The organism is Streptosporangium jomthongense, from assembly GCF_042650425.1.
In the GTDB taxonomy this organism is placed as follows: Bacteria; Actinomycetota; Actinomycetes; order Streptosporangiales; family Streptosporangiaceae; genus Streptosporangium.
The window spans coordinates 71,800-187,142 of sequence record NZ_JBHSBC010000014.1 but is presented as its reverse complement, the minus strand read 5'-3'; the positions used below and the strand labels follow the sequence as shown (position 1 = coordinate 187,142).

The 115,343-nt window shown below is 70.2% G+C and carries 91 protein-coding genes and 1 pseudogene (1 of these 92 running past the window's edge); 34 read left to right on the top strand and 58 right to left on the bottom strand.

The features are described from left to right. The 4 genes from ACFOYY_RS15590 to ACFOYY_RS15575 form a co-directional block, all read left to right on the top strand. On the top strand, positions 1–944 hold the 3' portion of the coding sequence (locus ACFOYY_RS15590) for an MFS transporter (RefSeq protein WP_386190140.1). It extends 430 nt beyond the left edge of the window; 944 of the gene's 1,374 nt are visible here — the last part of the coding sequence; the start codon falls outside the window, past its left edge; its stop codon occupies positions 942–944. Between the two features lie 55 nt (positions 945–999). Then, positions 1,000–1,821 (top strand): aminoglycoside 3'-phosphotransferase, encoded by an 822-nt coding sequence (locus tag ACFOYY_RS15585; protein WP_386190139.1) that lies wholly within the window; start codon positions 1,000–1,002, stop codon positions 1,819–1,821. Between the two features lie 164 nt (positions 1,822–1,985). Beyond that, positions 1,986–2,450, top strand: a complete 465-nt coding sequence (locus ACFOYY_RS15580) for a hypothetical protein (RefSeq protein WP_386190138.1) — start codon at positions 1,986–1,988, stop codon at positions 2,448–2,450. Between the two features lie 478 nt (positions 2,451–2,928). Beyond that, on the top strand, positions 2,929–3,258 hold the full coding sequence (locus tag ACFOYY_RS15575; protein WP_352008522.1) for a hypothetical protein: 330 nt from the start codon (positions 2,929–2,931) through the stop codon (positions 3,256–3,258). A gap of 19 nt (positions 3,259–3,277) precedes the next feature. Here the strand turns inward: ACFOYY_RS15575 and ACFOYY_RS15570 are convergent, their stop codons facing one another. Beyond that, positions 3,278–4,399, bottom strand: coding sequence for an FAD-dependent oxidoreductase (locus tag ACFOYY_RS15570; protein ID WP_386190137.1), 1,122 nt, complete (start codon positions 4,397–4,399; stop codon positions 3,278–3,280). Positions 4,400–4,461: 62 nt separating this feature from the next. Here ACFOYY_RS15570 and ACFOYY_RS15565 point away from each other — a divergent pair, with 62 nt between their 5' ends. The 3 genes and pseudogenes from ACFOYY_RS15565 (at position 4,462) to ACFOYY_RS15555 (ending at position 13,210) form a co-directional block, all read left to right on the top strand. Further along, positions 4,462–4,914 carry a MarR family winged helix-turn-helix transcriptional regulator gene (locus ACFOYY_RS15565; protein WP_386190136.1) on the top strand — a complete coding sequence of 151 codons (453 nt, stop codon included), beginning with the start codon at positions 4,462–4,464 and terminating at the stop codon, positions 4,912–4,914. A gap of 389 nt (positions 4,915–5,303) precedes the next feature. After that, complete coding sequence (locus ACFOYY_RS15560) at positions 5,304–11,630, top strand: DNRLRE domain-containing protein (protein WP_386190135.1); 6,327 nt, start codon at positions 5,304–5,306, stop codon at positions 11,628–11,630. An 819-nt stretch (positions 11,631–12,449) separates the two neighbouring features. Next, positions 12,450–13,210, top strand: a pseudogene (locus ACFOYY_RS15555) (transposase family protein). 183 nt (positions 13,211–13,393) lie between these two features. On the opposite strand, the gene ACFOYY_RS15550 reads toward ACFOYY_RS15555, so the two are convergent. Further along, on the bottom strand, positions 13,394–13,627 hold the full coding sequence (locus ACFOYY_RS15550; protein WP_386190134.1) for a transposase family protein: 234 nt from the start codon (positions 13,625–13,627) through the stop codon (positions 13,394–13,396). Then, complete coding sequence (locus ACFOYY_RS15545) at positions 13,624–13,929, bottom strand: transposase family protein (RefSeq protein WP_386190133.1); 306 nt, start codon at positions 13,927–13,929, stop codon at positions 13,624–13,626. Before ACFOYY_RS15545 ends, ACFOYY_RS15550 begins: the two co-directional genes overlap by 4 nt. Between ACFOYY_RS15545 and ACFOYY_RS15540 the strand changes: the two genes are divergently transcribed. Further along, positions 13,904–14,071, top strand: a complete 168-nt coding sequence (locus tag ACFOYY_RS15540) for a hypothetical protein (RefSeq protein WP_386190132.1) — start codon at positions 13,904–13,906, stop codon at positions 14,069–14,071. The genes ACFOYY_RS15545 and ACFOYY_RS15540 overlap by 26 nt on opposite strands. A gap of 13 nt (positions 14,072–14,084) precedes the next feature. Here the strand turns inward: ACFOYY_RS15540 and ACFOYY_RS15535 are convergent, their stop codons facing one another. The 4 genes from ACFOYY_RS15535 to ACFOYY_RS15520 form a co-directional block, all read right to left on the bottom strand. Continuing rightward, positions 14,085–14,801 (bottom strand): GntR family transcriptional regulator, encoded by a 717-nt coding sequence (locus ACFOYY_RS15535; protein WP_352008519.1) that lies wholly within the window; start codon positions 14,799–14,801, stop codon positions 14,085–14,087. A 37-nt stretch (positions 14,802–14,838) separates the two neighbouring features. Then, entirely contained in the window at positions 14,839–15,381 is a 543-nt protein-coding gene (locus ACFOYY_RS15530; protein ID WP_386190131.1) for a GntR family transcriptional regulator, read from the bottom strand. 92 nt (positions 15,382–15,473) lie between these two features. After that, a complete protein-coding gene (locus ACFOYY_RS15525) occupies positions 15,474–16,265 on the bottom strand; it encodes a GntR family transcriptional regulator (protein WP_386190130.1) in 792 nt (263 codons plus the stop codon). Positions 16,266–16,460: 195 nt separating this feature from the next. Continuing rightward, complete coding sequence (locus ACFOYY_RS15520; RefSeq protein ID WP_386190129.1) at positions 16,461–17,198, bottom strand: GntR family transcriptional regulator; 738 nt, start codon at positions 17,196–17,198, stop codon at positions 16,461–16,463. A gap of 163 nt (positions 17,199–17,361) precedes the next feature. Between ACFOYY_RS15520 and ACFOYY_RS15515 the strand changes: the two genes are divergently transcribed. Then, complete coding sequence (locus ACFOYY_RS15515; protein ID WP_352008516.1) at positions 17,362–17,586, top strand: hypothetical protein; 225 nt, start codon at positions 17,362–17,364, stop codon at positions 17,584–17,586. Between the two features lie 362 nt (positions 17,587–17,948). On the opposite strand, the gene ACFOYY_RS15510 is transcribed toward ACFOYY_RS15515, so the two are convergent. Genes ACFOYY_RS15510 through ACFOYY_RS15480 form a run of 7 tightly spaced genes read right to left on the bottom strand, consistent with a single transcriptional unit; the run spans position 17,949 to position 29,373 of the window. After that, positions 17,949–23,372, bottom strand: a complete 5,424-nt coding sequence (locus ACFOYY_RS15510) for a non-ribosomal peptide synthetase/MFS transporter (protein WP_386190128.1) — start codon at positions 23,370–23,372, stop codon at positions 17,949–17,951. Further along, positions 23,369–24,586 carry a 2-oxo acid dehydrogenase subunit E2 gene (locus ACFOYY_RS15505; protein ID WP_386190127.1) on the bottom strand — a complete coding sequence of 406 codons (1,218 nt, stop codon included), beginning with the start codon at positions 24,584–24,586 and terminating at the stop codon, positions 23,369–23,371. The genes ACFOYY_RS15510 and ACFOYY_RS15505 overlap by 4 nt, the downstream gene beginning before the upstream one ends. Next, positions 24,579–25,553 (bottom strand): alpha-ketoacid dehydrogenase subunit beta, encoded by a 975-nt coding sequence (locus ACFOYY_RS15500; RefSeq protein WP_352008513.1) that lies wholly within the window; start codon positions 25,551–25,553, stop codon positions 24,579–24,581. The genes ACFOYY_RS15505 and ACFOYY_RS15500 overlap by 8 nt, the downstream gene beginning before the upstream one ends. Then, complete coding sequence (locus tag ACFOYY_RS15495) at positions 25,550–26,485, bottom strand: thiamine pyrophosphate-dependent dehydrogenase E1 component subunit alpha (RefSeq protein ID WP_352008512.1); 936 nt, start codon at positions 26,483–26,485, stop codon at positions 25,550–25,552. Before ACFOYY_RS15495 ends, ACFOYY_RS15500 begins: the two co-directional genes overlap by 4 nt. Then, positions 26,478–26,708 carry a phosphopantetheine-binding protein gene (locus tag ACFOYY_RS15490; RefSeq protein ID WP_352008511.1) on the bottom strand — a complete coding sequence of 77 codons (231 nt, stop codon included), beginning with the start codon at positions 26,706–26,708 and terminating at the stop codon, positions 26,478–26,480. Before ACFOYY_RS15490 ends, ACFOYY_RS15495 begins: the two co-directional genes overlap by 8 nt. Continuing rightward, positions 26,687–27,928 carry a condensation domain-containing protein gene (locus tag ACFOYY_RS15485; RefSeq protein WP_352008510.1) on the bottom strand — a complete coding sequence of 414 codons (1,242 nt, stop codon included), beginning with the start codon at positions 27,926–27,928 and terminating at the stop codon, positions 26,687–26,689. The genes ACFOYY_RS15490 and ACFOYY_RS15485 overlap by 22 nt, the downstream gene beginning before the upstream one ends. Next, positions 27,925–29,373: a class I adenylate-forming enzyme family protein gene (locus ACFOYY_RS15480; protein ID WP_352008509.1), complete on the bottom strand. Its 1,449-nt coding sequence runs from the start codon at positions 29,371–29,373 to the stop codon at positions 27,925–27,927. Before ACFOYY_RS15480 ends, ACFOYY_RS15485 begins: the two co-directional genes overlap by 4 nt. A 331-nt stretch (positions 29,374–29,704) precedes the next feature. On the opposite strand from ACFOYY_RS15480, the gene ACFOYY_RS15475 reads away from it, so the two are divergent. From ACFOYY_RS15475 to ACFOYY_RS15455, 5 genes are all read left to right on the top strand, one after another. Continuing rightward, on the top strand, positions 29,705–35,827 hold the full coding sequence (locus tag ACFOYY_RS15475) for an amino acid adenylation domain-containing protein (RefSeq protein WP_386190126.1): 6,123 nt from the start codon (positions 29,705–29,707) through the stop codon (positions 35,825–35,827). Next, on the top strand, positions 35,827–36,000 hold the full coding sequence (locus ACFOYY_RS15470; RefSeq protein ID WP_352008507.1) for an MbtH family protein: 174 nt from the start codon (positions 35,827–35,829) through the stop codon (positions 35,998–36,000). Before ACFOYY_RS15475 ends, ACFOYY_RS15470 begins: the two co-directional genes overlap by 1 nt. A gap of 68 nt (positions 36,001–36,068) precedes the next feature. After that, complete coding sequence (locus tag ACFOYY_RS15465; protein WP_352008506.1) at positions 36,069–36,320, top strand: acyl carrier protein; 252 nt, start codon at positions 36,069–36,071, stop codon at positions 36,318–36,320. A 53-nt stretch (positions 36,321–36,373) separates the two neighbouring features. Then, complete coding sequence (locus ACFOYY_RS15460) at positions 36,374–37,783, top strand: hypothetical protein (RefSeq protein WP_362910900.1); 1,410 nt, start codon at positions 36,374–36,376, stop codon at positions 37,781–37,783. After that, positions 37,780–39,609: a N,N-dimethylformamidase beta subunit family domain-containing protein gene (locus ACFOYY_RS15455; protein ID WP_352008504.1), complete on the top strand. Its 1,830-nt coding sequence runs from the start codon at positions 37,780–37,782 to the stop codon at positions 39,607–39,609. The genes ACFOYY_RS15460 and ACFOYY_RS15455 overlap by 4 nt, the downstream gene beginning before the upstream one ends. A gap of 10 nt (positions 39,610–39,619) precedes the next feature. On the opposite strand, the gene ACFOYY_RS15450 is transcribed toward ACFOYY_RS15455, so the two are convergent. The 4 genes from ACFOYY_RS15450 to ACFOYY_RS15435 are packed head-to-tail and all read right to left on the bottom strand — an operon-like array spanning position 39,620 to position 45,852. After that, positions 39,620–40,789: an FAD-dependent monooxygenase gene (locus tag ACFOYY_RS15450; protein ID WP_386190125.1), complete on the bottom strand. Its 1,170-nt coding sequence runs from the start codon at positions 40,787–40,789 to the stop codon at positions 39,620–39,622. Positions 40,790–40,840: 51 nt separating this feature from the next. Then, positions 40,841–44,014: a BTAD domain-containing putative transcriptional regulator gene (locus tag ACFOYY_RS15445; RefSeq protein WP_386190124.1), complete on the bottom strand. Its 3,174-nt coding sequence runs from the start codon at positions 44,012–44,014 to the stop codon at positions 40,841–40,843. A gap of 21 nt (positions 44,015–44,035) precedes the next feature. Next, positions 44,036–44,680 (bottom strand): M15 family metallopeptidase, encoded by a 645-nt coding sequence (locus tag ACFOYY_RS15440; RefSeq protein ID WP_352008501.1) that lies wholly within the window; start codon positions 44,678–44,680, stop codon positions 44,036–44,038. Between the two features lie 11 nt (positions 44,681–44,691). Then, on the bottom strand, positions 44,692–45,852 hold the full coding sequence (locus ACFOYY_RS15435) for an ROK family transcriptional regulator (RefSeq protein WP_362910907.1): 1,161 nt from the start codon (positions 45,850–45,852) through the stop codon (positions 44,692–44,694). 212 nt (positions 45,853–46,064) lie between these two features. On the opposite strand from ACFOYY_RS15435, the gene ACFOYY_RS15430 reads away from it, so the two are divergent. The 4 genes from ACFOYY_RS15430 (at position 46,065) to ACFOYY_RS15415 (ending at position 50,828) form a co-directional block, all read left to right on the top strand. Continuing rightward, positions 46,065–47,408 carry an extracellular solute-binding protein gene (locus ACFOYY_RS15430; protein ID WP_386190123.1) on the top strand — a complete coding sequence of 448 codons (1,344 nt, stop codon included), beginning with the start codon at positions 46,065–46,067 and terminating at the stop codon, positions 47,406–47,408. A 2-nt stretch (positions 47,409–47,410) separates the two neighbouring features. Beyond that, positions 47,411–48,424, top strand: coding sequence for a carbohydrate ABC transporter permease (locus ACFOYY_RS15425; protein WP_352008498.1), 1,014 nt, complete (start codon positions 47,411–47,413; stop codon positions 48,422–48,424). Next, positions 48,421–49,272, top strand: coding sequence for a carbohydrate ABC transporter permease (locus ACFOYY_RS15420; protein ID WP_352008497.1), 852 nt, complete (start codon positions 48,421–48,423; stop codon positions 49,270–49,272). The genes ACFOYY_RS15425 and ACFOYY_RS15420 overlap by 4 nt, the downstream gene beginning before the upstream one ends. Before the next feature lie 101 nt (positions 49,273–49,373). Then, complete coding sequence (locus ACFOYY_RS15415; RefSeq protein ID WP_352008496.1) at positions 49,374–50,828, top strand: glycoside hydrolase family 3 protein; 1,455 nt, start codon at positions 49,374–49,376, stop codon at positions 50,826–50,828. Between the two features lie 93 nt (positions 50,829–50,921). Here the strand turns inward: ACFOYY_RS15415 and ACFOYY_RS15410 are convergent, their stop codons facing one another. The 6 genes from ACFOYY_RS15410 to ACFOYY_RS15385 form a co-directional block, all read right to left on the bottom strand. After that, positions 50,922–51,599 carry a DUF6875 domain-containing protein gene (locus tag ACFOYY_RS15410; protein ID WP_362774420.1) on the bottom strand — a complete coding sequence of 226 codons (678 nt, stop codon included), beginning with the start codon at positions 51,597–51,599 and terminating at the stop codon, positions 50,922–50,924. Continuing rightward, positions 51,593–52,918: an FAD-dependent oxidoreductase gene (locus ACFOYY_RS15405; protein ID WP_362774417.1), complete on the bottom strand. Its 1,326-nt coding sequence runs from the start codon at positions 52,916–52,918 to the stop codon at positions 51,593–51,595. Before ACFOYY_RS15405 ends, ACFOYY_RS15410 begins: the two co-directional genes overlap by 7 nt. Beyond that, complete coding sequence (locus ACFOYY_RS15400) at positions 52,915–53,973, bottom strand: methyltransferase (protein WP_386190122.1); 1,059 nt, start codon at positions 53,971–53,973, stop codon at positions 52,915–52,917. Before ACFOYY_RS15400 ends, ACFOYY_RS15405 begins: the two co-directional genes overlap by 4 nt. 124 nt (positions 53,974–54,097) lie before the next feature. Beyond that, a complete protein-coding gene (locus tag ACFOYY_RS15395) occupies positions 54,098–55,471 on the bottom strand; it encodes an MFS transporter (protein ID WP_386190121.1) in 1,374 nt (457 codons plus the stop codon). Beyond that, entirely contained in the window at positions 55,464–59,798 is a 4,335-nt protein-coding gene (locus tag ACFOYY_RS15390) for a non-ribosomal peptide synthetase (RefSeq protein ID WP_386190120.1), read from the bottom strand. Before ACFOYY_RS15390 ends, ACFOYY_RS15395 begins: the two co-directional genes overlap by 8 nt. Continuing rightward, complete coding sequence (locus tag ACFOYY_RS15385) at positions 59,795–60,079, bottom strand: phosphopantetheine-binding protein (protein WP_362774405.1); 285 nt, start codon at positions 60,077–60,079, stop codon at positions 59,795–59,797. Before ACFOYY_RS15385 ends, ACFOYY_RS15390 begins: the two co-directional genes overlap by 4 nt. A 330-nt stretch (positions 60,080–60,409) precedes the next feature. Here ACFOYY_RS15385 and ACFOYY_RS15380 point away from each other — a divergent pair, with 330 nt between their 5' ends. Further along, entirely contained in the window at positions 60,410–61,924 is a 1,515-nt protein-coding gene (locus ACFOYY_RS15380) for a glycoside hydrolase family 3 protein (protein WP_386190119.1), read from the top strand. A 63-nt stretch (positions 61,925–61,987) separates the two neighbouring features. Here the strand turns inward: ACFOYY_RS15380 and ACFOYY_RS15375 are convergent, their stop codons facing one another. The 3 genes from ACFOYY_RS15375 to ACFOYY_RS15365 all read right to left on the bottom strand — a co-directional run bounded on the left by ACFOYY_RS15375 (position 61,988) and on the right by ACFOYY_RS15365 (position 65,206). After that, a complete protein-coding gene (locus ACFOYY_RS15375; RefSeq protein ID WP_352008488.1) occupies positions 61,988–62,710 on the bottom strand; it encodes a PIG-L deacetylase family protein in 723 nt (240 codons plus the stop codon). Next, complete coding sequence (locus ACFOYY_RS15370; protein WP_386190118.1) at positions 62,710–63,849, bottom strand: hypothetical protein; 1,140 nt, start codon at positions 63,847–63,849, stop codon at positions 62,710–62,712. Before ACFOYY_RS15370 ends, ACFOYY_RS15375 begins: the two co-directional genes overlap by 1 nt. Positions 63,850–64,027: 178 nt before the next feature. Continuing rightward, positions 64,028–65,206, bottom strand: a complete 1,179-nt coding sequence (locus tag ACFOYY_RS15365) for an ROK family transcriptional regulator (protein WP_352008486.1) — start codon at positions 65,204–65,206, stop codon at positions 64,028–64,030. 315 nt (positions 65,207–65,521) lie between these two features. Between ACFOYY_RS15365 and ACFOYY_RS15360 the strand changes: the two genes are divergently transcribed. The 3 genes from ACFOYY_RS15360 to ACFOYY_RS15350 are packed head-to-tail and all read left to right on the top strand — an operon-like array spanning position 65,522 to position 68,487. Then, positions 65,522–67,198 carry a condensation domain-containing protein gene (locus ACFOYY_RS15360; protein ID WP_386190117.1) on the top strand — a complete coding sequence of 559 codons (1,677 nt, stop codon included), beginning with the start codon at positions 65,522–65,524 and terminating at the stop codon, positions 67,196–67,198. A gap of 20 nt (positions 67,199–67,218) precedes the next feature. Continuing rightward, positions 67,219–67,668, top strand: coding sequence for an RrF2 family transcriptional regulator (locus tag ACFOYY_RS15355; RefSeq protein WP_184719254.1), 450 nt, complete (start codon positions 67,219–67,221; stop codon positions 67,666–67,668). 27 nt (positions 67,669–67,695) lie between these two features. Next, positions 67,696–68,487, top strand: coding sequence for a DNA-formamidopyrimidine glycosylase family protein (locus ACFOYY_RS15350; RefSeq protein ID WP_386190116.1), 792 nt, complete (start codon positions 67,696–67,698; stop codon positions 68,485–68,487). Here the strand turns inward: ACFOYY_RS15350 and ACFOYY_RS15345 are convergent. The 8 genes from ACFOYY_RS15345 to dapA form a co-directional block, all read right to left on the bottom strand. Next, positions 68,484–68,846: a helix-turn-helix domain-containing protein gene (locus ACFOYY_RS15345; protein WP_352008483.1), complete on the bottom strand. Its 363-nt coding sequence runs from the start codon at positions 68,844–68,846 to the stop codon at positions 68,484–68,486. The genes ACFOYY_RS15350 and ACFOYY_RS15345 overlap by 4 nt on opposite strands. Positions 68,847–69,053: 207 nt before the next feature. Next, positions 69,054–69,557: a CinA family protein gene (locus ACFOYY_RS15340; protein WP_352008482.1), complete on the bottom strand. Its 504-nt coding sequence runs from the start codon at positions 69,555–69,557 to the stop codon at positions 69,054–69,056. After that, complete coding sequence (gene pgsA, locus ACFOYY_RS15335; RefSeq protein WP_352008481.1) at positions 69,554–70,159, bottom strand: CDP-diacylglycerol--glycerol-3-phosphate 3-phosphatidyltransferase; 606 nt, start codon at positions 70,157–70,159, stop codon at positions 69,554–69,556. The genes ACFOYY_RS15340 and pgsA overlap by 4 nt, the downstream gene beginning before the upstream one ends. 25 nt (positions 70,160–70,184) lie before the next feature. Further along, positions 70,185–71,594 carry a 30S ribosomal protein S12 methylthiotransferase RimO gene (rimO, locus tag ACFOYY_RS15330; protein ID WP_352008480.1) on the bottom strand — a complete coding sequence of 470 codons (1,410 nt, stop codon included), beginning with the start codon at positions 71,592–71,594 and terminating at the stop codon, positions 70,185–70,187. A gap of 68 nt (positions 71,595–71,662) precedes the next feature. After that, a complete protein-coding gene (locus tag ACFOYY_RS15325; protein ID WP_352008479.1) occupies positions 71,663–72,421 on the bottom strand; it encodes a helix-turn-helix domain-containing protein in 759 nt (252 codons plus the stop codon). Between the two features lie 83 nt (positions 72,422–72,504). After that, positions 72,505–75,027 (bottom strand): DNA translocase FtsK, encoded by a 2,523-nt coding sequence (locus tag ACFOYY_RS15320; RefSeq protein WP_362910928.1) that lies wholly within the window; start codon positions 75,025–75,027, stop codon positions 72,505–72,507. 143 nt (positions 75,028–75,170) lie between these two features. After that, entirely contained in the window at positions 75,171–76,856 is a 1,686-nt protein-coding gene (locus tag ACFOYY_RS15315) for a ribonuclease J (protein WP_352008477.1), read from the bottom strand. 155 nt (positions 76,857–77,011) lie between these two features. Next, positions 77,012–77,938: a 4-hydroxy-tetrahydrodipicolinate synthase gene (gene dapA / locus ACFOYY_RS15310; protein ID WP_352008476.1), complete on the bottom strand. Its 927-nt coding sequence runs from the start codon at positions 77,936–77,938 to the stop codon at positions 77,012–77,014. 923 nt (positions 77,939–78,861) lie between these two features. On the opposite strand from dapA, the gene ACFOYY_RS15305 reads away from it, so the two are divergent. Then, positions 78,862–79,581, top strand: coding sequence for a GntR family transcriptional regulator (locus tag ACFOYY_RS15305; protein WP_352008475.1), 720 nt, complete (start codon positions 78,862–78,864; stop codon positions 79,579–79,581). Between the two features lie 41 nt (positions 79,582–79,622). Here ACFOYY_RS15305 and ACFOYY_RS15300 read toward each other — a convergent pair whose 3' ends face one another. Beyond that, positions 79,623–81,191, bottom strand: a complete 1,569-nt coding sequence (locus ACFOYY_RS15300; protein WP_386190115.1) for an FAD-dependent monooxygenase — start codon at positions 81,189–81,191, stop codon at positions 79,623–79,625. A gap of 77 nt (positions 81,192–81,268) precedes the next feature. Here ACFOYY_RS15300 and ACFOYY_RS15295 point away from each other — a divergent pair, with 77 nt between their 5' ends. Beyond that, on the top strand, positions 81,269–81,898 hold the full coding sequence (locus ACFOYY_RS15295) for a TetR/AcrR family transcriptional regulator (protein ID WP_352008473.1): 630 nt from the start codon (positions 81,269–81,271) through the stop codon (positions 81,896–81,898). Positions 81,899–81,904: 6 nt separating this feature from the next. Here the strand turns inward: ACFOYY_RS15295 and ACFOYY_RS15290 are convergent, their stop codons facing one another. Next, on the bottom strand, positions 81,905–82,231 hold the full coding sequence (locus ACFOYY_RS15290; protein ID WP_352008472.1) for a helix-turn-helix domain-containing protein: 327 nt from the start codon (positions 82,229–82,231) through the stop codon (positions 81,905–81,907). Between the two features lie 345 nt (positions 82,232–82,576). Here ACFOYY_RS15290 and ACFOYY_RS15285 point away from each other — a divergent pair, with 345 nt between their 5' ends. Next, on the top strand, positions 82,577–82,903 hold the full coding sequence (locus tag ACFOYY_RS15285; RefSeq protein WP_352008471.1) for a hypothetical protein: 327 nt from the start codon (positions 82,577–82,579) through the stop codon (positions 82,901–82,903). A 3-nt stretch (positions 82,904–82,906) separates the two neighbouring features. Here ACFOYY_RS15285 and ACFOYY_RS15280 read toward each other — a convergent pair whose 3' ends face one another. The 3 genes from ACFOYY_RS15280 to ACFOYY_RS15270 all read right to left on the bottom strand — a co-directional run bounded on the left by ACFOYY_RS15280 (position 82,907) and on the right by ACFOYY_RS15270 (position 85,079). Next, entirely contained in the window at positions 82,907–83,212 is a 306-nt protein-coding gene (locus ACFOYY_RS15280) for a putative quinol monooxygenase (RefSeq protein WP_352008470.1), read from the bottom strand. A gap of 118 nt (positions 83,213–83,330) precedes the next feature. Then, positions 83,331–83,807 (bottom strand): peroxiredoxin, encoded by a 477-nt coding sequence (locus ACFOYY_RS15275; protein WP_352008469.1) that lies wholly within the window; start codon positions 83,805–83,807, stop codon positions 83,331–83,333. A 324-nt stretch (positions 83,808–84,131) separates the two neighbouring features. After that, positions 84,132–85,079 (bottom strand): DMT family transporter, encoded by a 948-nt coding sequence (locus ACFOYY_RS15270; RefSeq protein ID WP_386190114.1) that lies wholly within the window; start codon positions 85,077–85,079, stop codon positions 84,132–84,134. 16 nt (positions 85,080–85,095) lie between these two features. On the opposite strand from ACFOYY_RS15270, the gene ACFOYY_RS15265 reads away from it, so the two are divergent. From ACFOYY_RS15265 to ACFOYY_RS15235, 7 genes are all read left to right on the top strand, one after another. Next, entirely contained in the window at positions 85,096–86,475 is a 1,380-nt protein-coding gene (locus ACFOYY_RS15265) for an aminotransferase-like domain-containing protein (protein WP_352009436.1), read from the top strand. Between the two features lie 127 nt (positions 86,476–86,602). Then, positions 86,603–87,139: a CGNR zinc finger domain-containing protein gene (locus tag ACFOYY_RS15260; RefSeq protein WP_386190113.1), complete on the top strand. Its 537-nt coding sequence runs from the start codon at positions 86,603–86,605 to the stop codon at positions 87,137–87,139. Between the two features lie 129 nt (positions 87,140–87,268). Further along, positions 87,269–87,880 (top strand): GNAT family N-acetyltransferase, encoded by a 612-nt coding sequence (locus ACFOYY_RS15255; protein WP_352008466.1) that lies wholly within the window; start codon positions 87,269–87,271, stop codon positions 87,878–87,880. A gap of 23 nt (positions 87,881–87,903) precedes the next feature. After that, positions 87,904–88,782 (top strand): 1,4-dihydroxy-2-naphthoate polyprenyltransferase, encoded by an 879-nt coding sequence (locus tag ACFOYY_RS15250; protein ID WP_352008465.1) that lies wholly within the window; start codon positions 87,904–87,906, stop codon positions 88,780–88,782. Positions 88,783–88,920: 138 nt separating this feature from the next. Continuing rightward, on the top strand, positions 88,921–90,282 hold the full coding sequence (locus ACFOYY_RS15245) for a purine-cytosine permease family protein (protein ID WP_386190112.1): 1,362 nt from the start codon (positions 88,921–88,923) through the stop codon (positions 90,280–90,282). A gap of 22 nt (positions 90,283–90,304) precedes the next feature. Beyond that, on the top strand, positions 90,305–92,053 hold the full coding sequence (locus tag ACFOYY_RS15240) for an adenine deaminase C-terminal domain-containing protein (RefSeq protein WP_352008463.1): 1,749 nt from the start codon (positions 90,305–90,307) through the stop codon (positions 92,051–92,053). Between the two features lie 3 nt (positions 92,054–92,056). Beyond that, positions 92,057–93,058 (top strand): adenosine deaminase, encoded by a 1,002-nt coding sequence (locus ACFOYY_RS15235; RefSeq protein ID WP_352008462.1) that lies wholly within the window; start codon positions 92,057–92,059, stop codon positions 93,056–93,058. Between the two features lie 52 nt (positions 93,059–93,110). Here ACFOYY_RS15235 and ACFOYY_RS15230 read toward each other — a convergent pair whose 3' ends face one another. From ACFOYY_RS15230 to rimP, 17 genes are all read right to left on the bottom strand, one after another. Further along, on the bottom strand, positions 93,111–94,610 hold the full coding sequence (locus tag ACFOYY_RS15230) for a malectin domain-containing carbohydrate-binding protein (protein ID WP_386190111.1): 1,500 nt from the start codon (positions 94,608–94,610) through the stop codon (positions 93,111–93,113). 90 nt (positions 94,611–94,700) lie between these two features. After that, complete coding sequence (locus tag ACFOYY_RS15225; protein WP_352008460.1) at positions 94,701–96,248, bottom strand: PucR family transcriptional regulator; 1,548 nt, start codon at positions 96,246–96,248, stop codon at positions 94,701–94,703. 20 nt (positions 96,249–96,268) lie between these two features. Then, positions 96,269–96,934: a thiaminase II gene (tenA, locus tag ACFOYY_RS15220; protein WP_352008459.1), complete on the bottom strand. Its 666-nt coding sequence runs from the start codon at positions 96,932–96,934 to the stop codon at positions 96,269–96,271. Positions 96,935–97,007: 73 nt separating this feature from the next. Beyond that, positions 97,008–97,493 carry a GNAT family N-acetyltransferase gene (locus ACFOYY_RS15215; RefSeq protein ID WP_386190110.1) on the bottom strand — a complete coding sequence of 162 codons (486 nt, stop codon included), beginning with the start codon at positions 97,491–97,493 and terminating at the stop codon, positions 97,008–97,010. 4 nt (positions 97,494–97,497) lie between these two features. Further along, complete coding sequence (gene dapB / locus ACFOYY_RS15210) at positions 97,498–98,235, bottom strand: 4-hydroxy-tetrahydrodipicolinate reductase (RefSeq protein ID WP_386190109.1); 738 nt, start codon at positions 98,233–98,235, stop codon at positions 97,498–97,500. Positions 98,236–98,302: 67 nt separating this feature from the next. Continuing rightward, positions 98,303–99,613, bottom strand: coding sequence for a M16 family metallopeptidase (locus ACFOYY_RS15205; protein WP_386190108.1), 1,311 nt, complete (start codon positions 99,611–99,613; stop codon positions 98,303–98,305). Continuing rightward, on the bottom strand, positions 99,610–101,928 hold the full coding sequence (locus ACFOYY_RS15200; protein ID WP_386190107.1) for a polyribonucleotide nucleotidyltransferase: 2,319 nt from the start codon (positions 101,926–101,928) through the stop codon (positions 99,610–99,612). The genes ACFOYY_RS15205 and ACFOYY_RS15200 overlap by 4 nt, the downstream gene beginning before the upstream one ends. A 318-nt stretch (positions 101,929–102,246) precedes the next feature. Continuing rightward, on the bottom strand, positions 102,247–102,516 hold the full coding sequence (rpsO, locus tag ACFOYY_RS15195; protein ID WP_352008454.1) for a 30S ribosomal protein S15: 270 nt from the start codon (positions 102,514–102,516) through the stop codon (positions 102,247–102,249). 184 nt (positions 102,517–102,700) lie between these two features. After that, positions 102,701–103,663, bottom strand: a complete 963-nt coding sequence (locus ACFOYY_RS15190; protein WP_352008453.1) for a bifunctional riboflavin kinase/FAD synthetase — start codon at positions 103,661–103,663, stop codon at positions 102,701–102,703. 244 nt (positions 103,664–103,907) lie between these two features. Then, entirely contained in the window at positions 103,908–104,807 is a 900-nt protein-coding gene (gene truB / locus ACFOYY_RS15185; RefSeq protein ID WP_352008452.1) for a tRNA pseudouridine(55) synthase TruB, read from the bottom strand. A 63-nt stretch (positions 104,808–104,870) separates the two neighbouring features. Then, the gene (locus ACFOYY_RS15180) at positions 104,871–105,869 is read right to left on the bottom strand and encodes a DHH family phosphoesterase (protein WP_386190106.1); all 999 of its coding nucleotides are present in this window, start codon (positions 105,867–105,869) and stop codon (positions 104,871–104,873) included. Continuing rightward, positions 105,866–106,348, bottom strand: coding sequence for a 30S ribosome-binding factor RbfA (rbfA, locus tag ACFOYY_RS15175; protein WP_352008450.1), 483 nt, complete (start codon positions 106,346–106,348; stop codon positions 105,866–105,868). Before rbfA ends, ACFOYY_RS15180 begins: the two co-directional genes overlap by 4 nt. Positions 106,349–106,411: 63 nt before the next feature. Further along, positions 106,412–106,711 carry a DUF503 domain-containing protein gene (locus ACFOYY_RS15170; RefSeq protein WP_352008449.1) on the bottom strand — a complete coding sequence of 100 codons (300 nt, stop codon included), beginning with the start codon at positions 106,709–106,711 and terminating at the stop codon, positions 106,412–106,414. 125 nt (positions 106,712–106,836) lie between these two features. Then, positions 106,837–109,944, bottom strand: a complete 3,108-nt coding sequence (gene infB, locus ACFOYY_RS15165) for a translation initiation factor IF-2 (RefSeq protein WP_352008448.1) — start codon at positions 109,942–109,944, stop codon at positions 106,837–106,839. A gap of 142 nt (positions 109,945–110,086) precedes the next feature. After that, positions 110,087–110,389 carry a YlxR family protein gene (locus ACFOYY_RS15160; RefSeq protein ID WP_352009435.1) on the bottom strand — a complete coding sequence of 101 codons (303 nt, stop codon included), beginning with the start codon at positions 110,387–110,389 and terminating at the stop codon, positions 110,087–110,089. Then, positions 110,373–111,380 carry a transcription termination factor NusA gene (gene nusA / locus ACFOYY_RS15155; protein ID WP_352002912.1) on the bottom strand — a complete coding sequence of 336 codons (1,008 nt, stop codon included), beginning with the start codon at positions 111,378–111,380 and terminating at the stop codon, positions 110,373–110,375. Before nusA ends, ACFOYY_RS15160 begins: the two co-directional genes overlap by 17 nt. A gap of 11 nt (positions 111,381–111,391) precedes the next feature. Further along, a complete protein-coding gene (gene rimP, locus ACFOYY_RS15150) occupies positions 111,392–111,892 on the bottom strand; it encodes a ribosome maturation factor RimP (RefSeq protein WP_386190105.1) in 501 nt (166 codons plus the stop codon). A gap of 189 nt (positions 111,893–112,081) precedes the next feature. Here rimP and ACFOYY_RS15145 point away from each other — a divergent pair, with 189 nt between their 5' ends. Continuing rightward, the gene (locus ACFOYY_RS15145; protein ID WP_386190104.1) at positions 112,082–112,609 is read left to right on the top strand and encodes a hypothetical protein; all 528 of its coding nucleotides are present in this window, start codon (positions 112,082–112,084) and stop codon (positions 112,607–112,609) included. After that, a complete protein-coding gene (locus ACFOYY_RS15140; RefSeq protein ID WP_352008445.1) occupies positions 112,606–113,079 on the top strand; it encodes a ferritin-like domain-containing protein in 474 nt (157 codons plus the stop codon). Before ACFOYY_RS15145 ends, ACFOYY_RS15140 begins: the two co-directional genes overlap by 4 nt. An 86-nt stretch (positions 113,080–113,165) precedes the next feature. Here the strand turns inward: ACFOYY_RS15140 and ACFOYY_RS15135 are convergent, their stop codons facing one another. After that, positions 113,166–114,908: a proline--tRNA ligase gene (locus ACFOYY_RS15135; RefSeq protein ID WP_352008444.1), complete on the bottom strand. Its 1,743-nt coding sequence runs from the start codon at positions 114,906–114,908 to the stop codon at positions 113,166–113,168. Between the last annotated feature and the right edge of the window lie 435 nt (positions 114,909–115,343).

The following is a 115,343-nucleotide window of genomic DNA, read 5'->3' as shown; positions in this document are numbered from 1 at the left end:
TGCTCGCCGGTTCCGCCACCGCGGCCCTCGGTCTTCCCATCGGCGGCGTCCTGGTCGACGCCTGGGGCTGGCGGACCACGTTCCTGGTCAACCTGCCCGTGGCGCTCGCGGCCCTGGTCATGGCCCTGCTGTGGATTCCCGCCGACCCGCCGGTCGAGGGGCCGGTGACGCCCCGGCAGCTCGCGGCCCGCGTCGACGTGGCGGGCATCGCCGGGTTCGGCGGGGCGATGGCCGCCCTGCTGGTCTTCCTGATGGAGCTGCCGCGTCCCAACTGGACCTCCCTCTGCCTGGCCGTACTGCTCGGTGCCGGGCTCGTGTGGTGGGAACTGCGGGCGAGCCGTCCCTTCATCGACATGCGCCTGCTGCGCGCCAATCCGGCGCTCACCCGCACCTACCTGCGCTGGGCCGTGGCGTCGCTGTGCGTCTACACCGTCCTGTACGGCCTCACCCAGTGGTTGCAGGCCGAACGCGGCGTCTCCTCAAAGGAGGCGGGCCTGCTCCTGCTGCCCATGAGCGCGCTTCCCGTCCTGATCGTGCAGCCCATCTCGCGGCGCAACCTCGTCCGCGCCCCGCTCCTCGTCTCGGCGTTCTGCTGCCTGGCCGCCTCGATAGGGGTCCTCTCGCTGTCCAGGGACACCCCGATCCTCTGGGTCGTCGGCATCACGCTCGCCGTCGGGGTCACCCTGGCCGCGACCTCAAGCGCCAACCAGACCACCCTGTACGCCCAGGCTCCGGCCGCCCAGCTCGGCACCGCCTCGGGGCTGCTGCGCACCTCCGGATTCCTCGGTTCGATCGCCTCGACCGCGCTGATCTCCCTCGCCTTCCACACCCAGGTGAACGACGACCGCCTGCACGTCCTCGCCCTGATCATGGTCGCCGCCTCGGTGGCCGGGCTGGCCCTGGTGCTCACGGACCGCGGGCTCACGACCCGGGCCGACATGTGACCGTGGCTGAAAACCCTTTGTTCCCGGTACGGCGTGCCTGGAAGCATCACGGCCCATGAGCCTTATCGACATCGACGAGATCCCGACCGGCCCGGTGCCCGTACCCGACGTCATCGCGACACTCGCCGGTGACGACGACATCACCCCGGTGTGGCGCAACGAGCTCGGCGGCCTGACGTTCCGGCTCGACGACGGGCGTGGCGGCGTCAGATACGCCAAGTGGATCGCCGTCGGCACCCCGGAGATCGACCTGGCCGCCGAGGCGGAACGCCTGACCTGGGCGCGACACTGGGTGAACGTCCCTCAGGTCCTCGAACACGGCGACGACGCCGACGGCTCCTGGCTGGTCACGGCCGGGCTGGTCGGCCGTTCCGCGGTGGACGACCGCTGGCGTGACGGCCCGGAGGCCTCCGCGGCCGCGGCGGCCGCGATCGGCCGGGGACTGCGCGTCCTCCACGACGCCCTGCCCGTCGCGGAGTGCCCGTTCGACTGGAGCGTCGAGCGGCGGCTCGCCCGCGCCGACGAGCGCGTCGCCGACGGTGAGGGGCCGCAGGACTGGTCCCCCGAACACCGCCATCTCGGCCTCGCCGAAGCCCGGGCGATCATCGGCGACCCTCCGCCGATCGACCGGCTGGTCGTCTGCCACGGGGACGCCTGCGCCCCCAACACCCTGGTGCACGACGACGGCACGTTCGCCGCGCACGTCGACCTCGGCTCGCTCGGGGTGGCCGACCGGTGGGCCGACCTCGCGGTCGCGGCCTGGAGCACCGAGTGGAACCACGGCCCCGGCTACGACCACCTGGTGTACGAGGCCTACGGCGTCACCCCTGACGAGGAGCGCATCGCGTACTACCGCCTGCTGTGGGACCTGGCCTGACCCCTGATGGCGACACGTGAGGGGGCCGTCACGGAAAAGGGCCTTCCTTTCATCGATCCAATGTTGGCAGTAAACCAGCGAAAAATGGCATTTTCCCGGCCTATATCGCTCTCCTGCTTCTGATTTGATCGGTGATGAGATAATCGCCCAAGGATGGAGTGCACGTGTCAGCTATCAAACGCGTCCTGGCAGCGCTGGCCCTTGTCGTCGCGGCCCTCGCGGGCCTTGTCAGTCCAGCCGGGGCGGATGTCGCGAGCGTGAAGGGCGTACCGACCGCGGCGAAGGACATAATCCCCTGGCCTGTGGTCAGCCCCGCCCCGGAGGTCTGGGACACGAAGTCCGACTGGAGCCAGCAGCAGGCCACCGACTGGGTCAACAGTTGCGGGCCGGAAAGGCTCTGCACCTGGATCAGGTACAACGCCGGCAACGGCGACAGGTACGTTCTGTTCCGGTTCTACACCTGCGCGGAGTACGCACTGACGAGGTGGGGTGGCACGACGCCCTATTTCAACAACCAGAACGTCCGTGTCGAGCTCCGCGACCAGCAGCACAACCCCATCAGGTACTTCGAGCCCGGAGCCAAGTTCATCACGAACTGGGACCCGGTCTGGTACATCAAGCTCTGCTGACCCCGGATCGTGCCCGGCCGGACCGGACCCGGTACGGATCCACCGGCGCGCGTACGGCGTGAGCCGCCCGACACAGGACCCCAAACGGAACCCCCGGCCACCGGGGGTTCCGTCATTCTCAGGAAAATGCTTCTTTTTCTGTCGCAGCCTTGCGTAGAGGGGAATTCATATTCTTCATCGCTCAGCTCGTCGGCCGAGGTGAAACAACGACAACGAACAGGCCAGGGAATACGCTTCGCTCCATGCGAGCCGAGCGTCCGCCCGGAAATTCCACGTGTGACCGGACGTGAGATCATCGGCGCCGTCACGCTCGCCCAAGACCGGACCCACGGATTCCCGGTAGCGAGCTCCACGGAAGACATAAGAGCCCTTCGGGGCACACCGGACCGTCACTCACGGGACACGGGTGACCATTGACGACTACGGAGAGTTATCAAACGAAGAAACAGTGGCCCCAGGTTCACGGGAGGTGCCTCGTATGAGGCGACAGATCACCAAAGCCGCCGTCTCCACCGCATGCGCCGTCGCGATGCTCGCTGGCGCGGCGCTTCCGGCCTACGCCGCGACGGGTCGCTTCGTCTACCGGCTTCAGGCCGGGCGGCCCAACCTTCTGGTCAATCCACAGAGCCTCAGGTGCATCGGCCTGTCCGCGTTCGGGCAAACCGTCCTGCTCGTGTCCAACGGCACCGACGAGGTCGCGAACATGTACGTCAACCGCAACTGCACGGGAGCACCCATCCCCGTCGCCCCCGGGGAGCGGCGGGACTTCGACGAGCCCATCTCGGCGGTGATGTTCGTTCCCCGCTGACACCCGGGAAGCGGGTAGGTCATCCCGCCAGGGCCGTCAGGCGGTTGCTGAAGCGGGTGAGCATGGTGGTCTGGGAGGTCTCGGGGAACAGGCGGCCGACCGTCGGCGGGATGCGCCAGTTCGCGGGACTGCGCCTGGCAAGCCGGGAGACCAGCGAGACCTTCGGGTAGCGGGCCCGCTCGTAGGCGCGCAGCCGTACCGGAAGGTCTCCACCCTTGGCGAGTTCGCGGCCGAGCACCCACACGTCCTCAAGGGTCTGGTTGGCGCCCTGACCCAGGGTCGGCGGCATGGTGTGGGCGGCGTCGCCGATCAGGGTGACGCGGCCCTGCCCCCAGACGGTCCGGACCCTGTTCCAGTGGTGGCCGAAGAACCCGAGGTCCTCCTCCCGCGCGGCGGCCAGCACCTCGGGGACGGGTGAGGCCCAGTGCCCGAAGCGACGCCTCAGCTCGGCCAGCGGTTCTGCGGGCCGAGGGTCGGAGGGCGACCAGCGCACGTCGAACCACCACTGCAGCAGCCCGTCGCCCCCGGGAATCAGCCCGCACGCCCCCTCCTTCCCGGTGATCATCAGGTGGAGGTTGGTCTGGGTGAGGTCGATGTCGATCGGGCTGAGCGCCTGCCAGGTGCCGAAGGTCGCCGTACGGACGACCTCCTCGCCCCAGAGCTGCCGCCGTACCGCCGAGTGATGGCCGTCGGCCCCGATGAGCAGGTCTCCGGTGGCGGTCGTGCCGTCGTCGAAGGTCACGGTGACCTTCTCGTCGTCCTGCGTCACGCTCTGGAAGCCCGTCCCGTAGCGGACAAGTCCCTCGGGCAGCCCTTCGGCGAGACGGTCCAGCAGGATGTTCCGGGAGACCGACTTGTTCTCGAACCCGAAACGGGCGGCGGTATGGACCAGGTCCATGGTGGTGCGCAACCGGCCGCCGGAGGTGAGCGCGTCGATCCTGTCGATGCGCCCTCCGACACCGTCCAGGCTGACACCGAGATCGTTCAGTACGGCGACGCCGTTGCTGAACATGGTCAATCCCGCCCCGCCCGTCCGCCTGGCGGCGGCCCGCTCGAAAACCCGCACCCGATGACCGGCGGCCAGCAGGTGACGCGCCACGGCCAGACCGCCCACGCCGGCACCAACGACAAGGATGTCCATATTTCCTCCAAATCGGAGTATCTCCGATATGAAGATATACCAAGCTGGAGTAGGTTGGCTGAGTGGCCCACAAACATCCGGAAGAGGACATCTACCGCGAGTTCCTGATCGCGGTCGTGCAGCACAACGAGGCGGTGGCCAACCGGCTCGGCCTGCAACCGGCCGACGTCGCCGCCGTCATCCTGCTGGAGATGCGCGGCCCCCTCTCCGTCGGAGCCATCGCCGAGGAACTCGGCCTGCCGTCGGCCTCGACGACCCGGCTGATCGACCGCCTGGAGAAGGCGGGTTACGTACGGCGGGTGCGCGGCGAACGCGACCGCCGTACGGTCACCGTGGAACTGCTCGAAGACGGCTTGGGCGACTACGAGGCCACCCGCGACTCCGCGAGACGCCACCTGGACGCGATCGGAGCGCACTACACCCCGGAACAGATACCACTACTACTGGGCCTGCTGACCCACATAGGCCACGCCTACCGAACCGCCACCCGAGAACTCCGCCGGTCCTCGTCCTGAAAGCGCGGCCCAGGAGGATCGGCCCCCGCCGCACGGCCACCCTCGAACCCGCCACCTGAACCACACCCATCATCGGAAGCCCCCGCAGTGAATGGCGGAGGATCGCTGCCGCCCACCCAGCGACCGTCCGATTTTCGGATCAGCTCCAAGTGAGGCGGTTCCCGGGAGTAGACACGAGGTCTTCACTGGGGCGAGAGCGATCTAGGCGTTGAGCTGAGCCAACGCGATGGGACGTCCACGGGACCCACATGACGTGCACATGCACGCCCCCCTTCAATGATCATGCGCACCGAAGTGATCATTTTGATCCCTTATCGATACTTACATGATCGTTGATCTTCGACGTACGGTCTGACGGCTTTGTCCTTTTCCGTCTGAATGGAGGGTGAGTGGGCTCCCCCCTGATGGTCCGCTCCACCGCGTCGTTACGCCGACGTCCGTCACTCGAACGATTCCTGGCCGCAGGTCTCACCATCGTCCTGGTGGTGACACCGACGCAGTCGGCTCAAGCCGTCCCTACTCCGCAGCCCAAAACACCTCAGGTGAAAACCGTGGCCGAGCGCCCGGACCGGGTGTCGGCCGCGCTGACCGCCCGGTTGCAGGGCAGCCGGGTCCTCGTCACCGACGAGACAACAGAGTCGAAGCTCACCTACGCCAACCCCGACTCCACCTTCACCACCGAGACGGTCAGCGGTATCGCCCGCGTTAGGCAGGGCGAACGGTGGGTCGCGGTGGACACTACGCTGATCGAGGACAACGGTGCCCTCCGACCCAGAGCGGCCAAGGCCGGCGTCGAGTTCTCCGCCGGAGGCCAGGACCGGCCGTTGGCACGGATGTCGCAGGGCGACAAACGGTCGTTCGCGTTGACATGGTCCGCCCCGTTGCCGAAGCCCGTGGTCAAGGGCAACGTCGCCACCTACATCAACGCTGCCGGTGTCGGCGCAGACCTCGTCGTCACAGCTCTGCCCACCGGCTTCCGTCATGACGTGGTACTACGGGAACGTCCCAACGGGCCGGTGGAGTTCAAGCTTCCGGTGCGGACCGAGGGACTGCGGTTCGGCATGACCAAAAAGGGCGGCCTGAAACTGACGACTCCCAAGGGCAAAGTCGTCGCCTCCGCCCCCGAACCCTTCATGTACGACTCCTCTACCGACAAGGCGGCTCAACCGAGAAACGCGGCAGCGACGAAAGCCGCTATCGACACGAAGGTTGTCAAGGACGAAAACGGTCAACAGACGCTGGTGCTCAAACCCGATCCGAAGTTCCTGGCCGACCCGGCCACGAAGTATCCGGTGACGGTGGACCCCACAACGACCCTCACTTCACCGAACGGCTACACCGTCAACTCCCCCTGCACGACCAGCGGGGGCGGCGGCATGTCCGTGGAGCTGACGCCTGGCATCAGCGACATCACGCCGTGCACGTCAGGAGGCACCAACGTCAACCGCGCCCTGATTCACTTCGACACCTCCAGCCTGTCCGGCCAGCAGGTGGTGGACGCGCGTCTGGATCTAATCGGCGACCTGGTCAGATGCCCGGTCGGCCAGAGCCTTCGGGTCCGGCGTATCACCAGCAGCTGGAATCCGGACCCGTGGAACGGCCCCAGTGTCATGTGGGCTGACCAGCCTTCCTCCACCAACGCTGGTGAGGTCCTCTCAGCACCGCCGACGGTCTGCGGACCAACCTCCTACGCGCAGAGGACCCCTTGGTCGATCCCCGTTACGGCGATCGCTCAGGCGTGGGCCGGCGGCGCCGCGGGCTACGGGCTCGTCCTGGCACCGAGCGACGAACCGAACCGCGCCAACACCTTCGGCTGGTACTTCGACGACTACTACACCGCCAATCCTCCCAAGCTGGTGATCACCTACGGTGCCACCCCGTGGACCGGCAGGCTACGCGCGATACCGATGACCGCGGCCAACAACAAGTTCTACGTCACCACTCTCACCCCCGCGCTGGCCGCCGAGGTCAATGACGTCGACGGTGGCGTGCTGAAAGCCGAGTTCCAGGTCGAGCACGACCCATCAGTTCCCGCTCAGGGGAGCGGCCTCATCTGGTCGGGCGAGGTCGACAACGTGACCGCCAACGCCGAGGCGAAGATCACGATTCCGGCGGGCAAGCTGGCCGACGGCTGGACGGTCCGCTGGCGCGCCCGCGTCTCCGACGCCTCCTCCTCGTCGGCCTGGTCGCAATGGCAGCCACTGAACGTTGACGTGACCGCGCCCACCATCTCCTACTTCGACTGCAACTACCCCGCAGGCCAGTGGAACGCTCGAATGCAGGACGCCAAGTGCTGGCTGGGAACGGACGCGGTCACCGTCGACGAATTCAACGCGGACGACATCAACACTGAACTGTGGTGGGGACTGGACGACCCGTCCGCTCCGAACCGGATCGCCACCGGCTGGGGCTGGTCCCAGGGCAAGCTGGTCAACGACTTCCCCATCACTCCGGTAGACGGCTGGCACACCGTCTACATCAAGGTCCGTGACAAGGCCCACAACCTCTCCCAGGTCACCACGCACAGTTTCGGAGTCGGCAACGGAGGAATAGCCACCCCGGCGGACAACAGCCGCACCGGACAAGCGGTCACTCTCTCAGCCGCGGCCGCTCCGGACTACGACAAGGTCCGCTACGAGTACCGCACCCGTTTCCTATTCGTCGACTACACCGTCATCCCCACAGCCGATGTGAGCACGCCGGGCTCGTCGACCCCGATCTCTTCGTGGCCGCAGAGCCGTACCGACACCTCCAAGAACTTCGCCGACCTGACCTGGAACCTGGCCAAGACCCTGCACGACGCGGGCGGCACTGACCGCTTGGTTGAGGTTCGGGCCTGCTTCAACAAGAGCTCCGCTCCCGGCTACGACTGCGCCCCGCCGATCCGGGTGGCCCTGGACCACTCGGCCTTCGGCGGCTCCTACGCCACCGCGCCGATCGGCCCCGGAAACGTGGCGCTGCAGACCGGTGACTTCTCCCTCACCACCTCCGATGCCGGCCTGTTCGGCATCGAAATCGATCGCACACTGACCACTCTGGACCCGACCGCCAACCGTGACGACGAACAACTCGCCGAGAACAAGGTCTTCGGTCCCGGCTGGCGAGCAGGTTTCCCCTCGGTTCCATCCGAACTCACGAACTTCTCCCCGACTATCGGGACTGACTCGCTGCAGTTCGTCGGTCCCAGCGGTGAAACACTGACCTACGTCCGCAACGGTCAAACCTTCACCGGGGTGAACGACGCCTCCGACGGCTCACAGGTCACCGTGGGCGCTGAGGAGCTGATCGCCATCGACGCCACCGGCTCGAAGACCACCTACACCAGACTGAACGGCAGATGGGTCGTCACCCGTGCCGAAACGCCAGCGGCGGAATCCGCGGTCACCTACTACCGGGACGTGCAAGGCCGGGTGACCCGTGTCCTGGCACCGGTCTCGGCCGGGATCACCTGTGGCGCGACCCTGGTGACCGGCTGCCGGGCGCTGGAGCTGGGTTACGCCTCCTCTACCACCGCCACTGGCACCGGTTCCGGCTGGGGCGACTACACCGGGCAGGTCAAGCAGGTCTCCTTCACCGCCTTTGACCCGGCGACGAACGCGATGAAGACCACCACGCTGGCGACTTACCTCTACGACTCCACCGGTCACCTGCGACAGGTCACCGACCCCCGCACCAACCTGGCCACCACCTACTACTACACCGCCGAAGGACGCCTCTCCCAGCTCACTCCGCCGGGTTTGGCGCCTTGGAGGCTGGAGTACGACACCGTCGGCCGCTTGGCTCACGTGCAGCGTGAGGGCGGCACCGTCGACCCGACCTGGGCGGTGGCCTATAACGTGCCGATCGGCGGCACTGGCGCTCCCATCAATCTCACAGTCACCGAGACCGCCAAGTGGGGTCAGAACACCGATCTACCCACGACGGGAACAGCGATCTTCCCCGCCTCTCACTTGCCTCCCCGAGGCAGCACTGGCGCCTACCAGCCCGCAGCGGGTGACTGGGAGTACGGCCAGCTCATCTACACCGACGTCAACGGCCGCCTGGTCAACAGCGCCGCTTACGGCGCCGGAGTTTGGCAGATCACCTCAAGCCGCTATGACGACAAGGGCAACACCGTCTGGCACCTATCGGCAGATAATCGGGCGCAGGCATTGACGCCGACCGCAGATACAAGCTCTTATGTGGCAGCGCGCCTGGATACTACGGAGCGTGCCGATCTGCTCGCACGCATCACGACATACTCTGCGGACAGCGACATTCTTACCGAGATAGGGCCAGCTCGCCTTGCGACGCTCGCCTCGGGCGAGCTCGCTACGGTGCGCGACAACATCACCAATGTCTACGACGAAGGGAAGCCAACGGCCGATACCGCCTACCACCTCGTCACAACGACGACAACCACCCCCCTGGTGCTAGACAGAGTGGCCGACGAGAACGACAAGCAGACCGTGACAACTGGCTACGACCCACTGGTGTCGGGTGACCCATCCGGCTGGACATTGCGCAAGCCGACGACGAGCTCATCGGCGCAAAAGAGCGACATCGTACAGCGCACCCGATACGACGCCGCAGGACGGCAGATCGAACGCCGCATGGCCGAGTCCAACGGCGCGGACGCCGGAACCACAGCAGTGAGCTATTACACGGCTGCAGCCCATCCAACGGTTACAGCGTGCGGCAACAAGCCGCAGTGGGCCGGCTTGACGTGCCAAACGGCACCCAAGAGTCAACCCCCAGGTACACCGCTCCCGATCAAGCTCATCACGTACGGGTACTACGGAAACGAAGTCACCACCACACAGACTTCTGGCGCCGTGACGCGAACGACCACGCTCACTTACGATGCCGCAGGACGGTCGATCAAGTCGAAGATCGATGTACAACCGGCTTCCGCAAGCGCCCCCATCGCTGAGGCCACGTACACCTACGACCCGGCGACCGGTCTGCAGACCACCAAGTCGATCGGCAGCGACACCATCAGTATGGGCTACGACTCCTTTGGTCGAGCGAATTCGACGACCGACGCCACCGGGGTCACCTCGACGGCCGAATACAACCTCGACGGGCAGATCGCTACCAGCAACGACGGCAAGGGCGTCACCACCTTCACCTACGGTGGAATTGATGCGAAGGGGAGGGTAGAGCGCCGAAATCTGATCACCCAGGTCGATACGGGCGGGGCGGGCGTCTTCACAGGAGCGTATGACATCGCAGGACGCCTCGTTCTCCAGCGCTACCCGGATGGGTTGGAAGCATCCAGCCGCTACGACAACGCCGGCAAGCAGATCGGGCTGTCCTACGTCAAGAACGGCACGGCGTGGCTCAGCTTTACTGCAGCCTATGATTTAAACGGACGCATCGCCGCTCAGCAAGGATCAGCAGGTAGTGCTCAGCGCTTCGACTATGACGGCGCTGGACGCCTGACCAAGGTCCAAGACACTTATGGCGGGACGTGTGCCACCCGGATCTACGGCTTCGACCGCAACACCAACCGGACGAGTTCGACCAGTTATCCCGCAGACAACTCTGGGTCCTGTTCCACCACGACCGCTCCGAACGTCCAGCAGCATCATTACGATGCGGCTGACCGCATCACCGATGTCGGCTACACCTATGACAACCTCGGCCGCACGACACGAGTGCCATCCGCCCAGGTAAGCGGAGGCGCTGACCTCGAGATCGAGTACTTCGTCAACGACAAGGCGTCCGTACTGACACAAGGAAGCGTGCAAAGCACCTTCACCCTCGACCCTGGTGGACGGATCAAGACCATGACCACCATTGGTGGTCCCCGGCCAGGCACGGTCACCCATCACTACTCGGGCACCGAAGACTCCCCCACCTGGATCAGTGAGGCAGACGGCACCTGGACTCGAAACGTCCCTGGCCTGTCTGGACTCGGTGCGATCCAGAACAGTGACGGCACATCTACCCTCCAACTGATCAATCTGCACGGAGACGTCGTCGCCACAAGCGACAACAGGTCCGATGCCACCGGGGTTCGTGCCTATTCCGAAACAACGGAGTTCGGAACCCCTCGTGCGCAGGCCGGCGACGGTTCCCGCCGCTACGGCTGGCTCGGCTCCCACGAGCGCTCCTCCGACGCCATCGGAGGTCTCATTTTCATGGGTGCGCGCCTCTACAACCCCCAAACCGGCCGCTTCCTCCAAACCGACCCAATCCCGAGCGGTAGCGCCAACGCCTACGACTACTGCAGCGCTGACCCCATAAACAAATTTGATCTGGACGGGACGAGCGAGAAGCCTATCTGGACCAATACCACCACCTCGTCGAGGAAAGAACGCGATACGATCGCGGACAACTTTCTCGAGGTCGGCTTCGCGGCTATAGTCGCGGTCGCGACCAAGCCCGTGGCCAATTGGTGGGCCGCCACTACCGCCGGGCTTATAGCGGGGGTCGCTGTTTCGTCCATCGAAACGACGGTCGAGTCCGTTACGACGACGACGGTCAACGTCTATTTGGAGACCCGGATGGCTCTCGTATGGGATCCTATAGGGGATCTCACTAGGAGGAAGGGGAAGAGACGCTCAGTCCCGGAGAGACGGACGAGGACCGTAACTACGGTCACCACGCGCTGGCGGGTAATCACAGTTATCATCCCGAAATTCAACGCGCCTCGTATCACGGAAGTCGGCCCCTGGTTCACTCGAGTAACGGTGACCACTACATACAGCGCATGGAAGCGTGGGCTATGAAACGGGAGCCGCTGCCAACGGGATGGAAGGATACTCTTCCAAAGAGACCGCTGCATTCAGGTGAACATCATCCGCGCCCGCTAAGGGATCGCCGAATCCTGGCATCATTGCTGTGGCTAGGGGTGGCCGCAATTCCGTTCGCGCTCGCCCTCACCATCATCCGGACGGATCCCACTCGTAGCGAAATAGCATCGATCGCTCTCGCCCTTCTCGTCGTAACTCTGCCATACGGCGCAGTCGGAACATTGATGGCGTCCAGGGTCTCCATGCGAAAGCGAGATGTCTTTCTGTCCCGAGAGTCCTGGATGTGGCGAGTGTCCTATCTTCCGTACTGCGACTGGACGCCCCGACGTGGCGATCTGGATCATCTAGAAAGGGTAGAGATCGACGATTATGGTCGAGTCACCTCGCACGTCAGATTCAGACGTTGAGTCCGCATCATCCGACAGAGAATCTTGAATAGCTCATTCGTCGACAGAGCCGAATTGACTGGCGCCGTCGCCTTGTGAGATATGGCCGTTAAGCTGCTGAATGTTGACCGAGGATCCCACCTGATCTTCTTGGCCAGGCGGGATCCTGTGGTCCTGAAGACGTATAATCACGCGAGCCATGTGGAGATCGGCGACAGAATTAACGCCGAACGTAATTTTCAGTTTGTGATTTAATATATTCGCTTGCCGCACTCAATGAGCCTTTTTCAACCTGAAATTGCAGGTCATGGGCGTGGTGCGGCGTGTGACATCTGATCGACAAAGGAAGAAGCCCCTGGTAGAAGGGTTTTCGACCAAGATCAACCTATGCACCAGAGGCTCCAAGTCGTTGTTCTACCGTGCCGCGCTGTCGTTGTCACATCAGACGCTGTCCTATCTGTCCGCCCTCATCCGCCACCACCGCCACACGATCGGTTCGTCCTGACGCCGCCTCGACCCCGGACGCCAAGCCCTGCTCGTCCTCGTTCACCTGCGTAAAGGAGAGACACTCGCCGAGATCGCGGCCGGTTTCGGCATGGGTGTGAGCACCGCCTGGCGCTACATCCGTGAGGCGATCACCCTGCTCGCCCGTCGATCCCCGACCCTGAACCAAGCCCTGCGGGCCGCCAAGCGTGCCGGACACGCCTTCGTCGTCCTAGTCGGCACCCTCCCCGATCGACAGGGTGGCCGCCGACCGGCCCTACTACTCCGGTAAACACCGCCGCCACGGGATGAACATCCAGGTCCTGGCCGCACCGGACGGCGTCCTGCTGTGGACCTCCGGCTCGCTGCCGGGGTCGGCACACGACCTGACGGCCGCCCGGATCCGGGGCATCCCGCGCCGCCTGAAGACCACCGGTCTGATCACCCCCGCCGACAAGGGCTACATCGGTGCCGGTGAACACGTCCGCGTGCCATACAAGGGCAGGGACAAACCCACCTCGCAGAAGGTCGCCAACTCCGCCTACGCCAGGCTTCGCGGCCCCGGTAAGCGAGCGAATGCCGCAGTTGAAGGCCTGGCGCATCCTGCGCAGGCTACTCTGCTGCCCTCTTCGCGCAGGTCAGCTCATCAAAGCGATCCTCACGCTTCAACTCTGTGAAGTGAGATGAAAAAGGCTCACTGAACTCATTTCATCCTCGGGCGGCCTGAGTGACGCGATGGTCCTGAAGAACAGCGGTGGCCTTGACGAGGTGGCCAGCCTTGCTGGGGCTGCTGCGCAGCTTCCGGAGGATTCTCCATGACGTGAGCTGCGTGTTCGCGCGCTCGCCGGGCCTACAGAGCTTGACGTGCGATCAGTTGGCCCGCTTCTGCGACTCCGGCTTGTTCTTGCCCTTGTACGGGGTAACGACGATGGTGCCCTCGATCCCTTGGTAATCCTTGTCGGCCAGGGTGAGGATCCCCACCTTCTCCAGTTCGCGCGGAATGCCCCATACTCTGGCGGCGGTCAGGTCATGGATCTTGCCCGGCATCGCGCCGGACACCCACAGGATCACCCCATCCAGACCTGCGATGACCTGCACGTTCATCCCGTGCACCCGATGCCTGCCTGAGAAGTGGGGCGGTCGGCCCGAACGCGGCCGGTGGGGATGAGCGTCCCGTCCAGGATCACGTGGGTCGGCCCGGCCTTCTTCGCCTTCCGCAACGCCGGTGTGAGCTTGGGTGAGCAGGCTGACAGCAGCATGACGGTCTCCTCCACGTACCGCCAGGCCGTCGTCGCCGACACCCCGAAGCCGGCGCTGATCTCGGTGAACGTCTCGTCCTTGCGCAGATAGACCAGCGCCAGCAGGGCCTGCGGGCCGGGGTTGAACAGCCGCCACGTCGAGGCCACCCGCGACTCCGCGAGACGCCACCTGGACGCGATCGGCGCGCACTACACCCCGGAACAGATCCCCCTGCTGCTGGGCCTGCTGACCCACATAGGCCACGCCTACCGAACCGCCACCCGAGAACTCCGCCGGTCCTCGTCCTGACCCGGAGTGGCAATTACTTTCGGTCGTCCATGGAGACCGACTGACGGTAGGACAGCTCGTAGAGGTGTCCCGGCTTGATGATCACGCTTACCTCCACCGGTCGTTCGTCGGCGGAGTACACCGTGCGGAACTGCCGGAGAACGGGAACCCCCTGCGGGATGTCGAGGGCCTCCGCCTCCTCGGTCGTCGGCGGACGAACCGACAGGCGGTCCACGAACTCACGCTCCGGGTAACCGAGGTCGTGCAGAACCTGCGGCGCGCCTCCCCGGATTTTGCCCCGCCCCGCCAAAGGAGTCCCCGCAGCCAGGCTGACCGGGTAGTAGGACCAGGACAGCTCCACCGGCTCGTCCTGGCGAAGTGTCAGCCGGCGCCGCAGCACGGCTCGTTCCTCACCGAGAGCGGCGGCGACATCGGCGGGTGCCGTGACCTCGGCGACATCGAGCAGTTTGTATTTGACTCCTCGTTCGGCCGGATCGAAGTACGCGGCGGCGTTCACCGTGAACTGGTGACGATCACGCACGAACACCCCCTTGCCCGTCTCACTGACGAGATAGCCCTCCGCCTTGAGGATGCGCCAGGCGGTCTGCACTGCGGTCGTCGAGACGCCACGTTTGGCGGCCAGCGCCGGAATGGACGGAAGCTGCGCACCGGGTGGAATCTGCCCGGCCATGATCTGGGCACGAAGGTCGGCGGCGATCCGCTCGGACTGGTCTCGGGTATCGGGCTTCACAGCTTCCCTCCGTTGGGATCTCTACAGGAGATCGGCGTCAGTCCACCGGTACGTCGTAGACGAACCGATGACGGCTCGCGTCGAACATCCAGACCGTCACCTCGACCGGCCGGTCGTCGGCGTGGATCGTGCGGACGAGTTCGACCACGGGTGTGCCCGGCGGGAGTTCCAGTGTCTCCGTCTCGGCCAAGGCGGGCATCCGGGCCACGAGCGCCTCCACCGCGTGGGTGAGCGGCGTTCCGAGAACTTCGGCGAGAGCGGCGTGCACGCCCCCGGGGATTCTCTCCGGACGGGCGATCCGGCTTCCCTCGACCAGGTGAGCCGGAATGTAGGAGTCAGCGGTCGCCGCCGGATGACCGTCCAGCACGACGAGGTGACGCCGTACGACAAGCGGGGTGTCCACGGTGACCTGAAGCAACTCCGCGACCTCCGGTGGAGGAGAGGTCGTCGCGACCTCCCGGAGGACCAGCTCACGATGAACACCCTGGTCTGCGGCCTCAGCCTGAAGAGGACTGGTTCCTTCTGGACGCCGGGAACGGAGATGCCGCCGGGAGCCGAAGCGGTCAAGCCTCCTGATCATGGAGCCTCCTCAACGGCTTCCCACCCTTGAACACCTCGTGCCCTTCTCATGAGAGCTTCCGGAGGACCGCACGACCAGCCCTCCGGGAGAAGTCACGCGCCGTCCGCTGGATTCACCGGATACCGGTACCTCAGGTCCCACTGGTGTGTGGGCATGACGTAGGTTGTCACCTTCACAGGACGATCGTCGGCCGTCCAGCCGATGTGCGTGATGTCGTAGACCCGCTGGTCGTCGGCCATCTCCAGCAGCCTTGACTCCTCCGGGGAAGGCGGCCGGACCGTGATGCGCTCCTCGATCTCCCGCTGGCCGTGCCCCAGTTCCTCCAGGCGGCTGGAGATACCGCCCACACCGGAGTCGCTCTCCGCGATCGGCGTGCCGTCGGCGATGACGCGCGGAATGTAACTCGTCGCGATCTGGACGGGCACCTCCCCGCTGCCCGCAGAAGGCACCACCTTCATGTGGCGCGTACGCACGATGACGCTTTCCGTCTCAGGATCCACGTCGAGAATCTCCGCGACATGCTCCGGCGGCCGACCGGGACCGACCGTGTTGTCAGAGCGCAGGTCGTATCCCAGCTCCGCCAGTTCGGTGGCCAACGCTCCCCGCGAACCTCCACGCTCACGGTGCTCCCGGCTGTGCCTGATGGCGGCATGCCGGGGAAGCGGAGGAAGCTCACGGACAAAAGTGCCCTTCCCTCGATGAACGCGTAGCAGTCCTTCGGCGACGAGGACCTTCAATGCCCTGTTCACCGTCACCCGGTTGACTCCGAGCTGGGCGGCCAGGTCCTCCTCACGAGGGAGCTGATCACCCCGCGCGTAGGTCCCGTCCTGGACGCGAGCCCGGACAATGCTGGCGATTTCACGGTACTGACTGGCAGCGGACATGCGTCCGATCCTATCCAGCGTTGTGCTACGTACTTCATTTCGCTTGTCTCGCTCCGACACACAGGGTATGAAGTACGTAGTACATAGATCGCTTGGTCCTGATCACCAACCCGCAAAGGCCCTTTATGAACGAGCGCAACAGCTCCGCAGGGTTCACCGCGCTTCCGATGTCAGGCACCCCGCGCCATCCACCTGCTAGTCCAGGTCGTGGTCGGCGGAGAGGTCTCGGCCGGGGGCGAGGAAGTCGACGGCGTATTCGGTCGTCTCTTCGTACTGGTCCCAGTAGTGGTTGGTCATGGTCAGCGCGGGTGTCCCCTCCTCCACCCCGAGCAGTTCTGCCGCGTCCACGGGCACCGGCCTGATGGAGATGACGTCGCGCCGCCGTACGGCACGGCGGCCGGTCCGCTCCTCGACCAGGCCGAAGGTCATGGAGGGCAGCGGTTCGGCGGCCAGCAGTTCGGGGATCGCCTCGGCCAGTTCGCCGGGAAGCCACGACGTCGACAACGCCACGGCGCCCGCGTCGTCCTGGTACATCCGGCGACGCCGGATCACGGGAGTCTCGGCCTCGACGCCCAGCGCGTCGGCGACCTCCTCGGGGGCGGGAACGAGGTCGGCGCCCAGGATCTCGACCCGTTCTCCAGGACGGTAGCCGCTTCCGGTGGCCCGCAGCATCTGAAGCCGGTCCGGTCCCGTGGTGAGCTTCTTGGGCAGTACGGCGATCGTCCCGATGCCGGGAACCGACGTGGCGTACCCTTCCGCCCTCAGCACGGCGGCGACCCGGGTGGCGGTCGCGGTGGACACACCCTCCTCACGCATGATCGTTCTCACCGAGGGGACGCGGTCGCCCGGCTGGATCTCACCGCTCTCGATCCTGGCTCTGATCTGCGCGGCGATCCGCCTGTACGGGGCCAGCCCCTCAAAACCGTCACCCATCACTAACCACCTGTTCTAGTGCACTCTAGATCACCTGATTGACTTCACTACTGCTCTAGAACACTATAGAGCTGCCCTTCCTCAAAGGCCACTGCCTGCAGCGCAGTAGAGCCGTCCAAAGAAGTTCGGCGAGAGCGCAGCACCGACAACAAGGAGTACCGGCATGGAGAACGTCAACGAGGAGCACGTGCCCCGCGTGTTCGCGCTGGTTCAGGAAGGCTGGGAGGGCGAACAGGCCGAGGTGGTGGCCTACGGGCTGACGTTGCCCTGTGGGCAGGCGGCGACCATCGGGGCCGACGGCCGGGGTCACGGGTTGTGGAACAGCGCGCAGAGCGCCGCCAGGCGGCTGCACTCCGACCTCGTCTGGTTCGGTGACGAGGGCGGGTGAGACGGGCGCGGCGGGGTGGGTGTCCCGGCAAGGGGGTCCGGGGAGAGCCTCACCCCGCCGTGCCTGTCTTCGCCCCGGTGCGGACGGAGCGAGGACGAGTGCGGGTACCCCACACCGCGTCGTCCTCGCCGTCCGCCGGGGCTTCTCCCCGCCGGGCGCTCGGCGGGGAGGACCCGTCGGCCGGTTCCCAGTGGGGAGGTACTTCCGCTGGGAACCGACCGGCGGGAGTCCGGTCGACGACCCGGGTTCCCCGGCACGTGCTCAGAAGTCACGCACCGGAAGGTCGTGTACCGCAGCGGAACACGCCCGAACCCGGTTGAAAAACATCAGAAGAGCAGGAAAGGCATCAGAAGAACAGAAGGTCACACTCCGGTTGGCTGCTTCTTGGTGGTGATGGGGACGACCTCGGCGAGCGACTCCTGGCGCCGCTGGACGGTCTGGAAACCGACCAGGTCGTCGGGGAGCGCGTCCGGCACCTCCTCGTCGAACCTGGCCAGTGTCTTGATCCGCAGTCCGGCCACCGCGATGGCGGCGATGGCGAAGGCGAACAGGACGTACATCAGGCCGACGCCGCGTCCCGGGCCGGTGCCGATCACGGCGCCGAAGGTGTCGGCGAGCGCGCCGCCCGGCATCATCAGCGGGTCGAAGATCGCGCTGCCGTACGGCGCGACCAGGCCGAAGCCGATGGGCAGCGTGGACCACGCGATGAGGGTGTTCAGCGCGATGACCCGGCCGTGGAAGCGCTGCGGCACCTTGACCTGGATGATCGTGGCGTAGACGCCGTTGAGCATGGTCAGCCAGAACGACATCCCGAAGACACCGATGGAGACGATGACGAGGTCGCGCTGGAAGCCGACGACCAGGCAGAAGACCGACAGGATGAGGGTGGAGAGCATCACGCCGCGCAGCCTCTGCCGCCTGGGGCCACCCCAGATCGTCATGGCCAGGCCCGCGATGAAGACGCCCAGGCCGCCGAAGAAGGAGACCCGGCCGACGTCCTCAAGGGTGGCGAAGCCCAGCACCAGCGGGGAGATGAGCAGGAACAGCGGGGACAGGAAGACGTTGAGGAAGGCGAAGAAGAACAGCATCGCGCGGAAGCCCTTGACGCCCCAGGAGAACTTCCAGCCCTCGACCATCTCGGCGAGGAGGGTCTCCCTGCGCTTCCAGGCCATGGTCTTGGGGAAGCGGACGAACAGCAGGACCCCGATGGCGAAGACGTAGGAGGCGACGTCGAGGGCGAGGATGCCCTCCAGGCCGATCACCGCCATCAGGCCGACGGCGACCAGCGGGACGATCAGCTGGGCGGTACCGGTGATCATCTGTACGACGCCGTTGGCGTGACCGAGGAAGCGCTTGGGGACCAGCTGTGGGATCGCCGAGTTGTAGGCGAGGCGTTGGAAGGTGAGCGCCACCGACAGCACCACGAGCAGCGGATATATCTGCCAGACGTCCAGATTGCCGGTCCACAGCAGCACGCCCATGATCAGCTGGGTGCTGAAGGCCCCGATGTCACCGGCGAGCATGATCTTTCGCCGGTCGTAGCGGTCGACGAGGGTGCCCGCGAGCGGGGCGACCAGCATGCCGGGCACCAGCGCCAGCACCGAGAACAGGGCGAACCTGACGAGTGAGCCGGTGTGGATGTAGATCCACAGCGGGATGGCGAACTCGGTCAGGGACGATCCGACGATCGAGATGAGCTGGCCCGCCGCCACCGCGGCGAAGCGCCGCATGCTCGGCTTCGGCCCGGTCCTCGGCCCGCTCTCCGGTACGGCCTGGCCGTCCGGGGCGGGAGCCGGGGCGCCCTCCGAGCGGTTGGAGACACCTTCGAGCCACCAGGTGGAGCGTGCCGTACGGCGCAGCTCCTCGGTCTCGCCGGAGGCGATGGCCTTGTGGGTGCCGGTGAGGATGACCGACAGTTCCTCGGCGCGGTACTTGAGGAAGAAGTGGCCCGCCTCGTCGAGCACGACCGCCGCGGTCGAGTCGGTCAGCAGGTGCCACTCGCGGAAGCGTTCCTGGTAGAACTCGGTCGCCGGGTCGCGTTCGCCCGCCACGGAGATGATCGGCGCCTTGAGCGGCTCGACCCCCTCCTCGAACAGGCGGGTGAAGTAGCGTTCGGCCTCCCTGGTGCCCTTGCGCCGGTTGTCGATGACCAGCTTGAGCTCCTCGCGGCCGAGGTCCTCGACGTCGAGGCCCGCGGCCTGCAGGGCGTTGGCCCAGACCTGGTCGCTGCGGAGCTTGTCGGTCAGGTTCGCCATCCACGCCAGCGCCGACTGCGGCCTGGCGAAGGGGAAGACGCCACCGAGGTAGATGGCGTCGACCTGGCGGCCGGCCGCCTCAAGGCGCCTGGCGATCTCCACGGTCAGCATGACGCCGAGACCGCAGTGGCCGTAGAGCGTCAGCGGGCCCTTGACCCCCTTGAGGATCTCCTCGACACAGCCCTCGGCGACCTCGGCCACCGGGCGGGTCTCCTCGATCAGGCCCATCTCCTGGCCGGGTACCGCGACCGCGTGCAGCGCCCACTTCTTGGGCATCGCGTCGGCCAGCGGCTGGTAGATGGCCGCGCTGCCGCCGCCGTACGGCACGCAGACGAGGTTGGAGGTCGTGGCCCTGGCGGGGGTGAGGCGGTGCAGCAGCAGCCGGGGGCCGCTCTCGCCCGCCTCGACGACCTCGGCCAGTTCGCGCACGGTCCGGTACTTGAACAGGTCCAGGATGCTGACCTGGCGCCCGCCTGCGGGGAGAGCCTTCCGCAGGCGGGCCACCACCTGTGCGGCGAGCAGCGAATGTCCGCCCAGGTCGAAGAAGTCGTCCAGCACGCCGACCTGGACCAGGCCGAGCACCGCGGCCCACACCGAGGCGATCGCCTCTTCGATCGGTGTCGCCGGCGGGACGAAACCCGCCTCCTGATCGGGGCGTTCCTCGTCGGGTTCGGGCAGCCTGGCCCGGTCGACCTTGCCGTGCGACTTCAGCGGCAGCTCGTCCAGCCAGACGAAGCGTGCCGGGATCATGTATTCGGGGAGCCGCTCGCCGAGTGAGGCGCGCAGTTCGCCGACGGTCGTCTTCTCTCCCACGAGGTAGGCGACGAGACGGTCCTCGCGCAGGTCCACCACGGCGTGGGCGACACCGGGCTGGTCGGTGAGGACGGACTCGATCTCCGACAGTTCGACGCGGTAGCCGCGGACCTTGACCTGCAGGTCACGGCGGCCGAGGAAGCACAGGTCCCCCGAGGGCAGCCAGCGGCCCAGGTCACCCGTCTTGTACATGCGGGCGCCGGGCTCGCCGTACGGGTCGGGCAGGAAACGGTCGGCGGTCAGGCCGGGCTGACCGAGGTAGCCGCGGGCGAGCCGGTCGCCGCCGAGGTAGATCTCACCGGTCATGCCGGGCGGGACGAGCCGCAGGTGCTCGTCGAGCACGTAGACCCTGGCGCCGGGCAGCGGCCTGCCGATGGGCAGGTTCAGCGCGCGTTCGGCCTCGTCGGTGACGGCGTGGGTGGAGATGCCGACCGTCGCCTCGGTCGGGCCGTAGTGGTTGACGACCCTGGTGTGCTCGGTCAGCTCGCGGGCCCAGCTCCACTTGGAGGCCTCGCCGCCGAGGACGAGCAGCTTGCGCGGCAGCAGCTCGGCGGGGTTCACGTCGGGGTCGGCGAGCAGCGACGCGAGGTGGGAGGGGGTCATCTTGATGTAGTCGGTACGGCCGAGCTGCTCGGCCAGGTCCTCGACCGGCGCCTGCGGGTCGACCAGGTGCAGTTCGCCACCGGTCATCAGCGACAGGTAGAAGATCGTCACACCGAAGTCGAACGACAGCGACTGCAGCAGGGTGTAGACGCCCGCGGGCTCGACGGCGAAGCGTTCCCTGACCCCGGCCAGGTAGTTCAGCACCTGCCGATGCTGCACGCCGACGCCCTTGGGGCGCCCGGTGGTGCCGGAGGTGTAGATGACGTAGGCCAGGTTGCCCGGGATGACACCGGGGTCGTCGAACGCAGTCTCCTCAAGCGCCTCGGCGTCGAGCAGGACGAGCCGGGGGCCGGAGACCAGGTCGGCCAGGTCCGTGGTGGTGATCACCACGGCGGCCCCGGAGTCCTCAAGCATGTAGGCGAGGCGGTCGCGGGGCTGCTTGGGGTCCAGGGGCACGTAGGCGCCGCCGGACTTCAGCACGCCGAGCAGGGCGGCGGCCACGTCCGCGGACTGGTCGAGCAGCACCCCGACCCTGCTGTCCGGGCCGATGCCGTGCCGGTTGCGCAGGAGCGCGGCGATCCGGCCGGAGCGCTCGTCGAGCTGGGCGTAGGTGTAGGTGTCGTCCTCGTGGGTCACCGCAGGGGCGTCGGGGGTGAGCCCGGCCTGCGCGGTGACGATCTCGTGGAGCAGGTCGTGACCGGTCGGCACGAGGTCGGTGCTCGACCCGAAGCCCAGGACGAGTTCCCGCTCCTGCTCCGACAGCAGCGACAACTCGCCGACCCGGGTGTCCGGGGAGTCGACGATGGAGCTCAGCAGGGTGATGAAGCGGGAGCCGAGCAGTTCGACGGTCTCCGGGTCGAACAGCGCCGTGTTGTAGGTGAAGTTGCCGACCAGGCCGTCGGGGCTCTCGAAGAGGTAGAGGGCCAGGTCGTAGCGGGTGGTCCTGACGGGCATGGAGACGTAGGAGATACGCCCGTCCTCCTGGCCCGCCTTGTAGTTCTGCAGCGCGAAGGTGACCTGCACCAGGGGTGACCTGCTGACGTCGCGGACGACGTTGAGCTCGTTGACGAGCTGGTCGAACGGCAGTTCCTGGTGGGCGAAGGCGTCGAGCGCGGTCTCCTTGGTGCGGGCCAGGAAGTCGGTGAAGGCCGGGTCGTCGGCCAGGTCGGCGCGGAGCACCAGCGTGTTGACGAACATGCCGACGACGTCGTCCAGCTCGGGCAGGCCCCGCCCGGCGACCGGGGAGCCGACCGCGAAGTCCGTCTGTCCGGAGTAGCGCGCCAGCAGCACCTGGAAGGCCGCCATCAACGTCATGTACGGCGTCGCGCCGGAGGACTTGGCCAGTTCGGTCAGGCGCGCGGTGAGGTCGGCGTCGACGGCGAAGTCGAGGGAGGCGCCCTCGTAGCCCTGCTCGGCGGGGCGCGGCCGGTCGGTCGGCAGTTCGATGGCGGGCAGCCCGGCGAGCTTCTCGCGCCAGTGGTCGACCTCGCGGCGGTGGTCGCGTCCGCGCTGCCAGAGGGCGTAGTCGCCGTAGCCGACCTGGGCGGGCTTGAGGGTCTTGCCGTCGTGCAGGGCGAGCAGCTCACGGATGATGAGGTCCACGGACCAGCCGTCGACGACGGTGTGGTGGGCGGCCAGCAGCAGGACGTGGTCGTCGGGGGCGAGCCGTACCAGGAGGGTCCGCAGCAGCGGCCCGGTCTCCAGGTCGAACGGCGTCGCGACCTCGTCGTCGAGGAGTTCGACGGCGGCGTCCAGGTCGGCGGCCTCGGTGACGCGCAGTTCGGCGGGGCGGGGGCCGTCGACGACCAGTTCCGGCGTGCCGTCCTCGGTGGTGAGGAAGCGCATCCGCAGCGCCTCGTGGCGGACGACGATCTCGTCGAGGGCGCGGCGCAGCGCCTCCTCGTCGAGTTCGCCGCGCAGGCGCACCGCGACGGGAACGGTGTAGGTGGTGGTCCCCGGCCGGTACTGCTCAAGGAACCACAGGCGTTCCTGGGCGTGGGACAGGGGTGGGGTGACTGAGGGGTCCCGGGCCGTGATGGTCCGGGACTCCTCCCGGCGCCGGAGCCGCTGGGCGAGCAGTGCCCTTTTGGCGTCCGACAGCGTTGTCTCGGTCATTGCAGCTCCGTCCGGAGGGCGGCCAGGAAGTGTGCGGCGTCCCGGCCGTTGATCAGTCGGTGGTCGTAGGCGAGGCCGATGTTGGCGACGGTCCTCGTCGTCACCGCGCCGTCCTCCCCGAGGACGAGTTCCGGTTGTGGCGAGGTGATCGCGAGCGCACAGACCGTCCCCGGGAAGACAAGGGGGACCGCGAGGACGACGTCGGCGTCGGTGTGGAGGGTGACGGCGATGTTGGCGCCGGTGAGGTCCCTCTCCTTGAAGTCGCCTTCGGCCGCCGCCAGGCGGTAGCGCATCAGCGTGTCGGCGATCTCCTTGAGCGTCCCGGTCTCGCGGACCACCGGGACGTAGAGCCCCTCCCCCATGTCGAAGGTGACGCCGACGCGCGGGGCGTCGGAGAGCCTGGCGCCGTCGCCTTCCACCGCGGCGAAGAACAGCGGGAACTCGGGGTGCAGGGCGGCCACGGCCCGCACGAACAGTTCGGTGAGCCCGACCGGCCTGCGGACCTGCCTGCTGAGGTCCTTGGTGCGCTCCAGGGCGGGGCCGACGTCGAACTTCACGACGGTGTAGGCGGCCGGGATCGTGCTGTGCGAGGTGGTGACGGCCCTGGCGACGGCCCGTTGCACCCGGGAGAGGGTGTGCCGCGCGGCCTCGTCGAGCTCCTCGGGTACGACCGGCGGGGCGGGCGGTTCCTGGGTGAGGCCGGCGAGGCGTTCCACGTCGGCGCGGCGGATGACGCCGAGGCCGAGGGAGGCGATCTGCTCCGGGGTGATGCCGAGTTCGGCGATGAGGGCGCGGGCGGGGTCGGTGATGACGGGGTCGCGCGGCGCCGGGGCGTCGAGAGGAGCGCTGCTGGGGACGCTGACGGGAACGGCCGTCGAGGCGGCTGCCGGAACAGCCGCCGGGGCGACCGTGACAACCGCGGGGGCCGCCACGACAGGCGCCGGGACGGCGTCGGGAACGACCTCGGCGGGCGGGGCCTGGGGTTCCTCGGTGATCCTGGCCAGCAGCGCGCCGGGGGTGACCCAGGTGTTGAGCGCGGCGCCGTGGTGCAGGTAGCCGGACTCCTCGGCCTCCAGCTCGTCGGCCGCCTTCGAGGTCTCCAGGACCACGACGGGCTCACCGGCCCTGACCGGCTTGCCGTCCTCGACGAGCCACGCCACGACGAGGTACTCGCTGTCGTTGTTGTTGAGCTTGGGGACGCGGATGTCAGCCACGCAGGGCCTCTCGTACGGCGTGGTGGATCGTGGACTCCCCGGCCAGGACCTCGCTCTCCAGGTGGGCAGCGGTGGGGATGACGCTGTCCCGCGAGTGGACGAGGCGGACGGGGCCTCGCAGGCGGTCCCACACGCGCTCGTGCAGGAGGTGCGCGACCTCGCTGCCCCAGGTGCCGCCCGCCGTGCTCTCCTCGGCGACGAGGACGACGCCGCCCACGTACGGCAGCAGCGCCTCGACGTCCAGCGGGTAGAGGCGGGAGGGGACGAGCAGGCGGCAGGAGATCTCGTCCTGGAGCAGCAGGGTCCGCATCGCGGCCAGTGCCCGGTGCGCCATGCCGCCCGGTGCGATGATCACGCAGTCGGGTCTGCCGTCGGCCTCGGCGATGGCCAGTTCGCCGTCGCGGCGTACCGGGAACATCGGGTCGGTCTGGCCCATCTGCCGGGTGTAGAGAACCTTGTCCTCGAAGAACAGGCAGGGTTCGCCGCGTCCCAGCATCGAGGCGAGGGCCTCACGGTTGTCGTGGAAGGGCGACATCTCGTACAGCGACAGGCCGGGCATGCCGATGAAGTGCTTCTGCATGCTCTGGCTGTGCGTGGGGCCGTACCCCCTGCCGCCGCCGGTGGGGCAGCGCACGATCATCCGCAGTGGCAGGCGGCTGCCGTACATGGAGACCGACTTGCTGGCGAAGTTGCAGATCTGGTCGAAGGCGAGCGCGACGAAGTCACCGAACATGATCTCCGCGACGGCCGTGTTGCCGGTGAGGGCCAGGCCCGCGGCGACGCCGGTCAGGGCGCCCTCGCTGATCGGGGTGCCGATCACCCGTCCCGGGAAGCGCATCGAGAGACCCTTGGTGATCTTGAAGGCTCCGCCGTAGGGGTCGAGGACGTCCTCACCGATCACGTAGGCGGTGGGGTCGTCGTCGAGCAGCCCGTGCAGGGCCTCGTTGAGGTTCTCCCCGACTCTCACGACGTCCCCCGAGAAGACGACGCCTCCCAGCGGGAGGGCGGACGCGCGGCGATCTCCTCCGCGATGGCCTCGACCTGGGCCCTGACCGTTCCGTCGAGCCGGTGGAACTGGTCGGGGTGGTCGTTGGCGTAGCGGACGTACCAGTCGTTGTCCTTGGCCGCCTGTACGGCGTCTGCCGGGCGGATGTCGTCGCCCTTGCTGTGCGGGCCGAGCCGGTGGGTGGCGAACTCGACGATCAGGGGCCTGCCCGCCCGCACCGCGGCGACCGGCGCCTCAAGGGAGGCCCTGATCTCGTTGACGTCGGTGGAGACGACCAGGTGGTGGGTGATGCCGAAGGCCGCCGCCCTGCTCGCCACGCTCCCGGCCATCTGCGCCGTGGTCGGGGTGGACTGGGCGATGCCGTTGTTCTCCACGACGACCATCAGCGGCAGCCGCCAGAGGGCGGCGAGGTTCAGCGCCTCGTAGACGGCGCCCTCCCCCCAGGTGCCGTCGCCGATGTAGACGCAGGCGAGCGTGCCCGGTTCGGCGCGCTTGAGGTGCAGGGCGACGCCCGCGGCGACGGGCATGCTCTCGCCCTGGACGCCGGTGGACATGTAGCGGTCGCGGTGGATGTGCTGGCTGCCGCCGACTCCCCCGCAGACCGCGCCCTGCCTGCCCATGATCTCGGCGAGCAGGCCGTGCGGGTCGCGGAACCTGGCCAGGTAGTGGCCGTGGCCCCGGTGGTTGCTGAAGACGTGGTCGTGTTCGCCGAGCAGCGGGGTCAGCGAGACGGGGACGTACTCCTGCCCGAGGCAGGTGTGGGTCGTGCCGTTCAGGTCACCCTTGCCGTACAGCTCCAAGAGCTTCAGTTCGAAGTGCCTGACCAGGAGCAGCAGTTCCAGGTCGTCGTCGCCGAGACGCGACAGCCTGAGCCGGTCGAGGGTCTCAGTCATCTCCGAGGGACTCCACGATCCCCGAGATGGTCGGGTTGTCGAAGAAGTCGTCAAGGGAGACCTCGACGTCGAGCCGCTTGCGCATCCGGGCGATGATCTGGGTGATGGTCAGCGAGTGGCCGCCCAGGTCGAAGATGTCGTCGTTTTCGTCGATCGGCGAGATGCCCAGGACTTCTTCCCAGATCTCGCGTACCTGGTCGGTCAGGGTGGTGACGGAACCCATCTCTTCTCCAGAGTGTCGTTCAGTAGCGTGTTGATCGGTTTTTCGGGGGCGGAGGTGGCGCGTTCCAGAAGAAGACGCAGGTCGTCGGCCACTTTTCGGGCGTCCGAAACCACCTCTGGGTCATAGCGAAGGCTGACCGTGAGCCCACCGGGGCCGTCGACGCACTGCAGGTGCAGCGCGCCTCTCACCGCGTGGTTGAAGACCGTCCACTCGACCGAGGCGTCGAGACCGGTGAAGACCGGGTCGGCGTCGCGGCGGGTGCGGTAGCTGACGGAGACGGGAACCAGCGCGGCGTGCGGCCGGATGCGGGGCATCGCGCGGACCAGCGGAACCTGACGGAACCGGTAGACCTCGCGCAGCCCCGCGCGTAGTGCGGTCGCGAAGGACCCGAAGTCCTCCTCGACGGAGGGTTCCGAGGAGACAGGCAGTTCGTTGACGAACAGGCCGATGTGGCCCGCCGCCTCCTTCGGCCGGGTGGACAGGTCGACGGCGGTGGTCACCCGGTCGTTGCCGTATCCCCTGAGCAGGACGTGCAGGGCGGCCAGCAACGTCTCGAAGCGGGTCAGCCCGGGGACCGCCGAGGGGGCGGCGGTGAAGCTCAGCTCCCGCCCCTCGCCGGCGCGCCGGGAGCGCAGCGTCCGCCCGAGCAGCACGGTCTCGCCCTGCTCCCGCCAGCGGGACTTCCAGAAGTCCCGCGCCTCGGGCAGCAGGGCGGCGACCCGCTCCCGCTCCAGGGCGCCGTGGTCGAGGGACTCCAGCGGAGTGAGCGGTTCCCCGTTGTACAGGGCGGCCAGGTCACCGGCCAGCACGTCCTTGGAGTGGCCGTCGAAGACCAGGTGGTGGGCGACGAAGACGAGCACGTGACGGCCCGGCCCCGTCTCCAGGAGGGTGAACCTGGCCAGCGGCCCCTTCTCCAGGTCGAAGCCGCGCAGGATCTCCTCCCGTACCGCGGCCTCCACACCCTCGGTCACCCGCAGGCGGCGCACCGGGACGTCGGCGCCGGGGACGAGCCGCAGCCCGCCCTCGGCCTCGGCGGCCACCTGGCCGAGCATGGGGTGGCGTTCGACGAGCGCGGCGCACGCCGCGAGCAGCGCGTCCGCGTCGAGGTCGCCGTCCAGGCCGATCAGCAACGGCATGTGGTAGGCGGTGCCCGCGCCGACGAGCTGCTCGGTCACCCACATCCCCTGCTGGGTGAACGTGACCTCGTGCCCGGCGTTCACGGCACCCGCTCCATGCTCGCGCGCAGGGCGCGCTTGTCGACCTTGCCGCCGTTGTTGCGCGGCAGGGCGTCGAGGGTGGTCACGTGCGCGGGCAGCTCGTGCGGGGCCAGCCTGTCCTTGAGGAAGACGCGCAGCTCCTCGGGGGCGAGCGGGACCTTGGTGGCCATCGCGACGGCGACGACGGTGCCGAGCACGGGGTGCGGAACGCCGAAGGCGGCGGCCTCGACCACGGCGGGGTGCTGGTAGACGGCCTCCTCGACGTGGATCGTGGAGACCTTGTAGGCGCCGGACTTCACGACGTCGCCCTCGCGGTCGACGAGATAGAGGTAGCCCTCGGCGTCGATACGGCCCAGGTCGCCCATCCGTACCCAGCCGTCGCGGAAGGTGGAGCTGTCCGGGTCGCCGTAGTAGGAACGCGGGGCGGCCGGGGAGCGCATCCACACCTCGCCGGTCTCGCCCGGCGGCAGCGGGTGGCCGTCGGCGGTGGCGATCCTGACCCGGCCCCCGGCGATGGCGCGGCCGACGCTGCCCGGACGCTCGGGGTCGAACATCATGACCGTCTGCGCGGGGGCGGCCTCGGTCGAGGTGTAGTAGTTGGTGATCGTCGCGTTGGGGAAGGCGGCGGTGAGCGCCTCGGCGACGGCGGAGGGCAGCGGCGCGGCGGCCGAGCCGAGCAGCAGCACGCTGGACAGGTCGTGGCGGTCGCCGATCCCGGCGTTGAGCAGTTCGATGGCCATCGCGGGCACCAGGAAGACGGTGCCCGCCCGGTAGGACTCGATCAGCGTCGCGAAGCGGCCCGGGGTGAAGCGCGGCAGCGTCACCACGGCGGGGTGGGCGTCGAGGGCGTTGATCAGCATGGCCTGGCCGGCGTTCGTGCCGATCGGGAAGGCGTGCACCAGGTGGCGCGAGTGCGCGAAGGGGCGTCGCTTCGCGCCGCAGCCGTACGCCAGGTTGGCGTGGGTGGCCGAGACGCCCTTGGGACGGCCCGTCGTACCGGAGGTGTAGAGGATCTGCGCGAGGTCTCCGGGCGCGGGATCGGCGATCTCATAGGACGTTTCCGCACGCAGCTCGTCGGGGGTCGCGCTCCAGCCGACTCCGGGCGCGTCGAGGCCCGCGGCGTGGACGGCGCCGCTCGCGCCGCAGTGCTCCAGCATGAAGCGCAGGTCGGCGGGGGCCAGGCGGTCGGAGAGCGGCACGGCGACCGCTCCGGCCGCGAGCACGCCGCAGAAGGCGGCCGCGTAGTCCGCCCAGTCCGCGTTCCCGAAGACGAGACCGACCCTGTCGCCCCTGCTCACACCCCGGGCTACCAGGCCGTTCGCGATCACGGTCGCCCTCTGGTGCCACTGGAGATAGGTGAGCGGCGCTGAGCCGTGCACGATCAACGCGACCCCGTCCGGGTCGGCTGCGGCCCGGTCTCTGAGCAACTGGGGAACGGTCAGGTTCACCAAGTGAACCTCCCACAAAAGATCGGATGTATGAACCCGGCGCATAAAGAGCGCCCGAGGTCTCTACAGGAAAGAATCTTTACTATTGTAAAACGAGCGCCAGTCTTACATGATCGCCACGGCCACGCAAGCCCTTTGGGAAGGTTGTCAGGATAGGCCTGGATCCCCCAGAGATGGCGGGCCTTGCGAAGCTGGGGAAGAGGTGTAACACTAACGACCCAGACCTAACTGAAAGGTTTCTTTCCAGAAAGAAGCCCTTCGTCTTCTGTGCTCAACTCGGCAAATATGCGCGGAGCGGGCTTTCGCATACCCATTTACGAGGCGTGCTCATGTGCGTGCGATCCCGCGGCCGCCGAAGGAGCTCTGCGTGCTTCAGCCAGAGACCATTTCCCCCGGCCAGCCCTGGACGGAGTATCCGCTGTCGTACGGCCAGCAGCGGTTATGGTTTCTTCACCGCCTCGACTCCGGCGACTCAACCTACAACACATCCTATGTTTACAGGTTGAAAGGTCGACTTGACACCGCCGCCCTCGAAGCCTCGTTCACCGCGGTCGCGGCCCGGCACGAAAGCCTGCGCACCCGTTTCCGCGAGGTGGCCGGGGAACCGGTCGCGGTCGTCGAGCCCCCGGCTCCGATCGTCGTCGAGCGGCTGACCGCGGCGGACGAGGAACAGGCGCGCACGCTGGTCTCCACGGTCACCAACACCTCCTTCGACCTGGCCGCCGCGCCGCCGTTCCGGGTGGCGCTGATCGAGCTCGGCCCGCTCGAACACGTGCTCTGCGTCGTCCTGCACCACATCAACGGCGACGGCTGGTCGCTGAACGTGCTGTGCTCGGAGGTCGCCGCCCACTACGCGGGCGGCGGCGTCGCTGACCTGCCGGCCCTCCCCCTGCAGTACGGCGAGCACGCCCGCGCGCAGCGCGCCGCCGAGGACACCGAGCTTCGCTGGTGGGTCGAGCACCTGACCGGGGTCTCGCCCCTCGACCTGCCCGCCGACCGGCCCCGTCCCGCCCAGCGCAGCGGTGAGGGCGGGGAGGTGCACTTCCAGATCGGCGGGGAACTGGCCGCTGGGATCGCGGAACTGGCCAGGCGCTCGCGCTGCACGCCGTACATGGTGCTGCTGTCCGCCTACCAGGTGCTGCTGGCCAGGCACACGGGACAGGACGACTTCTGCGTCGGCACACCGTCCGCGGGACGGGACAGCACCGACCTGGAGACCATGATCGGTTTCCTGTCGACCACCCTGGCGCTGCGCTGCGACCTGTCCGGCGACCCCTCCTTCGCCGACCTGCTCAAGCGCACCCGCAAGGTCGTGCTCAACGCGCTCTCCCGCCAGGACGTGCCCTTCGAACGGCTCGTCGCCGAACTGGACGTCGAACGGGACCTCAGCCGCACGCCGCTGTTCCAGACCCTGTTCGCCTTCCACACCCACGGCGAGACCGGCGACCCGTTGCCCGGTCTCGACGCCGAGCCCTTCCCGCACGGCTGGACCAGGGCCAGGGTCGACCTGTCCATGGACCTCACCCCCACCCCCGACGGCCACGTGCTCGGCACCGTGCTCTACAGCACGGACCTGTTCGAACAGCGGACCGCCGAACGGATGGTCGCCAGGTTCGTCAGGCTGCTTGAGGCGGCGATCGCCGCCCCGGAGACGCCGATCGGCGCGCTGCCCATGCTGCCCGAGGCCGAGCTGGCCCTGCTGGGCGAGTGGAACGAGACCTCGGCGGAACTGCCCGAGGTGACCCTGGTCGACCTCGTGCTCGACCAGGCCGCCGCCTCCCCCGGCGCCGTGGCCGTCGGCACGCTGACCTACGCCGAGCTGACCGCCCGCGCCGCCGACCTGGCCGGGCGGCTGGCCGCCGCGGGCATCGGGCGGGACTCGCTCGTCGCCGTCCGGATGGAACGCGGGACGGACATGGTCGTCGCGCTGCTCGGCGTGGCGATGAGCGGTGCGGCCTACCTGCCCGTCGACCCCGAGTACCCGCAGGCCCGCGTCTCCTACGTCATCGAGGACTCCGGCGCCGCCCTGGTCCTGACGAGCCTGGACGACCTGCCGCCCGCGCAGGCGGTTCCGCACACACGGCCCCGTCCCCGCGACACCGCCTACGTGCTCTACACCTCGGGCTCGACCGGGCGGCCGAAGGGCGTCGTCGTGCCCCACCGGGCGCTGACCAACTTCCTGCTCGCCATGCGGACGCTGGTCGGCTCGACGTCGCGGGACGTGTGGCTCGCGCTGACCTCCCTGTCGTTCGACATCTCCGCCCTTGAGCTGTACCTCCCGCTGGTGACCGGCGGCAGGATCGTCGTCGCCGACGCCGAAACCGCCCGCGACGGCGCCGCGCTCGCCCGCCTCGTCGAGGACGAGGGCGTCACCCACGTGCAGGCGACGCCGTCCGGCTGGCGGGTGCTGCTCAGCGGGGACCTGCCGAGGGTGACCGCGCTGACCGGCGGTGAGCCGCTCGCGCCCCAGCTGGCCAGGGAACTGCGGCCCAGGGTCGAAAGGCTCGTCAACGTCTACGGCCCGACCGAGACCACGATCTGGTCCACGGCCTGGGAGGTCCCCGAGGAGCCCGGCGAGATCGTCATCGGCGGCCCGATCGCCAACACCGTCGTGCACGTGCTGGACCCGGCGGGCTCACCCGCCCCGATCGGCGTGCCCGGCGAGCTGCTCATCGGCGGCGACGGGGTGGCCACCGGCTACCTCGGCCGTCCCGCGCTGACCGCAGAGCGGTTCGTGCCCGGCCCCGGCGGCTCACGTGTCTACCGCACCGGGGACCTGGCCCGCTGGCGGGGCGACGGCACCCTTGAGTTCCTCGGCCGCACCGACAACCAGGTCAAGCTGCGCGGCCACCGCATCGAGCTCGGCGAGATCGAGGCGGTCCTCGACACCTGCCCCGGCGTCGCGCAGGCCGTCGTCGCGGTGCGCGGCGAACGGCTCGCCGCCTTCGTCGTGCCCGTCGAACCGGGCGACCCCGGACTCCTCGACGCCGTCAGGGAGCACGCGGGCGGGCAGCTGCCCGCCTACATGGTGCCCGGCGTGCTCGTCGAGGTCGCCACGCTCCCGCTCACCCCCAACGGGAAGATCGACCGCAAGGCGCTGCCCGACGTCGAGGCGGCTCCGCGGACGGGCGCGACCGCGCCCCGAACCCCCGCGGAACGGCTGGTCGCCCAGGTCTTCTCCGAGGTGCTCGACGTGCCCTCGGTCGGGGCGCACGACGACTTCTTCTCCCTCGGCGGCCACTCGCTGCTGGCGACCATGGTCACCTCGCGGCTGGCCGTACTGTCCGGGATCGAGGTTCCGGTCAGGGAGGTCTTCCTGCGGCCCGGTGTCGCCGCGCTGGCCGAACTGCTCACCGGCGCCGAGCCCGCGCGTGACGGGCGGGACGACGAGGGGCCCCGGCCGCGGCCGGAGGGAGCCGGTCAGCCGCTGTCCTTCGGCCAGGAACGGCTCTGGTTCCTCAACCGGCTCGACCCGGACGACGCCTCCTACAACATGTGCCTGGTCAGGCGGCTGCGGGGACCGCTCGACAGGACGGCCCTGGCCAGGGCGTTCGAGGGCGTCGCCGCCAGGCACGAGAGCCTGCGCACCCGCTTCCCCGAGGTGGACGGGGCACCCTCGGCCGTCGTCGACCCGCCGGGCCCGGTGCCCGTCGAGGAGGTCTCCGCCGCCGGGGAGGCCGAGGCGCTCGACCTCGTCGCGGGCCTGACCAACCGGCCCTTCGCCGACCTGGCCGACCGGCCGCCGCTGCGGGCCGTCCTCATCGAGATCGGCGAGGACGACCACGTGCTGTGCGTGGTGATCCACCACATCCTCGGCGACGGCTGGTCGCTCAACCTCATCTTCGAGGAGCTGGGTCACCTCTACTCGGGGGGCGCCGAACTGCCCCCGGTGCCGCTGCAGTTCGGCGACGTCGCCCGCTGGCAGCGGGAGCGCGACACCTCGGCACTGCTCGACCACTGGCGTGAACGGCTCGCCGACCCCACCCCGCTCGACCTGCCGCTGGACCGGCCGCGCACCGCCGCCGGCACCAGGGACGGCGACGTGGTCGAGGTCAGGCTGACCGCGGCACAGGCCCGTGAGCTGGCGCTGCTCGGCAGGCGGCACGGCGCGACCATGTTCATGGTGCTGCTGGCCGCCTACCAGGTGCTGCTGGCCAGGCACACCGGCCAGGACGACGTCCTGGTCGGCACCGCCACCGCGGGCAGGGACCGGGTTCAGCTCGAACCCGTCGTCGGCTACCTCAGCGACACGCTGGTGCTGCGCGGTGACCTGTCCGGCGACCCCGCCTTCACCGAACTGCTCGAACGCACCCAGATCGGCGTCCTGGACGCCTTCTCCCACCAGGGTGTCCCCTTCGAGGAACTGGTCACGGCGCTGCGGGCCGAACGCGACCTCACCCGCACCCCGCTGTTCCAGACGATGTTCATCCTGCACACCCAGGACGGCGGGCAGGACGGCGGCGCCTTCGCCGGGCTGACCGCGTCGGCGTTCGAGCACGGCATGCGCCAGGCCAAGCTCGAACTCGCCCTTGAGGCCTGGCAGGACGAGCACGAACTGCTGCTCACCCTGGTCTACGACACCGCGTTGTTCGACCGGGCGACGGTCGAGGCGCTGGGCGCGCGGCTGCGGCTGCTGCTCACCGCGCTGCCCGGCGCCGCGGACGAGCGGATCTCCGCGCTGCCGCTGCGCACCGAGGAGGACGAGGCGCTGCTGGCCCGGCTGGGTGAGGGACCCGCCCTGCCCGCGACGCCCTCCGTCCCCGAACTGGTCGCGGCGGCCGTACGGGAGCGGCCGGACGCCGTCGCGGTCGGCTGCGGGACGCGCGCGCTGACCTACGCCGAGCTTGACGCCAGGGCCGGTGAGCTGGCCGGGCTGCTGCGCTCGCGGGGCGTCACCCCCGGGGACGTGGTCGGCGTACGGCTCGGCAGGACCCCGGACACGATCGCCGCGCTGCTGGCCGTCTGGCGCGCCGGGGCCGCCTACCTGCCGCTCGACCCCGACTACCCGGCCGAACGGCTCGCCTTCCTGGTCGAGGACAGCGGGGCGTCCTTCGTGCTCGACACGGTTCCCGAGTCCGTGCCGCAGGCGCTCCAGGCCGGCCCGGTGCCGGACGGCGCCGCCGCCTACGTGATCTACACCTCCGGTTCGACCGGCACCCCCAAGGGCGTGGTGGTCGGGCACGACGGGCTCGCCGCGCGGGTGGCGTGGATGCGCCAGGCGTACGGCCTGCACCCCGGTGACCGGGTGGTGCAGTTCGCCTCACTGAGTTTCGACACGCACGCCGAGGAGATCTACCCGGCTCTGGCCGCGGGGGCGCGTGTCGAACTGCTTCCCGACGGCGGTGTCACCCTGCCCGACCACCTGGCCGGGGTCACGGTCCTCGACCTGCCGACGGCCTACTGGCACGCGCTGGTCGACCAGATCGACGACGTCCCGTGGCCGGACACGCTGCGGCTGGTCATCCTGGGCGGCGAGCAGGTGCACGAGGCCGCGGTCGCCCGCTGGCGGGAGCGCTTCGGCGACCGGGTGCGGCTGGTCAACACCTACGGCCCGACCGAGACGACGATCATCGCGACCACGGCCGAGCTGGACGGCTCCCCGGGACGCCCGCCCATCGGCACGCCCGTCGGCGGCACCCGCGTCCTGGTCCTGGACCGGAACGGTCAGCCGGTGCCGCCGGGTGTGCCCGGTGAGCTGTGCGTCACCGGGGCGGGCGTCGCCCAGGGCTATCTGGGCAGGCCCGCGCTGACCGCCGAGCGGTTCGTGCCCGGCCCCGGCGGCTCGCGTGTCTATCGCACCGGCGACCGGGTGCGCTGGCGCAACGACGGGCGGCTGGAGTTCCTCGGCCGCGATGACGACCAGGTCAAGGTCAGGGGCTTCCGCGTCGAGCTCGGCGAGGTCGAGGCGCGGCTGCTGGCCTGCCCCGGAGTCGGCCAGGCGGCCGTCGCCGTACGGGACGGGATCCTGGTCGGCTACACCGTCGGCGCCCCCGAGGGGGAGGATCTCGCCAGACTGCTCGGGGCGACGCTGCCCGCCTACATGGTGCCCTCCCTGTGGGTGCGGCTCGACGCGCTGCCGCTCAACCGCAACGGCAAGATCGACCGTGCCGCGCTGCCCGCGCCGCAGGCGGCCCCCAGGGAGCGGGTCGCCCCGCGCGGCGACGCCGAGCAGCTGGTCGCCGACGTGTTCGGCGAGGTGCTGGGGATCGAGGACGTCGGCGCCTTCGACGACTTCTTCGCCCTCGGCGGGCACTCGCTGCTCGCCACCCGCGTCATCGCCAGGATCCGCGCCCTCGTCGAGATCGACGTGCCGATCCGCGTGCTGTTCGCGCGCGGCACCGTGGCCGGGCTCGCCGCCTCGATCGAGGAGATACTGATCGCCGAGCTGGCGGAACTGTCCGACGACGAGGCCGAGGGTCTCGTGCAGACCTCCCAAGGAAACGGGGAAGCGTGATGAGTCACCACGTCGTGGTCAACCACGAGGAGCAGTACTCGATCTGGCCCGACGGCAGACGGCTGCCGGACGGCTGGCGTCTTGAGGGCTTCTCCGGCCCCAAGGAGGAGTGCCTGGCCCACATCGACCAGGTGTGGACCGACCTGCGCCCGCTCAGCGCAAGGAAGTCCTGACATGTCCGACGAGTGGATCTGGGTCTCGCTGGACGACGTCCGTGGCCGTCATCTGAGGAGGAGCGTCAATGGTTAGGGAACGGCTGGCCGCGATGGTGGCCTCGGCGTCGGACGGCGCCGTCACCGCCGAGGAGGCGCTGAACGCCACGGTCCCGCTGTCCGCCCTGGGGGTCACCTCCCTGGCCCAGATGCGGCTGATCGACGCGGTCGAGACGGAGTTCGGCATCGAGATCGACCTGTCCGGCGACGGCCTCGACCTGCTGGACGACCTGGGGGCGCTCGAACGCCACATCGCGCAGGCCGGAGACTCCGGCCCCTGAGGCACCCCTGACAGAGCGGTCGGGAGGCGTTTTTCGAACGGGGGAGAGAAAACATGGACATCCGGTTCTCGGGGAGCCGATCGGGTACGGCTCCGCTGACCTGGGGACAGCGGGCCATCTGGGACGCGATCAGGAAGACGGCACCGGACGACCACTACTTCAACTTCGGCCGCGTGCTCGCGGTGCCGAGACGGGCCAGGCCGCTCACCGTGGCGCGGGCCGCGGAGGTCCTGGGCGTCCTGGTCGAACGGCACGAGTCGCTGCGGACGAGGCTGAGCGCCGGGTTGAGCACAGGGCTTGAGACGTCCGTGGGGACGGGGCCAGGGGCGGCCCCCTCCCCACGGGTACCGGCGCAGACCGGCGGGCAGGACGGGGGCGCCGAACCGGCGCAGGTCCTCGGGACCGCCGGGAGCATCCCGCTGACCGTCTCCCGTGACGATCCGGAACGGCTGATGGAGGAACTGTCCGCGACGCCGTTCGACTACGCCGGCGAGTGGCCGCTCAGAGTCGGGCTGGTGGTCGCCGAGGACGAAACGGTGACCCACATCGTGCTCGTCTTCTGCCACCTGGCCGCGGACGGGCTCGGCGCCGAGGTCGCGATCACCGACCTGCGGCTGCTGCTGTTGCGCGGGGCCGTACCGGGACCGACGCCGCCCTCCCCGCTCGACCTGGCCCGCTGGCAGCGCTCCGAACCCGGCCTGCGGGTCGCCCGCGTCGCCGCCGAGCACTGGGAGCGGGAGTACCGGCGCATCCCGCCGACCATGTTCGACCGCCGGGTCGCCGCCCCCGAGGGGCCGCCGATCTGGCGCGCGCACCTGGTCTCCAGGGCGCTCGACCTGGCCGTGCAACGGATCGCGGCCGTGTACGGCACCAGCACCTCGACCGTGCTGCTGGCCGCCTCCAGCGTGCTGGTCTGCGCGGTGACCGGGCACGAGGTGTGCGCGATGCTGCCCATCGTCGGCAACCGCTTCCGCCAGGACGCCGCGCAGGCCGTCACCACCCTCTCCCAGGAGGGCCTGTTCGTGCTCGACGTGGGCGGGCGCTCCTTCGCCGAGGTGCTCAGGGCCGCCAAGCCCGCGGCGCTGCGCGCCTACCGCTCCGCCTACCACGACCCCGGGGACAGGGACCGGCTGACCGAACGGGTCAGCCGCGAACGGGGCACCCGGGTCCACCCCTACTGCTGCTTCAACGACATGCGCTTCATCGACCGGGTCGACGCCTCCCACGACGAGCGGACCGTACGGCTGGCGATGGAGGAGACCACGCTGACCTGGCCGCTCAGCCAGGACCAGCTCAACTGCCGCTTCTGCCTGCACGTGACCGGGGAGGGCGGCGGCCTGGGTGTCTCGCTGACCGCCGACACCCGTTACCTGCCGAAGGAGGCCATGGAACGCTACCTGCGCGACCTGGAGTCGCTGCTGGTCGAGGCGGCCTTCCACGAGACGCTGGAGCCGGTCGGATGACGGTCTACGCCTACGCCGAGTCCACCTCGTGCGTCCAGGAGGGGTCGCTGCGCTTCCACCTGACCCGCACCTCACGCGCCCCGGCGCGCGGTTCGGTCACGGTCGAGGACGTCGCCGCCGACCGGCCGGTGCTCCAGGCGAGGTTCGACGGTCCCGTCTGGACGCTCGACGTCCCCGGCGACTGGCCCAGCTCGCTCTACCGCGCGGTCTTCACCTCGGAGGAGGACTCCTCCGACGGGCTCTCCGACGTCTACTTCGTCGTCAGGGCGGCCAGGCCCTCCTCCCGGGTCCTGCTGTCGATCCCGTTCCCGACCTGGCAGGCCTACAACCGGGCGGGCATCCCCGGGGAGTCGATCTACTGGACCGAGGAGCCGACCCGCGCCGCGAAGGTCTCCTTCACCCGGCCCGGCGGAGGGCCGCCGCCCGAGCGCTGGGAGGAGGGCATGCTCCGCTGGCTCGGCCCGGCGGGCTACGACGTCGACTACTGCTCGGGGCTCGACCTGCACGACGGCGCCGAACTGCTGGCCGGTTACCGGCTGCTGGTCGTCAACGGTCACGACGAGTACTGGACGGCCGGGATGCGCGACAACGTCGAGGCGTTCGTCGCCCGCGGCGGCAACCTCGCGGTGTTCTCCGGCAACACCTGCTGGTGGCAGTTCCGTCTTGAGGACGACGGCCGGACCATGGTCTGCTACCGCGACGCGGCCATGGACCCGATGGCCACGGTCGAACCGGGCCTGACCACGGTCGAGTGGTCGAGCGCCCCGGTGAACCGGCCGGAGAACACGCTGACCGGCGTCAGCTTCAGACGCGGCGCCGGGACGTGGGGGCCGTACATGCGGCTGATGCACGAGGAGTCCTACACGGTCAGGTTCCCCGAGCACTGGGTGTTCGAGGGGACCGGGCTCGGCGAGGGCGACAAGTTCGGCCAGGGCGCCATCGGCTACGAGACCGACGCCTGCGACTTCGTCGAGGTGGACGGTGTCCCGCTGGCGACCGGCAGGGACGGCACCCCGCCCTCCTTCGTCATCCTCGCCACCGCCGACCTGCGCCACTGGCACCGCTACGGCCAGGGCGGCATGGCGACCATGGGCGTCTTCGGTCTCGGCGCCGGGACGGTGTTCACCGCCTCGACCGTGAACTGGGGCAACGCCCTGCACGACCCCATGGTCGACCGGATCACCCGCAACGTGCTCGACCGCCTGTCGGAGCCCGTCGGCGGCTGGCAGATCGTCGGCGGCGCCGGTTCGCTGCGCGCGCTGACGGTCTTCGGCTCCCGCCTGTACGGCGTCGCCCCCGACGGCTCACTGCTCGTGCGTGACGTCTCGGCCCAGAACCTGCGCTGGCGGCACGCGGGAACCGCCCCCGGGGTCGTCGCCATGGCCACCCCCAGGGAGGCGACCACCGCGCATCCCATCGGCCTGTACGGCCTCACCGCGGACGGGCGGCTCGTCTTCGACGACCAGGAGGACGGCTGGACGACCCTCGCCGAGGCGCCGGCCGAGCCGGTCGGCCTGGGCATGGTGAACGGGGAGTTCTTCGCGGTGAACGCCGAGGGGCTGTGGAAGCTGCGCCCGGAGACCTCCGACTGGGTCCTGGCGGGCCCCTCCGGCGGCGCCGTGAGCCTCACCGCGATGAACGGCCGCCTCTACATCGCCGACGCCGAGGGCAGGATCCGCACCCGCCCGCCGGTCGTCGGCCCCGCCGGGTGGGAGGACCTGTGCGACGCGGGCGGCTGCACCGTCCTGACGGCGCACGCGGGCCTGCTGATCGGCACCGGCCCCGACCGCCCGCTGTTCTGGCGCACCCCCCTGCCCGACCGCTGACCCGCCCCTGTCACCTGGTGGAACCTCCGGCAGGGGCGAGAGCCGGGTAGTCCTTGAGCTCGACGGACCTGGCGAACCTGTCGGTCGCCTTCAGCATCACCCGGAGCAGGAGGCTCCGCTTGAACATCCAGTTGCGCATGGTGATGCGCAGCGGCGAGGGCGGGGCGAGGAAGGGGCCCGCACTGCTCTGCCCGGTCACCGTGGCGTAGCGGTGCATGATCTCCTCATACCTCGCGAACGCGGTCACGTGGTCGCCGTCCGCCTCGGCCAGTTCCCCGGCCAGCACGTGGGCGCCGACGATCGCCAGGCCGCTGCCGAAGCCGCCCAGGGTGTTGCCGTAGGCGGCGTCGCCGAGCAGCACGACCCGCCCCTTCGCATAGTGGTCCATCCTCACCTTGCTGATCGAGTCGAGGTAGACCTCCTCTGCGTCGCGCAGCCTGGCCATCAGCTCCGGGACCTTCCAGCCCATGCCCCGGTAGGCGTCGATCAGCAGGCGCTTCTGCTGTCCGGCGTCGTAGCGGTCGTAGTCGAGCCGCTCGGAGGCGAAGACGAAGAACGCGGGAGCCTTGGGGCCGCCGAGCGCGGCCATCCTGCCCGGCTCGTTGTACATCGCGGGCGGGTGGTCGAGGCCCAGGTCGGCCAGCGCGTAGTAGTGGCCGGTGAAGTTCACGTAGCCGGACTCGGGGCCGAAGGCCAGGCGCCGCACGTTGGAGTGGATGCCGTCGGCGCCGACGACCAGGTCGAAGGTGCGCGGCGCGCCGCGCTCGAAGGTGACGTGCACGCCGCCCGCCGTCTCGGTCAGCGAGGTGATGGAGTCGCCGAAGACGTACTCGCAGCTCCGCCTGGTCCGCTCGTACAGCAGGGCGGCCAGGTCGCCGCGGCGGATCTCGATGTCGCCGCCGGTGAACGCCCCGGGTATGACCGCCAGGCGCCTGCCGTCCGCGTCGACGACCTCCTGGTCGGTTCCGCCCGTCTGGCGCCGCCGTACCTCGTCGAGGACGCCCATGCGTTCGAGCACGGTGAGGTGGGTCGCCCCCTTGAAGTCGACGGCCTGGCCGCCGAGCCGGAGGGCGGGCGCCTTCTCCACGACGGTGACGGTGCAGCCCATGCGGCCGAGCCAGAGGGCGAGGGCGGGCCCGGCGACGCTCGCGCCGGAGATGAGGACCGTGGTGTTCTTCATGTGAGGAGCTTCGGCGCGGGCGCTGACAGCCCGCCGACACCGCGTTGACAGTCACCCGTCCCACGCGCCGGGCGCTGTCAGCACCTCCTGCCGGGCCTCCTCCTGGCTCATGGCGGCGCCTCGGGCGAACGCCTCGGCGAAGGCCTCGGCGCCGATGAGGTCGCGGGCGGCTCCGGCGATCCCGGCGACGTCGCGGTCCCCGGCGACGGCCATGCCGCGCAGCGCGACCGCCGTGCCGAGCAGCGCCGCCGCCTCCCGTCCCGCCCCGTCGAGCAGCACGGCCCCCGCCAGCCCCTCGGCGACGTCGGCGAGGTCGGCGGCCATCGGGGACCCGTGAACCACGGCGAGCGCCCGGCGGTGCATGAGACGGGCCCGTTCCCGGTCGCCCCCGGCCTCGGCCAGCCTGCCGAGCGCGACCAGCACGCGGGCCTGTGTCCCCTCGATGCCGAAGTCGCCGTCCTGCGAGGCGTCGAGGGCGAGACCGAGCAGGCGTTCCGCCTCGGCGAGGTCACCGTCGTGCCTGGCGACCTCCGCCAGTCCCAGGTGAACCGTGGCCGCCGCGCCCGGCCTGCCGGTGGTGCGGGCCAGTTCCCCGGCGCGCCGGTAGTCGGCGACGGCCGCGGCGGTCTCGCCCTGGCGCACCAGTCCTTCGGCTCTGCGCGTCAGCACGTCGGCGGTCTCCTCGGCGGCGCCGAGCCGTTCGAACAGCTCCAGGGCCCGGGCCCACATGTCATGGGCGCGCGCCCATTCGCCGCGCCCGGCCGCGATCAGGGCCAGCCCGTCCAGCGCCTGGGCCGTCCCCCACCGCTCCCCGATGGCGTCGAAGTGGGTCAGCGTCTCCTGAAGTCCCCGTTCCGCCGAGACCGGGTCGCCCCACAGCATCGCGAGCAACGAGACGCTCAGCCTCTCCAGGGCCCGCAGCCAGGGGTCGGACCCCGCCAGCGTGCGCAGGTCGGCCTTGGGCGGGGGCCCGGCGGCCATGCCCCACAGCGCGACGGTGAAGGGGTGGCGCAGCCGCTCAAGCCCGGCCACGGTCGCCTCCGCCCGCCGCCAGTGCTCGGGCAGCGCCCGGGGTACGGCGTGCACTACGCACATGACGTACTCCTCCTCGAACCCCTCCGCGGGCTCGGGGGCCGTTTCGAGGAGTTCGGCGGCGATCTTCCCGACCTGGCCGCGCCGCCCGCTCAGCCACCAGTAGGCCGCGAGCGCGGTGACCAGCCGCAGCGCCGTCCGTCTGCCGTCCTCGTCGCCCGTCTTCGCCGCGGCCACGGACCTGCGCAGCGCGGCCGTCAGGTTGCCGTGGTCGGCCGACAGCCTGGCCAGCCACGTCAGCTGCTCGGCCCCGCGCAGGTGCGGGTCCGCGCGCCGGGCCAGGGCAAGGAAGTGGCGGGCGTGGGCGCGGTCCATCCGCTCCCGCTCCCCGGCCTCGGCCAGCCGTTCCGCGCAGAACAGCCGGATCGTGTCGAGCATCCGGTAGCGGTCGCCGTCGGTCTCGACCAGCGACCTGTCCACCAGGTCGGCCAGCAGGCCCGCGGCGTCCTCGACGTCGCAGACCGCCTCGACCGCCTCCAGGCAGGCGCCCGCGGAGAAGACGGCCAGCCGCCTGGCCAGCACCCGCTCGCCGGGGGTGAGCAGGTCCCAGCTCCACTCGACGACCGCGCGCAGGGTCCGGTGCCGGGCGGCGGCCGTACGGTCGCCCCTGGACAGCAGCCGGAAGCGGCCGTGCTCGGCCAGCCGGACGGCGATCTCCTCGACGGTGAAGGAGCGCAGCCTCGCCGCCGCCAGTTCGACCGCGAGCGGCAGCCCGTCCAGCGCCGCGCAGATCCCGGCGACCGCCGCCACGTTGCCCTCGTCCGTCTCGAACCCGGGCCGTACGGCCGCCGCCCGGTCGGCGAACAGCCGGACGACGGGGTAGGCCGCGGCCTGCGCGGGGGTGGCGTCAGGGGGCGGGACGGCAAGCGGCGCCAGCGGCACGAGCGTCTCGCCGGTGATGCCCAGGGGTTCGCGGCCGGTGGCCAGGATCGACAGCCCGGGGCAGGCGCCGAGCAGTTCGCGGACCAGGGTCGCGGCGGCCTCGACCACGTGCTCGCAGTTGTCGAGGATCAGCAGCAGCTCCCGCCCGGCCAGGGCCGAGGCCAGGTGCGCCACCGGGTCGGGGACGTGGAGCGAGTGCAGGCCCGTCTCACGCAGCCCGAGGGCGCCGAGCACCGTCTGGGCCACCTGGGGGGCCGTGACGGTCGTTGTGACGGCCGGTGCCCGGCCGCCCTGCGGGGCCGGGTCGGCGAGCGGGGACAGGTCGACGAAGCACACCTCACCCTGGGTGCCCCGGGCGTCCCGGGTGCGCCCGGCCGCCTCGACCGCCAGCCGGGTCTTGCCCGTGCCGCCGGGGCCGACGATCGTGACCAGCCGGTGCCCGCGTAGCGAGGCGAGCCGTTCCAGCTCCTTCTCCCGCCCGACGAAGCCGGTCAGCTGCACGGGCAGGCCGTTCCCCCTGGGCGGGGCCGGGCGTTCGGCGCGCAGGACGGCCAGGTGGATCGCGGCCAGTTCGGGTGAGGGGTCGGCGCCGAGTTCCCCGGCCAGCAGTCTCCGTGTCTCCTCGAAGACCTCAAGCGCCTCCGCCTGGCGTCCCGCGGCGCTCAGCGCGCGCATCAGCTGGCCCCTGGGGCGTTCCCGCAGCGGGTTGGCGGCCGTCAGCCGCCGCAGTTCGGCCACCGGGTCGGCCTCGGGGAGCGCGAGTTCGGCCTCGGCGAGGTCCTCGGCCGCGGTCAGCCTCAGCTCCTCAAGACGCGCCACCTGCGCCCCGCCGAAGGGCAGGTCCTGCAGGGCGGGCCCCCGCCACAGGCCGAGCGCCTCACACAGGACGTCCGCGGCGGCGGCGTGGCGGCCGGAGGTCAGCAGCAGCCGCCCCTGGCGGGCGAGCCGTTCGAAGCGGTGGACGTCGACGTCCTCGGGGTCGGCCGCCAGCCGGTAGCCGGTCCCGTGGAACTCGACCAGTTCGGCGGGCAGGACCCGGCGGAGCCTGGACACCTGGGCCTGCACCGCGTTGGCGGCGCCCGAGGGAGGGGCGTCGCCGTACTGGCCGTCGATCAGGCGCTCGACGGTCACCACCCGGCCCGGTTCCAGCAGGAGCATCACGAGCAGGGCGCGCGGTCTCGGCCCGGGTACGGCGATCGCCTCACCGGCCGGTGAGCGCACGTCCAGAGGGCCGAGGATGCCGAACCGCATGGGGTCGATTGTCCCCGGTTCTCAGAGGGCGCGGGGACCGTAGAGGGCGGAGGGGGCTCCGGTGGTCATGGCCCAGTAGCGGTCGCCGTAGGACCAGTGCCACCACTCGGTGGGGTAGTTGACCAGGCCCGCCGCGTCGAGGGCGGCTCCCATGAGCTCGCGGTTGCGGCGCGCCTGCGGGGAGATGCCGGGGGCGGCGGTGTAGCAGGCGCCCTCGCTCTGCTCGGGGGTGGCGTTGAGCGGGCTGCCCATGTCGACCTCGACGCCGTCCTCGGTGCACAGGGTCAGGTCGACGGCCGCGCCCGCGGTGTGCGGGGCGACCTCGACCGGTGAGACGTAGCGGCTGGCCGCCGAAACAATCTCCTCGGGCGACATTTCCGGAAATGTCGCCCGGAGTTCCGCCGAGTACTCGTCGAAGATCTGCTGCTGCGTCGACGGCGGCCGGTATCCCTCGACGATCAGCAGCCGGTACCCCTCGGGGAGGTGCCGCTGCGCCTCCTCAAGCCTGGCCACCAGTCCCTGCCTGAGGTGGGCGAAGGCCCCGTCACGGTCGGCCATCCGCCCGTCGACCCGCAGCCGCCCCCGGACGTCGACCAGCCGCTCCCCGGACTCCTCGACCGGAATCGCGGCCACCCGGGGATCGGAGATCAGAACGATGTCGTGCATAGCCGCAATTGTCACACCGTCTCGGAGAAGACCTGCTCCCGGGCCTGGTTCAGGGCCGAGACCAGGGCCCCGCGTAACACGGAGTTGCCCATGACCTCCGAGACGACGACCCTGGGCTGGCTCGGGCAGACCCTGGCCACCGCCTCCTCGACCCTGGCCGCGAGCACCTTCCCGCCCGCCCTGCCGATGTCGCCGCTGAGCACGATCAGCCCGGGGTCGAGCACCACGGCCACCGCGGCGACGCCGACCGCCAGACGCCCGGCCAGCTCGTCCAGGAAGCCTCCGGAGTCGTTCGTGACGGCCTGGCTGACGTGGTCGGCCAGCGAATCCCCCCGGATGCCGTGCGCGTCCGCCAGGCTGGCCAGGGCGTCGCCGCCGACCAGTCGCTGGAACGAGCCCGACTGGGGTTCGGTCACCTCGGTCGGCAACGGCTCCCCGGGCACGGGCAGCCAGCCGATCTCACCCGCGCCGCCGGTGAAGCCGCGGTGCAGGCGCCCGCCGAGCATGACCCCGAGTCCCTGGCCGACGCCCGCCCAGACGAGCACGAAGTCCTCGACGTCCAGGGCCGCGCCGCAGAAGCGCTCGGCGAGCGCCGCCAGGTTCACGTCGTTCTCTATGGTCACCGAGACGTTGAGGTCCCGGCGCAGCTGGGCGAGCACGCCCTCGTGCCAGGAGGGCAGGTCGAAGGAGAAGCGGACGTCGCCGGTGCGGGGGTCGACGACGCCCCTGGTCCCGATCACGAAGGCGCGCAGCCGGTCCATGCCGATGCCCGCCGACTCGCACGCCTTCTGCACGGCGCCGCGCACCAGGCGTACCGGATCGTTATGACCGCTGGGGTCGACGCAGACCTCGGCGACCGTCTCGCCGGTTATGTCGGCCACTCCCGCGCTGATCCGGTCGGGCAGCACGTCGAGTCCCGCGACGTACGCGCAAGAGGGAACGACGCCGTAGAGCGCCGCGTTCGGGCCCCGCCCGCCCGCCTGCTCCCCGACCATGGCGACGAGCCTGCGTTCCTCCAGTCTGGCGAGCAACTGACCGGCGGTCACCTTGGAGAGACCGGTGAGTTCTCCCAGCTCAGCCCGGGTGAGAGGCCCACTGGACAGCAGGAGCTCCAGGGCTGCGCGGTCATTGAGCTGACGCAGCAGCCGAGGGGTTCCCGGACGTCTGGACAAGATCGGCTTCCCCCCGTCACGATCCGCTAACGATCGTTTCTTTTAAGAAAGTTTCTTGTTAGTTTAGCCCTAGTCAGCCCGCAGGCAAGAGCGACCGAGCCGCGGGTTACGACAACTCCGATCACCGCATCGTGAGTAAGAGGGTCGCGGGGACCCAAGCCAAAAAGCAGCTGAGCGCCTACCCCGTCGAAAGCCGGAAAGGGAGAACTCAAGTGAAGTTCGCGAGAATCGCCACCACGACGGCAACCACCGCCGCCCTCGCCCTGGGCCTTGCCGCGTGCGGCAGCAGTAGCGAGCCCACCTCGAACAACGCTGGTGCGTCCGAGGCGCCCTCCGCCGCAGCCTCCGGCCCCAAGTTCGCCGGCCAGACCCTGACCGTCTGGCGCCTGGGCGCTCCGGACGAAGTGCAGAACAAGCTCATGGCCGACATGAACGCCAAGTTCAAGGAGGTCACCGGCGCCGAGGTCAACCTCCAGTGGGTGCCGTGGCCGGACGCCCAGGCCAAGTGGACCGCCGCTCTCGCCGGCGGTGAGGGCCCCGACGTCACCGAGTTCGGCAACGACCAGGTGGCGGCGTGGGTCGCGCAGGACGCGCTGGCCGACATCACCGACCTCGCCAAGAGCAACCCCGACTTCCAGCAGATCCCGCAGAACCTGTGGGGCTACGAGACGGTCGACGGCAAGATCTACGCCGCGCCGTGGGGTGGTGGCACCCGGGCCGTCCTCTACCGCAAGGACTGGTTCAAGGAGCTGGGCATCGAGATCCCCAAGAACTGGGACGACCTCGTCGCCGCCGCCAAGAAGATCGTGGAGAAGAAGGGCAAGGACGTCGACGGCTTCGCCTTCAACGGCGGCTCCGACGCCAACATGTCGCTCTCGCCGTTCGTGTGGTCCGCGGGCGGCGACTTCGCCGCCTTCGAGGGCGGCAAGTGGGTCGGCAAGCTGACCGAGCCCGGCTTCAAGGAGGGCTTCCAGTACTACACCGACCTGGTCGTCAAGCACGGCGCGTCGCGTAAGTCGGCCCTGAGCCAGAACTCGATCGACATCCGCACCCGCTTCGCCAACAACAAGGTCGGCATGTTCGTGACCGGTGGCTGGGACATCACCACCATCAAGGAGCAGAGCAAGAACAAGGTCGGCGACGACCAGATGGCGTTCTTCTCCCTGCCGGCCAAGGACGGCAGCGGCCCGGCGCCCGCCTTCCAGGGCGGCAACGACATCGCCATCTGGAAGGACACCAAGAACCAGGAGCTCGCCGCCGAGTACCTGAAGGTCGCCGCGGGCAAGGAGTTCGGCACCCGCTACGCCAAGGAAGGCGGCCTGCTGCCGCTGTACCCGGAGGCGCTGGCCGAGTTCGCCTCCGACCCGCTGCAGGCGCCGTTCGCGGAGACCTTCAAGGTCGCCAAGGGCTTCCCGAACGACACCAACTGGGCCGAGGCCAACGACACCAAGGCCGTTCTGCAGAACGCGGCCCGTTCGGTCATCGAGGGCAAGAAGAACATTGACACCGCCCTGGCCGACGCCAACAAGGAACTCGAAGAGATCCTGAACCAGTAATCATGGCCAACACCTCAACCATCGCCCGGGACGGGGGCTCCTCCCCCGTCCCGGCGCGGGGGCGCAGAGGCACGAAGCCCCCGCGCGGCTCCAGAGGACTGCCCGAAGGGGTGGTCCCTTACGCGCTGCTCATCCCCGGTCTGGTGGTCATCGCCGGACTGCTGCTCTACCCGCTGTACCAGATGGTCGTCATGTCCTTCCAGGACGTGGGACTGCGGCAGATCCGGGGTGTGCCCGCCAAGTCCGTCGGGTTCGACAACTATCTGAAGCTGTTCGAGTCGGAGCTGTTCTGGACCTCGCTCCGCAACACCGTCGTGTTCGCCGTCGTCACGGTCGCCTGCACGCTGGGACTGGGCACCCTGGTCGGCCTGCTGCTGAACAAGCTCGGCAGGAAGATGTCGACCTTCCTGGTCATCGGCATCATGGCCGCCTGGGCGACCCCGGCGATCGCCAGTGCCATCATCTGGCGCTGGCTCTTCGACGCCGAGTCCGGCGTCATCAACTGGGCGCTCAACGCGCTGCCCGACTGGCTGTCCAACCTCCTGTTCGGCAGGGCCGACTGGACGGGTGAGCCGTGGCTCAACGACCCGGTGACCATCTACCTGGTGCTCATCCTGGTCGTGGTCTGGGCCGGCTTCCCCTTCATCGCCGTCTCGGTGCTCGCGGGTCTGCGCAGCATCGCCGCCGAACTGTACGAGGCGGCCAAGGTCGACGGGGCCTCCGCCTGGCGCATCTTCTGGAAGATCACCTTCCCGCTGCTCAAGCCGGTCTTCTCCGTGCTGACCGTGCTGTCGGTCATCTGGGACTTCAAGGTCTTCACCCAGTTGTTCGTGCTGGCGGGCGGAACCTCCAACCGTGACGCCTTCAACCTGTCGCTGTACGCCTTCACCCAGGCGTTCAGCTCCCCGCCCAAGATGGGCCTGGGCGCGGCGATCGCGGTGGTGCTGACGCTGATCCTGCTCATCATCACCTTCTTCTACGTCCGCCAGATCGTGAAGACGGAGGACGTGCGATGACTCCCAAGACCAGGAAGCTGCTCGGCAAGATCGGCCTCAACACCGCGGCCGTCCTGGTGTTCCTGTTCGCGGTGTTCCCCGTCTACTGGATGATCTCCACCGCGTTCAAGAGCAACGAGGAGATCTTCACGACGCGGTTCATCCCCTTCCCGACGGACCCGACCATCGAGCACGTCGAGAGGGTCTTCAGCGAGGGCGTCGCCGGCCACTCGATCTGGCGCTACATGCTCAACAGCGCCATCGTCGCGATCGGCACCGTCCTCATCGGCGCCGTCTTCTCCCTGCTGTCGGCGACCGCCGTGGCCCGCTTCAGGTTCCGCGGGCGCACCTCGTTCCTGATCCTGCTGCTCATCGTGCAGATGGTCCCGGCCGAGGCCCTGCTCATCCCGCTGTTCCTGATGGTCAGGCGAGCCGGTCTCTACGACCAGCTGATCGGCCTCATCGTGGTGAACGTCGCGCTGACGCTGCCGTTCGGCATCTGGATGCTGCGCACCTTCGTCGCCGCGGTGCCCAGGTCTCTTGAGGAGGCCGCCTGGATCGACGGCGCGAGCCGCTTCACGACCTTCTGGAAGGTGCTCTTCCCCCTGGTGGCCCCCGGTCTCGTGGCCACGAGCATCTTCACGTTCATCACCGCGTGGAACGAGTTCGTGTTCGCGCTGACCCTCATCAGCGATCAGGGCAGTTACACCATGCCCGTGGCACTGCGCTACTTCGTCAGCCAGCGATCGGTCGACTGGGGCGGAATCATGGCCGCCTCGACCCTGATGACGATCCCGGTGATCATCTTCTTTCTCCTGGTGCAACGGCGAATGGTCTCCGGCCTCGTCGCCGGCGCTGTCAAGGGCTAACCCCGCGGTGCTGGTACGGCCACGCCCCCACAAGGAGCTGGCCGTACCAGCCCTGTCCTCGTTTGTCCCCTACTCACCTCAGGTAAGGAGCATCTACCGCCATGTCTGAGCTCATCGCGGCTCCCAGCGATCAGGTACTGCGACGTCTCGCAGCCGGAACGCTGCTCGTCGCGTTCCAGGGCACCACCGCCCCCGACTGGGTTCTCCACGACCTGGAGAACGGTCTCGGCGGGGTCACCCTGTTCGGCTTCAACGTCGCCGACCCCGCCCAGCTCTCGGCGCTCACCTCCCGCCTGCGCGATGCCGGTGACCCCGTCATCTCACTCGACGAGGAGGGGGGCGACGTCACCCGGCTCGCCTACCACGTGGGCAGCCCCTACCCGGGCAACGCCGCCCTCGGCGCCGTCGACGACGTCGAACTGACCCGGCGTGTCTACCGCTCCATCGGCGACGACCTCGCCCGCTGCGGTATCAACCTGGACATGGCCCCGTCCGCCGACGTCAACACCGCCGACGACAACCCCGTCATCGGCACCCGGTCCTTCGGGTCGGACACCGCCCTGGTCTCCCGGCACACCGTCGCGGCCGTGCACGGTCTGCAGTCGGCCCGCGTGGCCGCCTGCGTCAAGCACTTCCCCGGCCACGGCGCGACCAGGCAGGACTCCCACCTGGAGATCCCGCTCGTCGACGCCTCGGCCGAGTTGCTGCGCGAGCGCGAGCTCGTGCCCTTCCGCGCCGCGATCGAGGCCGGGACCATGTCCATCATGACCGCGCACGTCCGGGTGCCCTCGGTGACCGGCACCGAGCCCGCCACCCTGTCGGCCGCCGCCCTGGGCGGTCTGCTGCGCGGTGAGCTCGGTTACGACGGCGTGATCGTCACCGACGCCCTCGACATGCACGCCATCACCGAGAGCGTCGGCCTGGCCGGCGGCGCGGTGCTCTCCCTCGCCGCGGGGGCGGACCTGCTCTGCCTCGGCCCGCTGCCCACCCAGCAGGACGTCCGCGCGATCGTCGACGAGATCGTCGCCGCCGTGCTCGACGGACGGCTGCCCGCCGAGCGGCTGGAGGCCTCCGCCGCGCGCGTGGCCAAGCTGCGTTCCTGGTTCGGCTCGTCCCAGCCGGAGCGCGCCGAGGAGAGCATGATCGGCCTCACCGCCGCCCGCCGCGCCGTGACCCTCACCGGCTCCACCTCCCCGCTGGTCGACCCGCTGGTGGTCGAGATGGAGACCCCCCCGACCATCGCCGTCGGCGACGTGCCGTGGGGTTTCGCCCCGCTGATGCCGCAGGCCGAGGTCGTCCGGGTCAAGCCGGAGGAGGCGGACGTGCCGAACATCCTGGAGCGTGCCAGCGGCCGTTCCCTGGTCGTCGTGGTCAAGGACGCCCACCGCTACGAGATCAGCCAGTCGGTTGTCTCCGCGGTGCTGGCCGCCCGTCCCGACACGACGGTCGTTGAGATGGGGCTGCCGATCTGGCGTCCCAAGGGGGCTACCTACCTCGCCACGTACGGCGCCGCCCGCGCCAACGCCCAGGCCGCCGCCGAGCTGCTGAGCATCTGAGCCTCGCGGCCCCTCACCCGGGTCTGCGCCCGCCCCCCCGGTACGTCACGCTTCGGGACGGACCCCTCGTCCCGAAGCGTCACGAACTCCGCGTTACGGCACCCTGACGGTGAACCCGTGCAGCCTGGCCGCCTCCTCCACCTCCGCGCGCAGCGCCGCGGGCGGCCGGTCGCCGAAGCGCTCCAGATAGGCCGCGAGCTGTTCCCGGTCCTCACGCAGGAACGCGAAGTCCGTCGCCACCATGTGCCTGATCACCAGCATCGGGACCGGGCTGCCCAACGGCAGGAAGTCCGGGTTCCACAGCCCCGCCTTCGGCGGCGGCCCCGGGTAGAACTCCCCGACCATCAGCCCCTCCCTGACGTAGCGCGGCTTGAGCAGCCGCTGCGCGGCGTCGATCGTCCGCGCCGCCTCCGCCTCCGGCAGGTCGGGGAAGAGCACCAGGATCGTGCGGTACTGCGGGGAGGTCCCCGGCGGGGAGACCAGCGCGCGGAACCAGTCGCGGTAGCCGTCCAAAGCCTCGGCCACCGCGTCGCCGTCCGGCGTCCCCGGCTGCACCGCCAGGTAGAAGACCCCCCGGTCGAGCGAGGTCTGGGCGTAGGGGCAGACGGGTCCCTTCCTGCCCAGGTCGGGGTGGGGCCGGCACAGGTACTCCCTGGCCCACACGACGGTCTCCTTGAGCGGCACGCCGTACCCGCGGACCAGTTCGTGCTCGCCGTCCAGGTCGGAGAGCTCGATGAGCGCGCGCGTGGGGTCTGCCGGATCGGTCAGCATCGCCGTCCGCCCCTCCCCCGTCGCACGGCGAACGCGAGCGTGGCCGCCAGCACCGCCCCGAGCGCGGCACTCCCGGCCTTCAGCGACGCGTCCTGGCGCCTGGCGCGGGCCAGCGCGTCGGCGTAGGGGATCGTGGTGTGCGAGACCATCGTGTACAGCGGCACCCACCTGCCGGGCAGCAGCCTGGCCAGCAGCAGGTCGGCCTTCTTGCGGGCCAGGTGGAGCGGGGAGCGGAGCCGGTCGCGCAGTTCGACGAAGTTCTGCTTCGACAGCTCGTCCAGCACGTCGGTGTGCGGTTTGCGCAGCCGCTGGTAGGCGGCGAAGGCCGCGCCCAGGTCGTCCGGATGGTCGCCGAGACACCGGTCCAGGACCGTGCAGTCCTCAAGCGCCGAGTTCATGCCCTGGCCGTAGAAGGGGTAGACCGCGTGGCAGGCGTCGCCGATCAGCGCCACCTTGTCCCTGTGGTGCCAGTGCGAGGTGCGGACCGAGACCAGGTGCCCGACCGGATGCTCGGCGTACTCCTTGGCGAGGTACGGCATGAGCTCCCGGGTGTCCGGGAAGCGCGCGGCCAGGAACGTCTCGGGGTCGGTGATCTCGCCGAACCGCTCGAAGGGCAGGAAGAGGGTCCCGGTCAGCGAGTTGTCGCGGTTGGGGTGGGCGACGATGAGGGCGTCCTCCCCCGGCCAGACGTGCAGCGCCTCAAGCCTGGTCCTGGCCGAGCCGTCGTCGGCCGCGGGGATGGTCAGCTCCTTGTAGCCCCATTCCAGGAACTCCAGGTGGAGGTCGGCCCGCAGCCCGTGCTGCATCCGGGCCCGCACCCGGGAGAACGCGCCGTCGGCGCCGATCACCGCGTCCGCGGCCGCGCCGACCTCCTCCCCCTCGGGCCCGACGAGCCGTACGGCCGCCGCCTCGCGGTCGAGGTCGACCAGCCGGTGCCCGAAGTGGAAGCGCACCCCCGGCTGAGCCTCGGCGTGGTCGACCAGGGTGGTGATGAGGTCGCGGCGCAGCACCGAGTGGAGGATCTCGCCCTCGTGCGCGCCGTACGGCTGGAAGGGGAGCGCGCCGCCGGGCAGGTGGATGGCCCTGCCGCGCATCGGCACGATGAGCGGCCGCAGCCTCTCCATCAGGCCGATGTCGTCGAGCGCCTTGATGCCCCTGGCCGACAGGCCGAGGTTGATCGACCTGCTCTCGTCCTCGTCGAGGAGCCGGGGGTCGGGACGCCGTTCGTAGACGTCGACCTGGAAGCCCCGCCGTACGAGGTAGCAGGCCAGGAGCGTGCCCGCGGGCCCCGCTCCGATGATGAGGATCCGGCGTTTCATCGTCCCTCCCCTGTCGTCCGTACGGCGCCGGCCAGACGGGCGACGAGCAGTTCGTCGGGGCCGTCGAGGCCGCGACGTTCCAGGTGTTCGAACCCCGCCTCGGCCAGCCATCCGGCCACGTCCGCGAAGGAGTGGAGGCGGCCGCCCTGGGTGACGGCGAGGTTGAGGCTGAAGGAGCGCAGGAAGGCCTCGGCGACCGGGGAGGTCCCCTCCGGCAGGTCGGCGAAGGTCTCCAGGACGAGCAGCGTGCCGCCGGGCCGCAGCGCGGCGGCGACCCTGCCGAGCAGCGCGCGGTTGGCCGCCGCGTCGAAGCCGTGGCAGACGTTGAACAGCAGCGCGGTGTCGTGGCCGGTGCCGAGATCGGCCGTGGTCACGTCGCCGGGGACGAGGGTGACACGGTCGCCGAGTCCCGCCTCCTCGACCCGGGTCCTGCCGCCCTCGATCGCGCCGGGCAGGTCCACGACCGTCGCGGTCAGGCGCGGGTGGACCTGGCAGAGGGCGACGCTGTGGCGGGCGTGGCCGCCGCCGACGTCGAGCAGCCGCTCCCCCGGGTCGGGCGCGGTCTCGGCGATGAGGGGGGCCATGCCCGCGGCCATCCCGTCCAGCATGGTCTGGAAGTCGCGCAACGTGCGCGGGCGGCCCTCAAGCCAGGTGTAGAAGTCGGCCTGTGGCCTGCCGGTCCTGACGGTCTCCTCAAGGCCGTCCCACAGCTCGCCCAGCAGGTCGTGCCAGAAGGCCAGCGCCGGGGCGTAGCTCCACGGGTCGCGCCGGTCGAGGGAGTTCGCCGTCATCGGGCTGTTGGCGTAGGTTCCCCGCGCCCCCCTGTCGAGGTAGCCGAAGCCGACGAGACCGTCCAGCAGGACGGGCAGTGTGCCGGGGTCCGTGCCCGTCCTGGCCGCCAGTTCGGCGGCGGACGACGGCCCGGCCGTGAGCGCCTCGAAGATCCCTAATCGCTGGGCGGCCCCGGCGGCGCGGAAGGCCATCGCCCCGATCAGGTCGAGGTGTGGTCCCGGTGCCTGGTAGCGGAGTTCCTCGGGGTCGAGGTAGAGCGGCATCGCTATCTCCTTGCGCGACTTACATGATTTGCATGATCTGCACGGTTCACGTGGCTTCCTTGCTCTTCTCCGCGCATGACTTCTCCGCGCGTGGCTCCTCGCTGAGCACACGACGCCTGTCGGATCACACGGTCTGGGCGGCCCGCGTGGGGTCGGGCTCCGGACGCGCGTCCGGAAGCTCGGCCTCGACCCCGCGCAGGCGGGGCTGAAGGTAGAGCAGCGGGGCCAGGACCAGCAGGCCCAGGCCGGAGATGAGGAAGACGGCCGCCACCCCCCGGCCGGGGCCGGTGCCGATCACGCCGCCGAGGACTCCCGCCAGCGCCCCGCCGGGAGCCATCGCGGGTTCCAGGACGCGGTCGGCGAGGGGGCCCGCGGCCAGGTAGGCGAGCACCGTCGCCGTCTGGGTGAGGGTCCGCACGGTGCTGAGCACCCGGCCGAGCGCGGCGGGTTCCGTCTTGGCCTGCACCACGGTCATCGCCGTGCCCTGCACGAACGGCAGCGTGAACAGGAAGGCGGGCGCCACGACCGCGATCAGCCACGGCGAGGGCGCGAGGCTGTGCAGGGCCAGCAGCACCCCGCCGAGCGCCGTGAACAGCACGACGCCCCGCACCCTGCGCCGGGGCCCGCCCCAGGCGCTCAGCACCAGTCCCCCGGCGAAGACGCCCGCGCCTCCGGCGAACATCAGCGCGCCCAGCACGGCCGGGGAGCCGAACGACAGGATGAGCGGCTGGACCAGCACTCCCGCGGCGCCGAAGAGCAGGTTGTGCGCGGCCAGCAGCGCGACCAGCAGGAGCAGTCCCGGCCTGGCCCGCAGGTGACGCCAGCCGAAGGCCAGGTCGCCGCGGAGCGGCTCCGGGGCGGTGACCGCGCCGGGCCGGGTCACCTCGGGCGGCAGCCGTACGGCGAACATGACGGCCATGGTGACCAGGAAGGTCGCCAGGTCGGCCACCACGACGCCGGTGATCCCCACCGTCACCAGCAGCGTGCCCGCCAGCAGCGGGGCCGCGATGTTGACCGCGTCGGCGACCTGCATCAGGCCGTTGGCGCGGCCCAGGTGCCTGCTCGGCATGATCAGCGGCATCATCGAGTGGTAGGCGGCCATGTGGAAGGTGCCGAAGACGGCCCCCGCCGCGGTGACCACGTAGACGTGCCAGACCTGCAGCGAGCCGGTGGCCAGCAGTACGGCCAGCGCGACGGTCACCACGGCCGCCCCGGCGTCCGCCGCCATCAGCAGCCGCCTGCGGTCGAGCCGGTCGGCCGCCGTGCCCGCGAGCTGCGAGAGCAGCACCTCGGGCAGCACCGCGCAGAGCATGATCAGCGTGAACTGGGTCGCCGATCCGGTGCGCTGGTACACCCAGACCCCGAGCACGAACCCGGTCAGGCTCGAACCGATGATCGACAGCAGCTGCGCGGCCCAGATGACGGCGAACCTGCGCACGCCGTCGTCCACACCGGCGTCCACACCGGCGTCCACACCGGCGTCCACACCGTCAGTCACGGCGGCCCCCCACGAGCACTCCTGAGGCCACGTAGTGGTCCAGGTAACGGCCGAGCAGCGCCGCGTCGGCGGGCGGGCAGACCAGCCCGGCGGGCGCGAGCATCTCCTCGGTCGCCGAGCAGTCGAAGGAGGGACCGGCCTGCCCGCCGTACTCGGCGATGAAGGCCGGGTAGAGGGCGATGGGCAGGTCGTCGCCGACCGCGACGCGGTCACGGGCGAGCCTGCGCCACTCCTCGCTCGGCATGAGCCGTACGGGGAAGCCGCGCTCGGCCAGTCCCTCCGCCAGCACGGCGGGGCGCAGCAGGCCGGGGTTGTGGTGGTGGAAGTCGCCGACGGCCCCGCTCAGCGCCAGGTGGACGATCGCCGCCGCGACGTGGTCGACCGGCGCCATGTCCAGCCGTTCCCCTTCGGGCACCGAGCCGAGGCGCGCGCAGGTCTCGAAGAACCGGCCGAGGAAGTCGTCCGGCGCGGCCGTGCCCGTCCCGCTGTCGGCGGAGATCCTGGCGGGCCGGTGGACGGAGACCGGCAGCCCGGCGTGGCGCGCCAGCCCGGCGATCCGGTCGGCGACCCACTTGCTCCGGTCGTAGCCGAGGGTGAGCGGCTCCGGGTCGGGCAGCGGGTCCTTCTCCCTGACCGTGCGCTCGCCGGGGGTCAGGTGGACGCCGAGGGTCGAGACCAGGTGGACCGGGACGGTCCTGCCGCCGCTCGTGGCCAGGCGCAGCACCTCGACGAGGCCGTCCACGTTGGCCGCCCGCAGTCTCCGGTACGGCCAGGCGAAGTTGACCACGGCCCCGTTGTGCACGATGAGGTCGGCCGTCCCGGCCAGCTCCGCGAAGCGCCCGCCGGGCAGGCCGAGGCCGGGGACGCCGAGGTCACCGGGCTCGGCGACGATCCGCCCGGCCAGGTCCTCCTCCCACAGCCCGTAGCGTTCCAGGCCCGCGCGCAGCCGTTCCTCCGGCTCGCTCCCCCTGACCAGGCAGTGCACGGTCGCCTCGGTACGGCGCAGCAGTTCGGCCAGCAGGTGGGCGCCGAGGAAGCCGGTCGCGCCGGTGAGCAGCACCCGCCGGGGCGGCCCCGTGACGACCGGCCCGCCGGGGACGACATCCGGCGGCAGAACCGCCTCCGCCCGCAGGTCCACGGTCTCGGCGGGCCCGCCGTCCACGATTCCGGCCAGGTCGGCCAGGTCGGAGGCGGTGAACACCTCGCTCATCGGCACCGTGACCCCGAGCCTGGCCGAGATCCCGGAGACGACCCGGGGCACGAGCAGCGAGGTGCCGCCCAGGTCGAAGAAGTTGTCCCCGCGTCCCGGCTCTCCGCCGAGCAGCCCCGCCCAGATCGCGGCGAGCTCCCGTTCCGTGCCCTCCCTCGGCGCCTCGTACGGCGGCGCGGAGCGCGTGTCCGGTTCCGGCAGCGCCCGGTGGTCGATCTTGCCGTGCGGAGTGAGCGGCAGCGCGGGCAGCATGACGACGGCCCCGGGCAGCATGGAGCCGGGCAGCCTGGAGGCCAGGAAGGCCCGCAGCCGCGCCAGGCCGACCGGTTCCCCGACGAGGTAGGCGACCAGCCGCCCCTCTCTCGCGACGACGACGGCCTCGCGGACCCCTGGGTGGGCCAGGCAGGCGGCCTCGACCTCACCGGGCTCGATCCTGACGCCGTTGACCTTGACCTGCCGGTCGGTCCTGCCGAGGAACTCCAGGTCGCCGCCGGGCAGCCATCTGGCCAGGTCCCCGGTGGCGTACATCCTGGCCCCCGCCCGGGGCGAGAACGGGTCGGGCAGGAAACGCTCGGCGGTCAGGCCGGGGCGGCCGAGGTAGCCGTGGGCCAGGCACTCCCCGCCGATGTGCACCTCGCCGGGCACACCCGTCGGGGCCGGGTTGCCGTGCCGGTCGAGCACGTAGACGCGGGTGTGCGCCAGCGCCGTGCCGATCGGCAGGTGGGGGGCGTTCACCTCGGCGCCGTCCGTCGTGCGGTAGGAGGTGGCGCAGACGGTCGCCTCGGTCGGCCCGTAGTGGTTGTGGAAGGCGACCCGCCCGCCGGTCAGCCCCGCCCAGGTCCGCAGCCGTGCGACCGGGACGCTCTCGCCGCCGACCATCATCGTGGTGAGCGGCCCGCGCAGCCGCAGGCCCGCCCGGTCCAGCTCCTCGACCCACTGCTGCCACAGGGCGCAGGCGGTGTCGACCATGGTGACCGAGAGGTCGTCGCACAGTTCGGCGAGGCCGGGCCCGGTCAGCGAGGCGGGGTCGGGGTGCAGCACCAGGGCGGCGCCGCTGATCAGCGCGGGGAAGACGTCCCCGGCCGAGGCGTCGAAGCTGAGCGGCGGGACCATGAGCACCCGTTCCCCCGGCCCGAAGCCGTGCAGGTCGCGGAAGGACCTGGCCAGATGGGACAGGGTCCGGTGCCCGACGACCACCCCCTTGGGGCTCCCGGTCGAACCGGAGGTGTAGATCACGTAGGCGGCCTGGTCCGGGTGCCTGGGCACGGACCTGCCCCTGGCCGGCTCCCTGGCCGGCTCCCTGGCCAGCTCTCTGGCCGGCTCTCTGGCCGGCTCTCTGGCCGGCGCGATCCGGGAGGTCCAGGCGGCGAGGTCGGCGCGGGTGACGACCGGCCCCCCGGTGAACCCGGCGAACCCGGCCTCGTCCGCGATCACCGCGGCCACGCCCGCGTCCCGCAGCAGCGCGGTCAGCCGTTCCACGGGCTGGGCCGGGTCCAGCGGCACGTACGCGGCCCCCGCCTTGAGGACGCCGAGCAGCGCGACGATCGCCTCGGGGCTCGCGGTCAGGGCGAGCCCGACCCTCGGTTCGACCGGCCCCGAATCCAGCAGGGGACGCAACCCGGCGGCGACGGCGTCGGCGGCCCGGTCGAGGTCGCCGTAGGTGAGCGTCGCCTCCGCGGTGACGACGGCGGGCGCCTCCGGGGTGCGGGCGGCCTGCCTGGCGACCAGGTGGTCCAGCAGGAGGGCGCCCTCCTCCCAGGCCAGTTCCTCGGGAGGCTCGCCGAGCAGGGCCGCGCGTTCGGCCTCCGGCAGGATCTCCAGCTCGGACAACCGGCCGCCCGGGGTCGCGGTGACGGAGCCGAGCAGCGTCTCCAGGTGCACGGCCATCCGTTCGACGCTCGCCCGGTCGTACAGGGCCGTGCTGTAGTCGAACATGAGCTGCAGGTGCTCGGGGTAGACGACCACGTTCAGCGACAGGTCGAACTTGGCCGAGACCAGCCCGGACAGCACCGGCTCGACGCGCAGCCCGTCGAGTTCGAGGGAGCCTGCCTCGGGGTTGCCGAGTGTCAGCAACGTCTGGACCAGCGGGGTCCTGGCCGGGTCCCCGCCCAACCGCAGCTCGGCGACCAGCCGCTCGAACGGCACCGCGGCGTGGCCGTACATGGTGAAGGCGCGGCGCCGTACGCGTTTGAGGAGGTCGCGGAAGGCCGGGTCGCCCCCGAGGTCGGCGCGCAGGGCCAGGGTGTTGACGAAGAGCCCGAAGACCTCCTCGTCCTCCTCCCGGTCACGCCCGGCGACGGGAGTGCCGACGCAGAAGTCCTCCTGACCGCTGTAGCGGGACAGCAGGACCTGGTATGCGGCCAGCAGCACCATGAACGGGGTGCACCGCTCGGTCCTGGCCAGCTCGGTGACGCGCCGCCACAGCCCGATCGGGACCCGGTGGATCACCAGGTCCCCCTCGGTCGTCCGTACGGCGGGGCGGGGCCTGTCGGTCGGCAGTTCGAGCGCCGGGACGCCGTCGAGTTCCCTCGCCGGGCTCGTGACGTCGGCCGGGCGTTCGCGCCGCTCCCGCACGTGGTCGGAGTAGCCTCGCCGTGGCGGTGCCAGCGGTGACGGCCGTCCCGAGGCGAAGGCCGAGTAGAGAGCGGCCAGTTCGGGATAGAGGATCTGCTCGATCGACCAGGCGTCCCCGGCGATGTGGTGCACGACCAGGTGGAGGATGTGCTCCTCGGGGCCGACCCGGGCCAGGGCCGCGCGCAGCAGCGGCCCCGAGGCCAGGTCGAAGGGCCGGTTGCTGAGTTCGGCGAGGGTCTCCGGGGACGGCTCGCCCACCGGGGTGAGGTGTTCGACGACCACGGGTTCCGGATCGAGCACCCTGGCCTCCGGGACGCCCTCCCGGTCGGGGAAGACGGTGCGCAGCGCCTCGTGCCTGGCGACGATCTCACTCAGCGCCCGTTCCAGGGCCCCGGTGTCGAGCGGCCCGGTCAGCCTCTCGCAGACGACCATGTTGTTGGCCCCGTCGCCGGGGGAGAGCCGGTCGAGGAACCACATGCGTTCCTGCGCGGGAGACAGCCCCGGCGCGGGGAAGAGCTCTCGTGCGGAGGGAAGCGCGTTCACGCCTGCTCTCCCCGCAGCCGGGTGACCTCCTCGGCCATGCCGGCGACGGTGGGATTGTCGAAGAAGACGTCCAGGGAGACCTCGACGCCGAGTCTGCGACGGGTCCTGGCGATGATCTGGGTGATGGTCAGCGAGTGGCCGCCGAGATCGTAGAGGTCCTCGTCGGGACCGATGTCGTCGACACGGAGCACCTCCTGCCAGATCTCGCGTATCTGGGCGGTCACCGGGTCCTCCAGGCCTAAGGGGTCGGTTTCCTTGGCCGGGGAGAACAGGTCGGTCACGGGGACTCCTCATCTGGTTCGGTTTTGACCGGTTCTTGTGGCCCGGGTCCCGCGAGGACGGGCACGTTCCGTGGCTCGTCCTGGGACGCGGCCCGTGGACATGACGGCGGTGGGAGGCGACGGTGCGGAGGGACCGGCGCGATTAGCCGGGTGTGCGACATCCGGTCCGTCTCCCTCATGGGTGACTTGTCTTCGGGCGGGCGACACGGGCATGGGACCGCCAGGAAACCTTTAATTAGTAAAGTTTCCTGTCTATTAACGCAATCCGAATGCTACACATGTGGTACGTCTGAAACAAGCAAAAGACGATGTTGAAAAAACGGAGGCGTTATGAGCGTTCGCGGGGGCCTGAGTGGCGCGAGTCCCGAGCTGGCCAGGCTTGCGGACACCGTGCTGCAGCCGGGCTTCGTGGGGACCGAGGTGCCCGACTGGCTGCGCAGACGGCTCGCCGACGGGCTCGGCGGGGTCGCGCTCTACTCCAGGAACCTCGTGGACGGCCCCCAAGTCAGAGCCCTGACGGCCGCCCTGCGCGCGGAGAACCCGGACGTGGTGATCGCCACCGACGAGGAGGGCGGGGACGTCACCCGGCTTGAGGCCCTCACCGGCAGTTCCCGTCCCGGCAACCTCGCCCTCGGCGCGGTGGACGACCCCGAGCTGACCGAGCGGGTGGCCCGCGAGATCGGCGCCGACCTGGCGCGGGCGGGTGTCACCCTCAACTACGCCCCCGTGATCGACGTCAACTCCGACCTGGACAACCCCGTCGTCGGCACCCGCGCCTTCGGCTCCGACCCGTGGCTGGTCGCCAGGCACGCCGCGGCGTGGGTCACCGGCCTGCAGGCCGCCGGGGTCGCCGCCTGCGCCAAGCACTTCCCCGGGCACGGCGCGACCGCCGTCGACTCCCACAACGACCTGCCGACGGTCTCCTACTCGGTCGAGGAACTCGCCGCGACCACGCTTCCGCCGTACCGGACCGCCATCGAGGCTGGAGTGCGGGCCGTGATGACCGGTCACCTGCTGGTGCCCGCCTACGACGCCGAACTCCCGGCGACGCTGAGCCACCGGCTGCTGGTCGGGCTCCTGCGGGAGGAACTCGGCTTCGACGGCCTGATCGTGACCGACGCCGTCGAGATGCCCTCGGTCGCCGAGCGCTACGGCGTGACCGGCGCCGCGGTGCGCGCCCTGGCCGCGGGTGCCGACGCCATCTGTGTCGGCGGCGAACGCAAGGGCGCGGGCGTCGTCGGTTTCATGCGCAACGCCATCATGGCCGCGGTGATCGACGGCACGCTTCCCGAGGAGCGCCTGGCCGAGGCCGCGGAGCGGGTGCGCCGCCTGGCCGCGTGGTCGGCCGAACAGCGCCGGGCGACCTGGGTCACCGGAGGCACCGAAGCCGACCCCTCCGGCCTCGCCGCGGCCAGGCGCGCCCTGCGGGTCCGCGGTGAGGGGTTCCCTCTCGTCACGGCCCCGCAGGTGGTCGAGTTCGTCTCCGAGACCAACATCGCCATCGACCGGGTCACCCCGTGGGGCGTGGCCGAGCCGCTGGCCGCGCTGCTCCCCGGCACCGACGGCGTACGGCTCGGCCCCGAGGACCCGCTCCCGGTGCCCGCCGAGGGACGCCCCCTGGTGGTCGTGGTACGCGACGCGCACCGTCACACCTGGGTCTCGGCCGGCCTCGACACCCTGCTGGCCGGACGGCCCGACGCGATCGTGGTCGAGATGGGCCTGCCCGGCCCGCTGACACCGGGGGGCACGCACATCACCACCCACGGCGCGACGACCGCCTCGGGGCAGGCCGTGGCCGAGTTGCTCACGGGCAGGACCGCCGTGACGGACCTGACCCCGGCCTGAGCGCGCGGGCCGTACGGGACCCTGTGAGCCCGCCGCGAGTCCGGCGTGAGTTCACCGCGAACATCACGCCGGACTCGCGGCGGACTCGCTTTCGAGGGCCCACAGAAGTTCGTGCTGCAGCGGCCCCGGCATCGCGACGAACTCCCCGTACTCGCAGGCCAGGGGTGCGATCTGCGAGGCGTAGGACAGGACGGCGCGCCGTTTGAGCGCCCACTCCCGCTCGTCGAGCCGTACCGGCGGCTCGGGACGCAGCCGGTGCCGCCCGGCCAGTGTCAGCACCGGCTGCCGCTCCGCCAGGGCCCGCGCGGCCTCCGGGGTGCCCCACTCGCGGGCCGCCGAGGCGTAAGGCAGGTCCGCGTAGGCCAGGACCTCCCCCGCCCCGAGCCCGCTCAGCGCGTCGAGCGCCCGGTCACGGACGGTCTCGTGGTCGGCGTTGCCGATGCCCATCGGGACCAGCACCCGGGTGTCCGGTGTGACGCCGGCGGTCAGGAAGTCCGCCAGCCCGTCCAGTCTCAGCGCCTGCGCGGGCACGTCGGGATAGTCGAGCGCCACCTGCTCGGCGCCGAGGACCTCACACGCCCTGGCGTCCTCCGCCAGCCGTTCACGGGCCGTCTCCTCCGCGGAGGCGAACCCGCACAGCCGGTCCCAGGACGACTCCCGCTCCGCCGCGGCGCCGCCGAGCACCGTGACGATCACCGAGGGCCCCTCGCTCCTGGCGAGGACCCCCGCGACCGACATGGCCGCGTCGTCGAAGTGCGGGGAGACCACGATCGTCCGCCAGCTCATCACACCTGTCCGTTCCTGGTCAGCACGAGTCCCCGGCTGCCCCGCTTACGCAGGTAGGCCAGGTCGTCGCAGACGAACTCAAGGGTCGGCGAGGCCAGTTCGACCCGTTCGGCCACCCGCCAGACCGACTGTTCCCTGAGCCAGGGCCAGACCACGTCGTTGAGCCGTTCGGTCTCCAGCGCCAGCAGGATCCGGTCGGTCGGCAGGGCGTCCAGCAGCGTCAGGTCCTGGTCGTAGTAGAGCATCTCGATCAGCAGGTAGGCCGCCGCAGGCCGGGAGCGCCCGGCGGCCAGCTCCTCCAGGCTCTCCGCGGAGAGCTCGGCCCCCAGGTCCCGTTCCCCCAGCCTGGCCAGGAAGGAGGCGTTCGGCTCGGTCGCCTGGACGGCGTACCCCTTGCCGACCAGCCTGCGGGTCAGCTCACCCTGGCAGGCCCCCACCTCGACCAGCGGCCCGTCGTCCGGAGAGCACCACCGGCCGATCCAGGCCGCCGTGGCGTCCAGCCGGTCCGCCTCGTACGGCGAGCGCCCGAACTCCCACGGGTCGTCGGCGACGGCCGCGTCCTCCCCCAGGCTGGAGATGAGGGCGTAGAGCCGGTTCGCCCGCTCGGTGTCGACGGTGAAGAAGCGTTCGACCACCGGCACCCGGTCGGTGGTGACGAGCCGGTCGGGCACACGGCTGCGCAGCAGCTCCCCCGCGTGCCGGTTGATGAAGTCGATCTTCGCGGCGGCCTCGGCTCCGGTGAGCCCCGCCACCTGGCCGGGAACCGTCTGCAGGAACAGGTTGTCCCCCACCGAGTACGTCACGGCCCGGCCCGCCAGCGCCCTGGAGACGATCCAGCCGAACCTGGCCCTGCGGATGCGGTGGTCGGCCGGGGAGTGGGTCCAGACCTCCCCCGTCGCCTCACCCAGCAGGCCCGCGACCTCCTCGGGTCCCGGCAGGGCCGCGGTGTTGCCCCCCGGCTCGACGAACGGCGCGAGCAGCTCCAGGCGTTCCCGCAGCGACAGGCCACCGGGGAGGGTCACCCGGGTGCCGGGGCGCCCGATGACGACCCCGATGTCGTCCTCCGCGTGCCGTCTCAGGACGGACAGGAACTCAAGTGCCACGTCCTCGGCATGCAGCACGGCGATGACGGCTGTCATAGTGCTTCGCTCCCCGATCACGGAAGAATGTCAGTTTTATGACATTTCCGCGCCAGCATAGACGATCTTCCTCACACCGCAACGGGCGATCAAGAAGAAACCGGCAAGTCGGGAAAATGGCACGTTCCATTACGCGCGGGGGGTGCTCCGGCATCCCGGAGCACCCCCCGCGCGCGGCTCAGGAGGCGAAGATCTCCTCGCGTGCCTGGTCGAGTGCGGCCAGGACGGCCCCGCGCAGAACCGGGTTCCCGATCACCTGACTGGGCACGACCTGCGGGCGGACCGGGCAGATCCTGGCGACCGCCTCCTCGATCCTGGAGGTGAGCACGGCTCCGCCCGCCTGGCTGATCTCCCCGGCGAGCACCACGAGCCCGGGGTCGAGCACCACGCACACCGAGGCCACGCCCAGCGCCAGACGCCCGGCGATCTCGTCGAGCAGGGGTTCCCCCCGCTCTCCCGCCCCGACCGCGGCGGCCACGCACTCGGTCGCGCTCTCGCCGCTGAAGCCGTAGGTCGCGGCGAGTTCCATCACCGCCTCCGCGCTGACCAGCGACTGCAGACCACCCGCCAGCGAGGGCAGCCGTCCGGGCACCGCCCGGATGTCCTCGGCCAGCGGCACGCCGGGTACCGGCAGGTAGCCGATCTCACCCGCGCTGCCGGACAGGCCCCGGTGCAGCCTGCCGCCGAGCACGACGCCGAGACCGATGCCGCGGCCGACCCACAGCAGCACGAAGTCGTCGGCCCCGTGCGCCGCGCCACGGGCGCGCTCGGCGACCGCGACGAGGTTGACGTCGTTCTCGATCCTGACGTCGCGCCGCAGGTCACGGGCGAGCGCCTCGTGGATTCCCTCGTGCCAGCCGGGCAGGTCGAAGGAGAAACGCACGTCCCCGGTCCTGGGGTCGACGACGCCCGGGGTGCCGATCACGACCGCCCTCAGCTTGGACAGGGCGACCTTCGCCGACCGGCACGCCTTGACGACCGCGCTGTGCACCAGCGCCACCGGGTCGTCGTGCCCGTTCGGCGCGACCGTCACCTCGGCCACGATGTCCCCGTGGATATCCGCGATGGCGGTGGTCACGAATTCCGGGCCCACATCCAGACCCGCCACATAAGCGGAGGAGGGAATGATGCCGTAAAGCGCGGCATTTGGCCCTCTTCCTCCCGCCTGCTCCCCTGCCACCTCGACCAGACCGCGCTCCTCAAGGCGCGCGAGCGTCTGGGACGCCGTCACCTTGGAAAGGCCGGTGAGCTCTCCGATCTGGCCCCGCGTCAGCGGTCCCGAATCCAGCAACAGCTCCAGGGCGGCCCGGTCGTTGATCTCCCTCAGCAGCCTGGGCACGCCAGGACGTCGCTCCATACGCATGCTCTCTTGTTCGCCGTTTCCCCGTCGCAATTACATTCAGGTAAGAATAGCGGTTCTATTCATTAATAAAGCTTCCTGATAGTTTAGCCCCGAAGGGGGGTGCGGGGAGGCCAGGAGGGCCTCTTCCGGCATGTCCTTCCCCCTCCTTCCCCGGACTTACCCGCCTCCACCGCCCCCTCACAGCACGGGATCGCCGTGAAATCAGGGCTTGCGACGCCCGCCCGTCGCGTGGAACACTCCGGGAAACGGGAAATGGTAAAGATTCTTTTCAGTAAGACTCTTGCGGCGTGTGGCGAGGCAGGTCTCGACATGGAAACCGTCATCAGGATCTCGGCCTGCTACGCGGGACGACCGACCCGGCACGGCCCCGTCACGATGGGCCAGGCGAACATGGCCCGCTGCGTGCTGCGCGACCCCCCTCTGCACATGAACTTCCGTGAGACCACGCCCCTTCCCCACGGGACGACCCTGGCCGCCGTCGTCGAGGCGGTCGGGCTGCTGCTGGCCAGGCACGAGAGTCTGCGGGCCACGATCCGCGGGGACACCCAGCTGGTCTCCGGGTCCGGCACCCTGCCCGTCGAGGTCCACGTCGTCGAGGACGAGCCGGAACCGGACGCCGTCGACCGGCTGGCCGAGGAGGTCGGCCTGCGCCTGCAGGGCGACCGGTTCGACGTGGAGAACGAGCTGCCGATCCGGGTCGCGGTGATCACCGAGGGGGACGTCCCCCTCAGGATGGTCTTCGTGCTGACGCACACCTCGGTCGACGAGGTCGGCCTGGCCACCGTGATGCGCGACTGGGAACGGCTGATCAGAGGCGAGGCCGTGCCCGAGCCGTGCCCGACCCAGCCGCTCGACCTGGCCCTGGAGGAGAAGGCCCCGCCCACCCGGCTGCGCACCGCCGCCGCCCTGCGGCACTGGGGCACCCAGCTCGGCCGGGTGCCCCAGTCGATGTTCGCCGTCGACGAGACCGCCGACCCCGAGGCGCTCCGGCCCCGGCTGCGGGTCCGCTCCACCGTCGCGGCCGAGGCGCTCGGCGCCGTGGCGCGCCGTACGGGAGCCAGCAGGTCCGTGGTCACCCTCGCCGCGCTCGGGACGCTGATCGGGGCGCGGACCGTCCAGCGGACCTGCGTGATCGCCTCGCTGACCAGCAACAGGATCCGCCCCGAGGTGCGTGACTACGTCGGCCCGATCGCCCAGGACGCGCTGATCACCGCCGATCTGGAGGTCCCCACCTTCGACGAGGCCGTCCGCCGCTTCCGCACCGCCTCCCTCACCGGCTACCAGCACACCAGGTTCGACTCGATCGCGCTCTGGAACCTGATCGGGGCCGTCAACACCGAGCGGGGGATCGACTTCGCCCGTGACTGCGTCTTCAGCGACATGAGCGGGGTCGCCCTGGCCGAGCGGGAGCCTCCCCCGGCGGCGGACATCGAGTGCCGGTGGCTGCCCGAGGCCTCCTTCCCCGCGCACCTGGCGCTGTGGACCAACCGCCTTGAGGACGAGGTCGACCTGACGTTCTGGATCGACCCCCGCGTCATGTCCCGCGCCGAGGCGGAGAGCTTCGGCACCGGCCTGGTCAGACTGCTGATCGAGGCGGCGGGGCGGGTGGTCCCGCTGCCGGAGGTGGCGGACCTGTGCGGGGTCCCGCCCGTCGAGTACGGCCCGGGCTGGGTCCACACCGACTCGTGCTGGGTGAACCTGGAGGCCGTGGAACGGCTGGTCGACGCGGCCCTCGGAGATCGCCCGCACCTGGTGACCCACGACGCGGACGGACGTCTGACCTGCCATGTCTCCGGAGGAACCCCCCAGGAGGCCCACGCCGCGTGCATGGCCCTGCTCCCGGGACGCACCTCCGCGATCGCCCCTCACCACTACGTGATCCACCAGCCCGCGCCGGCGGAGGCGTGGCTGCGAGCCCCTGTCGTCACCGAAGGCTGCGGACGTGAGTTCGTTTTTTCCGCCACCTCGCGCGTAAGCAGTCAATAGCAGGCGGGATAATCGATTACATGCGTCTATCCGCTCGTGTCGACTATGCCCTACGTGCCGCCGCCGAACTCGCCGCCGCGGGTGACGGACCTACCACCGTGGGTGAGCTGGCCAAGGAGCAGGACATGCCGCCCAAATACCTAGAGAACATCCTCCTGCAGATGCGGCGAGCCGGTCTGGTCCGGGGTCAGAGAGGGCCCGAGGGCGGCTACGTGCTGGCTCGCGCCGCCTCTGAGATCACCCTGGCGGACGTGATCCGCGCCGTTGACGGGCCGCTGGCCAACGTGCGGGGCGAGCGCCCCGAGCACGTCGGCTACCGGGGCCCCGCCGAGGCGCTGCAGCAGGTCTGGATCGCGCTGCGGGCCAGTGAGCGGGCCATCCTGGAGGAGGTCACGCTCGACAGCGTGGCCACCGGTGTGCTCCCCGAACGGGTCCGCCAGCTCGCCGCCGACCCCTCGGCGTGGGACTGAGTCGCCGGCACCAGCCGGGAGACCGCCGTGCCCGAGGGTGACGTCGTCCACCTCACCGCGAAACGGCTCGGTCTCGCGCTCGACGGACGGGTGCTCACCCGCTCCGACTTCCGCGTGCCCGCCCACGCGACCGCGGATCTGACCGGCCGGGCCGTCCTGGAGACCCGGTCCCGGGGCAAGCACCTGCTCACCCGGGTCGAGGGCGGTCTGACCGTGCACACCCATCTGCGGATGGAGGGAAGCTGGCGGATCTCCAGACCGGGACGGGGCACGCCCCCGGGAGACGTCGTGCGCCTGCTGCTGGCCAACGAGGAGTGGCAGGCCACAGGCGTACGGCTGGGCATGGTCGATCTGCTGCCCACCGGGCACGAGGCGAGAGTCGTCGGGCATCTCGGCCCCGACCTGCTCGGGGCGGACTGGGATCCGGGCGAGGCCGTACGGCGGCTGTCCGCCGTCCCGGAGACGACGATCGGAGAGGCGCTGCTGGATCAGCGCAACCTTGCGGGAATCGGGACCATCTACCGGGCCGAGACGCTGTTCCTGGCCGGTCTGTGGCCGTGGCGGCCCGTCGGCGCGGTCGAGGACCTGGACAAGGTGGTGAGAATCGCGCAGCGGCTACTGCACGCGAACAAGGAGCGTCCCAACAGGGTGACGACAGGAGACGCACGCCCCGGCCGGGACACCTGGGTCTACGGCAGGGCCGGACGGGCCTGCCTGCGCTGTGGGAACCGGATCAGTCGCGGTGAGATGGGGAGAGGGCCGCAGGAACGGCTGATCGTCTGGTGTCGTCACTGCCAGCCGGAACGAGTGACCGGTTAGGCAGCGACCATGTCGTTGACTTCGGGAAAGACGGAATCCGGAAGAGCACCGGAGACCACGGTCTCGGCGATCGGCAGGCGTTCGCGCTCGGGCACGTCACCGGCGAGCACCGGGGCGTGCTGAAGCTCGGCCAGCGCGAACTGGTCTGAGACCTCACGCAGCACCTGTGAGAGCGGCACACCGAGGGCACCGCAGATCGACGCGAGCAATTCGGAGGAGGCCTCCTTCTGGCCACGCTCCACCTCAGACAGATATCCGAGAGAAACACGAGCCAGTGTGGACACCTCACGCAAGGTGCGACTCTGCCGCACCCGCAGCCGCCGCAGCACGTCACCGAGCAGCTGACGCAGCAGGACCATCTGTCGCTCCCTCCCCGGCGCGGGCGCCTTCACGACACTCCGCGCGATCGGTTCGTGCCGCCCGTTCTTCGAACGCGACCCTTCGTACATACTCCTCGCCGTCATCATCGCTTGACCTTTACCTCACTCACAGCTCCACCGTACCTGTATCCACCAACCCTGCGGCAGACCGTGGTGAGCATGTTCGCTGGGGACGTAACGCGGTAATCACCCGGAATGTTCCCCCAAGTTCGACTCCAGCACACCTAAAAGCAGGTCTACGGCCTCCTTGACTGTCGATTGGCGAATTTCCTCACGGGCGCCTGCGAGGTGGAGATCCCGGTGCCATACCCGCCCATCAGGACCACTAACAGCCAGGTGCACGGTGCCGACCGGTTTGCCGTCCTGCGGCTCGGGACCGGCGACACCGGTCACGGCCAGGCCGTACGAGGCGCCGGTGAGTTCACGGACGCCCTCGGCCATCGCGGCCGCGACGTCCGGATGGACCGCCCCCTCCCGGTCGAGCAGGTCGGCGGGAACGCCGAGCAACCGGTGCTTGAGCTCGGTCGCGTAGGACAGCACCCCCCCGACGAAGGCCGTCGAGGCCCCTGGAGGGGCGGTGAGGACCGCGCCGATCAGCCCCGCGGTCATCGACTCGGCGACCGCGACCGTCTCCCCTCTGCGGATGAGAAGGGACAGCACGCTGGTCGCGGCGAGCAGACGGTGACTCATTCGCCCCGCGCCTTCCTGGCCACCTGCCGCAGCCTGACCGCGCGGATCACGTAGTCGAGGCCGGTGCCCACCGTCACGACGACGGCCGCGCCCATGACGACCAGACGGACCGGCTCGGGGACCCCGGGCCACATGTAGGAGACGATCGCGGCGATCTGCAGGACGGTCTTGACCTTGCCCCCGTAGCTGGCGGGGATCACACCGTGCCTGATGACCGCGAATCGCATCAGGGTGATGCCAAGCTCCCTGCCGAGGATCACGATCGTGACCCACCAGGGCAGCTCGTCGAGCAGTGAGAGACTGATGAGCGCCGCACCGATCAGCGCCTTGTCCGCGATCGGGTCGGCGATCTTGCCGAAGTCGGTGATCAGGCCGTAACGCCGGGCCAGCTCGCCGTCGAGCAGGTCCGTCAGCGAGGCGACCAGGAAGACCACCAGCGCGGTGACCCGCCAGCCCGCGCCGGGCAGGAACAGGCAGGCCGCGAAGAAGGGGACCATCGCCAGCCGTATCACCGTCACGACATTGGCGATGTTCCACGCGCTCACCTTCGGGCGCGTGGTCGCCGGCGTCGTGCCGGTACCGGTCTCTGGCGAATTGGTCATACGGTCCCCCGGCCCGGTGGCGCGCTCACGGCGCGGCCTTGATACGGGCGATCAGGTCCACTCCCTCTGAGTCGACCACGACGGCCCTGACGATCTGCCCGGGCACCAGGCCGATGCCCTGGACCGTGACGGACCCGTCCACCTCGGGGCCCTGGTGCGCCGCGCGTCCCTCGTAGCCGCCGTCGCCGAGATCCTCCTCGATGAGGATGTCGACCTCGGTGCCGATGCGCTCCTCGGCCCGCTGGGCCATGAGCTCGTCGGCCAGCTCGGTCAGCGTGGCCACCCGTGCGTCGATGACCTCCTGCTCCAGCTTGCCCGGCAGCGAGGCCGCCTCGGTGCCCTCCTCGTCGGAGTAGCCGAAGACGCCGATCACGTCGAGCCTGGCCAGCTCAAGGAAGGAGACGAGCTCGCCGAACTCCTCCTCGGTCTCGCCGGGGAAGCCCACGATGAAGTTGGAGCGGACCCCGGCCTCGGGAGCCTTGGCCCTGATCATCTCCAGCAGGTCGAGGAAGCGCCTCGGGTCACCGAAACGGCGCATCCGCCGCAGCACGGAGCCGCTGGCGTGCTGGAAGGACAGGTCGAAGTAGGGGGCGATGCCCTCGGTCGAGGAGATCACCTCCAGCAGGCCGGGACGTAGCTCGGCGGGCTGCAGGTAGCTGACCCGCACCCGCTCGACGCCCTCGACGGCCGCCAGGGAGGGCAGCAGCTTCTCCAGCGCCCGCAGGTCGCCCAGGTCCTTGCCGTAGGAGGTGGAGTTCTCGCTGACCAGCACGAGCTCCTTGACGCCCTCACCCGCCAGCCACGCGGCCTCACCGATGAGCTCGGCGGGATCACGTGAGACGTAGGCGCCGCGGAAGGCGGGGATGGCGCAGAACGTACAGCGCCTGTCGCACCCGGAGGCCAGCTTCAGCGAGGCGACGGGGCCGTCCCCCAGGCGCTTGCGCAGCGGCCTGGGACCGCTGGCCGGGGCCAGCCCCTCGGGCAGCTCTCCGTGGCCGGGGATGTTGGTCTTGGGGGCCGAGGCGCGCTCGACCGGGGAGATCGGCAGCAGGGTCCTGCGGTCACGCGGACTGTGCGGGACGAGCGACTTGCCGGCGAGCACGTCGTCGAGACGCGCGCCGATCTGGGTGTAGTCGTCGAAGGAGATGACGGCCGCGGCCTCGGGCAGGGCGTCGGCGAGCTGGTCACCGTACCTTTCGGCCATGCAGCCCGCGGCGACCACCTTGGCCCCGGAGTCGGCCGCGGCGAGCAGGGTGTCGATGGAGTCCTTTTTCGCTGAGTCGATGAAGCCGCAGGTGTTGACGACGATGACCTCGGGGTCGTCGTCGCCCACCTGCCAACCGGCAGCCTCAAGACGCGCGGCGAGCTCTTCTGAGTCGACCTCGTTGCGCGCGCAGCCCAGCGTGATCAGCGATGCGGTTCGGCGGGATGACATGGTGGACACTACGGTATCGGGAGTTGACGGCCACCGATGCACCTCCCCCGTTCCCAGATGGCCCCGGGTCAGCTCGGTGTGGAGTCCCGCAGGCCGTAGGAGCGGTTGACGACCTGCCCACGGCGCCCGGGAGCGCCGAGGTTCTTGCCGTTGAGCTGCAACGAGACGGCCCCGCCGTCGCTGAAAGTGACCTTCATCCCTTTCTCCGCCCGCCAGACGGAGGTTTTACCCGCCTCCAGCGTGCCGGAGAAGAGTTTTTTGCCACTGACGTCCTTCACGTCGAGCCACGAGGAGCGCTTCGCGCTGATCTTGAGGACCACGGGCCCGCTCACCGTGCCCGCGGCCAGCGAGTTGGGCCTGCGTGTCGGCCCGGGCGTGTCGAACGCCCTGCCCGCCTCGGAGTGCGCGGGCACGGCGGGCCGCACCTCGGCCGTCGGCGTCTCCCCCCGCCCGCCCATGGTCTTGACCACGCCGAAGACCACCACGATGGCCAGCGCGACACCCATGGCCATGGTCCAGTTGGGCGAGCGGCTCTCACGGATCTTGATGGGCGTGTCGGCCTGGAACACGCTGGCGGCCCTGACCGGCAGCGGCACGCCCCCGTGCAGCTCGTCGTACTCGTGCACCACGGCCTCCGGATCGAGCCCGAGGGCCTTGGCCATGTTCCGGACGTGGCCCCGCGCGTAGAAGTCCCCTCCGCACTGGGAGAAGTCGTCACGCTCGATCGCGTGGATCAACGCCTCACGAATGCGCGTGTGCGCGCTCAGCTCCGCCACGGTCAGCCCCGCCGACCGGCGCGCCTGCGCCAAACCACTACCAATGCTCATAGCCGCACGCCCCCAAAGCACCCGACGCTGCGTAGTGAGTCCTATTCAACCAGTAATCGGGCTGCTCCCGTACGTCGGGGGCGTCATTGACCCCGCAGGTCGGCCAGGAGTCCGGGCAGTTCGTCGGGCTTGACCATGACCTCGCGCGCCTTGGAGCCCTCGCTCGGCCCCACGACGTTCCTGCTCTCCAGCAGGTCCATCAGACGGCCCGCCTTGGCGAAGCCGACCCGCAGCTTGCGCTGGAGCATCGAGGTCGAGCCGAACTGGGTGGTCACGATCAGCTCCGCGGCCTGGACCAGCAGGTCGAGGTCGTCGCCGATGTCCTCGTCGATCTCCTTCTTGGCGGTCGCCGAGGCGGCCACGTCGTCGCGGTACTCGACCTGCATCTGCTCCTTGCAGTGCGCGACGACGTCGCCGATCTCCTTCTCCGAGATGAAGGCGTTCTGCAGCCGCATCGGCTTGCTCGCGCCCATCGGCAGGAACAGCGCGTCGCCCTGCCCGACCAGCTTCTCGGCGCCCGGCTGGTCCAGGATGACGCGCGAGTCGGCCAGCGAGGAGGTGGCGAAGGCCAGTCTGGAGGGCACGTTGGCCTTGATCAGGCCGGTGACCACGTCCACGCTCGGCCGCTGGGTCGCGATGACCAGGTGGATGCCCGCGGCGCGGGCGAGCTGGGTGATGCGGACGATGGAGTCCTCGACGTCGCGCGGGGCGACCATCATCAGGTCGGCCAGCTCGTCCACGATCACCAGGAGGTACGGGTAGGGCTGGTAGACACGCTCGCTGCCCGGCGGCGGCACGAGCTTGCCCGTGCGCACCGCCTTGTTGAAGTCGTCGACGTGCCGGAAACCACTGGCGGCCAGGTCGTCGTAGCGGCGGTCCATCTCACCGACCACCCACTCCAGGGCCTCGGCCGCCTTCTTGGGGTTGGTGATGATCGGCGTGATCAGGTGCGGGATGCCCTCGTAGACACTCAGCTCGACCCGTTTTGGGTCGACCAGCACCATCCGCACCTCGTCGGGCGTGGCGCGCATCAGGATCGAGGAGATCAGACCGTTGACGCAGACCGACTTGCCCGCGCCGGTCGCGCCCGCGATGAGCAGGTGCGGCATCTTGGCGAGGTTGGCCACGATGGTGCGGCCCTCGACGTCCTTGCCCAGGCCGACGATCATCGGGTGGTGGTCGGCCTGGGCCACCTGCGAGCGCAGGATGTCGCCGAGGGAGACCAGGTCCTTGTCGGTGTTGGGGATCTCCACGCCGATCGCCGACTTGCCGGGGATGGGCGACAGGATGCGTACGTCGGCGGACTTGACGGCGTAGGCGATGTTCCTGGTGAGGGCGGTCACCTTCTCGACCTTGACCGCGGGGCCCAGCTCGATCTCGTAGCGCGTCACCGTCGGCCCCCGGGTGAACCCGATCACCTGGGCGTCGATGGAGAACTGCTCCATCACGCTGGTCAGCGCGTTGACCACGACGGTGTTGGCCTTGGTCTGCGGTTTGGGAGCGCTGCCCGGGCGCAGGAGCTGGATGTCCGGCAGCGTGTAGGGGCCCGCCTGCGGCGACAGGACGAGCTGCTCGACCTTGCGCGGCGCCGGGGTCGGGGCAGGCGGCTCCGCCCTGGTGGCGGCGACGGCCTCCTCCTCCGGCTGCTCCTCGGTGAGCCCGGGGACGATCTCCGGGGAGTGGTCCTGCCCGGTCCCCGCCCGCGTCTCGGTGACGACCGGCGTGTCGTACGGCTTGACGGTCTCGCCGCCCTCGCGCTCCTCGGCGGGACGCTTGCGCGCGGGTTTCCTGGCGGGCCTGGCCTTGGGGGGCGCCTCCCGGTCGAAGAGCATGTGCCTGATCTCGGCCAGCCGCTCGGGGACCCGGTGGACCGGTGTCGCGGTGATCACCAGGACGCCGAACCCGGACAGGATCAGCAGCAGCGGGATCGTCACGAAGGCAGGCAGGATGCTCGCGGGCGGCGCAGAGACGATGAAGCCGACCATGCCTCCGGCGGCCGAGACCTTGTCCATCCCGTCGGTTGGTCCTCCCGACGGATACGGCGTGTCGTGCACCACGTGCACGACGCCGAGCAGGCCGATCATGAGGGCCGACCACCCGATGCCCATCCGGCCCGTGTCGGCGTTCTGGTCGGGGTGGCGCAGCAGCCGCCAGGCCAGCAGCGCGAGCAGGATGGGGATCAGCCAGGCCAGAGACCCGAAGGTCCCGCGCATCACCCCGTTGACCACCTGGGAGACCGTGCCCGTCGTGTCCCGCCAGAGGATGGCGGCCAGCGCGACGGCCCCGGAGAACACCGCCAGGCCGAGCCCGTCACGGCGGTGCACCGGGTCGAGCTCCCTGGCGTTCTGCCCGAGGGCGCGCGCCGCGGTGCCGATGCCGCCCGCCAGCAGCATCCAGACCCCCATGAACAGCTTGCCGATCATGGTGAACACCCAGCCGAGCGGGTCGTGCTGGGGGCCCGGGGGTCTTCTGGAACGCGGGGCGGGCTTCGCCCGGGTGGTGGCGGCCCGCCTGACGGGAGCCGTGCGGGGCGCGGAGGACCCGGACCGGCCCGACCCCTTGGCGGGAGTCTTGCCTGAGGCGCCTTTAGACGTACCGGTGGCCATGCTAGCGAGGCTATCGAGCGACACCGTCGATCACGCGCAGGCTCGCCGGTACCAGCCTCACCATACGGAACAAAAGCCCCATGGATCCGCCCCCACCGACATGCCGTACGGCCCGCCTGAGCTGGCCGTACGGCGGAGACGGGTCAGACCTCGATCACCACGGGGACGATCATCGGGCGGCGGCGGTAGGTGTCGCTCACCCAGCGCCCGACGGTCCTGCGGACCACCCTGCGGACCTGCTGGATGTCCACGACGCCGTCGGCGGCGTTCTCCTCGATCGCCCTCTCGATCTGCGGGAGGACCTCCGTGAGCCGGTCGGGGTCGATGCCCGACCCCCGGGCGTGGATCTCCGGCCCTCCGGTCAGCTTGCCCGTGCCGGTGTCGACCACCACGACGATGGAGATGAAGCCCTCCTCGCCCAGGATGCGACGGTCCTTGAGGGCGAAGTCGGTGACGTCGCCGACCGAGGTGCCGTCCACGTAGACGTAGCCCGCGGGGACCGCTCCCACGATCCGCGCGCGGCCGTCGAGCAGATCGACCACGACGCCGTCCTCGGCGATCACGATGTGGTCGTCGGGAACCCCGGTCAGCGCGGCGAGCTTGGCGTGCGCCCGCAGGTGACGCCATTCTCCGTGCACCGGCATGAAGTTCGACGGCCTGGTCAGGTTGAGCACGTAGAGCAGTTCGCCCGCGGCGGCGTGCCCGGAGACGTGCACCTTGGCGTTGCCCTTGTGCACCACGCGGGCGCCCCAGCGGCTCAGCCCGTTGATCACCTTGTTGACGGCGGTCTCGTTGCCCGGGACCAGGGAGGAGGCCAGCAGGACGGTGTCGCCCTCGGCCACCCTGATCGGGTGGTCGCGGTTGGCCATGCGCGACAGCGCCGCCATCGGCTCGCCCTGGGATCCGGTACAGATCAGCACGACGTCCTCTGGAGGCCGGCCCTCGATCTCCTTGGCGTCGACGATGACGTCGGACGACACCCTCAGGTAGCCCAGGTCCCTGGCGACGCCCATGTTGCGGACCATGGAGCGGCCGACCAGCGCGACCTTGCGGCCGTGCTTCTCCGCGGAGTCGATGACCTGCTGGACGCGGTGGATGTGGGAGGCGAAGCTCGCCACGATCACCCGCTTCTCCGCGGTGCGGATCACCTCGTCGATGACCGGGCCGATCTCCCGCTCGCTGGTGACGAAGCCCGGGACCTCCGCGTTCGTCGAGTCCGACATCAGCAGGTCGACGCCCTCGGCGCCGAGCCTGGCGAACCCGCCGAGGTCGGTCAGCCGCCCGTCGCTGGGCAGCTGGTCCATCCGGAAGTCACCGGTGTGCAGCACGATGCCCGCGGGCGTCCTGATCGCCACGGCCAGCGCGTCCGGGATCGAGTGGTTGACCGCGAAGAACTCGGTCTCGAACGGCCCGAACACGCGCCGCTCGCCCTCGACGACCTCGACCTTGACCGGCTGGATGCGGTGCTCGGTGAGCTTGGCCTCGATCAGCGCCAGCGTCAGCTTCGAGCCGACGATCGGGATGTCACGCCGCTCCCGCAGCAGGTACGGCACGGCACCGATGTGGTCCTCGTGCGCGTGCGTCAGCACCAGCGCCTCGACGTCGTCGAGGCGGTCTCTGATGTACTCGAAGTCGGGCAGGATCAGGTCGACGCCGGGCTGGTCGGGCTCGGGGAACAGCACCCCGCAGTCGACGATCAGCAGACGGCCGTCGTACTCGAAGACCGCCATGTTGCGGCCGATCTCGCCCAGGCCGCCCAGCGCGACGATGCGCAGCGCGCCTTCGGGAAGCTCGGGAGGCGGCCCGAGCTCCGGGTGGGGATGACTCATCCGGCCACGCCTCTCTGGTAGGTGGAGGCGGCCCCCTCCGCCGGCGGGACTGCTCCCTCGCCGAGCACTCCGGTCACCGGCCGGCCACTGTGTCCTCTGTCACTCAAACTTCCGTTTCTCCCCTCTGCGGCCGTCACCGGCCGCCGCGTTCCTTCTCATGACACATCTCCGTCGGGCAGCTTCACGCCACCCGCGATCAAGTCTTCTCTCAGCCGCGCGACCTGCTCCGCCGTGGCGTCGGCCAACGGTGCCCGCACCGGTCCCGCGGAGCGCCCCATCAGGGTCAGCGCCGCCTTCGTCATGATCGCACCGCCCGCCCGCGTCATGACGCCCTCGACCACCGGCAGGATCGCACGGTGTACGGCGAGCGCTCCCGCGACGTCGCCGGAGCGGTACAGGCTCATCATCGTGGCGATCTCGGCGCCCACGACGTGCCCGATAACACTGACGCATCCCGCGGCTCCGACCGAGATCCACGGCAGGTTGAGCGTGTCGTCGCCGGAGTAGAAGGCGAGGTCGGTCGCCGCCATCACCTGGGACCCGGCGAACAGGTCGGCCTTGGCGTCCTTGACCGCGACGATCCGCTCGTGCGCGGCCAGCCGCAGCAGGGTGGCGGTCTCGATGGGCACGCCGCTGCGGCCCGGGATGTCGTAGAGCATGACCGGCAGGCCGGTGGCGTCGGCCACGGCGGTGAAGTGCCGGTAGAGCCCCTCCTGCGGGGGCTTGCTGTAGTAGGGCGTCACCACCAGGAGACCGTGGGCCCCGGCGCGCTCGGCGGCCGTGGCCAGCTCGACGCTGTGGCGGGTGTCGTTGGTGCCCGCCCCCGCCACGACCGTGGCGCGGTCGCCGACCTCCTCGACGACGGCGCGCAGGATGCGCTCCTTCTCCTCGTCCGTGGTCGTCGGGGACTCACCCGTGGTGCCGCTCACGATGATGCCGTCGTTGCGCTGTTCGTCCACCAGGTAGGCGGCAAGGCGCCGCACTCCCTCGTAGTCGACCGAGCCGTCCGCGGTGAACGGTGTGACCATCGCGGTCAGCATGCGGCCGAAGGGGGCGTCAGAGGTTCCAGTTGGCGCTGCCATAGACCGAACGCTACCCGGAACCACGCAAACGGTAGACCCCGCCACCCCGCCTAAGCCCTCTTCCCCCTTCCCTGCCTCGTCAACCCCCACATGGCCCCGCTTCCTCCTCCCGGAAACCCCCCGTTGAAGCCCCCACCGCCCCCGAACTCCAAACAAACCACCAAATAAGACAAACCCCCCAGAAGCCCCCTCCGCCAGCCGGAAACGCCCCGAACATCACCACCCCAGAAGGCAGAAATTCTCCCAAAACCCTCTCCCGTGCCCTACCTGAGAGCCTCCCGGCCCAAGGCCCCCGGTACCCCACGTGAGGAGTGCCGACCTGGGCCGTCGATGCTTGGACCGAGGAACGCAGGAGCGCAGCGACGCAGTGACGAGGGAAAGCACCGACCCGAAGGCGTCCAAGCCCGCGACGCCGAAGGCGGAGCAAGAGGGCGCAGCCCGTGCTTTACCGGCCCCAAGCGTGAGGAGTTTCGGCTTGGGCGCGTCGGTGCTTGGACTGAGGAACGCAGGAGCGCAGCGACGGAGTGACGAGGGAAAGCACCGACTCAGGGCGCCCAAGCCCGCGACGCCGAAGGCGGCGCGAAGAGACACGGTTCGGGCGCGCCGACGCTTGGACTGAGGAGTGAGGGAGCGCAGCGGACGAACGACGAGGGAAAGCGTTGGCTCGAAAGCGCCCGGACCCGCGACGCCGAAGGCGGAGCAAAGAGACACAGAGGCCGCCGATATGTGCTCGGGGGTACACACATCGACGGCCTCTGTAGGTGAATCGAGGCTCCTTACGCGGGCGTTACACAGTCTCTGAGAGATTTTCACGCGCTCTCCGGGAGGCCGCAAAGTTGGAACTCCAAATCGCCGCCATTACCGTGAGTTGTCCACCGAATACGTCAGGATGGGGCGACGCTGTCGAACCCAGGGATGAACACGTGGCAAGCTCCGATCCGGTCTACCTGCGCGTCGTCGCCGATATCCGCCGCCAGATCGTCGACGGCTCCCTTCCCCCCGGCGCGCCGATCCCCTCCCGCGCCCAGCTGACCAGAAAGTACGGCGTGGGCGAGACGGCCGCCCGTCACGCGCTGCGGGTGCTCGCCGCCGAGGGGCTGATCATCGGCCGGGTCGGCTCCGGCCACTACGTGAGGGCCAGGCCGGTGCTGCTGCCGCTGCACCGCTGGCGCTTCCACGATCACCACGCCCCCTTCGGCGCGGACATCCAGTCGCAGGGCACCCGCGCCACCTGGGAGTGGCGGGCCGAGCACACCGAGGCCCCGCCCGGCATCGCCCAGCGACTGCGCCTGGACGAGTCGGCCCCCGTGACCCGTGTCCGCTACGTCTTCCGCGGCGACGGCAGACCGGTTCAGCTGGCCACCTCCTATGAGCCGACCGGGTTCGGCGAGCCCGCGGCCGAGGAGAACCCCCGGGGTCTGATATCGAGGCTCTCCTCCTTCGGCGTCAAGGTCACCGAGATCGTCGAACAGGTCTACACGCGTGTGCCCCAGCCCGCCGAGAGCGACGTCCTCGCCCTGCCCGCGGGGGTCCACGTCCTGCATGTGGAGCGCACCCACTGGGCGGGCGACCGTCCGGTGGAGACCAGCGACATCGTCATCCCCGGCGACCGTTTCCGCCTGATCTACAACCACCCCCTGTGATGAGCCGCGTCCGCCGGGTCCGGCGCGGGCCCGGCGGACGCTCAGGAGGCCGTTCCCACGGCCCTCGTCTCCGCTTCGGCGCTCCCGCCCGCGCCCGTGACAGCGGGTGCTCCGAACCAGGTGGACAGGGCCGCCCCGAGCGGGACCGGGCTCGGGTGCCCCTCGTCAGCCGCCCAGGCGACGAATCCGTCGGGCCTGACGAGCAGTCCGGCGAGCTGCGGCCTTTCCACGATCGCGCTCCCGACGACCTCGACACGGTCGCGGTAGCCGTACGCCGAGGCGGCGAGTTCCCCTGACGGGTCGAGCAGCAGCGCGCGGCCGGTGTGCATGTGGTCGGCGAGCCTGGAACCGTCGGCCAGCTCCAGGTCGGGGGCGCTCCTGCCGAGCAGCGGGTGGTCACCGGGGATGTCGTAGCGCTGCCAGACCCCGGAGAGCTGCTTGACGAGGTAGGTGGTTCCGGCCACGGTCTCCGCGAGGTTGGTGACCACCGCGCGCAACGCCCTGGCGTGGCAGTCGGGACGCATCACCGCGATCTGGGCGCGGGTCCATTCGAGCACCCAGGCGCCGATCGGGTGACGTTCCGCGGTGTAGGTGTCGAGCAGGTCCTGGGGGGCGTCACCGCGCACGGTCGCGGCGAGTTTCCAGCCGAGGTTCATCGCGTCGCCGAGACCGAGGTTGAGCCCCTGTCCGCCGAAGGGTGAGTGGACGTGGGCGGCGTCCCCGGCGAGCAGCACCCGCCCCTTCCGGTAGGTGCTCGCCTGCCTGGCGTTGTCGGTGAACCGGGTCGCGGTCTTGATGCCGGTCACGACGACGGGCGCCCCGGTGACCCGCCTGATCGAGTCCTGCAGTTCCTCGGTGGTGACGGGGGCGTCCCGGTCCTTGGGCACGCCGCCGAACTCCACGGTCAGGATCCGGCCGGGCATGGGACCGTAGGCGTAGACGCCGGTCGGAGTCGCGTTCCAGCCCAGCCGCAGTTCCTCCGTGCCCTCCATCGCGGCCATGGCCTGGTGGGCGGTGATCTCGGGGTCGGTGCCGGGGAAGTCGAAACCCGCGAGCTTGCGCACCAGGCTCCTTCCCCCGTCGCAGCCGACCAGCCAGCCGCCGCGGACCGTGCCCTCGGTGGTGGTGACGGTCACCCCGTCCTCGTCGGCCTCGAAGCCGGTCAGCTCGACTCCCTTGCGTACCTCGATCCCGAGTTCGGCGGCGCGTTCGGCCAGAATCCACTCAAGCTGCTGCTGGCCGACCAGCTTGACGTTGTCGCCGGGGCCGTTCCCGCCCAGGTCGGGGTCGGTGGGGTCGAGCAGGTCCCCCCTGAGCACGATCCCCGCGAAGTGCCCCGCGAACTTCGGCCCGCCCTGGGGCCTGCCCTTGGGGGCGTTCCCCCTCATGAAGGCGGCGAGGTTCTCCTCCTCCGCCGCGCGGAGCGCGGGAAGCAGGCCGCGCCGGTGGAGCGCCTCGACACTGGGCGTGTTGAGCGAACCCGCCTTGACGGTCTGGTCGATCTCGGTCAGCCGTTCGATCACCACGACCGAGACGCCTCCGACCGCCAGCTCACAGGCCAGCATCAGCCCGACAGGGCCGCCTCCGGCCACCACGACGTCGTACGACACACCACACCTCCACGAAAATTCTTACCGCCACTAGAAAGTTACTACGACTAAAAACTTTTATCAACTATAGTCAGCGCATGAGCAGCGAGCCAGGACTCCGCGAGCGGAAGAAGCAGCGGACACGCCAGACGATCTCGGACATCGCCTCCGGGCTCTTCCTCAGGCGCGGGTTCGACAACGTCACGGTCGCCGAGGTGGCCGAGGCGGCGGGCGTCTCGGCGAAGACGGTCTTCAACTACTTCCCGCGCAAGGAGGACCTCTTCCTCGACCGGTTCCCCGAGGCCGCCGAGCTGATCACCAGGGCCATCAGGGAACGTCCCGAGGGTGAGGAGCCGCTGACCGCGCTACGGCGCCTGCAGCGGGAGCTCCTGCGGGACAATCACCCCTTCGGCGCGTTCACCGACGGTTACCGGTTCTTCTGGCAGGTCGTGATCGACTCCCCGTCGCTGCAGGCGCGGGCCAGGGAACGGGCGGCCGAGTTCGAGGAGTTGCTCGGCTCACTGCTGGCCGAGGCCGCGGGGGCGCCTTCCGACGACCCGTGGTCACGGGTCTCCGCGGCGATGATCGTCTCGGCCTACCGCACGGTCTACGTCACCACCGTGGACAAGGTCTTCGCCGGCGAGCCCATCCAGAAGGTGGTCGAGGAACACGCCGCCCTGCTCGATCGCGTCTTCGACTGCCTCGAACGAGCTCTGGCCCCCTCCTGACGGCCGCTACCGCTCGACGACGTGCTCCAGCGGCTCCGAGGGCGGGTCGTCCAGCTCCCGCACGACGTAGGTGACCTCGGCTCCGATGGCCAGGGCGTAACGCCTGATCGTGGACAGGTGAGGGTCACCGCCGAGGCGCTCGAAGTCGGAGACCGCAGGCTGGGTGCGGCGCATGCGCTCGGCGACCTGAGCCTGGGTGAGGCCCCGCGCCCTGCGCAACCTGACGAGTTCCTCGATGAGCCGCACGTCGCGCTCGGCGGCCCGCAGTTCGCGCCGCGTCTCAGGAGCCTCGGGATCGATCCCGAGCAGCTCGGCGATGTGCGGGTCGATCACGATCAGGCCTCCTTGTATCGGCACACCTTATGTCCTGGCGTACCCGAAAGGCCCGCGCCTCCCATGATGCATCGCGCTCCCCCATCCCGTGCGCCCCGTTTTCGGCACGGCCGTACGGCATGTGCGCCCGACCTTTTCCCGGACGGGGACCGAAACCGGCCTCGGAGGAATCCGCCGCCGCGGGACGACGCATACGGCTGACCGATAACGAAAAATCCCGCCTTTTCTCCGATCCGGGGGAATTCCACGTATTCACTTTCTTGACACCTCGCTTCCCCGCCTAAGATGCTGACGGGGAAGCCCACAGCCGACAGCCATGGTTCGGTGATGAATAATAATTCTGCGGTGGAATGTCCCGCTTGGTGTGACGGTAACCACGGCAACCGCGACGCTCTCACGACGACCCATCGCACGACTGTCTGGAAAGGCCTGCACCTCACGATCACGGCCAGCCAGACCGTGCGCCCCCACTCACCCGGCGAGCAGGACGGCCCCTCGATCCTGCTGACGATCCCCTACGCCGGCACCAAGCCCGCCGTACGGCTCTCACCCGGCGCGGCCAGGGCGCTGGCCGCGATCATCGAGAAGTCCGACGGACGGGGCGGCACCGAGTATCTCGTGGCGGAGTTACGGCACGCGGCGGATCTCCTGGCTCCCACGGAAACCCACTGAGAGTCACCGGCCGGGCAGCTTGGCCGCCAGGATGTTCAGTTTGTTGACCGCGGGGGGCTTGGCGAACAGGCGCGAGGCCTGGTCCTCAAGCGCCTTGGCGATCTGGCCCGACAGATGGGCTTCCCTGCCCGCCTCGTCGGCGAAGGCGTCGAACACGGCGAAGGTCGTCGGTCCCAGGCGGATGGAGAACCACACCGGTGTCCCCTCCTCCATCTCGGCGAGCGCGATCGCCTCCTTGAGGAAGCTCTCGACCTCGTCCTCTTTGCCGGGCTTGGCTTCGATCAGCACGAACAGCCCCAGGGTGACCATTTATCCTCCCGCCGGTCCAGCGAAGGTTTCGCCGTCTCCCCCCAGCGTCTCCACCCCATGACCACGGCTACACCGTGTGATCACCCGGGACCTCTAAAATCACGCCCGGCCGGTCCCGTCACTCCTGCGCGCGGGCCCGCAGAACCTCAAGCGCCCGGTCGGCGTGGGACAGCATGCTGGTCTCGCTGTGGATCACTTCGAGCAGGCGACGGTCGACGTCGATGACGAAGGTCATCCTGCGGGTGAGAAACGGCCCGACCGCGAAGTTACGGCGTGCGCCGAGCTTGCGGGCCACGACCCCGTCGGGGTCGGACAGCAGGGGAAAGCCCAGGTCGTAGGTGTCGGCGAACTTCTTCTGCCGGGTGACGGCGTCGCGGCTGATGCCGACCGGGTTCGCGCCGACCTCCTCGAACTCCTCCGCCAGGTCGCGGAAGTGGCAGCTCTCCGCGGTGCACCCCGTGGTCATGGCCGCGGGGTAGAAGAACAGCACCACCGGCCCCTTGGCCACCAGATCAACGAGCCGCCGTGCCGTACCGGTCTCGTCGAGGAGCTCGAAGTCCTCGACCACGTCCCCGACCTTGGGGCTTCCAGCCATGACCGTCCTCCATCTGTCGCCGAAGGGCCTGCGTCGCCCGCCCGCCCGTGACCGTGGGGGAACCACCCCCTGCCCGTGGGCACCGGTCTCGCTGACCGTATAACCGCTCCTCCCGTGCCGGGAAGAGACGGTGGGAACAATGTTGCCCTCCGGAACAGTGAACGGCCCCCACGAACGACGCCGGGGGAAACGGATCACTTTCCGATCGGCAGGCGTCAGGCGTTTTCCCCCGTCCTTTCAGCGTGCGCGGCACCCGTCCGGAACATCGCAATCCGAGAATGGCCGCATTCCCCAACAAAGCACCACGATAATTCGGGGAATTCCTCAGGAGCGCGTCCGCTGGCTCACCGCGACGCACACGAGCACGGCCAGTGCCGCGGCGACCGTCACCGGGTCGAACGGCTCGCCGAGCAGGAGCCAGGCCCACAGCAGGGTGAGCAGCGGCTGGGCGAGCTGGGTCTGCCCGGCCCTGGCGATGCCACCCTTGGCCAGACCCGCGTACCAGGGGATGAAGCCCAGGAACATCGAGATCAGCCCGACGTAGGCGAACCCGGCCAGCGAGACCGCGCTCGGCCGCACCTGCGTGGTCAGCGCCAGCGCGACCGTCAGGGGGACCGTGAGCGGGGCCGCGACGACGAGGGCGTAGGAGATCACCCGCCAGCCGGGGGTCCGCCTGGCCAGGCGCCCTCCCTCGGTGTAGCCGGCGGCGGCCGACAGCAGCGCCCCGACCAGCAGCAGGTCGGCGCCGGTGACGTGGCCGCCGCCTCTGCCGACGGTGAAGACCGTGATCGACAGGGCGCCGAGCGCGCAGGCGGCCCAGAACAGCGGCCTCGGCCGTTCCCCGCCCCGCAGGACGGCGCAGACGGCGGTCGCGGCGGGCAGCAGGCCGACCACGACGGCGGCGTGGGAGGTGTCGGCTCCGGCGTCCAGGGCCAGCCCGCTGAGAATCGGGAAGCCGAAGACCACCCCGGCGGCGATGACCAGGTACGACCACAGGTGCTCTCTGGGCGGCAGTAAGGGCGCCCTGGCCACCAGCAGGAACACGACCGCCGCGACGACGGCGACCACGGCGCGCCCGATCGCGACGAGGTAGGGGTCGAACCCCTCCATCGCGAAGACCGTGCCGGGGAATGAGCCGGAGAAGGTCAGCACTCCCAGCCCCGCGAGCAGGGTCCCGCGCCACGAGGCGCCTCCCTCCGCCGGTGCCGGTGCCGGGGTCTCCCGGCCGACCGCTATCGGGCTGGCGAGCGTAGCGCTACTCTTGTCTCTCATGAATGACGATAGCAGTATCGTCCGATTGGCCGCCATCCTCAGGGAGGAGGCCGGGCGGTTGCGGCCGGGCGACAGGCTGCCGTCGAGCCGCGAACTGATGCGGGTCCACGGTGTGAGTCCGGTGACCGTCTCCAGGGCGCTCAGCAGGCTCGCCACCGAGGGCCGGGTGATCGTCAGGCCGGGCAGCGGGACCTACGTGGCCCCCGCGCAGGCGCGGGTGGAGAACGCCCCCGACCTGTCCTGGCAGACGGTCGCGCTCGGCGACCGGGTGGTCGACGACACCGACGTGGTCGGGCTGCTCACCCCGCCACCCGAGGGCGTCGTCCCGCTCACCGGGGGCTACCTCAACCCGTCGATCCGCCCCGCGCGGGCCCTGTCGGCGGCCGGGGCACGGGCGATGCGACGTCCCGGCGTCTGGGAGGTGCCGCCGCTGGGCGGCCTGCCCGAGCTGCGCGGGTGGTTCGCCTGCGAACTGGGCGGCGACGTGACCGCCGCCGACGTCCTCGTGGTCAGCGGCGGGCAGGCCGCCCTCACCCACGCGCTGCGTGCTCTGGCCGCCCCCGGCACCCCCCTGCTGGTCGAGACACCCACCTACCCGGGGGCGCTCGCCGCGGCGCGGGCCGCCGGGCTGCGGGCGACGGCCGTACCGATGGACGGGGACGGGGTGCGACCCGACCTGCTGGCCGAGGCGTTCGCCGTCACGGGCGCGCGGGTCTTCCTGTGTCAGCCGACGCTGCACAACCCGACCGGCGCGACGCTCCCCCTCGACCGGCGCAGGCAGGTGCTCGCGGTCGCGCGGGCCGCCGGGGCGTTCGTCGTCGAGGACGACTACGCCAGATACTTCGCGACCTCCCCGGTCCCGCCGCCGCTGGCCGCGCTCGACGAGCACGGGACCGTGGTGCACATCAACTCGCTCACCAAGGTCCTGTCCCCCAACATGCGCGTGGCGGGCCTCGTCGCCAGGGGACCCGCGGCGCGGCGGCTGCGGGCGAGCCAGATCGTCGAGTCGTTCTTCGTCGCCAGGCCGCTGCAGGAAACCGCTCTGGAGTTCGTCGGCTCACCGGCCTGGCGCCGCCACCTGGACACGCTGGAGAGCGAGCTGACGGCCCGCAGGAACGCCCTGGCGGGCGCGCTCGCCGCCTTCGCCCCGGCCGCGGAGATCCACCTCCTCCCCCGTGGCGGCCTGCACCTGTGGGTACGGCTCCCGCGCCATCTGGACGAGGAGGCCGTGGTCGAGCGGGCCAGGCGGGCGGGCGTCCTGGTGAGCCCGGGACGCATCTACTACCCGGCCGAGCCACCCGGCCCCCGGATCAGGGTCAGCCACTCGGCGGCGGCGCACACGGCGGAGCTGACCGAGGGGGTCAGGCGGCTGGCGACGGCGGTCGAGGAGGCCTGAGCGCCGCCGCCCGTGCCCGCCGAGACGAGAGCCGACACCATTGAAATCATTATGCGGGTGTCGAGGAGAGAAAAACCTCCTATTGACATACAGTGGTTTCAACAGCGGTTCGAAGAGGTGACTGACCATGGGCAACGCCGCCGACCTGGTGTGCGACTTCGTGAACACCTACGACGTCGAGAGCGCGACCGACTCGATCCCGTCCCCCGCCGCGCTGACCGCCTGGCTCGGTAGGCACGAGTTGATCGGGCCCGCCGACACGGCGGACGAGACCGACGTGAGCGCCGCCGTGGACCTGCGCGAGTCCCTGCGCGCCGCGCTGCGGCACAACCACGACCGCGACCAGGAGGCGGCCCCGCCCAGGTCGTTCCCCGATCTCGCGCTGCGGGTCGTTCTGACCGAGGCGGGGCCGGTCCTCGAACCGGCCGCCTCCGGCGTCCCCGGCGGGCTCGCCAGGATCGCGGCGGCCGTGATGGAGGCGCACGCCGAGGGCATGTGGCCCAGGTTGAAGGTCTGCACGGAGAGCACCTGTCAGTGGGCCTTCGTCGACTCCTCAAAGAACCGCTCGCGCTCGTGGTGTTCCATGAAGGTGTGCGGCAACCGCACCAAGACTCGGGCATATCGGGCACGGCGCCAGACCGAGACGCAGCCGCGTCATCTCTGAGTCTGATTCCCCGATACGGTGTAGGGGCTGCCTCACGGTTCCACCCGCCTGATGCCCGCTCGCGTGGCACGAGACCCGCGAGGCGGCGTGTCATGGGCGACGGCAGACGGCAGAGAGGGAGCGGGCCGAATGGCAGACGTAGGCGTGCGGGCGGCTCGGCACGATGATGTCGCCGCGGTGGCGAGCACCCAGATTCGCGCCTGGAGATACGGCTACCGGGACTTCCTTCCCGAGGGGCCGCTTGAGCAGATGACCGGCACGGCGGCCGAGGACCTCTGGCGACGGCAGTGGGACGAGGCGATCGTCTCCCCGCCCAGCAGACGGCACCGGGTGCTCGTGGCGGTCGAGAAGGTCGTCCTGGACACCGACGCGTTCCCCGCGCTCGGTCCCGGCGGCATCGCGGCCGCGGCGGCGGCCCTGGGTCCCGAGCGTGTCGTCGGGCTGGCCTCGCACGCCCCGGCGGAGGACCCCGACCTCGATCCGACCACGACCGGGGAGCTGTTGACCTTCCTGGTCGACCCCGACCACATACGGCGCGGCCACGGCAGCCGCCTGCTGAACGCCACGGTCGACCACTTCAGGGAGGACGGCTACCGCACCATCGTGACGTGGGCGTTCGCCGACAACCACGCGGTGCTCGGCTTCCTTGAGTCGGCCGGCTGGGGCGAGGACGGCGCCGAACGGGTGCTGCACATCGGTCGCTCCGTGCGGATGGTCCGCCTGGCCACCGACATCAGCTGACCTTCGAGAGGACGTTCGCAGCCATGGCCACCCCGAGCCAGTGGATCGCCGGAGCCCGCCCGCGCACCCTGCCCGCCGCCGTCGTCCCGGTCGCCGTCGGCACCGGCGTCGCCTTCGGCTACGACGGCGCGGTGTGGTGGCGGGCCCTGCTCGCCCTGTTCGTCGGGCTCGCCCTGCAGATCGGCGTGAACTACGCCAACGACTACAGCGACGGTGTGCGCGGCACCGACGACGGCAGGGTCGGCCCGATGCGGCTGGTCGGCTCGGGAGCGGCCACCCCTCGCGAGGTGCTCTTCGCGGCCTTCGGCTGCTTCCTGGCCGCCTCGGTCGCCGGGCTGGCCCTGGTCGTGGTGACCCGCGCGTGGTGGCTTGTCCTGATCGGCGCGCTGTCGATCGCGGCGGCCTGGTTCTACACCGGGGGCTCGCGGCCGTACGGCTATCGCGCGATGGGCGAGATCTCGGTGTTCGTGTTCTTCGGCCTGTTCGCGGTCTCGGGCACCACGTTCGTCCAGACCGAGTCACTGCCGTGGACCGCGGTCGCCGCCGCGGTCCCCGTCGGCCTGCTGGCCTGCGCGCTGCTGGTGGTCAACAACCTGCGCGACATCGCGACCGACGGCCCCGCGGGCAAGCGCACCCTGGCCGTCGTGCTCGGCGACGGCCGTACCCGCACGCTCTACTCGGTGTGCCTGGTGCTGCCGCTGGTCCTCGCGCTGGCGCTGGTCCCCTGGCAGCCGTTCGCCGCGCTCACCCTGCTCGCCGCCCCGCTGGCCGTCGCCCCCGTCAGGGCGGTCGCCCAGGGTGCCACCGGCCGGGCGCTGATCGCGACGCTGCAGCAGACCGGCCGTTTCCAGCTCGTCTTCGGCCTGCTGTTCACCGCGGGCCTGGCCCTGCACGCCCTGTAGGACTCCCCTCCCGCCCGGCGATCACCTTGGAGACCGGTACAGTCCGGACCCCCTGACCTCGTGTTCTCCGACAACGGGAGCACGCCGCGTGCCCTGGTTCACTGAAGGTGAATGTCCAAGGCACCAGGTGGAGGCGTAGTGGCCGTCGAGCAACGCGGGATCGAGCTGGTCTCGCCGTCCGAGAGGTACGGCAGGCCACGTGACCTGCTGTTCCTGTGGACCGGGACCACCATGGGAGTCTTCACCCTGGTCTACGGGACCGTCGTCGTCTCCCTCGGGCTCAGCTTTCCGCAGGCCGTGCTGGCCATCGTGATCGGCAACCTGCTGTCCTTCCCGCTGGTCGGCCTGACCAGTCTCCAGGGACCGGCTGTCGGGACCTCGACGATGGCGGTCTCCCGCGCCGCGTTCGGCCCCAAGGGCGCCCGAGTGCTCAGCTTCTTCGGCTGGATCAACATGGTCGGCTTCGAGGCGGGCGGCATGGTGCTGATCACCTTCGCCTCGCTGGCCCTGCTCGACCAGGCCGGGATCGCCTCCCAGAGCGCGGCCCTGAAGGTCGGCGTGATCGTCGTCGCGGCGCTGATCCAGCTCGTCCTGCCGCTCGTCGGGCACGCCGCCGTCATGAAGGCCCAGAAGTACTTCACCTGGGTGTTCGTCGCGATGTTCGCCGTCATGGCCGTTCTCGTCGGCCCGAAGGTGCAGGCCACCGCCGGGGGTGGGGCCGACTTCGCCACGTTCACCGTCGCGGTCGCACTGGTCATGTCGTGCGGCGGCCTGTCCTGGGCCCCGCTGGGCAGCGACTACTCGCGCTACCTGCCCGCCTCCTCCAGCAGGAAGGCCGTCTTCGGTTACGCCGCGCTCGGCGGGCTGGTGCCGTACGTGCTGCTGATGACGCTCGGCGCGGCCGTCGCCACCGTGGTCAAGGACGCGGGCGACCCCGTCTCCGGGCTGCCCGGCGCGCTGCCCTCCTGGTTCGTCGTGCCCTACCTGCTGCTGGCGATCGTCACGCTGTTCGCGGTGAACACCACCGACCTCTACTCCTCCGGCCTGAACCTGCAGGCCTCGGGGATCAAGCTGAACCGTTCGGCCGCGGTCGTGCTCGACCTGGTGATCTGCGTGGCCATCACCTGTGTGGCGGTGTTCTCCGACTCCTTCAACACGATGCTCAACACCTTCCTCGGGCTGCTGATCCTCTGGCTGGCCCCGTGGGCCGGCGTCTATCTGACCGACTGGCTGCGGCGCAGGGGTTCCTACGACGCCGAGGGCCTGTTCGCCGAGGCCGGGCCGTACCACGGGCGTGGGGGCGTCCGCTGGAACGGGATCATCGCGCAGGCCGCGGGCATGGTCGCGGCGGCGCTGTGGATCAACTCGGCGGCCTTCACCGGACCGCTCTCCCAGGCGACCGGCGGCTCCGACCTGAGCATCTTCGCGGGCGTGGCCGTGGCCGGTCTGGTCTACGCCGTGCTGGAACGCCGCCCCGCCCCCGTCCCCGTCCCCGCCTGACCCGCAGAAAGGCCGCAGCGAAATGCCCGACCGCGCCCTGCTCGACGTCGCGTACGGACGACGTCCCGCCGACACGATCATCACCAACGGTGTCCTGGTCAACGTGCTGACCGGCGAGACCTATCCCGCGGAGATCGGGATAAGCGGCTCCCGGATCGCCCTGGTCGGTCCCGACCTGCCCCGTGGCCCCGAGACGAAGATCATCGATGCCCGGGGCGGCCATCTCGTCCCCGGCCTGATCGACGGCCACCTGCACATCGAGTGCAGCAAGCTCTCCGTGACCGGCTTCGCCGACCTGGTGGTCCCCTACGGCACGACCAGCGTCGTCTCCGGCCTGGACCAGATCCTGGTGGCCGAGGGCCTGCCCGGGGTCCGGAGCTGCCTGGACGAGGCCGCGGCCACCGGCATGCGCGTGTGGTGGGGGGCACCCGCCAAGGCCCCCTACACCGTTCCCGAGTCGACCGTCGGGCACACCTTCGGCCCCGCCGAGCACCGGCTGGCCCACGAGTGGCCCGAGTGCGTCGGCATCTGGGAGACCGTGCAGGAGTTCGTCGAGCACGGCGACGAGGCCGTCATGGAGGCCCTCGACCTGGCCGAACGGCACCGGCTCCCGGTCTTCGGCTGCGCCCCGATGTCCGACACGCGCCGGATCAGCGGCCTGGCCGCGGCCGGAATCCGCCTGGACCACGAGTCGTACTCGGCACAGGAGACACTGGAGAAGCTCCGCCTGGGTATCTACGCCATCGTGCGTGAGTCCAGCGTCGCCCACTTCCTGCAGGAGAACATCCAGGTGGTCTCCCAGGTCGGCGCGCGCCGGGTGGCCTTCTGCACCGACGACGTGCACGCCGCCGACGTGCTCGCCGCCGGGCACATGGACAAGCTGGTCCGGATGGCCGTCAAGGCGGGCGTCGACCCGGTGACGGCGGTCCAGATGGCCACGATCAACTGCGCGGAGATGTACCGGATCGACCACCTGGTCGGCAGCATCGCCCCGGGACGCTTCGCCGACGTGCTGATCGTGGACGACCTGGCCGACTTCCAGGTGCGTGAGGTCGTGGCCGGTGGCAGGCTCGTGGCCAGGGACAACGCCATGATCACGCCCACGGCGCCGCCCGCCCGCCCGCCGGTGCGGCCCTTCCCCGTCGCCGAGCTGACCGCGGACGACATCGTGCTGCGCGCCCCCGAAGGAGCCGCCTCGGTCACCGCGCTGGCCATGCGGATGAGCCCCGAGCAGGTCTTCGTCCGCAAGCGGCACGACGTCACGCTCCCCGTGACCGGCGGCGTCGTCGAACCGTCCGTCGAGCACGACGCGCTCTACATCACGGTCGTCGAGCGGTACGGCAAGACCGCCAACCGGCCGGTCGCCCTGGTCAACGGCTTCGGCATCACCAGGGGCGCCATCGCCACCAGCGCCGCCCCCGACGACAACAACATCATCTGCGTCGGCGCCTCCCGCTCCGACATGGCCCTGGCGGTCAACGAGGTCGTCCGGGCGGGCGGCGGCCAGGCCGTCGTCGTGGACGGCGAGGTCCTGCGGCTGCTGCCGCTGCCGGTCGGCGGCATCGTCTCCGACCTGCCCGCGCGGGAGATGGCCGAGGCGGAGAGCGAGCTGGACGATCTGGCCCGCGAACTGGGCTGCGCGCTGCCCTCACCGATGATGTATCTCTTCTTCCTGTCGATCACCGCGATCCCCGACTACGCCATCACCGATCTCGGCCTGGTGGACTGCGTCGAACTCAAGGTCGTCGACCCGATCCTCTCCTGGAGCTAGAGCATGACCGACTTCATCGCGGGGCTGCCCAAGTGCGAGCTCCACCTGCACATCGAGGGCACCCTCGAACCCGAGCTCAAGTTCGCGCTCGCCGAGCGCAACGGCATCGAGCTGCCCTACTCCTCGGTCGAGGACATCAGGGCCGCCTACTCCTTCGACGACCTTCCCTCCTTCCTCAAGATCTACTACGAGGGCATGGAGGTGCTGCGCACCGAGCCCGACTTCTACGACCTGGCCATGGCCTACCTGCGCAAGGCCGCCTCGCAGAACGTCCGCTACGCGGAGATCTTCTTCGACCCGCAGGCCCACACCTCGCGCGGTGTGCCCTTCGACCTCGTGATCCGCGGCCTGCGCCGCGCGCTGATCGACGCCGAGCGGCAGCTCGGGATCAGGGCGCAGCTCATCATGTGCTTCCTGCGCGACTTCCAGGCCGAGTACGCCATGGCGACGCTGCTGGAGTCGCTGCCCTACCGGGAGTGGATCGTGGGTGTCGGCCTCGACTCCGACGAGAAGGGCAACCCCCCGGTCAAGTTCAAGGCCGTCTACGAGCGGGCCAGGCAGGAGGGCTACCTGCTGACCATGCACTGCGACGTCGACCAGGAGAACTCGGTCGAGCACATCCGCCAGGCCGTCGAGGAGATCGGCGTGGACCGCGTCGACCACGGCGTCAACGTCCTTGAGGACCCGGCGCTGGTCGAGACGCTCCGCGAGCGGGGGCTCGGGCTGACCGTGTGCCCGATCTCCAACGGCTACGTGACGGACTCGACGAAGGCCGACGCCATCCGCAGGATGCTCGACCTCGGCCTGCGCGTCACGGTCAACTCCGACGACCCGGCCTACTTCGCCGGTTACGTCCAGGAGAACCTGGCCGTCCTGGCCGAGGAGCTCTCGCTGACCGAGGAGGACCTCGTCCAGCTCGAACGCAACGCCTTCGAGATCACCTGGCTGCCCCGCCATCTGAAGGACGCCTACCTCGCCGAGCTGGACGCCTACGCCGCCCGCTGAACCAACCCGCTGGAGGCCGCCACCCGAGTCCGGGCGGCGGCCTCCAGCCGTCTCACGGGGTCACCGGGACGTTCGTCAGGCCGTTGCCGCCCGTCACCGTGTTGCTCGCGTGGACCGTCGTCTCACAGCCGGGGGCGTGGTTGGTGACGTTGATCGCCAGCCGCCGGTCACCGGTCGCGCCCGTCAGGTCCGAGACGTTGTCGCGGAAGACGGTGCCGCAGCCCCATCCGGGCCGCTGGGTGTGGGTCTCGTACCCGTTGTTGGTGGTGTTCCTGCCCACGTTGCCCTGGACGAGGACGTCGTTGCCCTTCACGTCGACCCAGGAGTCGTCGTAGTTGGCGCCGGTGAGCCCGCCGCCGTCGAAGGTGTTGCCGACGATCCTGGCGCCCGTCGTGCCCTCCTTGATGTCGACGTTCTCACCGCCGACGTCCGGACCGATCGTGTTGCCGGCGATCTCGATGCGGTCGCTGTTGTCGGACAGGGTGTTGGCCGTGCCCACGTACACGCCCTCCCCCATGCCCCGGCCGTCGTTACCGGTGTCGTAGATGGTGGAGTTCCTGATGACGCCGTCGGTGCTGGAGTTGCGGAAGTGCACGCCCTCCATGTCGAGGTCGTGCACGGTGACGCCGTCGATGACGACGCCCTTCGCCGCGTCGATCATGATCCCTTTCTGGCCGCCGGTTATGGTGACGCCGGTGACGGTCCAGTAGGAGGCTCCGTTGAGGTGCAGGCCGTAGCCGCCGCCTGCGGTGAGGACCGCCCCGGAGGAGCCGGTGATCGTGATGCGGGCGTCGGGCCTGGCGGCCACGGTGGCCTTGAAGTTGCCCGTGTATCTCCCGTCGGCGAGCCGGATCGTGTCACCGGGCAGGGCCGTGCTCAGCGCCGTCTTGAGCCCCGAGGCCGTTGACACCGCGACAACCCGGCCACCCCCGGGAGACGGCGTGGGCGACCCTGTAGGGGACGCTGTGGGTGACACAGTGGGGGACGGGGAGGTCGTGGGCGAGGGAGTGGCCGTGGCGGCGGTTATCTCGACGGCGGAGACCGTGGCGTGGTTGGCTCCGCCGTTCGCGCTGAACTGCAGGTTCAACCGGCCGTCGGTGACCGCGACGGTGAAGGAGCGGTCGCACGCCGTGAGCCTGCCGCAGTTCGCGTAGACGTCGAAGGCGCCGAGCACGGTCACCCCCTCGGCCCTGACGTCGAAGCGGCGCTGCCCCGCCGCCGTGGCCCAGTCCTCCACCATCTTCAGGGTGACCCGGTAGGTGCCGTTGGGCAGGTCGAGGGCGTAGCCAGCCCCGCCGCCGAAGGCGTTGTAGGTCTGGTACAGCGCGTCGTCGACGGTGCCCTCGATGGGCGAGGGGATCCGGCCGCCGCCGTAGCGGATGTCGTATCCCCGGTCGGCCTCCCAGAGGTTTCCCGAGGAGTCGGTGAGGCCGGGCCCGTTGGCGTCGATCCGGATCGGGAGGGCGACCGTGGCGTCCGCCTGGACGGCGGCTCCCAGCGGGATCAGCAGGGTTCCCACGACGGCCAGAGCCCCGATGAGTCGGTGTCTCATGTGGTCTTTCACGTCCTTCAGGCTGAAAGGGGGGTGGATGAGGACGCATTGCGATGCGGACACAGGGTAACCCCGGTGAGATCCGTGGGATCAGCGCATCCGCAGGGCCAGCAGGAAGTCCACCCGCTCGTCCAGGGAGGTCAGCGACCTGCCGGTCAGCTCCTCGATGCGCTTGAGCCGGTAGCGCAGCGTGTTGACGTGGACGTGGAGCCGGTCGGCGGTCGCCGCCCACGCGCCCGACTCCTCAAGGAAGGTCTCCAGCGTCTCCAGCAGGTCCGTCTGGTGGGCGGCGTCGTACTCCTCAAGCGGGCCGAGCAGCCGGGTCCTGAACGAGCGCCGCAGCTCCCCGGGGATGGCGGCGATCAGGGAGCGGTGGGAGCTGACGTCGGCCCCGGTGATCGCCGAGACCCGGCCCTCACCCAGCTCGGCCAGCGTGCGGGCGTGCCTGGCCTCCTCGATCAGGCCGCTCAGCGTGGCCGGGCCGTTGGTCACGCTGCTGACGCCGATCGTGATCCTGGCCTCGCCGAGCCCGGCCTCAAGCGTGGCCGCCCCGGCCAGCAGGTGCGCGGTCAGCTCGTCCGCGGTGTTGCCCGCCAGCGGCACCAGCGCCACGGCGTGCCGGTCCGCGGCGGTCGCCACGCCGGGCGCCAGCGGGCGCAGCAGCTCGTCGAGCACCGCGACCCCCACCTCGTCCGCCCGGTCGATCCCCTCCACGGCCAGCGCGACGGCCAGCAGGCCGTGCTCGGTCTCGATGTGCAGGGTGTGCAGCCGGGAGACCACCCCGGGCAGGTTCGCGTCGCCGGAGGCCAGCAGGTCCAGCAGCTGGTCGAGGACCCGGCGCTCGATGCGGTGGGCCGCCTCAAGGCGGGAGCGTTCGAGCGCCACCAGCGCGGCCAGCTCGACGACCAGGTCCTCGTGCTCACCGCCCGCCCGCACCTGCTCACCCGCGTAGGCCAGGAACCAGTTGGCGATCCGGTGCGGGGCCCCCTTGCTGACCGGGAAGACCGACAGCACGGTGCCGTCCGGCTGCGGTGCCGTACCGGGCAGGAAACGGGCGGACAGGAACGCCTGCGCCAGCCGCCCACCGGCCCCCTCGGGCAGCGGCTGCGAGCCGACGACCACCCGGCCCGTCGCCGAGAGCACCCAGCAGGGCACGTCCAGCTCCCCGGCGACCGTGGTGACGACCTTGCTCAGGCTGCCGCCGTCGACGAGCGTGCTGGCCAGCCTCCTGCGCGGGCCGTACGGCCTGCTGGGGGCGGCGGCCCCGTACTCCTCGATCAGGGCACGCAGCACGTACTCGGTGAGCGCGCCGAAGGAGACCTCGACGCCGAGGGCCAGCAGCGGCAGCCCCGCCTCGGCGCAGGCGTCGACGAGGTCGGCGGGCGGCACCTTGAGGGCGGTGCCCGAGCAGAGCGCGGCGACCCTGGCCTCGACCAGGGCGGCCACGAACCGCCTGGCGGAGCCGGGCCCGTCATGCCAGGTCAGCTCGGTGAGGACCAGTTCCGCGGGCTTGAGGAAGCGGCCCGGATCGATGAGGTCGGTGGTCGTGACGCCACGGACCCTGCGGTCGAGCAGGTCGTGACCGGTGAGGACCTTCAGCCCCAGGTGATCGACCTGGCACAGGTCCCGCAGGCGCATACCTGTAGGTTAACCGCCGCTCAGATCGGCCACGACTCCCGCCGCCACGCGGCGTCCCAGAACAGCCACTCGTAGCGCGCGGTGGTCAGCGCGTGCTCGCACAGTCGCGCCCGGTCGGCCTCGGGCAGCGTCGCGGCGACCTCGTCGAGCAGGTCGAGCACCCCGGCGACGGTCTCCTGGTAGTGCTCGCCGCCGTAGGTCTCGATCCACCAGGCGTAGAGCGGATCCGGCGAAGACTGCTTCAACAGCGCCTCACCGACCCTGGCGTAGATCCAGTAGCAGGGCACGATCGCGCCCAGCGCCTCGGGGAAGGTCCCGAGGTGACAGACGCGCAGCAGGTAGGAGGCGTAGCCGACGGTCGTCGGGGCGGCCCCCGCCCGGCGCGCCTCGTCCCGGTCGAGACCGAAGGCGGTCAGCAGTTCGACGTGCAGGCTGTGCTCGACCTCGACCGTACGCGCGCAGTCGGCGGCGAAACGCTGCACCGCCGCCGGATCGGCCGCCTTGACCCCGCACGCCGCCAGCGCCCGCGCGTAGTCGGGCAGGAAGTGGGTCTCCTGCACCACGAAGTGCCGGAAGACCTCGCGCGGGAGTGTCCCGTCGGTCAGCCCGGTGAGGAAGGGATGAGCCAGGATGCGTCCGTAGACACCGTCGACCACCCGCCACAGCTCATCGCGAAACCGGCTCACACCAGCGATGCTATCCGCCCGGCCCGGCGAGGGCGTGCCACCGTCACAGAGGCCCGCCCGGCACGGCGCGCCCTCACAGGAGCCTGCGCATCACGACCCGGGGCGCCAGCTCGATGCCCCGTTCCCGTTCGTGGGCCACCAGAGCTGCCAGCTCCGGCCCCCACTCCTCCTGTCCCAGTACGGCGAAGCCCCGCCGGGCGTACCACGGCGCGTTCCACGGCACGTCCCTGAAGGTCGTCAGCGTCACCGCGGCCGCCCCCTCGGCGAGCGCGTGCTCGCAGACGGCTTCGAGAAGGCTCCCGCCGGCGCCCCGCCGCCCGTGGGCCGGATGGACCGCCAGCTGGTCCAGGTGGACCTGGCCGTCCACCCAGCCGATCATCGCGAACCCGAACGGCGGGTCTCCGGCGACCAGCACCCGTGCCGGGTCACCGGCCTCCTCGACCATCGTGGTCCCCGGCGGAAAGGTGATGCCGACCTGGGCGAACACCCCGTCGGCCGCGATCTCGACCTCGGCCAGGCCCGGCAGTTCGGCGGCGCTCGCCCATCGGACGTCCGTCATCCGGCTAGAGGTCCAGAAGGTGTTCGAGGCCGACGGTGAGGCCCGGCGTCTCACCGACCCGGCGCACGCCGAGCAGCACACCCGGGGTGAAGGAGGCGCGGTTCATCGTGTCGTGGCGGATGGTGAGGATCTCGCCGTCACCGCCGAGGATCACCTCCTGGTGGGCGATCAGCCCGGCCAGCCGTACCGCGTGGACGTGGACGCCGTCCACGTCGGCTCCGCGGGCGCCGTCGAGCTCCGCGCTGGTGGCGTCGGGCATCGACCCCATCCCGGCCTTGCGACGCGCCTCGGCGATCAGCTCCGCCGTACGGCGGGCCGTGCCCGAGGGGGCGTCCGCCTTGTTGGGGTGGTGCAGCTCGACGATCTCGGCGGAGTCGAAGTAGCGGGCCGCCTGCTGGGCGAAGCGCATCATCAGGACGGCCGCGATACCGAAGTTGGGGGCGATCAGCACGTTCACGCCGGGGTTGTCGTCGAGCAGGCCGCGCACCCGGGCCAGACGCTCGGCATCGAACCCGGTGGTGCCGACCACGGCGTGGATGCCGTGGGAGACGCACCAGGCCAGATTGTCCATGACGACGGCCGGGTGGGTGAAGTCGACCACCACCTGGGCGCCCTCAAGCTCCTCGATGGGGTCGTCCTTGTCGACGGCCGCGACGAGTTCCAGATCGTCGGCCGCCTCGACGGCCCTGCACACTTCGATGCCCACGCGCCCTCTGGCGCCGAGAACTCCTACCCTGATCACCCGGTCAGCCTATCTCCACCGGTGTGACCGGCCGTCGCGCAGGGCGGCCGGTCACACCGGTGGAAGCTCAGACCAGGAGCGAGGAGAAGTCCCGGCCTGCGTAGGGTCCGACGACCGCCAGGGTCATCGGACGCCGCAGGATCTCCTGGGCCACGGCCTGGATGTCGTCGAGGGTGACGGCCTCGATGCGGCCGAGCACCTCGTCGACGGACATCAGGCGGTCGTGCACCAGCTCGCTCTTGCCCAGCCTGGACATTCGCGACCCGGTGTCCTCAAGGCCGAGCACGAGGCCGCCGCGCATCTGCCCCTTGCCGAGGACGAGCTCCTCCTCGGTGATGCCGTGCGCGACCACCTGCGCCACCTCGGCCTGCGCCACCTTGAGGACCTCGTCGATCTTGGGCGGCAGGCAGCCGACGTAGACACCGAACTGGCCGGTGTCGGCGTAGGCGGAGGTGTAGCTGTAGGCGGAGTAGGCCAGGCCCCGCTTCTCCCTGATCTCCTGGAACAGCCGCGACGACATGCCGCCGCCGAGCACGGCGTTGAGCACGCCCAGGGCGAAGCGGCGCTCGTCGTTGCGGGCCAGGGCCGCGGTGCCCAGCACGAGGTTCGCCTGCTCCGTCGTCCGGTCAAGGACCGTGACGCCGGAACGGTAGGGGACCTCCGCGCCGCCCACGCGGGGCGGGGCGTGCCACTCCTCACCGCCGAGCGCGCCCGCCCGCTCGTAGGCGGCCGCGACCAGTTCGACGACGTACTCGTGGCTGACGTTGCCCGCGACCGCGACGACCGTGTGCGAGGGCAGGTAGTAGCGGTGGTAGTACTCCGCGATCCGGTCACGCGACAGCGCCTTGATCGACTCGACCGTCCCGAGGATCGGGCGGCCGACGGGCGTGTCGCCGTACAGGGCGGCGGAGAACTGCTCGTGCACCACGTCCGAGGGGTCGTCGTCGTGCATGGCGATCTCCTCCAGGATCACACCACGCTCGGCCTCGACGTCCTCCGGGGTGATGAGCGAGGAGGTGATCACGTCGGCGAGGACGTCCACCGCCAGCGGCAGGTCCTCGTCGAGGACCCGCGCGTAGTAGCAGGTGTACTCCTTGGCGGTGAAGGCGTTGATCTCACCGCCGATGCCCTCGATCGCCGCGGAGATCTCCAGGGCGTCCCGCGTTGGGGTTCCCTTGAACAGCAGGTGCTCAAGGAAGTGGGAGGCCCCCGTGTGCTCGGGGGCCTCGTCCCTCGATCCGATGCCGACCCACATGCCGACCGCGACGGAACGCACGGTCGGCATGGACTCGGTCACCACCCGGAGCCCACCGGGGAGGACGGTGCGCCGCACGACCCCGGCACCGTCTTTGCCGGGGTGCAGAGTGGTGGTCGTCACGAGTTGCGGTCTTCCCCTCCACGGCTCGCACCGCTGCTGCGGGTGCGGGTACGGCGGCGCGGGGCGGCGTCCTCGCGGGGCCTGTCCTCGGCGGGCGCCGGGGACTCGTCCCCGTCGGCTCCGGACTCGGCCTTGGCCGCGGCCTCCTTCTCGATGACCTCGACCGGGACCAGGGAGAGCTTGCCGCGCGAGTCGATCTCGGCGATCTCCACCTGGACCTTCTCCCCGACGTTCATGACGTCCTCGACGTTCTCGATGCGCTTGCCGCCGTGCAGCTTGCGGATCTGGGAGACGTGCAGAAGACCGTCCTTGCCCGGCATGAGGGAGATGAAGGCGCCGAAGGCGGCGATCTTGACGACCGTGCCCAGGTAGCGCTCGCCGACCTCCGGCATGTGCGGGTTGGCGATGGCGTTGATCGCCGACCTGGCCGCCTCGGCGGACGGGCCGTCGGTGGCGCCGATGTAGATGGTTCCGTCGTCCTCGATCGTGATCTCGGCGCCGGTGTCGTCCTGGATCTGGTTGATCATCTTGCCCTTCGGGCCGATGACCTCACCGATCTTGTCGACCGGGACCTTGATCGTGATGATGCGCGGAGCGGTGGCGTTCATCTCCGCCGGGGAGTCGATCGCCTCCTGCATCACGTCGATGATGGCCAGACGGGCGCCCTTGGCCTGCTTCAGCGCCGCGCCCAGGACCGAGGCGGGGATGCCGTCGAGCTTGGTGTCGAGTTGCAGGGCCGTGATGACGTCCTTGGTGCCGGCGACCTTGAAGTCCATGTCGCCCATGGCGTCCTCGGCACCGAGGATGTCGGTCAGCGTGACGTACTGGTCACCCTCGTTGATCAGGCCCATCGCGATGCCCGCGACGATGCCCTTGAGCGGGACACCCGCGTCGAGCAGCGACATGGTCGAGGCGCAGACCGAACCCATGGAGGTCGAACCGTTGGAGCCGAGCGCCTCGGAGACCTGACGGATCGCGTAGGGGAACTCCTCGCGGGTCGGCAGGACCGGCAGCAGCGCCCGCTCGGCGAGCGCGCCGTGGCCGATCTCGCGGCGCTTGGGAGAACCGACGCGGCCCGTCTCACCCGTGGAGTAGGGCGGGAAGTTGTAGTTGTGCATGTAGCGCTTGGTGCGCTCCGGGTTGAGCGTGTCGATCATCTGCTCCATGCGGAGCATGTTGAGGGTGGTGATGCCCAGGATCTGGGTCTCACCGCGCTCGAACAGGGCCGAACCGTGCACCCGGGGCACGACGTGGACCTCGGCGCTGAGCTGCCGGATGTCCTTGACGCCGCGGCCGTCGATGCGGACGCCCTCGGCGATGACCCGCTCGCGCATGAGCTTCTTGGTCAGCGACCGGAACGCCGGGCCGATCTCCTTCTCGCGGCCCTCGAAGTCGGGGGCGACCTTCTCCAGGGCCAGCGCCTTGACCCGGTCGAGCTCGACCTCGCGCTCCTGCTTGCCCGCGATGGTCAGCGCGGCGGCCAGCTCGCTCCTGACCGCGTTGGTCACGGCCTCCAGGACGTCGTCCTGGTAGTCGAGGAAGACGGGGTACTCGCTGACCTCCTTGGCCGCCACCTTGGCGATCTTGGCCTGGGCCTCGCAGAGCACCTTGATGAACGGCTTGGAGGCGTCGAGGCCCTGCGCCACGGTCTCCTCGGTCGGCGCGACGGCGCCCTCCGCGACGAGCTTGAGCGTGTCACGGGTGGACTCGGCCTCGACCATCATGATGGCGACGTCGCCGTCGTCGAGGACCCGGCCCGCGACGACCATGTCGAAGGTGGCGTTCTCCAGCTCGGAGTGGGTGGGGAAGGCCACCCACTGGCCCTCGATCAGCGCCACCCGCACGCCGCCGATCGGCCCGGAGAAGGGCAGCCCGGCGAGCTGGGTGGACAGGGACGCGGCGTTGATCGCGACCACGTCGTAGAGGTGGTTGGGGTCGAGCGCCATGACGGTGGCGACCACCTGGACCTCGTTGCGCAGACCCTTGACGAACGACGGGCGCAGCGGCCGGTCGATCAGACGGCAGGTGAGGATGGCGTCCTCGGAGGGACGGCCCTCACGCCGGAAGAACGAGCCGGGGATGCGGCCCGCGGCGTACATCCGCTCCTCGACGTCGACCGTGAGCGGGAAGAAGTCGAAGTTCTCCTTGGGCGACTTGGACGCCGTGGTCGCGGACAGGACCATCGTCTCCTCGTCGAGGTAGACGACGGCGGAGCCTGCCGCCTGGCGCGCGAGCCTGCCGGTCTCGAACCGGATGGTACGCGTGCCGAAGGAGCCGTTGTCGATTACGGCTTCACTGCTGTGGACACCCTCCACGGGGACCTCCTTTGATCGGTCGCCCGCGTCCCCCAGGCACGCGTCTCGCGCCTGGGTCGTCTTTTCCTGCCGGCTCCCCGTAGGTGCAGCGCCGGTCTTCGATTGAAGCGCCCGGTTCCGTACGGCTGATGCCATGATGACCGGGGGCCACTACCGAGGACCGGCCCTCCGACGCCGTGGGGCGCGCTTGCTGTGCGGACGCGGGGCACTGTCTCGGCTATTCAGTTTGCTCACACCGGGGGTGTCTTTACGGCGCGACGCGCCGACACCCCCCGTATGAGATGAAGGGAGCGGCGCGAGCGCCGCTCCCCGGTGAACCTATCGGCGCAGGCCGAGCCGCTCGATGAGCGAGCGGTAACGCTCGATGTCCTTGTTCTGCAGGTACTTCAGCAGCCGGCGGCGACGGCCGACGAGCAGCAGCAGGCCGCGGCGGCTGTGGTGGTCGTGCTTGTGCAGCTTCAGGTGCTCGGTGAGCTCGCTGATGCGCTTGCTCAGCAACGCGATCTGCACCTCGGGGGAGCCGGTGTCGGCCTCACCCTTGGCGTACTCTCCGATGATCTGCTTCTTGGCGGCGGTGTCGAGCGACACGTCTCTCCTCGGACTCTGCGGGCACGCGGGTATACAGGTGCCCGAACGACCGTGCGTGCCTACAGTCGCCGTGGCGGGCCAGCGCCCGGGGTGCGATACCACCGGTTACAGAGCTGACACGCCAGATTACCACCGGGCCGGACGGACGCGCACATCCCACGCGCCCGGCGGGACACCGGAGCCTTTACGGCGTTTCGCGGGTGATGCGGCGGGCCTCGTCCACGTCGGCGCGCATCTGCTCGATGAGCGCCTCGACCGAGTCGAACCTGAGGTTGGCGCGCAGCCGCCGCCCGAAGTCGACGGCCACGTGGGCGCCGTAGAGATCGAGGTCGTCACGGTCGAGCGCGTAGGCCTCGACCGTGCGCGGCACCCCCTCGAAGGTGGGGTTGGTGCCCACGGAGATCGCGGCGGGCCAGCGCTCCCCGCCGTAGACGGCGGGCAGGTTGCCGTTGGAGACCCCCTGCAGCCAGCCCGCGTAGACGCCGTCGGCGGGGATCGCGGTGTGCTCGGGCGACTCGACGTTCGCCGTCGGGAAGCCGAGCTGCCTGCCCCGCTGGTAGCCGCGCACGACCACTCCCTCGACCCGGTGCGGACGGCCGAGCGCGACGGCCACGGCCTCCATGTCGCCCGCGGCGAGCCGTTCGCGGATGAGGGTGGAGGAGATCGCCTCCCCGTTGCTCACCAGCGGGACCGCCTCCGCGACGAAGTCGTACTTCTCACCGAGGGTCTGCAGCGTCTCGACGTCGCCCGAGGCCTTGTGACCGAAACGGAAGTTCTCCCCGACCACGACGCCCGCCGCGTGCAGCCGGTCGACCAGCACGGTCTGCACGAACTCGTCCGGGCTCATGTGGGAGAAGTCGAGTGTGAACGGCAGCACGCAGACCGCGTCGACACCGAGACCGGCGAGCAGCTCGGTGCGGTGCCTGCCCGTGGTCAGCCTCGGGGGATGCGTGCCGGGGCGCACGACCTCCTCGGGATGCGGGTCGAAGGTCACCACCACCGAGGGAAGGCCGAGCCTCCCCGCCAGCGCCACGGCGCGGGCGACCATCTGCTGGTGCCCCAGGTGAACCCCGTCGAAGACGCCGATCGTGACGACGGACCTGCCCCAGTCTTCGGGCACGTCGTCCAATCCGTGCCAGGCTCGCACCGTGACCTCTTCCCGTTGTAGCGGATCGATCCCTAAAGCCTGCCATGCCGCCCCGGCTTCGCTCCAATCGGGGAGCCCGGTGGAGCGAACAGAAGATCCTTTTACCGGCCGCCGGGTCGTGTGACGCGGGAACAGGCCCTGGACCCGGCGTGTGCCCGGCCACGGAGCGTGACTCCGGGGGGTGGACCGTGATCTCCTCGAAGCCCGGGCCGGTCGCGGTCGCGTCCGGGTGAGCCCGCGGGGATCAGGGCACGAAGACCGCTAACGACCTGGTCAGCCTTCCCCGCTCCTCGACCAGGGCCAGCAGCGTGCCGTCCGGCCCGAAGACCCCGATCGGCCCGTCGCCCAGCCCCGCCGCGGGCAGCCTGCCACCGTGCGCGACGAGACCGGCCTCCTGCTCGGTCACGTCACGACGCGGGAAGGCCGCCGCGACCGCCTCCGCCATCGGCAGGATGACGCAGTCGGCCGCGAGCCGTTCGATCGTGCGGGCCGCCGACAGGTCGTACGGCCCGACCCGGGTGCGCCGCAGGGCGGTCAGGTGGCCGCCGACGCCGAGCGCGGTCCCCAGGTCGCGGGCGAGTGCCCTGATGTAGGTGCCGCTGGAACAGGTCACGGAGACGTCCACGTCGAGCAGGTCCCCCTCACGCCGGATGTCGAGGATCTCGAAGGCGGAGACGGTGACCGGCCGGGCCTCCAGTTCGACCTCCTCGCCCGCCCGCGCCCGCTTGTAGGCCCGTTCGCCGTTCACCTTGATGGCGCTGACCTGCGGTGGGACCTGCATGATGCGCCCGGTGAGGGCCGCGACGCCCTTGCCGACCTCCTCGGCGGCGATCCCGGCGGCCGAGGCCGAGGCGACGATCTCCCCCTCGGCGTCGTCGGTGTTGGTCGACTGACCGAGCCTGATCGTGCCGTCGTAGCCCTTCTCGGTCAGCGCCAGGTGCCCGAGCAGCCTGGTCGCCTTCTCCACCCCGATCACCAGCACCCCGGTCGCCATCGGATCGAGGGTGCCCGCGTGCCCGACCTTCCTGGTGCCCGCGACGCCGCGCATCTTGCCGACCACGTCGTGCGAGGTCCACCCGGCGGGCTTGTCCACGATGATCAGTCCGCTCGGCGGCGGGGTGCGCTTGACGCGAGCCGTACTCATGGGAGTCCTCATCAGGAGAAGAGCTGTGTGCGAAGAGGCCGCGCCGGCGGCACGGCCCGGGAACTACAGGAGGGCGCGCAGGCTCTCCATGGTCTGCTCGACCGGCAGGTGGGAGGTGAACCCGGCCGCCCGCGCGTGCCCGCCCCCGCCGAGCGTGGCGCAGACCCGCGCGACGTCGACGGCCCCCTTCGAACGGGTCGAGACCTGCCAGGCCCCGTCGTCGTCCTCCTTGAGGATCACGGCCACGTCGGCCTCGTCGGTCCGCCTGACCACGTCGATGATCCCCTCGACCTCGTCGTAGGGCAGGTCCTGGGCGGCCCGGTCCTGCCTGGTGACGAACGTCCAGACCAGCCCCGGCCCCGTCGAGGGTTCGAGCACCGCCCGGTCGAGCGCGGCGCCGAGCACCCGGAGATAGCCGAACGGCGAGCGGTCCCACAGCTCCCTGGCGATCTTCTCGGGGTTCAGGCCGGTGGCCAGCAGCCTGGCGGCCATGGCGTGCGCCCGCGGCGTGGTCGAGGAGTGCCTGAACGATCCGGTGTCAGTGACCAGCCCGGCGTACAGACAGGTCGCCACCTGCCTGCCGATCGGCAGGCCAAGCCGTACGAGCAGCTCCTCGGCGAGCACGGCGGTCGCCGCCGCCTCGGGATCGACCAGGTTGAGCGTGCCGAACCCGGTGTTGGAGGCGTGGTGGTCGACCACGACCAGTTCCCTGGCCTTGCCCGCGTTGGCGGCCAGCGTGCCGAGCCGGTCGGCGACGGGGACGTCGAACGTCATCATCAGCTTGGGCACCGCCGGGTAGGCCGCCGGCTCGACCAGCAACTCCTGGCCGGGCAGGAAGCGCAGCAGCCGGGGAACCCGGAACCTGCGCTCCCCGAAGGAGGCCGTGACCCGCTTGCCCTCCGCGCGCAGCGCCATGCCGACGGCGAGCATCGAACCGAGCGCGTCCGCGTCGGGCGAGATGTGGCAGGCCAGCGCCACCTCGTCCGCGGCCGAGACAAGCTCGACGGCCCGGTCCCAGTCGCGCTCCGGCACCGGGTCGCTCTCACGCGGGTCGGAGGTCACGTCGCGGGGCGTCCCGCCTGCTCGGCCGGCTCGTCCTCGTCCTCCTCGGAAAGGTCGCTCTCCTCGGCGGGCTTGCGGTACGGGTCCGCCTCCCCCGCGTGCCGTGCTCCGGCGGCCTGCTTGGCGATCTCGGCGTCCCTGACCTTCGCCTCGGCGAACAGCCCGTCCAGGTGGCGGGCGCTGTCAGGGAGCGGGTCGTGGGTGAACGTCAGCGTCGGCGTGTGACGCAGACCGGTCTGACGCCCGACCTCGGACCGGATGAGCCCCTTGGCGCTCTCCAGGGCGGCCGCCGAGTCAGCCCGCTCCGCCTCGGAGCCGAACACGGTGTAGAACACCGTGGCCTCGCTCAGGTCGTTGGTGATCCGAGCGTCGGTGACGGTCACGAAGCCCAGCCTCGGGTCCTTGATCCGACGCTCCAGCATCTCCGCGACCACCTGCTGGATGCGGTCGGCGATCTTACGTGCGCGTGCGGCGTCCATATTCGCTCCCCCCTTCTCACAGTAACGACCGGGCACGACAACTCCGCGACCGGTCGCTCCGTGCTAGTCCTCGTCCTCGTTGTAGAGCCGTTGTCTCGCCGACAACAGCTCGATCTCCGGGTGGAAGGCGATCAGTCGCTCGCAGTCGTCCAGCACCGCACCGCAGTTGGACGCGGTCGCGGAAACGACGGCGATCCCGATCTCGGTACGGCGGTGCAGATCCAGATGTCCGGTCTCCGCGACGGCCACACCCGGGAACCGTCGCTGCACCTCGGCGATGATGGGACGCACCACGGAGCGCTTCTGCTTCAGCGAACGGACGTCGCCGAGCAGGATGTCCAGTGTCAGGGCACCTACATACATTGGTCAGTCACCAGCCGCGGCTCTGACGCACGCCGTCCGGCCCGGGGCCGCCGCGGCTCCGGGAGCCGCCCACACTGTGGGCGGCTCCCTCGGCCGTTACGGGTGCCCGTGCCGGACCGGTGGCGTCAGACGCGCGGCTTCTCCCGCATCTCGAACGTCTCGATGACGTCGTCGATCTTGATGTCGTTGTAGCCGACACCGATACCGCACTCGTAGCCCTCACGGACCTCGGTCGCGTCGTCCTTGAACCGGCGCAGCGAGCTGACCGTGAGGTTGTCGGAGATGACGACACCGCCACGGATGATCCGCGCCTTGCTGTTCCGGACGATCGTGCCCGAACGGACCAGCGCACCGGCGATGTTGCCGATCTTCGGCACCTTGAAGACCTCGCGGACTTCGGCGGTGCCCATCTGGACCTCTTCGTACTCGGGCTTGAGCATGCCCTTCAGGGCCGCCTCGATCTCCTCGATCGCCTGGTAGATGACCGAGTAGTAGCGGATGTCGACGCCCTCGCGCTCGGCCAGGTCGCGTGCCCGGACCTCCGGGCGCACGTTGAAGCCGATGATGACGGCGTTGTCGTCCGCGACCGCCAGGTTGACGTCGTACTCGGTGATCGCACCGACGGCGCGGTGGAGCACCCGCAGGCGGACCTCGTCGCCGACGTCGATCTTGAGCAGCGCGTCCTCAAGGGCCTCGACCGAACCGGAGACGTCACCCTTGATGATGAGCTTGAGCTCGTCGACCTGGCCCTTCTCCATCTCGCTGAAGAGCTCTTCGAGCGTACGGCGACGGCCGGACCTGGCCATGTCCGCGATGCGCTTGCGAGCCGCCCGCTGCTGGGCGATCTGCCGGGCCATCCGGTCGTCGGTGACGACGATGAAGTTGTCACCGGCCCCCGGCACCGCGGTCAGACCGAGCACCTGGACCGGACGGGACGGGTCGGCCTCGTCGATCAGCTTGCCGTTGTCGGCGACCATCGCCCGGACGCGGCCGAAGGCCTCGCCACAGACGATCGAGTCACCGACGCGGAGCGTGCCGCGCTGGACCAGCACGGTCGCGACCGGGCCGCGGCCCTTGTCGAGGTGCGCCTCGATGGCGACGCCCTGGGCGTCCATCGTCGGGTTGGCCCGCAGGTCGAGCTCGGCGTCCGCGGTGAGCAGGATGGCCTCGAGCAGCTCGTCGATGCCGGTCCCGTTCTTGGCGGAGATGTTGACGAACATCGTGGTGCCGCCGTACTCCTCGGCGACCAGGCCGTACTCGGTGAGCTGGGCCCTGACCTTGTTGGGGTCGGCGCCCTCCTTGTCCACCTTGTTGACCGCGACCACGATCGGCACGTCGGCCGCCTGGGCGTGGTTCAGAGCCTCGATCGTCTGCGGCTTCACACCGTCGTCCGCCGCGACGACCAGGACGGCGATGTCGGTCACCTTGGCACCACGGGCACGCATGGCGGTGAACGCCTCGTGACCCGGGGTGTCGATGAAGGTGATCCTCCGGTCCTCGCCCTCGTGCTCGGTGGAGATCTGGTAGGCACCGATGTGCTGGGTGATGCCACCGGCCTCCCGCGCGACCTCGTTGGTGTGCCGGATCGCGTCGAGCAGCTTGGTCTTACCGTGGTCGACGTGACCCATGACGGTCACCACCGGCGGACGCGCGACCAGGTCGCCCTCGTCGCCCTCGTCCTCGCCGAACTCGATGTCGAAGGACTCGAGAAGCTCGCGGTCCTCCTCCTCCGGGCTGACGACGAGCAGGTTGTAGTCCAGCTCGGCGGCCAGCAGCTGCAGCGTCTCCTCGTTGACCGACTGCGTGGCGGTCACCATCTCGCCGAGGTGCAGCATGATCTGCACCAGGGACGCCGGGTTCGCGCCGATCTTGTCGGCGAAGTCCGCCAGGGAGGCGCCACGCGACAGACGGATCGTCTGGCCGCCACCACGGGGAGCCTGCACGCCGCCGATCGCCGGGGCCTGCATGTTGTCGAACTCCTGGCGCCTCTGGCGCTTGGACTTGCGACCACGGGTCGGACGCCCGCCGGGACGGCCGAAGGCGCCCGCCGTACCGCCGCCACGGCCACGGCCACCGCCGCCACCGGGACGACCGGCGAAGCCGCCGCCACCGCCACCACCGGGACCACCGGTTCCGGTGCCGGGACGACCCGCGCCACCGCCACCACCGGGACGACCGGCGAAGCCGCCGCCACCGGGACGACCACCGCCGCCACCGGGACGACCGGCACCGCCGGGACGACCGCCGCCGGGAGCACCGGGACGCCCGCCGCCGGCGGGAGCCGGACGGCCCTGGGGCATCATCATCGGGCTGGGCCGGGGACCGCCGGGACGCGGACCACCCGCACCCGCGCCGCCACCGGGACGGGGGCCACCCGAAGGAGGCCCGGGACGCGGACCGCCGGGACCGGCCTGACCCGCGCGCGGAGCGCCGGGGCGAGGCCCGCCGTCACGCTGACCCTGCTGCTCGCGGGGCCCGCGGTCCTCACGCGGACCGCCGGGACGCGGACCCCTTTCGGGGCCGCCGCCCTCACGACCGGGACGCGGCGGACGGGCCTGGCCCATGCCGCTGGCGTTCGAGGAGAACGGGTTGTTGCCGGGGCGCGGCCCCGGACGCGGGCCGGGACGCGGGCCCGGCTTGGGGCCACCCGCAGCGGGGGCACCCTGACCGGGACGAGCGCCCTGACCGCCACCGGGACCGCCGGAAGGACGGCCCTCGGTACGGGGGGCGGGTCCCGGACGCGGACCCGGACGCGGACCCGGCTTGGGGCCGGGGGCGGCGGGACGGGGTGCCTCGAACCTCGGCGGCTGGACCGGCGAGGGCGGCTGCTGAGGCTGCGCCTGCTGCTGAGGCTGTGCCTGCTGGGGCTGGGGAACCGGCGGGGCCTGAGGCGCGGGGGCCGCGGGACGTGCCGCGGCGGGACCCGGCCTGGGGCCCGGCTTGGGAACCGGTCCCGGCTTGGGAATCGATGCCGGCGACGGAGCGCCGTTTCCGGCCTGGCCTCCGGCCGGCCGGGGTGCCGCCTGCGGCGGCCTGGGCGACCTGTTGCCGCCCCTGTCGGACGAACCCTTGGGGGGACCGCCCAAAGCTTCCGTGAGCCTGCGGACTACCGGTGCTTCGATAGTCGAGGACGCCGAACGCACGAACTCGCCCATCTCCTGGAGCTTGGCCATGACGACCTTGCTCTCCACACCGAACTCCTTGGCGAGCTCGTATACCCGGACCTTCGCCACTGCACTCCCTTACTCGGCCCGGGAGGCTGTGCCGCCGGACCGTCGTTACGTAGACGTACTCATCGCCGCATGCTCATCAGGCGCTCATAGCTATCTGACCAGCCCATCAACTCGGCGTCCTACATGACAGTTGGCAACCATTTCACCCGTTCCTTTCGGAGTGGAGCCCTTCCAGGTGTTCTCGCACTCGCGAGACGTCAAGCGGGGCCGCGGCACGAAACGCGCGCGGAAACGCTCGGCGACGCTCGGCGAGATCGAGACAGCTCAGGGAGGGATGCAGTGAAGCACCACGCCCTTGGAGCCGTCGTCGCAGGTCAGGGACGATGACGCCCTCGACCACCACCAGGCGGAGCAGCTCGGAGGAAACCGTGCGAACCCGACAGCCCACACAGGTTCTCAGTGGGGCCGCCCGGTCACCATATTCCAGCTTACCGTGTGGACGCATCTGCGGAACCGGCCGCATCCCCCGCTTGTGTATCGGGACGGATGTCGATGCGCCATCCGGTCAGGCGATTGGCCAGCCGGGCGTTCTGCCCCTCCTTGCCGATGGCGAGGGAGAGCTGGTAGTCGGGAACGATCACACGGGCCGCGCGCCCCTCGGGGTCGATCACCTCGACGTGGGAGACACGGGCAGGCGAGAGGGCGTTGCCCACGAACTCCGCCGGGTCCTCCGACCAGTCGATGATGTCGATCTTCTCGCCGTGCAGCTCGGCCATGACGTTGCGCACGCGCGAACCCATCGGGCCGATGCAGGCACCCTTGGCGTTGACGCCGGGGCGCCGGGAACGGACCGCGATCTTGGTGCGGTGACCCGCCTCGCGGGCGATCGCCGCGATCTCGACCGTACCGTCGGCGATCTCCGGAACCTCCAGGGCGAAAAGCTTCTTCACCAGCCCGGGGTGGGTCCGCGACAGCGTCACCGACGGTCCCTTGTGGCCCTTCTTGACCTGGACCACGTAGCAGCGGATGCGCTCGCCGTGGACGTACTCCTCGCCGGGCACCTGCTCGTTGTGCGGCAGCACCGCCTCGATCTTGCCGAGGTCGACCAGGACGACCCTGGGGTCCTTGCCCTGCTGGATGACGCCCGCGACGAGCTCACCCTCACGGCTGGCGAACTCGCCGAAGTTGATCTCGTCCTCGGCGTCCCTCAGCTGCTGGAGGATGACCTGCTTGGCGGTGGTCGCGGCGATGCGGCTGAAGTTGCCCGGGGTGTCGTCGAACTCCCTGAGCACCTCCCCGCTCTCGTCGTCGAGCTCCGCGGCGAAGATGGTCACGTGCCCTGACTGCCTGTCGAGCTCGGCACGGGCCTTGGCCGCGGCCCCCTCGCTCCGGAAGTACGCGATCAGCAGTGCGTCCTCGATCGCCTTGACGACCAGGTCGAAGGAGATGTCCTTCTCCCGCTCCAGGCTGCGCAGGACGCTCATGTCGATGTCCACGAGGCTCCCCCTTAGCCTTCGTCGCCGTCTTCGCCGTCGTCTTCGGCGTCGTCAAACCGGCGGAATTCCACCTGCACCCGTCCTCGGGTCAGGTCCTGATAGTCGATGCGGCGGGTCACGCCGTCGACGTCGATCTCTACGCCGGCGTCGTCCGTGGCGACGATCCGGCCCTCAACCAGCGTGCCGTCCCGCAGGTCGGCCTTGACCAGCCTGCGCACCGCGCGGCGCCAGTGACGCGGCTCGGTGAGCGGCCGGTCGACCCCGGGAGAGGAGACCTCAAGCACGTACGGCGTCGCGCCCATCGCGTCACCGTCGTCCAGCGCCGTGGAGACGGCGAGGCTGACCTCGGCGACGTCGTCCAGGCTCACGCCGCCGTCACGGTCGACGATGACACGCAGCAGACGCCGCTTGCCCGCCGGTGTGACCGTGACGTCCTCCAGGTCGAGCCCGAAGGAGCAGGCGACAGGTTCCAGCAGCTTCATCAGGCGGTCGCGGGATGTGGCGCTGCCCATGCCGACCTCCCATTGTCACGATCTAAGCGGGCGGACCTCGCCCTTGCGGTTCACCAGCCTATCCACACCGGGGCGTGGAAAGAGCGCCACTCGGTGTGGCGAAGCCGTCCGAGAAGCGCGGTGATTGTGATTCCAAGCCCGTACGATGCTAGATGCGTCAGCAGCCACATCCATAACCGGAGGTCGTCCGTGCGTTCCGTCTCCCGGCGCTCCCTGCTGCGGGGCGGCGCTCTCGGAGTGGCCGCCGTGACCGTGGCCGGATGCGCCACCGGCAGGCCCGTGTCCTCACCCTCGCCCACCGCCGAGCAGCCGGACCCGGAGATCATGCTGATCAGGCAGCTCATCACGGGCAAGGAGCGGACGATCGCGCTCTACTCCTCGGCCGCCTCCGACAGGCTGACGCCCTTCAGACGACGGCACGAGGCCCACCTCGCCGAGCTCCGCCGCCGGCTGCCCCGCGAGAGCGCGCCGGTCTCTCCCTCCGCCTCGGGGGCCCCGGCGACTCCGGCCGCCTCGGCGTCCCCGGGAGTCTCGGAAACCGCCGGGCCGGACTCCAGGAAGGCGGTCTCCGTCAGGAGCCTGCGTGACATGGAGCGTGAGTCGGCGGCCCTGCGACCACGTCAGCTCGACGGGGTCTCCCCCGCGCTGGCCCAGCTGATCGCCTCCATGGGCGCCTGTGAGGCCGCGCACGCCCTGGCCCTTTCGAGGCCGCTGTGAGGAGCCAGGACCTTGAGACGGCCCTGGCCGCCGAGCACGCGGCCGTCTACGCCTACGGGGTCATCGGCGCCAGGACCACCGGCTCCCTGCGCGCGACCGCGACCGCCGCCTTCAACGCGCACCGCGCCCGCAGGGACCAGCTGCGCGCTTTGATCACGGCGTCCGGTGGCGTCCCGGTCGAGCCCGACCCCGCCTACCGGCTTCCGGTCACCCCCTCGACGCCCGCCCAGGCCGTCGAGCTGGCCACGCTGGTCGAGCGGGGCGTCACGGCCGCCTACCTGGAGCTCACCGCCTCCTCCGACACCGCCGTCCGGCGGATGGCCGCGCTGGCCATGCAGGAGTGCGTCACCCGCTCCTACGGACTGCGCCCGGAGATCGAGGCCTTCCCCGGCATGCCCGCCGCCCCGGCCCCGGCCCCGACCGTCTCGGGCACCCCCGGCGCACCGTCCTCCTCCGTCCCGCCGTCCTAGACACACGCCCCGTACGGCACGGCCTCGCGGGCACGCCGAAGAGGCGGGCCACCCCACGGGTGACCCGCCTCGTCCAAGCCTTCCGGTCAGGCGCCGCAGGCCGCCAGAACACGTTCGACGGCCTCGTCGACGGGGATCTCCTCCTTGACGCCTCCGGCGCGGTCACGCAGCTCGGCGACCCCCTGGGAGAGCCCGCGGCCGATGATCAGAATCGTCGGCATGCCGAGCAGTTCGGCGTCCTTGAACTTGACGCCGGGGGAGACGGAGGGGCGGTCGTCGAGCAGCACGCGCAGGCCCCGGGCGTCGAGTTCCTCGGCGATCCTGGTGGCGACCTCAATCTGGTCCTCCTTGCCGGTGCCCACGATGTGGACGTCGGCGGGGGCGACCTCGCGGGGCCAGACCAGGCCCAGCTCGTCGTGCCGCTGCTCGACCAGTACGGCCACGGCCCTGGAGACGCCGATTCCGTAGGAACCCATGGTGACGCGGATCGGCTTGCCGTCGGGGCCGAGGGCGTCGAGCTTGGCGGCGTCCGCGTACTTGCGGCCGAGCTGGAAGATGTGGCCGATCTCGATGCCCCGGTCGATGGACAGGCCTGCCCCGCAGACGGGGCAGGAGTCGCCCTCACGGACCTCGGCGGCCTCGATGGTGCCGTCGGGAACGAAGTCACGCCCGGCGACCACGTCGACCGCGTGTTTGCCCGGCTCGTTCGCACCGGTCACCCAGGAGGTGCCCTCGACCACGCGGGGGTCGACGAGGTAGCGGATGCCGAGGTCCTTGAGCACCTGGGGGCCGATGTAGCCGCGGACCAGGCCGGGGTGCTTGGCGAAGTCCTCGGCCTCGAAGATGGCGGGCTCGCCGGGGGCCAGGGCGGCCTCAAGACGCTTGAAGTCGACCTCGCGGTCCCCGGGGACGCCGACGACCAGCGTCTCCACCTTGTCCGAACCGGGCGTGACGACCTTGACCACGATGTTCTTGAGCGTCTGCGCGGCGGTGACGTCCAGACCGTGGTGCTCGTTGACGTAGGCGACCAGCGACTCGATGGTCGGCGTGTCCGGGGTGTCCAGCACCCGCTGCGCGGGCCGTTCCCCGGAGATCGCGGCGGGTGCGGGCGTGGTGACGGCCTCGGCGTTCGCGGCGTAGCCGCAGTGGTGGCAGGCCACGAAGGTGTCCTCACCGGTCTCGGCCGGGGCGAGGAACTCCTCCGAGGCCGAGCCGCCCATGGCGCCCGAGGTGGCGAAACAGATCTTGTAGGTGATGCCGAGCCGGTCGAAGGTCCTGATGTAGGTCTCACGGTGCTGCTCGTAGGAGCGCTTGAGACCGTCGTCGTCCAGGTCGAAGGAGTAGGAGTCCTTCATGACGAACTCCCTGCCGCGCAGGATGCCTGCCCGGGGACGGGCCTCGTCGCGGTACTTCGTCTGGATCTGGTACAGCGTCACCGGATAGTCCTTGTAGGAGGAGTACTCCCCCTTCACCATGTCGGTGAACATCTCCTCATGGGTGGGGCCGAGCAGGTAGTCGGCGCCCTTGCGGTCCTTGAGACGGAAGAGCGTGTCGCCGTACTCCGTCCAGCGGCCGGTGGCCTCGTAGTACTCCCGGGGCAGCAGGGCGGGGAAGAGGACCTCCTGGCCGCCCATCCGGTCCATCTCCTCGCGCACGATGCGCGTGACGTTCTCCAGGACTCTCTTGCCGAGCGGCAGCCAGGAGTAGACGCCGGGTGCGACACGACGAACATAACCGGCGCGGACGAGCAGTTTGTGGCTCGGGACCTCCGCGTCTGCCGGGTCGTCCCTCAGGGTTCGAAGAAACAACGACGACATGCGCAGCAGCACGGCTACTCCTAGCTAGCAGGGATCGATGAACCACAGGCTATCTATTCGTGTCCCCTTGCGCCGCCTGCTGTGTCTCCTTGCGCCGCCTGACGGCGTCGCGGGCTTGGGCGCCTCCGAGTCGGCGCTTTCCCTCGTCGCTGTGTCTCCTTGCTCCGCCTTCAGCGTCGCGGGCTTGGGCGCCCCGAGTCGGCGCTTTCCCTCGTCACTCCGTCGCTGCGCTCCCGCGTTCCTCAGTCCAAGCGCCGACGCGCCCAAGCCGAAACCCTTCCCACACGGCACCGGTAAAGCACAAGGTCAAACCCTCACTCCGGGCGTCAGAGAGCTCGATCGACTCGATCGGCCCCAAGCGTGAGGAGTTTCGGCTTGGCCTTACCGGTGCCGGGAGTGAGGAGTGTCCGGCTTGGGCGCGTCGGTGTCTGGACTGAGGAGTGAGGG

Bases quoted from the DNA above. Each gene is read 5' to 3' on its own strand.
- ACFOYY_RS15585 (WP_386190139.1), top strand. From the start codon at position 1,000: ATGAGCCTTATCGACATCGACGAGATCCCGACCGGCCCGGTGCCCGTA.
- ACFOYY_RS15575 (WP_352008522.1), top strand. From the start codon at position 2,929: ATGAGGCGACAGATCACCAAAGCCGCCGTCTCCACCGCATGCGCCGTC.
- ACFOYY_RS15570 (WP_386190137.1), bottom strand. From the start codon at position 4,399: ATGGACATCCTTGTCGTTGGTGCCGGCGTGGGCGGTCTGGCCGTGGCG.
- ACFOYY_RS15550 (WP_386190134.1), bottom strand. From the start codon at position 13,627: ATGAACGTGCAGGTCATCGCAGGTCTGGATGGGGTGATCCTGTGGGTG.
- ACFOYY_RS15530 (WP_386190131.1), bottom strand. From the start codon at position 15,381: ATGATCAGGAGGCTTGACCGCTTCGGCTCCCGGCGGCATCTCCGTTCC.
- ACFOYY_RS15525 (WP_386190130.1), bottom strand. From the start codon at position 16,265: ATGTCCGCTGCCAGTCAGTACCGTGAAATCGCCAGCATTGTCCGGGCT.
- ACFOYY_RS15520 (WP_386190129.1), bottom strand. From the start codon at position 17,198: ATGGGTGACGGTTTTGAGGGGCTGGCCCCGTACAGGCGGATCGCCGCG.
- ACFOYY_RS15515 (WP_352008516.1), top strand. From the start codon at position 17,362: ATGGAGAACGTCAACGAGGAGCACGTGCCCCGCGTGTTCGCGCTGGTT.
- ACFOYY_RS15510 (WP_386190128.1), bottom strand. From the start codon at position 23,372: ATGACCGAGACAACGCTGTCGGACGCCAAAAGGGCACTGCTCGCCCAG.
- ACFOYY_RS15495 (WP_352008512.1), bottom strand. From the start codon at position 26,485: ATGACTGAGACCCTCGACCGGCTCAGGCTGTCGCGTCTCGGCGACGAC.
- ACFOYY_RS15490 (WP_352008511.1), bottom strand. From the start codon at position 26,708: ATGGGTTCCGTCACCACCCTGACCGACCAGGTACGCGAGATCTGGGAA.
- ACFOYY_RS15470 (WP_352008507.1), top strand. From the start codon at position 35,827: ATGAGTCACCACGTCGTGGTCAACCACGAGGAGCAGTACTCGATCTGG.
- ACFOYY_RS15465 (WP_352008506.1), top strand. From the start codon at position 36,069: ATGGTTAGGGAACGGCTGGCCGCGATGGTGGCCTCGGCGTCGGACGGC.
- ACFOYY_RS15460 (WP_362910900.1), top strand. From the start codon at position 36,374: ATGGACATCCGGTTCTCGGGGAGCCGATCGGGTACGGCTCCGCTGACC.
- ACFOYY_RS15455 (WP_352008504.1), top strand. From the start codon at position 37,780: ATGACGGTCTACGCCTACGCCGAGTCCACCTCGTGCGTCCAGGAGGGG.
- ACFOYY_RS15450 (WP_386190125.1), bottom strand. From the start codon at position 40,789: ATGAAGAACACCACGGTCCTCATCTCCGGCGCGAGCGTCGCCGGGCCC.
- ACFOYY_RS15445 (WP_386190124.1), bottom strand. From the start codon at position 44,014: ATGCGGTTCGGCATCCTCGGCCCTCTGGACGTGCGCTCACCGGCCGGT.
- ACFOYY_RS15440 (WP_352008501.1), bottom strand. From the start codon at position 44,680: ATGCACGACATCGTTCTGATCTCCGATCCCCGGGTGGCCGCGATTCCG.
- ACFOYY_RS15425 (WP_352008498.1), top strand. From the start codon at position 47,411: ATGGCCAACACCTCAACCATCGCCCGGGACGGGGGCTCCTCCCCCGTC.
- ACFOYY_RS15420 (WP_352008497.1), top strand. From the start codon at position 48,421: ATGACTCCCAAGACCAGGAAGCTGCTCGGCAAGATCGGCCTCAACACC.
- ACFOYY_RS15415 (WP_352008496.1), top strand. From the start codon at position 49,374: ATGTCTGAGCTCATCGCGGCTCCCAGCGATCAGGTACTGCGACGTCTC.
- ACFOYY_RS15410 (WP_362774420.1), bottom strand. From the start codon at position 51,599: ATGCTGACCGATCCGGCAGACCCCACGCGCGCGCTCATCGAGCTCTCC.
- ACFOYY_RS15405 (WP_362774417.1), bottom strand. From the start codon at position 52,918: ATGAAACGCCGGATCCTCATCATCGGAGCGGGGCCCGCGGGCACGCTC.
- ACFOYY_RS15400 (WP_386190122.1), bottom strand. From the start codon at position 53,973: ATGCCGCTCTACCTCGACCCCGAGGAACTCCGCTACCAGGCACCGGGA.
- ACFOYY_RS15380 (WP_386190119.1), top strand. From the start codon at position 60,410: ATGAGCGTTCGCGGGGGCCTGAGTGGCGCGAGTCCCGAGCTGGCCAGG.
- ACFOYY_RS15375 (WP_352008488.1), bottom strand. From the start codon at position 62,710: ATGAGCTGGCGGACGATCGTGGTCTCCCCGCACTTCGACGACGCGGCC.
- ACFOYY_RS15370 (WP_386190118.1), bottom strand. From the start codon at position 63,849: ATGACAGCCGTCATCGCCGTGCTGCATGCCGAGGACGTGGCACTTGAG.
- ACFOYY_RS15365 (WP_352008486.1), bottom strand. From the start codon at position 65,206: ATGGAGCGACGTCCTGGCGTGCCCAGGCTGCTGAGGGAGATCAACGAC.
- ACFOYY_RS15360 (WP_386190117.1), top strand. From the start codon at position 65,522: ATGGAAACCGTCATCAGGATCTCGGCCTGCTACGCGGGACGACCGACC.
- ACFOYY_RS15355 (WP_184719254.1), top strand. From the start codon at position 67,219: ATGCGTCTATCCGCTCGTGTCGACTATGCCCTACGTGCCGCCGCCGAA.
- ACFOYY_RS15345 (WP_352008483.1), bottom strand. From the start codon at position 68,846: ATGGTCCTGCTGCGTCAGCTGCTCGGTGACGTGCTGCGGCGGCTGCGG.
- ACFOYY_RS15340 (WP_352008482.1), bottom strand. From the start codon at position 69,557: ATGAGTCACCGTCTGCTCGCCGCGACCAGCGTGCTGTCCCTTCTCATC.
- pgsA (WP_352008481.1), bottom strand. From the start codon at position 70,159: ATGACCAATTCGCCAGAGACCGGTACCGGCACGACGCCGGCGACCACG.
- rimO (WP_352008480.1), bottom strand. From the start codon at position 71,594: ATGTCATCCCGCCGAACCGCATCGCTGATCACGCTGGGCTGCGCGCGC.
- ACFOYY_RS15325 (WP_352008479.1), bottom strand. From the start codon at position 72,421: ATGAGCATTGGTAGTGGTTTGGCGCAGGCGCGCCGGTCGGCGGGGCTG.
- ACFOYY_RS15320 (WP_362910928.1), bottom strand. From the start codon at position 75,027: ATGGCCACCGGTACGTCTAAAGGCGCCTCAGGCAAGACTCCCGCCAAG.
- ACFOYY_RS15315 (WP_352008477.1), bottom strand. From the start codon at position 76,856: ATGAGTCATCCCCACCCGGAGCTCGGGCCGCCTCCCGAGCTTCCCGAA.
- dapA (WP_352008476.1), bottom strand. From the start codon at position 77,938: ATGGCAGCGCCAACTGGAACCTCTGACGCCCCCTTCGGCCGCATGCTG.
- ACFOYY_RS15295 (WP_352008473.1), top strand. From the start codon at position 81,269: ATGAGCAGCGAGCCAGGACTCCGCGAGCGGAAGAAGCAGCGGACACGC.
- ACFOYY_RS15280 (WP_352008470.1), bottom strand. From the start codon at position 83,212: ATGGTCACCCTGGGGCTGTTCGTGCTGATCGAAGCCAAGCCCGGCAAA.
- ACFOYY_RS15275 (WP_352008469.1), bottom strand. From the start codon at position 83,807: ATGGCTGGAAGCCCCAAGGTCGGGGACGTGGTCGAGGACTTCGAGCTC.
- ACFOYY_RS15270 (WP_386190114.1), bottom strand. From the start codon at position 85,079: ATGAGAGACAAGAGTAGCGCTACGCTCGCCAGCCCGATAGCGGTCGGC.
- ACFOYY_RS15260 (WP_386190113.1), top strand. From the start codon at position 86,603: ATGGGCAACGCCGCCGACCTGGTGTGCGACTTCGTGAACACCTACGAC.
- ACFOYY_RS15255 (WP_352008466.1), top strand. From the start codon at position 87,269: ATGGCAGACGTAGGCGTGCGGGCGGCTCGGCACGATGATGTCGCCGCG.
- ACFOYY_RS15250 (WP_352008465.1), top strand. From the start codon at position 87,904: ATGGCCACCCCGAGCCAGTGGATCGCCGGAGCCCGCCCGCGCACCCTG.
- ACFOYY_RS15240 (WP_352008463.1), top strand. From the start codon at position 90,305: ATGCCCGACCGCGCCCTGCTCGACGTCGCGTACGGACGACGTCCCGCC.
- ACFOYY_RS15235 (WP_352008462.1), top strand. From the start codon at position 92,057: ATGACCGACTTCATCGCGGGGCTGCCCAAGTGCGAGCTCCACCTGCAC.
- ACFOYY_RS15230 (WP_386190111.1), bottom strand. From the start codon at position 94,610: ATGAGACACCGACTCATCGGGGCTCTGGCCGTCGTGGGAACCCTGCTG.
- ACFOYY_RS15225 (WP_352008460.1), bottom strand. From the start codon at position 96,248: ATGCGCCTGCGGGACCTGTGCCAGGTCGATCACCTGGGGCTGAAGGTC.
- ACFOYY_RS15215 (WP_386190110.1), bottom strand. From the start codon at position 97,493: ATGACGGACGTCCGATGGGCGAGCGCCGCCGAACTGCCGGGCCTGGCC.
- truB (WP_352008452.1), bottom strand. From the start codon at position 104,807: ATGAGTACGGCTCGCGTCAAGCGCACCCCGCCGCCGAGCGGACTGATC.
- rbfA (WP_352008450.1), bottom strand. From the start codon at position 106,348: ATGGACGCCGCACGCGCACGTAAGATCGCCGACCGCATCCAGCAGGTG.
- ACFOYY_RS15170 (WP_352008449.1), bottom strand. From the start codon at position 106,711: ATGTATGTAGGTGCCCTGACACTGGACATCCTGCTCGGCGACGTCCGT.
- ACFOYY_RS15160 (WP_352009435.1), bottom strand. From the start codon at position 110,389: ATGCGTCCACACGGTAAGCTGGAATATGGTGACCGGGCGGCCCCACTG.
- rimP (WP_386190105.1), bottom strand. From the start codon at position 111,892: ATGGGCAGCGCCACATCCCGCGACCGCCTGATGAAGCTGCTGGAACCT.